At 42.8% G+C, this 115,343-nt stretch carries 112 protein-coding genes and 1 riboswitch (2 of these 113 running past the window's edge); of the genes, 59 read left to right on the top strand and 53 right to left on the bottom strand.

What is annotated here, in order from left to right; genetic code table 11:
- Positions 1 to 725, top strand: partial view of a cupin-like domain-containing protein gene (locus AAAH86_RS13380; protein ID WP_343488151.1) — the 3' portion only. It extends 157 nt beyond the left edge of the window; 725 of the gene's 882 nt are visible here — the last part of the coding sequence; the start codon falls outside the window, past its left edge; the stop codon is at positions 723 to 725.
- 91 nt (positions 726 to 816) lie between these two features.
- Here the strand turns inward: AAAH86_RS13380 and AAAH86_RS13375 are convergent, their stop codons facing one another.
- From AAAH86_RS13375 to AAAH86_RS13360, 4 genes are all read right to left on the bottom strand, one after another.
- Positions 817 to 1,299, bottom strand: a complete 483-nt coding sequence (locus tag AAAH86_RS13375) for a regulatory protein RecX (protein ID WP_343488150.1) — start codon at positions 1,297 to 1,299, stop codon at positions 817 to 819.
- A gap of 5 nt (positions 1,300 to 1,304) precedes the next feature.
- Positions 1,305 to 3,665: a trehalase family glycosidase gene (locus AAAH86_RS13370; RefSeq protein WP_343488149.1), complete on the bottom strand. Its 2,361-nt coding sequence runs from the start codon at positions 3,663 to 3,665 to the stop codon at positions 1,305 to 1,307.
- Positions 3,666 to 3,747: 82 nt separating this feature from the next.
- The gene (locus AAAH86_RS13365; protein ID WP_343488368.1) at positions 3,748 to 5,298 is read right to left on the bottom strand and encodes a ribonuclease E/G; all 1,551 of its coding nucleotides are present in this window, start codon (positions 5,296 to 5,298) and stop codon (positions 3,748 to 3,750) included.
- 265 nt (positions 5,299 to 5,563) lie between these two features.
- Positions 5,564 to 5,854, bottom strand: a complete 291-nt coding sequence (locus AAAH86_RS13360; protein ID WP_343488148.1) for an HU family DNA-binding protein — start codon at positions 5,852 to 5,854, stop codon at positions 5,564 to 5,566.
- A 120-nt stretch (positions 5,855 to 5,974) separates the two neighbouring features.
- On the opposite strand from AAAH86_RS13360, the gene mutY reads away from it, so the two are divergent.
- Genes mutY through gldD form a run of 4 tightly spaced genes read left to right on the top strand, consistent with a single transcriptional unit; the run spans position 5,975 to position 9,405 of the window.
- Positions 5,975 to 7,012, top strand: coding sequence for an A/G-specific adenine glycosylase (gene mutY / locus AAAH86_RS13355; protein WP_343488147.1), 1,038 nt, complete (start codon positions 5,975 to 5,977; stop codon positions 7,010 to 7,012).
- A gap of 37 nt (positions 7,013 to 7,049) precedes the next feature.
- Positions 7,050 to 7,505 (top strand): single-stranded DNA-binding protein, encoded by a 456-nt coding sequence (gene ssb / locus AAAH86_RS13350; protein ID WP_343488146.1) that lies wholly within the window; start codon positions 7,050 to 7,052, stop codon positions 7,503 to 7,505.
- Between the two features lie 24 nt (positions 7,506 to 7,529).
- Positions 7,530 to 8,861: a gliding motility-associated protein GldE gene (locus AAAH86_RS13345; RefSeq protein ID WP_343488145.1), complete on the top strand. Its 1,332-nt coding sequence runs from the start codon at positions 7,530 to 7,532 to the stop codon at positions 8,859 to 8,861.
- 1 nt (position 8,862) lies between these two features.
- The gene (gene gldD, locus AAAH86_RS13340) at positions 8,863 to 9,405 is read left to right on the top strand and encodes a gliding motility lipoprotein GldD (RefSeq protein ID WP_343488144.1); all 543 of its coding nucleotides are present in this window, start codon (positions 8,863 to 8,865) and stop codon (positions 9,403 to 9,405) included.
- A gap of 121 nt (positions 9,406 to 9,526) precedes the next feature.
- On the opposite strand, the gene AAAH86_RS13335 is transcribed toward gldD, so the two are convergent.
- The 3 genes from AAAH86_RS13335 to AAAH86_RS13325 all read right to left on the bottom strand — a co-directional run bounded on the left by AAAH86_RS13335 (position 9,527) and on the right by AAAH86_RS13325 (position 13,407).
- The gene (locus AAAH86_RS13335) at positions 9,527 to 9,943 is read right to left on the bottom strand and encodes a hypothetical protein (protein ID WP_343488143.1); all 417 of its coding nucleotides are present in this window, start codon (positions 9,941 to 9,943) and stop codon (positions 9,527 to 9,529) included.
- A gap of 61 nt (positions 9,944 to 10,004) precedes the next feature.
- Complete coding sequence (locus tag AAAH86_RS13330; protein WP_343488142.1) at positions 10,005 to 12,083, bottom strand: pitrilysin family protein; 2,079 nt, start codon at positions 12,081 to 12,083, stop codon at positions 10,005 to 10,007.
- Position 12,084: 1 nt separating this feature from the next.
- On the bottom strand, positions 12,085 to 13,407 hold the full coding sequence (locus AAAH86_RS13325; protein WP_343488141.1) for a pitrilysin family protein: 1,323 nt from the start codon (positions 13,405 to 13,407) through the stop codon (positions 12,085 to 12,087).
- A 163-nt stretch (positions 13,408 to 13,570) separates the two neighbouring features.
- Between AAAH86_RS13325 and AAAH86_RS13320 the strand changes: the two genes are divergently transcribed.
- From AAAH86_RS13320 to rpmA, 3 genes are all read left to right on the top strand, one after another.
- Complete coding sequence (locus tag AAAH86_RS13320; protein ID WP_343488140.1) at positions 13,571 to 14,026, top strand: DUF4199 domain-containing protein; 456 nt, start codon at positions 13,571 to 13,573, stop codon at positions 14,024 to 14,026.
- A 94-nt stretch (positions 14,027 to 14,120) separates the two neighbouring features.
- Positions 14,121 to 14,729, top strand: a complete 609-nt coding sequence (gene rplU, locus AAAH86_RS13315; RefSeq protein ID WP_343488139.1) for a 50S ribosomal protein L21 — start codon at positions 14,121 to 14,123, stop codon at positions 14,727 to 14,729.
- A 26-nt stretch (positions 14,730 to 14,755) separates the two neighbouring features.
- Positions 14,756 to 15,016 carry a 50S ribosomal protein L27 gene (gene rpmA, locus AAAH86_RS13310; protein WP_343488138.1) on the top strand — a complete coding sequence of 87 codons (261 nt, stop codon included), beginning with the start codon at positions 14,756 to 14,758 and terminating at the stop codon, positions 15,014 to 15,016.
- A gap of 55 nt (positions 15,017 to 15,071) precedes the next feature.
- Here rpmA and AAAH86_RS13305 read toward each other — a convergent pair whose 3' ends face one another.
- On the bottom strand, positions 15,072 to 15,611 hold the full coding sequence (locus tag AAAH86_RS13305) for a DUF1569 domain-containing protein (RefSeq protein ID WP_343488137.1): 540 nt from the start codon (positions 15,609 to 15,611) through the stop codon (positions 15,072 to 15,074).
- A 160-nt stretch (positions 15,612 to 15,771) separates the two neighbouring features.
- Entirely contained in the window at positions 15,772 to 18,153 is a 2,382-nt protein-coding gene (locus tag AAAH86_RS13300; RefSeq protein WP_343488136.1) for a TonB-dependent receptor, read from the bottom strand.
- A gap of 200 nt (positions 18,154 to 18,353) precedes the next feature.
- On the opposite strand from AAAH86_RS13300, the gene AAAH86_RS13295 reads away from it, so the two are divergent.
- Positions 18,354 to 19,478, top strand: coding sequence for a histidine kinase (locus AAAH86_RS13295; protein WP_343488135.1), 1,125 nt, complete (start codon positions 18,354 to 18,356; stop codon positions 19,476 to 19,478).
- Positions 19,478 to 20,233 (top strand): LytTR family DNA-binding domain-containing protein, encoded by a 756-nt coding sequence (locus AAAH86_RS13290; RefSeq protein WP_343488134.1) that lies wholly within the window; start codon positions 19,478 to 19,480, stop codon positions 20,231 to 20,233. Before AAAH86_RS13295 ends, AAAH86_RS13290 begins: the two co-directional genes overlap by 1 nt.
- Positions 20,234 to 20,330: 97 nt before the next feature.
- Here the strand turns inward: AAAH86_RS13290 and ahcY are convergent, their stop codons facing one another.
- Positions 20,331 to 21,647, bottom strand: a complete 1,317-nt coding sequence (gene ahcY / locus AAAH86_RS13285) for an adenosylhomocysteinase (protein WP_343488133.1) — start codon at positions 21,645 to 21,647, stop codon at positions 20,331 to 20,333.
- Positions 21,648 to 21,775: 128 nt separating this feature from the next.
- On the opposite strand from ahcY, the gene AAAH86_RS13280 reads away from it, so the two are divergent.
- The 7 genes from AAAH86_RS13280 to AAAH86_RS13250 all read left to right on the top strand — a co-directional run bounded on the left by AAAH86_RS13280 (position 21,776) and on the right by AAAH86_RS13250 (position 27,728).
- Entirely contained in the window at positions 21,776 to 22,411 is a 636-nt protein-coding gene (locus AAAH86_RS13280; protein ID WP_343488132.1) for a 4'-phosphopantetheinyl transferase superfamily protein, read from the top strand.
- A 157-nt stretch (positions 22,412 to 22,568) separates the two neighbouring features.
- A complete protein-coding gene (locus tag AAAH86_RS13275) occupies positions 22,569 to 22,829 on the top strand; it encodes a thiamine-binding protein (protein ID WP_343488131.1) in 261 nt (86 codons plus the stop codon).
- The gene (pnuC, locus tag AAAH86_RS13270; protein WP_343488130.1) at positions 22,813 to 23,451 is read left to right on the top strand and encodes a nicotinamide riboside transporter PnuC; all 639 of its coding nucleotides are present in this window, start codon (positions 22,813 to 22,815) and stop codon (positions 23,449 to 23,451) included. Before AAAH86_RS13275 ends, pnuC begins: the two co-directional genes overlap by 17 nt.
- Positions 23,406 to 23,972, top strand: a complete 567-nt coding sequence (locus AAAH86_RS13265) for an ATP-binding protein (protein ID WP_343488129.1) — start codon at positions 23,406 to 23,408, stop codon at positions 23,970 to 23,972. Before pnuC ends, AAAH86_RS13265 begins: the two co-directional genes overlap by 46 nt.
- Complete coding sequence (locus AAAH86_RS13260; protein ID WP_343488128.1) at positions 23,965 to 25,497, top strand: DUF4301 family protein; 1,533 nt, start codon at positions 23,965 to 23,967, stop codon at positions 25,495 to 25,497. The genes AAAH86_RS13265 and AAAH86_RS13260 overlap by 8 nt, the downstream gene beginning before the upstream one ends.
- Before the next feature lie 421 nt (positions 25,498 to 25,918).
- A complete protein-coding gene (locus AAAH86_RS13255; protein WP_343488127.1) occupies positions 25,919 to 26,224 on the top strand; it encodes a hypothetical protein in 306 nt (101 codons plus the stop codon).
- A 139-nt stretch (positions 26,225 to 26,363) separates the two neighbouring features.
- Positions 26,364 to 27,728 (top strand): sigma-54 dependent transcriptional regulator, encoded by a 1,365-nt coding sequence (locus tag AAAH86_RS13250; protein WP_343488126.1) that lies wholly within the window; start codon positions 26,364 to 26,366, stop codon positions 27,726 to 27,728.
- Here the strand turns inward: AAAH86_RS13250 and AAAH86_RS13245 are convergent.
- A complete protein-coding gene (locus tag AAAH86_RS13245; RefSeq protein WP_343488125.1) occupies positions 27,713 to 30,154 on the bottom strand; it encodes an ATP-binding protein in 2,442 nt (813 codons plus the stop codon). The two genes, AAAH86_RS13250 and AAAH86_RS13245, sit on opposite strands and share 16 nt — an antisense overlap.
- Before the next feature lie 726 nt (positions 30,155 to 30,880).
- Positions 30,881 to 31,044, top strand: a riboswitch (TPP riboswitch).
- 136 nt (positions 31,045 to 31,180) lie between these two features.
- Here AAAH86_RS13245 and AAAH86_RS13240 point away from each other — a divergent pair.
- A complete protein-coding gene (locus AAAH86_RS13240; RefSeq protein ID WP_343488124.1) occupies positions 31,181 to 33,337 on the top strand; it encodes a TonB-dependent receptor in 2,157 nt (718 codons plus the stop codon).
- Positions 33,338 to 33,519: 182 nt separating this feature from the next.
- On the top strand, positions 33,520 to 34,497 hold the full coding sequence (locus AAAH86_RS13235; RefSeq protein WP_343488123.1) for a Gfo/Idh/MocA family oxidoreductase: 978 nt from the start codon (positions 33,520 to 33,522) through the stop codon (positions 34,495 to 34,497).
- A gap of 15 nt (positions 34,498 to 34,512) precedes the next feature.
- Here AAAH86_RS13235 and AAAH86_RS13230 read toward each other — a convergent pair whose 3' ends face one another.
- Positions 34,513 to 34,953, bottom strand: a complete 441-nt coding sequence (locus tag AAAH86_RS13230; protein WP_343488122.1) for a hypothetical protein — start codon at positions 34,951 to 34,953, stop codon at positions 34,513 to 34,515.
- A 180-nt stretch (positions 34,954 to 35,133) separates the two neighbouring features.
- Here AAAH86_RS13230 and greA point away from each other — a divergent pair, with 180 nt between their 5' ends.
- Both greA and AAAH86_RS13220 read left to right on the top strand, forming a co-directional pair.
- Positions 35,134 to 35,610: a transcription elongation factor GreA gene (greA, locus tag AAAH86_RS13225; protein ID WP_343488121.1), complete on the top strand. Its 477-nt coding sequence runs from the start codon at positions 35,134 to 35,136 to the stop codon at positions 35,608 to 35,610.
- Positions 35,611 to 35,676: 66 nt separating this feature from the next.
- On the top strand, positions 35,677 to 36,069 hold the full coding sequence (locus AAAH86_RS13220) for an HIT family protein (RefSeq protein WP_343488120.1): 393 nt from the start codon (positions 35,677 to 35,679) through the stop codon (positions 36,067 to 36,069).
- Here AAAH86_RS13220 and AAAH86_RS13215 read toward each other — a convergent pair.
- Positions 36,062 to 36,412 carry a hypothetical protein gene (locus AAAH86_RS13215; RefSeq protein ID WP_343488119.1) on the bottom strand — a complete coding sequence of 117 codons (351 nt, stop codon included), beginning with the start codon at positions 36,410 to 36,412 and terminating at the stop codon, positions 36,062 to 36,064. The genes AAAH86_RS13220 and AAAH86_RS13215 overlap by 8 nt on opposite strands.
- 2 nt (positions 36,413 to 36,414) lie before the next feature.
- Positions 36,415 to 37,563: a HAMP domain-containing sensor histidine kinase gene (locus AAAH86_RS13210; RefSeq protein ID WP_343488118.1), complete on the bottom strand. Its 1,149-nt coding sequence runs from the start codon at positions 37,561 to 37,563 to the stop codon at positions 36,415 to 36,417.
- Positions 37,564 to 37,691: 128 nt separating this feature from the next.
- Between AAAH86_RS13210 and AAAH86_RS13205 the strand changes: the two genes are divergently transcribed.
- The 3 genes from AAAH86_RS13205 (at position 37,692) to aat (ending at position 40,355) form a co-directional block, all read left to right on the top strand.
- Complete coding sequence (locus AAAH86_RS13205; RefSeq protein ID WP_343488367.1) at positions 37,692 to 38,069, top strand: DUF3127 domain-containing protein; 378 nt, start codon at positions 37,692 to 37,694, stop codon at positions 38,067 to 38,069.
- A 96-nt stretch (positions 38,070 to 38,165) separates the two neighbouring features.
- Positions 38,166 to 39,542, top strand: a complete 1,377-nt coding sequence (locus tag AAAH86_RS13200) for a TIGR00366 family protein (RefSeq protein WP_343488117.1) — start codon at positions 38,166 to 38,168, stop codon at positions 39,540 to 39,542.
- A gap of 126 nt (positions 39,543 to 39,668) precedes the next feature.
- Positions 39,669 to 40,355 (top strand): leucyl/phenylalanyl-tRNA--protein transferase, encoded by a 687-nt coding sequence (gene aat / locus AAAH86_RS13195; protein ID WP_343488116.1) that lies wholly within the window; start codon positions 39,669 to 39,671, stop codon positions 40,353 to 40,355.
- Here the strand turns inward: aat and AAAH86_RS13190 are convergent.
- The 6 genes from AAAH86_RS13190 to AAAH86_RS13165 form a co-directional block, all read right to left on the bottom strand.
- Complete coding sequence (locus AAAH86_RS13190) at positions 40,337 to 41,995, bottom strand: solute:sodium symporter family transporter (protein WP_343488115.1); 1,659 nt, start codon at positions 41,993 to 41,995, stop codon at positions 40,337 to 40,339. The genes aat and AAAH86_RS13190 overlap by 19 nt on opposite strands.
- 86 nt (positions 41,996 to 42,081) lie before the next feature.
- Entirely contained in the window at positions 42,082 to 42,762 is a 681-nt protein-coding gene (locus AAAH86_RS13185) for a DUF2490 domain-containing protein (protein ID WP_343488114.1), read from the bottom strand.
- Complete coding sequence (locus AAAH86_RS13180; RefSeq protein ID WP_343488113.1) at positions 42,749 to 43,327, bottom strand: hypothetical protein; 579 nt, start codon at positions 43,325 to 43,327, stop codon at positions 42,749 to 42,751. Before AAAH86_RS13180 ends, AAAH86_RS13185 begins: the two co-directional genes overlap by 14 nt.
- Complete coding sequence (locus AAAH86_RS13175; protein WP_343488112.1) at positions 43,317 to 43,880, bottom strand: DNA-3-methyladenine glycosylase I; 564 nt, start codon at positions 43,878 to 43,880, stop codon at positions 43,317 to 43,319. The genes AAAH86_RS13180 and AAAH86_RS13175 overlap by 11 nt, the downstream gene beginning before the upstream one ends.
- 9 nt (positions 43,881 to 43,889) lie before the next feature.
- Positions 43,890 to 44,849 (bottom strand): sodium-dependent bicarbonate transport family permease, encoded by a 960-nt coding sequence (locus AAAH86_RS13170; protein ID WP_343488111.1) that lies wholly within the window; start codon positions 44,847 to 44,849, stop codon positions 43,890 to 43,892.
- A gap of 7 nt (positions 44,850 to 44,856) precedes the next feature.
- Entirely contained in the window at positions 44,857 to 45,150 is a 294-nt protein-coding gene (locus AAAH86_RS13165) for a hypothetical protein (RefSeq protein ID WP_343488110.1), read from the bottom strand.
- 341 nt (positions 45,151 to 45,491) lie between these two features.
- On the opposite strand from AAAH86_RS13165, the gene AAAH86_RS13160 reads away from it, so the two are divergent.
- Positions 45,492 to 46,424: a LysR family transcriptional regulator gene (locus tag AAAH86_RS13160; protein WP_343488109.1), complete on the top strand. Its 933-nt coding sequence runs from the start codon at positions 45,492 to 45,494 to the stop codon at positions 46,422 to 46,424.
- Here the strand turns inward: AAAH86_RS13160 and AAAH86_RS13155 are convergent.
- The 4 genes from AAAH86_RS13155 to AAAH86_RS13140 form a co-directional block, all read right to left on the bottom strand.
- Positions 46,421 to 46,762 carry a hypothetical protein gene (locus AAAH86_RS13155; RefSeq protein ID WP_343488108.1) on the bottom strand — a complete coding sequence of 114 codons (342 nt, stop codon included), beginning with the start codon at positions 46,760 to 46,762 and terminating at the stop codon, positions 46,421 to 46,423. The genes AAAH86_RS13160 and AAAH86_RS13155 overlap by 4 nt on opposite strands.
- Positions 46,759 to 47,073 (bottom strand): hypothetical protein, encoded by a 315-nt coding sequence (locus AAAH86_RS13150; RefSeq protein ID WP_343488107.1) that lies wholly within the window; start codon positions 47,071 to 47,073, stop codon positions 46,759 to 46,761. The genes AAAH86_RS13155 and AAAH86_RS13150 overlap by 4 nt, the downstream gene beginning before the upstream one ends.
- A gap of 77 nt (positions 47,074 to 47,150) precedes the next feature.
- Complete coding sequence (locus AAAH86_RS13145) at positions 47,151 to 47,540, bottom strand: hypothetical protein (RefSeq protein WP_343488106.1); 390 nt, start codon at positions 47,538 to 47,540, stop codon at positions 47,151 to 47,153.
- A gap of 12 nt (positions 47,541 to 47,552) precedes the next feature.
- Positions 47,553 to 47,954 carry a hypothetical protein gene (locus tag AAAH86_RS13140; protein ID WP_343488105.1) on the bottom strand — a complete coding sequence of 134 codons (402 nt, stop codon included), beginning with the start codon at positions 47,952 to 47,954 and terminating at the stop codon, positions 47,553 to 47,555.
- A gap of 133 nt (positions 47,955 to 48,087) precedes the next feature.
- On the opposite strand from AAAH86_RS13140, the gene AAAH86_RS13135 reads away from it, so the two are divergent.
- The 8 genes from AAAH86_RS13135 (at position 48,088) to AAAH86_RS13100 (ending at position 55,695) form a co-directional block, all read left to right on the top strand.
- Entirely contained in the window at positions 48,088 to 48,765 is a 678-nt protein-coding gene (locus tag AAAH86_RS13135; protein WP_343488104.1) for a TetR/AcrR family transcriptional regulator, read from the top strand.
- Between the two features lies 1 nt (position 48,766).
- Positions 48,767 to 50,449: an ATP-binding cassette domain-containing protein gene (locus AAAH86_RS13130; protein ID WP_343488103.1), complete on the top strand. Its 1,683-nt coding sequence runs from the start codon at positions 48,767 to 48,769 to the stop codon at positions 50,447 to 50,449.
- Complete coding sequence (locus AAAH86_RS13125; RefSeq protein ID WP_343488102.1) at positions 50,442 to 51,794, top strand: HlyD family efflux transporter periplasmic adaptor subunit; 1,353 nt, start codon at positions 50,442 to 50,444, stop codon at positions 51,792 to 51,794. Before AAAH86_RS13130 ends, AAAH86_RS13125 begins: the two co-directional genes overlap by 8 nt.
- On the top strand, positions 51,794 to 53,194 hold the full coding sequence (locus AAAH86_RS13120) for a TolC family protein (RefSeq protein WP_343488101.1): 1,401 nt from the start codon (positions 51,794 to 51,796) through the stop codon (positions 53,192 to 53,194). The genes AAAH86_RS13125 and AAAH86_RS13120 overlap by 1 nt, the downstream gene beginning before the upstream one ends.
- A 7-nt stretch (positions 53,195 to 53,201) precedes the next feature.
- Positions 53,202 to 54,095, top strand: coding sequence for a YitT family protein (locus tag AAAH86_RS13115; protein WP_343488100.1), 894 nt, complete (start codon positions 53,202 to 53,204; stop codon positions 54,093 to 54,095).
- A gap of 77 nt (positions 54,096 to 54,172) precedes the next feature.
- Positions 54,173 to 54,562, top strand: coding sequence for a hypothetical protein (locus AAAH86_RS13110; protein ID WP_343488099.1), 390 nt, complete (start codon positions 54,173 to 54,175; stop codon positions 54,560 to 54,562).
- 38 nt (positions 54,563 to 54,600) lie between these two features.
- On the top strand, positions 54,601 to 54,963 hold the full coding sequence (locus AAAH86_RS13105; protein ID WP_343488098.1) for a hypothetical protein: 363 nt from the start codon (positions 54,601 to 54,603) through the stop codon (positions 54,961 to 54,963).
- 105 nt (positions 54,964 to 55,068) lie between these two features.
- Positions 55,069 to 55,695, top strand: coding sequence for a thioredoxin family protein (locus AAAH86_RS13100; protein ID WP_343488097.1), 627 nt, complete (start codon positions 55,069 to 55,071; stop codon positions 55,693 to 55,695).
- On the opposite strand, the gene AAAH86_RS13095 is transcribed toward AAAH86_RS13100, so the two are convergent.
- The 5 genes from AAAH86_RS13095 to AAAH86_RS13075 form a co-directional block, all read right to left on the bottom strand.
- Positions 55,678 to 56,397, bottom strand: coding sequence for a hypothetical protein (locus AAAH86_RS13095; protein ID WP_343488096.1), 720 nt, complete (start codon positions 56,395 to 56,397; stop codon positions 55,678 to 55,680). The genes AAAH86_RS13100 and AAAH86_RS13095 overlap by 18 nt on opposite strands.
- Before the next feature lie 66 nt (positions 56,398 to 56,463).
- Positions 56,464 to 57,171 carry a tRNA pseudouridine(55) synthase TruB gene (gene truB / locus AAAH86_RS13090; protein WP_343488095.1) on the bottom strand — a complete coding sequence of 236 codons (708 nt, stop codon included), beginning with the start codon at positions 57,169 to 57,171 and terminating at the stop codon, positions 56,464 to 56,466.
- Positions 57,172 to 57,188: 17 nt separating this feature from the next.
- Complete coding sequence (locus AAAH86_RS13085) at positions 57,189 to 57,983, bottom strand: undecaprenyl-diphosphate phosphatase (RefSeq protein ID WP_343488094.1); 795 nt, start codon at positions 57,981 to 57,983, stop codon at positions 57,189 to 57,191.
- A gap of 1 nt (position 57,984) precedes the next feature.
- Positions 57,985 to 58,254, bottom strand: coding sequence for a DUF3098 domain-containing protein (locus AAAH86_RS13080; protein WP_343488093.1), 270 nt, complete (start codon positions 58,252 to 58,254; stop codon positions 57,985 to 57,987).
- Positions 58,255 to 58,349: 95 nt separating this feature from the next.
- Complete coding sequence (locus AAAH86_RS13075) at positions 58,350 to 59,228, bottom strand: permease-like cell division protein FtsX (protein WP_343488092.1); 879 nt, start codon at positions 59,226 to 59,228, stop codon at positions 58,350 to 58,352.
- Between the two features lie 155 nt (positions 59,229 to 59,383).
- Here AAAH86_RS13075 and AAAH86_RS13070 point away from each other — a divergent pair, with 155 nt between their 5' ends.
- From AAAH86_RS13070 to AAAH86_RS13040, 7 genes are all read left to right on the top strand, one after another.
- Positions 59,384 to 62,449 carry a class I tRNA ligase family protein gene (locus AAAH86_RS13070; RefSeq protein ID WP_343488091.1) on the top strand — a complete coding sequence of 1,022 codons (3,066 nt, stop codon included), beginning with the start codon at positions 59,384 to 59,386 and terminating at the stop codon, positions 62,447 to 62,449.
- A gap of 55 nt (positions 62,450 to 62,504) precedes the next feature.
- A complete protein-coding gene (locus AAAH86_RS13065) occupies positions 62,505 to 62,759 on the top strand; it encodes a SemiSWEET transporter (RefSeq protein WP_343488090.1) in 255 nt (84 codons plus the stop codon).
- Between the two features lie 145 nt (positions 62,760 to 62,904).
- Entirely contained in the window at positions 62,905 to 64,005 is a 1,101-nt protein-coding gene (ald, locus tag AAAH86_RS13060) for an alanine dehydrogenase (RefSeq protein WP_343488366.1), read from the top strand.
- A gap of 286 nt (positions 64,006 to 64,291) precedes the next feature.
- A complete protein-coding gene (locus tag AAAH86_RS13055) occupies positions 64,292 to 64,990 on the top strand; it encodes a zinc metallopeptidase (RefSeq protein WP_343488089.1) in 699 nt (232 codons plus the stop codon).
- A gap of 101 nt (positions 64,991 to 65,091) precedes the next feature.
- Positions 65,092 to 65,679: a Crp/Fnr family transcriptional regulator gene (locus tag AAAH86_RS13050; protein WP_343488088.1), complete on the top strand. Its 588-nt coding sequence runs from the start codon at positions 65,092 to 65,094 to the stop codon at positions 65,677 to 65,679.
- A gap of 89 nt (positions 65,680 to 65,768) precedes the next feature.
- Positions 65,769 to 66,140, top strand: coding sequence for a hypothetical protein (locus tag AAAH86_RS13045; protein ID WP_343488087.1), 372 nt, complete (start codon positions 65,769 to 65,771; stop codon positions 66,138 to 66,140).
- Between the two features lie 2 nt (positions 66,141 to 66,142).
- On the top strand, positions 66,143 to 66,967 hold the full coding sequence (locus AAAH86_RS13040) for an oxidoreductase (protein ID WP_343488086.1): 825 nt from the start codon (positions 66,143 to 66,145) through the stop codon (positions 66,965 to 66,967).
- Here AAAH86_RS13040 and AAAH86_RS13035 read toward each other — a convergent pair.
- The 3 genes from AAAH86_RS13035 to AAAH86_RS13025 are packed head-to-tail and all read right to left on the bottom strand — an operon-like array spanning position 66,957 to position 69,445.
- On the bottom strand, positions 66,957 to 67,427 hold the full coding sequence (locus tag AAAH86_RS13035) for an Lrp/AsnC ligand binding domain-containing protein (protein WP_343488085.1): 471 nt from the start codon (positions 67,425 to 67,427) through the stop codon (positions 66,957 to 66,959). The two genes, AAAH86_RS13040 and AAAH86_RS13035, sit on opposite strands and share 11 nt — an antisense overlap.
- 40 nt (positions 67,428 to 67,467) lie before the next feature.
- On the bottom strand, positions 67,468 to 68,052 hold the full coding sequence (locus tag AAAH86_RS13030) for a DUF1287 domain-containing protein (RefSeq protein ID WP_343488084.1): 585 nt from the start codon (positions 68,050 to 68,052) through the stop codon (positions 67,468 to 67,470).
- Between the two features lie 19 nt (positions 68,053 to 68,071).
- Complete coding sequence (locus tag AAAH86_RS13025) at positions 68,072 to 69,445, bottom strand: saccharopine dehydrogenase C-terminal domain-containing protein (protein ID WP_343488083.1); 1,374 nt, start codon at positions 69,443 to 69,445, stop codon at positions 68,072 to 68,074.
- Positions 69,446 to 69,524: 79 nt separating this feature from the next.
- Here AAAH86_RS13025 and AAAH86_RS13020 point away from each other — a divergent pair, with 79 nt between their 5' ends.
- Together AAAH86_RS13020 and pckA are read left to right on the top strand one after the other, a co-directional pair.
- Positions 69,525 to 69,905: a DUF423 domain-containing protein gene (locus AAAH86_RS13020; RefSeq protein ID WP_343488082.1), complete on the top strand. Its 381-nt coding sequence runs from the start codon at positions 69,525 to 69,527 to the stop codon at positions 69,903 to 69,905.
- 72 nt (positions 69,906 to 69,977) lie between these two features.
- Positions 69,978 to 71,594 carry a phosphoenolpyruvate carboxykinase (ATP) gene (pckA, locus tag AAAH86_RS13015; protein ID WP_343488081.1) on the top strand — a complete coding sequence of 539 codons (1,617 nt, stop codon included), beginning with the start codon at positions 69,978 to 69,980 and terminating at the stop codon, positions 71,592 to 71,594.
- 50 nt (positions 71,595 to 71,644) lie between these two features.
- On the opposite strand, the gene AAAH86_RS13010 is transcribed toward pckA, so the two are convergent.
- From AAAH86_RS13010 to AAAH86_RS13000, 3 genes are read right to left on the bottom strand one after another with little or no spacing between them, the layout of a single operon-like run.
- Positions 71,645 to 72,388, bottom strand: coding sequence for a uroporphyrinogen-III synthase (locus tag AAAH86_RS13010; RefSeq protein WP_343488080.1), 744 nt, complete (start codon positions 72,386 to 72,388; stop codon positions 71,645 to 71,647).
- A gap of 5 nt (positions 72,389 to 72,393) precedes the next feature.
- The gene (locus AAAH86_RS13005; RefSeq protein ID WP_343488079.1) at positions 72,394 to 73,050 is read right to left on the bottom strand and encodes a DUF4271 domain-containing protein; all 657 of its coding nucleotides are present in this window, start codon (positions 73,048 to 73,050) and stop codon (positions 72,394 to 72,396) included.
- Positions 73,047 to 74,714 carry a glycosyltransferase family 39 protein gene (locus AAAH86_RS13000; RefSeq protein WP_343488078.1) on the bottom strand — a complete coding sequence of 556 codons (1,668 nt, stop codon included), beginning with the start codon at positions 74,712 to 74,714 and terminating at the stop codon, positions 73,047 to 73,049. Before AAAH86_RS13000 ends, AAAH86_RS13005 begins: the two co-directional genes overlap by 4 nt.
- Before the next feature lie 116 nt (positions 74,715 to 74,830).
- Between AAAH86_RS13000 and AAAH86_RS12995 the strand changes: the two genes are divergently transcribed.
- Genes AAAH86_RS12995 through AAAH86_RS12985 form a run of 3 tightly spaced genes read left to right on the top strand, consistent with a single transcriptional unit; the run spans position 74,831 to position 77,355 of the window.
- Positions 74,831 to 75,562: a polyprenol monophosphomannose synthase gene (locus tag AAAH86_RS12995; protein ID WP_343488077.1), complete on the top strand. Its 732-nt coding sequence runs from the start codon at positions 74,831 to 74,833 to the stop codon at positions 75,560 to 75,562.
- Positions 75,559 to 76,893, top strand: coding sequence for a dihydroorotase (locus AAAH86_RS12990; RefSeq protein WP_343488076.1), 1,335 nt, complete (start codon positions 75,559 to 75,561; stop codon positions 76,891 to 76,893). Before AAAH86_RS12995 ends, AAAH86_RS12990 begins: the two co-directional genes overlap by 4 nt.
- A 3-nt stretch (positions 76,894 to 76,896) precedes the next feature.
- Positions 76,897 to 77,355 carry a DUF4296 domain-containing protein gene (locus AAAH86_RS12985; RefSeq protein ID WP_343488075.1) on the top strand — a complete coding sequence of 153 codons (459 nt, stop codon included), beginning with the start codon at positions 76,897 to 76,899 and terminating at the stop codon, positions 77,353 to 77,355.
- On the opposite strand, the gene AAAH86_RS12980 is transcribed toward AAAH86_RS12985, so the two are convergent.
- The gene (locus tag AAAH86_RS12980; RefSeq protein WP_343488074.1) at positions 77,303 to 78,319 is read right to left on the bottom strand and encodes an NAD-dependent epimerase/dehydratase family protein; all 1,017 of its coding nucleotides are present in this window, start codon (positions 78,317 to 78,319) and stop codon (positions 77,303 to 77,305) included. The two genes, AAAH86_RS12985 and AAAH86_RS12980, sit on opposite strands and share 53 nt — an antisense overlap.
- A gap of 81 nt (positions 78,320 to 78,400) precedes the next feature.
- Here AAAH86_RS12980 and tyrS point away from each other — a divergent pair, with 81 nt between their 5' ends.
- A complete protein-coding gene (gene tyrS, locus AAAH86_RS12975) occupies positions 78,401 to 79,696 on the top strand; it encodes a tyrosine--tRNA ligase (RefSeq protein WP_343488365.1) in 1,296 nt (431 codons plus the stop codon).
- Here tyrS and AAAH86_RS12970 read toward each other — a convergent pair.
- The 6 genes from AAAH86_RS12970 to AAAH86_RS12945 all read right to left on the bottom strand — a co-directional run bounded on the left by AAAH86_RS12970 (position 79,686) and on the right by AAAH86_RS12945 (position 86,701).
- Positions 79,686 to 80,231 carry a quercetin 2,3-dioxygenase gene (locus AAAH86_RS12970; RefSeq protein WP_343488073.1) on the bottom strand — a complete coding sequence of 182 codons (546 nt, stop codon included), beginning with the start codon at positions 80,229 to 80,231 and terminating at the stop codon, positions 79,686 to 79,688. The genes tyrS and AAAH86_RS12970 overlap by 11 nt on opposite strands.
- A 102-nt stretch (positions 80,232 to 80,333) precedes the next feature.
- Positions 80,334 to 81,320 carry an acyl transferase gene (locus AAAH86_RS12965; RefSeq protein WP_343488072.1) on the bottom strand — a complete coding sequence of 329 codons (987 nt, stop codon included), beginning with the start codon at positions 81,318 to 81,320 and terminating at the stop codon, positions 80,334 to 80,336.
- Between the two features lie 75 nt (positions 81,321 to 81,395).
- Entirely contained in the window at positions 81,396 to 81,719 is a 324-nt protein-coding gene (locus AAAH86_RS12960; protein ID WP_343488071.1) for a T9SS type A sorting domain-containing protein, read from the bottom strand.
- A gap of 147 nt (positions 81,720 to 81,866) precedes the next feature.
- Entirely contained in the window at positions 81,867 to 82,175 is a 309-nt protein-coding gene (locus tag AAAH86_RS12955; RefSeq protein ID WP_343488070.1) for a T9SS type A sorting domain-containing protein, read from the bottom strand.
- Positions 82,176 to 82,346: 171 nt separating this feature from the next.
- Positions 82,347 to 85,184, bottom strand: a complete 2,838-nt coding sequence (locus AAAH86_RS12950) for a TonB-dependent receptor (RefSeq protein WP_343488069.1) — start codon at positions 85,182 to 85,184, stop codon at positions 82,347 to 82,349.
- Between the two features lie 122 nt (positions 85,185 to 85,306).
- Positions 85,307 to 86,701, bottom strand: a complete 1,395-nt coding sequence (locus AAAH86_RS12945) for a thrombospondin type 3 repeat-containing protein (RefSeq protein WP_343488068.1) — start codon at positions 86,699 to 86,701, stop codon at positions 85,307 to 85,309.
- A gap of 240 nt (positions 86,702 to 86,941) precedes the next feature.
- On the opposite strand from AAAH86_RS12945, the gene AAAH86_RS12940 reads away from it, so the two are divergent.
- Together AAAH86_RS12940 and AAAH86_RS12935 are read left to right on the top strand one after the other, a co-directional pair.
- Positions 86,942 to 87,628 carry a response regulator transcription factor gene (locus AAAH86_RS12940; protein WP_343488067.1) on the top strand — a complete coding sequence of 229 codons (687 nt, stop codon included), beginning with the start codon at positions 86,942 to 86,944 and terminating at the stop codon, positions 87,626 to 87,628.
- 161 nt (positions 87,629 to 87,789) lie between these two features.
- Positions 87,790 to 88,845, top strand: a complete 1,056-nt coding sequence (locus tag AAAH86_RS12935; RefSeq protein ID WP_343488066.1) for an ATP-binding protein — start codon at positions 87,790 to 87,792, stop codon at positions 88,843 to 88,845.
- On the opposite strand, the gene AAAH86_RS12930 is transcribed toward AAAH86_RS12935, so the two are convergent.
- Positions 88,770 to 89,882, bottom strand: coding sequence for a glycosyltransferase (locus AAAH86_RS12930; protein WP_343488065.1), 1,113 nt, complete (start codon positions 89,880 to 89,882; stop codon positions 88,770 to 88,772). The genes AAAH86_RS12935 and AAAH86_RS12930 overlap by 76 nt on opposite strands.
- Before the next feature lie 81 nt (positions 89,883 to 89,963).
- Between AAAH86_RS12930 and trmB the strand changes: the two genes are divergently transcribed.
- From trmB to AAAH86_RS12895, 7 genes are all read left to right on the top strand, one after another.
- On the top strand, positions 89,964 to 90,632 hold the full coding sequence (gene trmB / locus AAAH86_RS12925; protein WP_343488064.1) for a tRNA (guanosine(46)-N7)-methyltransferase TrmB: 669 nt from the start codon (positions 89,964 to 89,966) through the stop codon (positions 90,630 to 90,632).
- Between the two features lie 3 nt (positions 90,633 to 90,635).
- Positions 90,636 to 91,265, top strand: a complete 630-nt coding sequence (locus tag AAAH86_RS12920) for a LysE family transporter (RefSeq protein ID WP_343488063.1) — start codon at positions 90,636 to 90,638, stop codon at positions 91,263 to 91,265.
- A 41-nt stretch (positions 91,266 to 91,306) separates the two neighbouring features.
- On the top strand, positions 91,307 to 91,633 hold the full coding sequence (locus AAAH86_RS12915; RefSeq protein ID WP_343488062.1) for an MGMT family protein: 327 nt from the start codon (positions 91,307 to 91,309) through the stop codon (positions 91,631 to 91,633).
- 192 nt (positions 91,634 to 91,825) lie between these two features.
- Positions 91,826 to 92,965, top strand: coding sequence for an Mrp/NBP35 family ATP-binding protein (locus AAAH86_RS12910; protein ID WP_343488061.1), 1,140 nt, complete (start codon positions 91,826 to 91,828; stop codon positions 92,963 to 92,965).
- A gap of 1 nt (position 92,966) precedes the next feature.
- Positions 92,967 to 93,206, top strand: coding sequence for a NifU family protein (locus AAAH86_RS12905; protein WP_343488060.1), 240 nt, complete (start codon positions 92,967 to 92,969; stop codon positions 93,204 to 93,206).
- 64 nt (positions 93,207 to 93,270) lie between these two features.
- Positions 93,271 to 94,332 carry an NAD(P)/FAD-dependent oxidoreductase gene (locus tag AAAH86_RS12900; RefSeq protein ID WP_343488059.1) on the top strand — a complete coding sequence of 354 codons (1,062 nt, stop codon included), beginning with the start codon at positions 93,271 to 93,273 and terminating at the stop codon, positions 94,330 to 94,332.
- A gap of 46 nt (positions 94,333 to 94,378) precedes the next feature.
- Positions 94,379 to 94,711 (top strand): ferredoxin, encoded by a 333-nt coding sequence (locus tag AAAH86_RS12895; protein ID WP_343488058.1) that lies wholly within the window; start codon positions 94,379 to 94,381, stop codon positions 94,709 to 94,711.
- Between the two features lie 18 nt (positions 94,712 to 94,729).
- Here the strand turns inward: AAAH86_RS12895 and AAAH86_RS12890 are convergent, their stop codons facing one another.
- The 3 genes from AAAH86_RS12890 to AAAH86_RS12880 form a co-directional block, all read right to left on the bottom strand.
- The gene (locus tag AAAH86_RS12890; RefSeq protein ID WP_343488057.1) at positions 94,730 to 96,517 is read right to left on the bottom strand and encodes a glycoside hydrolase family 9 protein; all 1,788 of its coding nucleotides are present in this window, start codon (positions 96,515 to 96,517) and stop codon (positions 94,730 to 94,732) included.
- Positions 96,518 to 96,566: 49 nt separating this feature from the next.
- Positions 96,567 to 97,313 (bottom strand): polysaccharide deacetylase family protein, encoded by a 747-nt coding sequence (locus AAAH86_RS12885; protein ID WP_343488056.1) that lies wholly within the window; start codon positions 97,311 to 97,313, stop codon positions 96,567 to 96,569.
- A gap of 208 nt (positions 97,314 to 97,521) precedes the next feature.
- Positions 97,522 to 99,261 carry an ABC transporter ATP-binding protein gene (locus AAAH86_RS12880; RefSeq protein ID WP_343488055.1) on the bottom strand — a complete coding sequence of 580 codons (1,740 nt, stop codon included), beginning with the start codon at positions 99,259 to 99,261 and terminating at the stop codon, positions 97,522 to 97,524.
- 130 nt (positions 99,262 to 99,391) lie between these two features.
- On the opposite strand from AAAH86_RS12880, the gene AAAH86_RS12875 reads away from it, so the two are divergent.
- Positions 99,392 to 101,581: an acylase gene (locus AAAH86_RS12875; RefSeq protein ID WP_343488054.1), complete on the top strand. Its 2,190-nt coding sequence runs from the start codon at positions 99,392 to 99,394 to the stop codon at positions 101,579 to 101,581.
- Positions 101,582 to 101,626: 45 nt separating this feature from the next.
- Here the strand turns inward: AAAH86_RS12875 and AAAH86_RS12870 are convergent, their stop codons facing one another.
- The gene (locus tag AAAH86_RS12870; RefSeq protein WP_343488053.1) at positions 101,627 to 102,265 is read right to left on the bottom strand and encodes a hypothetical protein; all 639 of its coding nucleotides are present in this window, start codon (positions 102,263 to 102,265) and stop codon (positions 101,627 to 101,629) included.
- Positions 102,266 to 102,451: 186 nt separating this feature from the next.
- Between AAAH86_RS12870 and AAAH86_RS12865 the strand changes: the two genes are divergently transcribed.
- Complete coding sequence (locus tag AAAH86_RS12865) at positions 102,452 to 103,714, top strand: aminotransferase class V-fold PLP-dependent enzyme (protein WP_343488052.1); 1,263 nt, start codon at positions 102,452 to 102,454, stop codon at positions 103,712 to 103,714.
- On the opposite strand, the gene AAAH86_RS12860 is transcribed toward AAAH86_RS12865, so the two are convergent.
- Positions 103,711 to 104,607, bottom strand: coding sequence for a metallophosphoesterase (locus AAAH86_RS12860; protein ID WP_343488051.1), 897 nt, complete (start codon positions 104,605 to 104,607; stop codon positions 103,711 to 103,713). The two genes, AAAH86_RS12865 and AAAH86_RS12860, sit on opposite strands and share 4 nt — an antisense overlap.
- Before the next feature lie 115 nt (positions 104,608 to 104,722).
- On the opposite strand from AAAH86_RS12860, the gene AAAH86_RS12855 reads away from it, so the two are divergent.
- Positions 104,723 to 107,095: a GAF domain-containing protein gene (locus AAAH86_RS12855; RefSeq protein ID WP_343488050.1), complete on the top strand. Its 2,373-nt coding sequence runs from the start codon at positions 104,723 to 104,725 to the stop codon at positions 107,093 to 107,095.
- 2 nt (positions 107,096 to 107,097) lie between these two features.
- Here the strand turns inward: AAAH86_RS12855 and AAAH86_RS12850 are convergent, their stop codons facing one another.
- Positions 107,098 to 108,291, bottom strand: a complete 1,194-nt coding sequence (locus AAAH86_RS12850; protein ID WP_343488049.1) for a Pycsar system effector family protein — start codon at positions 108,289 to 108,291, stop codon at positions 107,098 to 107,100.
- A gap of 51 nt (positions 108,292 to 108,342) precedes the next feature.
- Between AAAH86_RS12850 and AAAH86_RS12845 the strand changes: the two genes are divergently transcribed.
- Positions 108,343 to 112,041 carry a metallophosphoesterase gene (locus AAAH86_RS12845; protein ID WP_343488048.1) on the top strand — a complete coding sequence of 1,233 codons (3,699 nt, stop codon included), beginning with the start codon at positions 108,343 to 108,345 and terminating at the stop codon, positions 112,039 to 112,041.
- On the opposite strand, the gene AAAH86_RS12840 is transcribed toward AAAH86_RS12845, so the two are convergent.
- The 4 genes in view from AAAH86_RS12840 to AAAH86_RS12825 are tightly spaced (at most 28 nt apart) and all read right to left on the bottom strand, a layout consistent with a single transcriptional unit that may run on beyond the window.
- On the bottom strand, positions 112,038 to 112,853 hold the full coding sequence (locus AAAH86_RS12840) for a hypothetical protein (RefSeq protein ID WP_343488047.1): 816 nt from the start codon (positions 112,851 to 112,853) through the stop codon (positions 112,038 to 112,040). The two genes, AAAH86_RS12845 and AAAH86_RS12840, sit on opposite strands and share 4 nt — an antisense overlap.
- Before the next feature lie 28 nt (positions 112,854 to 112,881).
- Positions 112,882 to 113,787 (bottom strand): GyrI-like domain-containing protein, encoded by a 906-nt coding sequence (locus AAAH86_RS12835; RefSeq protein ID WP_343488046.1) that lies wholly within the window; start codon positions 113,785 to 113,787, stop codon positions 112,882 to 112,884.
- Between the two features lie 10 nt (positions 113,788 to 113,797).
- Positions 113,798 to 115,147: a vanadium-dependent haloperoxidase gene (locus AAAH86_RS12830; protein ID WP_343488364.1), complete on the bottom strand. Its 1,350-nt coding sequence runs from the start codon at positions 115,145 to 115,147 to the stop codon at positions 113,798 to 113,800.
- Positions 115,147 to 115,343: the end of a VCBS repeat-containing protein gene (locus tag AAAH86_RS12825; RefSeq protein WP_343488045.1), read on the bottom strand. The gene runs 3,055 nt beyond the window's last position; the window shows 197 of its 3,252 coding nt (coding positions 3,056-3,252); its start codon lies off the right edge, out of view; it ends in the stop codon at positions 115,147 to 115,149. Before AAAH86_RS12825 ends, AAAH86_RS12830 begins: the two co-directional genes overlap by 1 nt.

Genomic DNA, 115,343 nt, shown 5'->3' with positions numbered 1-115,343 from the left:
TAGCCGGTGAAAAAGAGGTGCCGCTTTATGATGACCGCCCGGTGAAACATGATGAGGGGTTCAATGAGCCTCACGCCAAAATGAAAATGGCCGACTATATCGATTTGCTAAAAAGCAAACCGACCAAATACCGAATTTTTCTTTGGAATGTGCTCAAAGAAGTTCCTGTGCTTCAGAAAGACTTTAAATATCCAGATTTTGGTTTGCGTCTGATGAAGGGCCTTCCCATGCTTTTTTTCGGGGGCAGCAACAGCCATACGTTTATGCACTACGACATCGATTTGGCCAATATCTTTCATTTTCATTTTGCGGGAAAAAAGCAGTGCATTCTTTTTCCACAATCGGAAACAAAATTTTTGTACAAGATTCCGCATTCGCTGATTACGCGCGAGGACATCGATTTTGCCGACCCAGATTTTGAAAAATGGCCCGCCCTCAAAAAAGCCAAGGGGTATATCACAAATCTTGAACATGGCAACGTGGTCTACATTCCCGAAGGGTATTGGCACCACATGAAATACCTTACCCCGGGTTTTTCAATGAGTTTGCGAGCCATTGCTAGAAGGCCCAAAAATCTTGGGAAAGCATTGTATAATATTTTCTTTATGCGGTACTATGACAATGTGATGCGAAGGCTCAAGGGCCAACAATGGATTGATTGGAAGAACGAACAAGCGGTCAAAAAAACGCATCAAAACATAATAAACATTAAAGGGTCAATGTAAAAACACCCCTGGAAAATGCTTGGCATTTTCCTGTCCCCTCATGGGGACAATAAACGAAATCCTTCCTTGAGGGGGGGGAGTAAGGGGAGTGTTATATCAGCTCTTTAACTTTCTGATACACCAGTTCACTTTCCCAACCCCGATATAGAAGATAATCGGCCAATTTTCTTTTTCGTTTTTGAGGATGGGTTTCCTTGATTTGTGCGAGTCTTTTTTCGGCAAGCTTGTCAAAAGTGTTCAGGTATTCTTCACCATCGATTTCTTTTAGGGCACTTTTGATGTTGAACCTAGAAATTTGACGCCGTTTGAGTTCATTGACAATACGGTTTTTGCCCCATTTTTTAACAGTGAATTTTCCTCTTGCATAACTTTTTGCAAACCGTTCTTCATTTAGGTAATTTTCTTTGATGAGGTGGGTCACGATATGGTCAATGGCTTCGGGTATCATGCGCATCTGCCTCAATTTTTGAACCACTTCTTGATGGCAGCGTTCTTGATAGGCACAGTAGCTTTCCAGTTTTTTGGTGGCTTCCTGTACAGTAACATGGTTTTTCTGTTTATTGGGAAGTGCCACTGCGGTTATTTTGAATTTAAAATCAATTCTTTGCCCGATGATATAAAAACAGCATTTGCACCTTCCTCGGTAATTTGCACATCATCATTTTCTATAACGTATGAATCTTTGGGAAGCATCACTTTCAGCGTCCATTCGGGATTTATCTGATGTATCTTGATGTTGAATTTTCCATCATTTTCAGAGAAAAAAACAGATATGGAGTTATCGGCCACTTTTACATTTTCAAGTGAGGCTTCATTCCAAGTTGAGGGCATTTGGGGTCTAATGACCACTGTTTTTTTATGGGCCATAGGTTGGATGCCAAAAAACTGCTGCACTATGGGTATGGCAAAGGCATAGATGTTCCATGCCTGGGTCATCATGCCGTAGTCTGGGGAGACTTCATACATGCTTCCAGGTAGTGCATAGCTGAAAGTTCTGGCCATTCGTTTGAGATAATCCAAAGCCTCATCAGGGCGACCGTAATTATTTTCAGCAATGGCTTGAACACCAGTAGGCAAGGTCATTACAGCACCCGTGTATGAAAATACTTTGCTGCCCTGAAACGAACCATCGTCCTTGCCAGCCGACTCATCACGATCGATGCCGGTGACAAAAACCCCAAACTGATTGGTAAACTTTTTGGCCGTATCCAATGCGGTAATAGCCTTGGCAGAGTCGGCAATGCCCATTTCCATAGGGGTGTTGACCACCCAGTTATGGTGCAGTACAAAGGGTCTTAATTCGCTGGATGGACTTGCCAATAGTCGTTTTTTGGTCTGCTCCAATTCTTCAATGGCCCAGGGTTTGTTCAAAGTGTCTGCCCGTATGATGGCATCTTCAATCAAATGCAGTGCCTGCTCATCAGTGCCTAGAAAATCGGCGTACGAATTGAATTCTTCAGACCAGAATTCAGCATTTATTTTTTCCTTTAGATTTTCTGCCAAAGCCTCATATTGATTGGCTAGGGCGGTCTTGCCCAACTCATCGGCCATTTTTGCTGCGTCTGAAAAAGCCTTTTGCGTATACGAGGCTACATCAATCATTTCACTATCAAGACCATGTATTTCCATCATTCCAAATCCGTCAGGAAACAGATTTTTATTTTCATCATTTTCTAGCAGCAACCAATTAAGCCCCTTTTCGATAGTGGGGAAATATTTCTTGAGAAACTCTTTATCACCGTTCCATTTATAGATTTCCCATATCAATGATGCAAACTGTGGTGTTTCGTTAATATTTCCAGCATTGAAAACAGTACCATTGGTTGACATTTCGTGAATTATTTTTCCGTTGCCGTTCAGAGCCATCGAAACACTGTCGAGTAGTTTGATGGTGCTGTACACTGGATCGGTCTGCCCCACGGCCATATACCCCATGAGCGCATATTCGCTATCGACCCCGAACCACCACGGGTAATCGGGAATGCCTGCCCCGATACCAGTGCCAATTTCAGGTACTGACCTTACGAGCCAATCACAGTTGTATTTGAGCCACTCAAAAGCTTGTTGCAGATCTTTATCAGGGATGGACAATTTTGATTGTTGCGCCAGTGAAGCGTAGCGAAGTTTTTTGTCTGTGGCATAACTGGAATAGTTTTTTTGTAGGTCAGCATATTCACTGAGCGCCTGATTTTCAGATTGATAAGAACCTGAGATTACAAAGTTTATGGCCGTTGTTTGGCCAACATCCAAAGAATAGGTAAGCGAGCTGGATGACGCATTCTCTTCTTCAGATTCTTTTTTCTCTTGCTTGGTCGGACTTTCATCAGAACCAAAAACAGCGTACCATTCGTTGTTGCTGTCTTTGACAATCCATTTTCCGTTATCGAACGATGCGACATCTCGGCCATCGACCATATTAGTTCGTTCGCCCAACCACGTAGGCCTTAAATCGGAATGCCCTGTAAACTCAAAATCAATGTTTTGGTCGGTTTCCGATATGCTTTTGATCAAGAATTGAATAAAAACACCTTGTTTTCCATCGGGCACAAATTGCCAACGTTCTATGGTTAACCCTTTTTCAGGAAATTCAAAAATATGCTTGTTGGCCATGGGATAGTTGACAAAACCTGTTGCTTTGTTCAACGAAAGCTTGTCATCACCTACATAAATAGTCGCCTCGAACCCATCCATCAATTTGATGGGGTGGTTCCAAATACCGCCCATTTCACCTTTGATGTGCCAGCCAAGATCAGGGAAGCTTCCGTCTTGGTGCCCGACCATGTACACGCGGTTGCCCGCTGTGACATACGGAGATTCTAAATAGGTCTGTTTGCCCTTAATAGATGGGGCATCGTTCATCAATTCTGAAAAAGCCTTTGGCGTCTCGGGAGCGCATCCAAAAAAAAGTAATGTCAAAAACGAAAAATATAGTGGTCTCATGGCAATGAATCTTACATAAAAGTAAAACAATGAAAGAATATGGTATAAAACAAAAAAGCGGCCCCAATTTTGGAGCCGCTTTTTAGCGTATGGTTTTACCGTCTTTGTCCTTAAAACGGTACTCAAGGTATGTGTATGCATCTCTGGGCTGAACTTTGACCCATTTTTTATGCTCCAAGAACCATTTTGACCGTATGGAGGGAAACCCCTTGGTCAAATAGGCCGCAATAAAAGGGTGTAGGTTCAATGTGATTCCCCCTTTGTTTTTGTTTGGGCCTTTCATGATTCGTTCTAAGTCAGTGTTGATTTTTTCAATCAAGACGATGGGCGCTTCAATCTCTTGACCGCTTCCGTTCGGATTTTCTTCACTGGTCTTGATTTTCATTTCTGGCCGAACACGCTGCCTGGTAATCTGTACCAGCCCGAACTTGCTCGGAGGCAAGATTTTGTGCTTGGCACGATCATCTTTCATCTCATCCCTGAGATGATCGAAAAGCTTTCTTCTATGATCACCTCTGGTCATATCAATGAAATCGATCACAATGATGCCTCCCATATCTCGAAGGCGCAACTGCCTCGCAATCTCAGTGGCAGCCAAAAGATTTACCTCAAGGGCAGTATCTTCTTGGTTTTTGGCCTTGTTGGACCTATTGCCACTGTTCACATCGATAACGTGAAGTGCTTCAGTATGTTCGATAACCAAATATGCACCTTTGCTCATTGAGGCCGTACGCCCGAATGAGGTCTTTATCTGTCGTTCAATACCAAATTTTTCAAATATTGGTGCTGAACCGGTATAGTGCTTTACTATCGATACCTTATCAGGAGCAATTTCATGCAGATAATCCTTGATTTGATCATGAAGCGTTTCATCATCAACGTGAATACCCGTGAAGGTATCGTTGAAAACATCCCTTAGAATTGATGAGGCCCTATTGACCTCGACCAAGACTTTTGAGGGGTGTGGTGCTTTATAGATCTTTTTGCACATTGCAATCCACTTTGATTGCAAATTCTGAAGGTCTTTATCAAGTTCAGCGACTTTTTTGCCTTCGGCGACGGTTCTGATGATAACGCCAAACCCTTTTGGTTTGATACTTTTCACCAAACGGATCAACCTGTTTTTTTCTTCACGGGTTCCGATTTTTTGCGATACGGAAACGCGGTCAGAAAAGGGGACCATGACCAAATAGCGCCCGGCTATGGATAGCTCTGAGCTGATTCTGGGTCCTTTTGTCGAAATGGGCTCTTTTACAATTTGAACCAATAACGACTGGTTGGCCTTGATGACATCGTTGATGCCGCCATTTTTGTCAATGTCTTTTTCAAACGGAAAATTCTTTAGGGAAAAATCTCTGAGTTTTCCCGTACGTGCTTGCTTGATGAATTTTAAGAGTGATGACAGTTGCGGGCCCAGATCGTGATAATGCAAAAAAGCATCTTTTTCATAGCCCACATCAACAAACGCTGCATTCAGGCCCGAAACGGGTTTCCTGATTTTTGCGAGAAATATGTCTCCTACAGCAAAATTGTTGTCATCTTCATCTTTGTGAAGTTCTATAAGTTTTCCATCCTTAAGTAAGGCAAAATCGACTGAATCGTGACGAGATCTTACTACTAATTCTCTATTCACATGAATCGATTTGTATCCATTTTCAAGTTTTGAAAACGGATGATTAAACAATATTTTGAAATCGGTCATGACGACCGATTGAAATTCTTTTGAATCTCTAACTATGTCAAAGAACGTATGGCTCTAAAATGAAAAAGTAGTCGAAAACAACTACTTTTTCTTGTGTCGGTTAGCTCTCCTTCGCTTTTTTCGCTTGTGGGTCGCTACCTTATGTCTTTTTCTTTTCTTACCACTCGGCATAGAAGTTCTCCTTTTGGGTTATAATTTATTTGACCTGTACGTTGCTTTTAACGCCTTCGACAAACACTTTTGCAGGTTTAAACGCAGGAATGTTGTGTGCAGGAATCTTGATGGTCGTATTCTTTGATATGTTTCTTCCTGTCTTCTCTGCCCTGGTCTTGATGATAAAGCTTCCAAAACCTCTCAGATATACGTTATTTCCACTTTCAAGCGAGGCCTTCACCTCTTCCATGAATGATTCAACCGTTGCTTGAACATCTCCTTTCTCCATACCCAGCTTTTCTGAGATTCTGGATACAATATCCGCTTTCGTCATGTTGTAATTAAGTTTTTGTTTTTAAGGCTTGCAAATATATAAATTAAAATGGGATGATTTGGATAAGCCTCTAAATTTTAAGTATATAAACTGCTACTTTTGTCCATTATTATTTTTGCTATGGATTTTTCCCAAAAAATTTTACGCTGGTACACAGAAAATAAACGTGAATTACCATGGCGAACCACACAAAATCCTTACAATATCTGGCTTTCAGAAGTAATGTTGCAGCAGACCCGCGTCGCACAGGGATTGCCATACTATAAAAAGTTTATTAAAGCGTTTCCGACCGTTACCGATTTGGCGAATGCCAGTGAAGAAAAGGTGCTCAAACTTTGGCAGGGCCTTGGGTACTACTCAAGAGCAAGAAACATGCATGCCACGGCAAGATATGTGGTAGCCGAGAATGGTGCGGAGTTCCCCAAAACCTACGAAGGCTTGTTGAAATTGAAGGGTGTGGGCGACTACACCGCCAGTGCCATCGCCTCTATCTGCTATGGTGAGCCGCAACCCGTGGTCGATGGCAATGTGTACCGTGTACTGGCGAGATATTTTGGCGTTGACCTCCCCACAAACAGCACTGCTGGAATCAAATATTTCAAACAGTTGGCGAAAGAGGTAATGAGCGCTTCAACTGTTCGCGACTACAATCAGGGCATTATGGAATTCGGTGCGATACAATGTGCCCCTAAAAATCCGAATTGCACGGTTTGCCCATTGAACGATGGCTGTAAGGCCCTTCAAAAAGGTTTGGTGGGCCAGCTTCCCGTAAAGTTGAAAAAGAACAAGGTCAAGAAACGGTTTTTCAACTATCTGGTCTTGATTGATAGCGATGGCAATACGCAGTTGGAAAAACGTACCCAAAAAGGCATTTGGCAGAATTTATATCAATTTCCATTACTTGAGTCAGAGGGTGTCTTGGGAATGATGGATGTGCATCTGGTTGAAGAAAAGTGTAAAGGGTTTGGTACGGTTTCATCCATAGAAAGCTACAATCAAGAGCCGATAGTACATAAACTCTCACACCAACATCTCTACACCAAATTTTGGGTGGTCAAGTTGTCTTCGGTTTTGAAAAATGGGGTATCCGTAGAAAATGTTAAAGAATATCCCGTTCCGGTATTGATGGCTGACTTTATCAATACCTACAAATTTTAGTACTTTTGATTAGATAGACGGATTAGATAGAAATGATATGAGTGGAACATTGAACAAAGTGATGCTTATCGGGCATCTGGGCGACGAAGTGAAAATACATTATTTTGAGGGCGGGGGCTGCATTGCTAGATTTCCCCTGGCCACCAATGAAACCTATACCAACCGGCAGACGGGTGAAAAAGTGACCAACACCGACTGGCACAACATCGTGGTACGCAACAAAGCGGCCGAGGTATGTGAAAAATACTTGGGCAAAGGAGACAAGATCTATGTTGAGGGAAGGTTGAAAAATCGCCAATGGCAGGGTGAAGATGGCAACACCCGATATACCACTGAAGTGCACGTGCAGGACTTCACTTTTTTGTCAAACAAAAATGAAGGGCAATCAAATGCACAAGATGCTGCAACCTCAAAGCCTGTCGCAAAGACTTCAAATAGTGTGACATCAGAACCGGCACCTGTTGACGAACAGGATGATGATTTACCATTTTAACCCATTTGTCAGTAAACAAAACTATTGGACCCCGACCCGTACAGTCTTGTAATTTCTTCACTACTACTTTTTGAAGGTGTCTTTATTGCAAAAATTGTAGTGCTCGTTGTGCTTTTGATTTGTTCAGCACTTATATCAGGTGCTGAGGTGGCCCTGTTTGGCCTGTCACAGACCGAACTGAACGAGATGGCCGAGAATGGCCTGTCACGCGACAAATTGATTGTCAAGCTGCTTGAGAAGCCCAAAAAATTGCTAGCGACCATTTTGATAGCCAATAATGCCATCAACATCGGTATCGTATTGCTTTTCAGCTCTTTGGGCGACGCTTTTTTTACCAATATGAACCAAACCTTGTTTGGCGTCATTTCAGTGCGGTTTATCCTTGAGGTGATTTTGGCCACATTCTTGATTTTGATGTTCGGTGAAATCTTGCCAAAAATATACGCCAATCGAAACCGGGTTCAATTTTCCCAGTTCATGGCAATACCCATCAATGTGCTGGATAAACTTTTTTATCCGCTAAGTATGCCCATGCGTTCTGCCACCATCTTTTTGCACAACAAATTGGGAAGGCAGAAATACAACTTTGGTATTGACCACCTTTCACAGGCGTTGGAGCTCACTTCTGAGGGCGACACCACCAAGGAAGAACAGAAGATTCTGGAAGGCATCGTCTCGTTCGGCAATACGGATACCAAACAGGTGATGCGGCCCCGCATCGATATTTTTGCCCTGGATGAGAACATGAAATTTCCAGAGGTGTTGCAAGAGATCAAAAAGAACGGCTTTTCAAGAATCCCCGTGTTTTCTGAAAATATGGACAATGTTCTGGGCGTTCTCTACGTAAAGGATTTGCTCCCCTACATCGAGCGAAAATCGTTTAACTGGATGAAATTGATACGTGAGCCCTATTTCGTTCCCGAAAATAAAAAGTTGGATGACCTGTTGCTCGAATTTCAGGAAAAGAAGAAACACCTTGCCATTGTAGTCGATGAATATGGCGGTACTTCGGGTATCGTGACCTTAGAAGACATTATTGAGGAGATTGTTGGCGATATCAGCGACGAATTTGATGACGAGGATTTGATTTTCTCAAAATTGGATGACCATAACTTTGTTTTTGAAGGAAAGACCACGCTGAAGGATTTTTATCGCGTGGTGAAGATTGAGGATGAAGAGCGTTTTGAAGAAAAAAAGGGAGAATCAGAAACCATCGCCGGATTCGTTCTCGAAATAGCGGGAAGCTTTCCGAAACGAGGTGAAAAAGTGGTGTTCGACAACTATCAGTTTGTAGTTGAGAGTTTGGATAAAAAACGGTTGAAACAAATAAAAGTGACCTTGCCCCATGAAGTATAGCATGATTTTTTTCATTTTGGCCCTTGCAGTGTTGGGTTGTAAAGAAGACCCACTGCCCAAGCCCAAGGCCATGTTGCGATTAGAATTTCCCAAGGCAAAGTATAAGCAACTGAACAGTGAATGTGATTTTACCTTTGATTCAAACACCGCATCTGAGATAACGGCCAAGGAAGATTGCTCCATGGTGTTGGATTATCCGATGATGAAAGGCTCTATTTACATCACCTACAAAAGAGTAGATGACAATCTGAGAACCTTGCTTACCGATGCCCAAAAACTCTCCTATGAGCATACGGTAAAGGCCGATAATATTTTAGAACAGCCCTTTGTGAATGACGAAGACAAAGTCTACGGTATGTTCTATGAGGTCACAGGCAATGCCGCTTCGCAGTCCCAATTCTATGTGACCGACAGCACCGACCATTTTGTCACGGGCTCGCTCTATTTTTATGCCAAGCCCAATTATGACTCCATTTATCCGGCATCTGTCTATTTGCAAAGAGACATCCGCCGCATTATGGAAAGTTTGAAATGGGCTGAGTAATCCCCCTCTTGAGGGGGGAGTAAGGGGGGTGTTTTATAATATTTTTTGAGTTTTACCCCCTAACCCTTCGACTGCGCTCAGGGTAACAATCCTCAAGGGGTGGTTTCAATGATATCCCTAATTATTTGTCCAATAATTTCTCTGCCCTCTCAATACTTGAATTGATTTCTTTACGGAGTGCCTTTACCTTTTCTTCCTCTTCATCAAGCCATTTTTGCTTTTGTGGCGAAAGTTCGGCTCCGTTCAAGATTTCATCATGGTCAAAACGCTCACCAAATCCCTGCATCCAATCCATCATTGACTGATGGGCTTCTTGAAGGTCTTTCATGGCGACCTCGTACTGTTTGCCCTGTGCAGTGGCATCAACCTTTGGCTTTAGTTCACCCACCAGTTTTCCGAGCTTTCCCATTTTGGGCATGACCTCGTCATGAATGGCCATGACGGTTTCCATTTGGGTGGCATCAGTGGTAGATTGTTTCTTTTCGTGGCATGAAAGCAACAGAGCAGTAATCACTAAGATTTGAACGATTTTCTTCATGGTACCAAAATTAAAAAAGGTGCCCCAAAAGAGCACCTTGTTTTTTGAAATACTATGGGTTTTATTCAAAATCGGCTTCTGAAATATCTTTGTTGATGATAGCTTCCAAAAGTGTGACCTCGATTTCTTGCGGACCAAAGCTTTGTGTTTTTATGGCCGGAAACATGATGCCATCCACTTCTTTATAATCTTTTAGCATTGAAGTCTGGTTTTGGGTCTGCCCGTTCATTGTGATGACCGAGGTCTCTTTTACTTTCAATCCCGTTTCAACATCATAGAAAAAGGAAGCATTGATGACCTTGCCCGAAACATCGATTTTGTAGGCATCCTTGCCATCGACCCGTTCGATTCCCGCTAATTTTGCTGATCCGTTAGCCAAAAAGCCCTGCTCAGGAAAAATGCCCATGACGCTCATCATATCTTTCTTCATGTCTTCAGGAAGGGGCATTTTATTGCCACCTTGTTTCATGTATAGCTCATCGCCCTTGGCGACCACACCCATCATCGGAGATTCGTTCATGTAGGTGGTCTGGGCGAATTTATCGGCTGTTCGCTTTTCTTCGACCTTGATTTTACTGCCCATGGCCTCACCTTCATAGATCAGTTTCAACGATTCGATGGCGTTCACTTTGTCAGTGCCTCCGATGGCCTCCAAATAGTTGTTGAGCACATCTGAAGCAGTGATTCCCTCGGGTATGCCAGCGTTGAAATCCGGTTTTTCGGTTTTATTGGCGTATTTATCGTAGTAAAGTGCCGGAACTTTTTTGCCGTTGAAGGTCATCTTTTCAAGGTTCTCTGCCACGTCACTGCCCTTGCCGACAACAACCGCTCTGGTATTTGTCGTAGAAAAATGCTTTTGGGCCGCTTTTTGTACTTCATCCAATGTGACGGCATCCAAACGTTCCAAATAGGTTTTATAGAAATCCTTGGGCAAGTCTTCGGTCTCAATGTTCAAGGCATAGTTTGCGATGGTCTGTGGCTGTTCAAGTGCCATGACGAAATTGCCCATGTACTTTGCCTTGGCATTTGCCAATTCTTCTTCAGTGACGGGTGTTTTGATGATTTTGTCTACCTCTTTCAAGATTTCGACCACCGAACTATCGGTCACCATGTTGCGAACACTTGCTGTTGCCCTAAAGGTGGTGGGGCCGTATTTATCGTCACCAATCCCTGAGTATGATCCGTAGGTGTACCCTTTATCTTCCCTTAAATTCAAGAAAAGACGGGCCTGAGCACCGCCGCCCAAGATTCTATTGGCTAAAAGGGCATGCAGATAATCGTCGTCTTTCATCTTCAAGTTGACCAAATTCTGTACTGAAATCTCTGACTGCACCGCATTGGGCATGTCGACGAAATTAATCTGGGTATACTGTGCAGGCTGCGGCTCGGAATATGATAGTGAAGGAGGGGCAGCTTTTGTCCAAGGGGTGAAATGCTCGGTAACCAAATCTTTGACTTTCTCAAACTCAACATCACCGATGACCACCAAATATGCATTGGCGGGCACAAAATAGTTTCGGTAAAACTGTTCAACATCGAGCAATGCCACGTTGTTTACCGTTTCTTCAGTGGTAAACTCACCTTTTGGATGATTTTTTCCGTAGGCCAATGCACTTTGAACCCGGTCTGCTATGGCAGAAACGTCATTTTCTTGCGCTTTCAGGCCTGTTAACAATTTATCCTTCTCTTTGTCAAACTCTTCTCGGGTAAAATTCGGATTGATGGCAGCATCGGCCATCAATTCCAAAATCCGCGGAAAATATTTTGAAAGGCTGCTCGCAAAAGCGCTCTGGGAACCAAAGCTGATGTTGGCTCCAAGAAAATCGACTTCTTCGTTGAATTCGTCTTTTGGGATGGATTTTGAACCGTTGCCCAACAGGCTTGCCGTAAGTGCCGATACCCCGGCCTTTTCGCCTTCCAAAATCGGGGGGTTGTCGATGGTCAGTTGAATGGATACCCTTGGCAGTTTGTGGTTCTCGACCACCATGACTTTCAGACCATTGTCTAAATCAAAAGTTTTTGGTTCTTGTAGATTGATTTCTGGGGCAGGCCCCGGCTCTGGTTGCTTACTTCTGTCTATCTGTGCGAGTGATGCCGTGGTAAAACATAACAGCATCCCTATAAAAAATAACTTTTTCATCTTAGTTGGCTTCTTTTTGTTCTGGTAAATATTCCAACTCTACCCGTTGGTTCGGATTGAGGTATTTTTTGGCAACTTCACGTATATCTTCACGGGTAATCGAACGATAAATATCAATTTCGGTGTTAATGAGGTTGGTGTCATCGTACAGCATGTAGTAGCGCGCGAGTGAATTCGCAATGCCCTGAACACTTGAGTTGGAGTTCACAAAATTGTTCTCGAATTTGTTCTGAAGTTTTTGAAAGTCACGCTCTGAGATTAAATCGGTCTGCAGCTTTGCGATTTCTTCATCGATTTCCTTTTTGATGTCCTCAAGGGTGTTGTCTCCAACGGGAAGCCCCCCGACAATGTAAGAACTATAGTCTTCTTGCGAGCCATTAAAGGCAAATACCTGAAGGGCCATTTTCTTCTCATCAACCAGCTTTTTGTAAAGTTTTGAGCTTTTGCCACTGCTCAGATAGGTCGAAATCATATCTAGCACATAGGCATCATGTTCCGTTTGGGCCGGAGTACGGTACCCCATCAAAATCAATGGAATCTGAATATTGGGGTCACGGTATTCAGCCTTGATAGGTGCGTTGATGGGGTCTTCGACAAACGTTTTTCGTTCTATGGGAGCACCCTTTGGAATAGGCCCAAAATAGTCTTGAACCATTTTTTTGGTCTCTGCCATATCAATATCTCCTGCAACGACCAAAACTGCGTTGTTGGGCACATAATAGATTTGGTTGAATTTTTTGAAATCCTCTAATGTTGCACTGGCCAGATGTTCCAATGAACCAATGGTCTGCCATCGATACGGATGTTTTTCAAAAAGGTTGATGAACATCTGTTCGCGCCACCTTCCGTAGGGCGCATTGTCATAACGCAATCTGCGTTCTTCTTGCACGACTTCTTTTTGGGTATCCACCCCGATTTGGTTGATGATGGGGTGCATCAATCGTTCCGATTCGAGCCAAAGCCCCAATTCCAAGTTGTTGGATGGGAAAACCTCATAGTAATAGGTGCGGTCTTGGGTGGTGTTCGCATTGTTGTTTCCGCCATTGGAAGATACTATCTTGAACCATTCGCCCCGTTCAATGTTTTTGGTGCCCTCAAAGAGCAAATGTTCAAAAAAGTGGGCAAAACCTGTTTTTTCTGGGTCTTCATCCTTTGCACCCACATGGTACATCACAGCTGTGGTGACCACTGGGGCCGAGTTGTCTTGATGCAGTATTACATGCAAACCATTGTCTAGGTCATATTCTTCAAAGGCGACTTCTTGGGCTGAAAGAAAGGTCATTGAAAAAATGGCAACAAAGACGATGTGTAGTTGTTTTTTCATTTTCAAATTTGTTTTGGGTTATGTTCCAAATGTATAGGTCTCTCGATACATCTGCTTGTTACACGAATATATGTTTTTTGGGTATTTGGCAAGAAAAGTACCTCTCGTTTAACAGGATTTTATCGAATTATTTTTAATTTAAGGGGCAACCAATGATTCGTCTATGAAAAACTTGAGTCTGCCCATTCGATTCGGAATTGTAACCAGTGCTTGTTTGATTGCCTATTTCTTGATTCTTTCGCTTTTTGGAAAGCACACCAATATATTCTTCAGTCTTTTTAACGGAATCATCACCGGTTTCGGAATCTATGAGACCATCAAGATCATTAAATTGCGCCAAGGCTCAAAATTCAACTACAACGCTGGTTTCACTTCTGGTATGACCACAGGGGTTGTTGCCACCGTTTTATTCACCATATTTTTCGCTGTTTATTCCACAGAATTGAACCCTGATTTTTTAGGACAATTGTCTGAGGTCTGGGCCAAAGACTACAAAAATTTTGAGGGCATTGTCTTCTTTACCGTGGCCATCATGGGCATTGCAACAACCTTGGTTTTGACACTTTCTTTCATGCAGCTCTTCAAATCTTCAAACAACCCAAAAAAGAAAGCGGCATAATCGCTTGTCAATTTTAGATTTAGCAGTATATTTGCAGCCCGAAAAAGTCGAATTATTGACCTTTTCAGAGCGAAATTAAAATTAAATTCTAGCTATGTACGCAATTGTAGAAATGGCAGGGCAGCAATTTAAAGTTGCGAAAGACCAAAAAGTGTACGTGCACCGTTTACAGACCGAAGAAGGTAAAAAAGTCACTTTTGACAAAGTTCTTCTTTTAGATGACGGTGGCAACGTTACCATTGGCGCCCCCGTCATAGATGGTGCGGCTGTTGAGGCCAAAGTAGTAAAGCACCTGAAAGGCGATAAAGTGATTGTCTTCAAAAAGAAACGAAGAAAAGGCTACAAGAAGAAAAACGGTCACAGACAATATTTGACCGAAATTGTAGTTGAAAGCATTGTGGCTAAGGGAGCCAAAAAGGCGACTAAAACCAAAGAAGAAAAACCCGCGGTAAAGAAACAGGCAGCAAAGGCAAAAGCAGACGGTAAAGATGCCGCTATTGACGTTTCTACGGCCTCAAAGCCAAAAGCGGTCAAGAAAGAGCCTGCAAAAGGTGCTGCTCCAAAAAAAGAGACCAAGCCTAAAGCTGTTGAAGACTTGAGCAAAAAGACCGTAGCTGAATTGAAAGAAATGGCCAAGGCCAAAGACATCAGCGGCTATTCTTCCATGAAGAAGGCTGAATTGATTGAAGCATTGAATAAATAAAATACACGGACTAAAAATATATCATCATGGCACATAAGAAAGGTGTAGGTAGTTCAAAAAATGGTAGGGAATCAGAATCGAAACGCTTGGGCGTGAAGATTTTTGGTGGCCAAGCCGCTGTTGCTGGCAATATCATTGTTCGCCAACGTGGCACCAAGCATAATCCAGGTGAGAATGTATATGCAGGCAAAGATCATACATTGCATGCCAGAATAGACGGCATCGTTCGGTTTGACAAGAAAGCAGGCGGAAAGTCGTATGTTTCTGTAGACCCTTTTGAGGCCTAGAGAGTAAAACTGCTTTTAAAACATACTGACCCTGGCATTGATTTGTCGGGGTTTTTTATTCCCCAAGAATATCCTGAATGATTTTTAGGTGGTGATTGGTATGGATTTCCAAAAAACGCCGTGTTTGGTCCCTGTCAAGTTTATTGAATACCGGATGGTTAAAGTGTGAGTTTTTATCCAGATTGGAGATACCTTTTATATTTCTTTTGGCTTCCTGAAGTTGAACATAAATACTATCGGTTTCGATGACTTTGGGCGGTCTCACATTTTGTGGTGACTGCGCCACCCCTCTGGGAATCATTCCTGTGGTATGCACCACAACCTGCTGCATGCTAAATTTGTAGGCATAATCATGGGGGTCAGAAGCCTCCAAATTTTCTGAGATTCGATTGATGGTTTTGAGCATGTGGTCTAGGTGCCATGCGACATCGGCTGTTGAAACTTCTTCGTTCAAAACATCCCGTTTGGGAATGTGCTTTTCTATCGCCGTAAATTCATCCTCCAGAAAATCATCGCTTGATTCTCGGTTGTTGACAAGGTATAGCCCGACCATGGCAACCAAAAGGATGACAAGACCGATTCCGGCTTTTTTCATGGGTTATGCGGTTTTCCAACCCCACCAGAATGGTGAAGATGCTTTTTTGGTGAAAAATGATTTTCTTCTCAATGACCTTCCTGATAATGGAGGTTTTTGCTTTGGTTCTGGATTCGTTTTTTTCATGATGATTGATTTTTGATTGACATCTATAAGACGCTCAAAATTGAAATTTGTAACCAAAATCTGGAAAAAACCCGATTTGGTCGACCTGGTCAACTTGATTGGTCAATCGATTGTACCTGCGCGCAAAGACATTTTCATTGGCGGTCACATTCTGAAGGTCTACATAAAATTGATGGGAGCGTTTTTTATTCCGGCTGTTGATTTTTAATCCGAATTTGACATCCCACCGAAAATAATCGTCGTATTGTTGTGTAAATGCCAGCTCTTCTTGCAGTATTTCAAAACCCGCTTGCTGTGATGCCAGTAAGTCAACCGGAGTAAAATAGCGACCCCCTGAGGTGGTCACTCGTGTGTCTATGAACAATATATTTTTACCGGAGGCACCAGTTCTGAATTCTTTTCCGGCAAGAAAGTTGACCACGTAGCCATTGTTGAAGGGGGTGTTGCGTTCCACCCCGTCACTGCCTTCATATTTGCTCTCAAAGAACGATCCGGTCAACAGACCGTAATAGCCTTGATTGAAAAACTTTTCCAGCGTCAGTTCCACACCTTGATTGAATCCTGTTCCCTCATTGACCAATGAGACACGGTCATTGTCAAAGATAAAATCGGCACCTTCTGACAATGTGGAATAGCTGGACGGAAAAGGCTCAACGGCTGCCTTATCAATGTCTTGACGGTACACCTCTACCTTGCCACGCCATGCATTACCCAATTTTACATCGTAACCCAGCACGTAATGGGAACTTTCCACAAAATCCAGATCACGATTTGTCTGCACCAGTTCTCCGTTCACATTTTCATTGAGAAAAAGCAACGGCAATGGAATGTTTTGAAAATGGAGTCCGTAGCCAAAACTGAGCGTATGGTTGGGCAAAAGGGTATAGCTGATGGCAGCCCGGGGCCCCAGAGCAAACTGTTTGTTCAGGGTACTGTACTGCGTGTGCACACCCGCATTCAAGGTCAGGTCTTCTGTAAGTCGGTATTGCCCTTGTATGAACGGCTGAAAGACACTTAAGGTTTCATCAGTATCTCTGAAGGTGGTCAAATCGGGGTCGCCGTCACCGTCATTGTCGGGTTGTTCATTTCTATCCAACAACAAACTTTGAATGTTGAAATTTTCGACCAACAAACCCGTGCGGAAATTAAAACGGTTGCTGATTTTAGAATTGAAAAGGGTCGAAAGCGTCAAACGCATTTCTGTATTGTCAGCTTCGGTGTAGCGAATGACACGTTCTTGGGGCGTATCTTTATCGATAAACCGGTCGGCTTGAAAGTCATTGGCCGAATAGGAACCTGAGACAATGGTGCGCAAAAAAGAGTTGTCGCCGACACTCAGGTTGTACTTAAATCCCATCACCCCGAAACGGGAGTTTACGAACGTGTTTTCATCGGCTGCGGCAAACAGATCATTTTCATCAATATCGTCGCCGAGAAATTTGATATCTGAATTTCCGATGATTCCGAAAATGGAGAGATTGCCATTGTTCACCTTGCCAAAATCAATGTTGAAGGAAACATCGTTGTAATTGGGGGTTGCAGCCGTTCCGCCTGCGCCGACTCCCAACAGTCCGACAAGTGAATAACGGGCAGCAATTAAAAAAGAACCTCTTTTGGTGCCCAATGGTCCTTCGGCTATCGCCTCGACCCCCGTGAAAATACCGGTTTGCAAAGTGTATTCATAATCGTCGGCGTTCCCTTTTCTAAACCCCAAATCAAAAACACCGCCAATGGCATTGCCATACTCCGCTGGGAATGCCGAGGTAATAAAATCGGAATTCTTCAAGAGGTTCGGATTCAATGCCGAGACTGGGCCACCGGTCGTACCCAAAGTGGAGTAGTGGTTTGGACTCGGTATGGGGATACCCTCCAACCGCCACAGTAATCCCGTGGGTGAATTACCACGGATAACGATGTCATTTCTACTATCATCAGGCGCGGAGACCCCTGCAAAATTGGCTGCCAACCGGCCCACATCACTTCGCCCACCCGAGAAACGCGTGACCTCTTCAAGACCGAATTGCCGAGCGGAAACTTTTGCCAGTTTGTTCAGGGCTTGGTCTTTGTTGGCCTCATTGGTCAGCACGACTTCATCCAATTGGTTGAACGACTCCAACAATTGAACGGAGACAAAGGCATCCTTTCCGGTAGTGATTTCAATGTTGGGTATGGTCGTACTTTCATAACCGATATAGCTGATTCTGATAGATTGTCTTCCTATCGGTACATCTTCCATGGTAAATCGTCCATCAAAATCGGTGACGACGCCTGTGGCTTCCTCCATGTTCAATAATTCAATGGTAGCGCCCTCAAGAGGATTTTCTGATTGTTTGTCGATAACGATTCCTTTTAAGGTGCCGGTTTGTGAAAATCCGATTGAGGAAATAAACAGCAGCAAAAGGCCAATTTTTTTCATGATGGTGTTTTTAAGTTCCATCAAACTTCACCATGGTAGCTGATTTTAAAAGTGTCGAATGTTGCCAAACGTTGATTTTAAAATTGTGTCGGGTAATGGGCTCTTGAACTGAAAACCATGGCTTTACAGCAACTTTTTACAATTCAGTGCAGAAATCAACAGTTCAGGCTTTGATTTGACAGTATGAAATGGTCTTCACCATGAGAATAAGCGACTTATGTATCTTTAGAGTTGAAATGGGCAGTACAATCACAAAAAAAGGTATCCGTAAGTTTCTATTCCGTTGGATGGTTGTCAACGTGGTTTTTTTTACCGTGAAGTTGACTATGGAACAACACCCGGATGGTCTGGCAGACTTGTTCAGCCCTACAAGTCTTTTTTATTATTTCAGTGCATTTTTTCTATTTATGCTGACTTGGGAAATCAATGACTATCTCTTAAAACGCCATAAGAAGTATTGCAAGCTGAATCTAAAAAGAAGCTTAAAAATTGTTTGCATCAATATGGGAATTATGCTCCCCATCTGCGCATTGGTGTATTATTTGGCGTTATTTCCCTTAAAGGACCCTATGGGAATTATTTGCTTGGTACCCCCCAAACAGCAGTTTTTGATTGATTTTACCAGGGCCATTGCTTTGGGTATTGCCGTAATTTTCTTCAATATGTTTTATTACGCCATGAACCATCATGACGTATTGGAAAAACGGTTGGAGGATCTGCAGAAAGACATGATGGCCTCGCAGTATGCTTCGTTAAAAAAACAGATCAGTCCGCACTTTTTGTTCAACAGTCTCAATACCTTGACTTCGTTAATGTATGAAGACCGCGATCTGGCATCTGATTTTGTAACGCGCTTGGCCAGTAGCTACAGATATATTTTGGACAATCGCGAACAAGATTTGGTGAGCCTCGACAAAGAACTGGGTTTTTTGGATGCTTTTGTCTTTATGATGAACGTTCGCCATAAAGATGCTGTCATCATTAAGACGGATATCAATCCTTCAACAAAAAAGTACTTGGTCCCGACCCTTTCACTTCAAATGTTGGTCGAGAACGCACTGAAGCATAATCTGTACAGTAAAGAAAAATCGCTGCAAATAACCATTTCTTCCATTCAGAACGATGCGCTTGTTATAAAGAACAATTTGCAGAAAAGGCAATTGAAGGAAGAGACCACACAACTCGGGCTAAAGAACATTAAAAAGCGTTACGCCTTTTATACCAACAAACAAGTATTGATTAGGGAAGAAGTGGATTATTTTGAGGTCATTATTCCATTATTGCATGAAAATATCACCCAAATGAACGTAAGAGCAATTTCTTGATGAGAGCAGTGATTGTTGAGGATGAGGAATTTGCAGCCAAGCGATTGGCCCAACTGGTCAATGAACTGGCGCCCGAAATTGAGGTGATCGCCGAACTGAATTCTGTGGAGAGCGGTTCAAAATGGTTTTCGACCAATACCTCGCCCGACCTTATTTTTTTGGATATTCAGCTCAACGATGGCTACGGGTTTGACATTTTGGACAATGTGGCCGACCACCCCCCGGTCATTTTTACCACGGCCTACAACGAGTTTGCCATACGCGGTTTCAAATACAATGGGCTGGATTATCTTTTAAAGCCCATTGTCAAAGACGATTTGAAGAAAGCTTTGGAGAAATTTCATAAAAATGTGACCCGGAACGGGCAATCTTCAACCAAAAATCTTGAGCATTTAAAACAGCTTTTTCACAAAGAATACAAACACCGTTTTATGGTCAAGGTGGGCAATCAGTTCAAATCGTTCAATGTGGAGGAGATAGCCTATTTCAAGTCCCATGAAGGCATGATTTGTCTGTACACCCATAAAGGGCAATCGTATCCCATCGAATATACCATCGACCAACTGGAAAATATCCTAAATCCCATCCACTTTTTTCGAATCAACCGAAAGTTTATGGTCTCGGTAGAATCGGTGGTCGAGATACACAGCTATTTTAACAGCCGTTTGTTGTTGAAAATCCTTCCCAAAGAAGAAGAACAGGTTGTGGTTTCTCGAGAACGTACCACCAATTTTAAACGGTGGTTGGATATGTAAAAGAAAAACCCTCGCATCTCAGCAAGGGTTTTGTCCTTTATCTAGATTTCCGCCTTTACCGAAACAAGTCCGGCACAAGCGCGGGAATGACAATAAATCAATACCTGTAATACTCAGGCTTATACGGCCCTTCAACCTCGACACCAATATATGCTGCTTGGTCTTGACGAAGCTCGGTCAATTCAGCCCCCAAACGTGATAGGTGCAGTTTTGCCACTTTCTCATCCAAATGCTTGGGCAGCATGTAGACGTCGTTTTCATATTTGTCGCTGTGGTTCCACAGTTCGATCTGTGCCAAGGTCTGGTTGGTGAACGAGTTGCTCATCACAAAGCTTGGGTGGCCTGTGGCACAGCCCAGATTCACCAATCGGCCTTCGGCCAAAATGATGATGTCTTTACCATCGACCGTGTATTTATCAACTTGTGGTTTGATTTCATCTTTGGTATTTCCGTATTCCCCATTCAACCAAGCCATGTCGATTTCATTGTCAAAGTGGCCGATGTTACAAACGATGGCCTTATCTTTTAAAGCCCGGAAATGCTCTTCGCGAATAATATCTTTATTACCAGTTGTAGTGATGACTATGTCAGCTTTGCCCACAACAGTTTCCAGTTTTTTCACTTCGTAACCGTCCATACAGGCTTGCAATGCACAGATAGGATCAATCTCGGTGATGGTGACGACAGCACCTGCACCCCTAAAAGAAGCTGCAGTACCTTTACCTACGTCACCGTAACCGCATACCACAACTTGCTTTCCGGCCAACATGGTATCGGTGGCACGGCGAACGGCATCCACGGCACTTTCCTTACAGCCATATTTATTGTCGAACTTCGATTTTGTTACTGAATCGTTTACGTTGATGGCCGGCATTGGCAGCGTTCCTTTTTTGACCCTTTCGTACAAACGGTGAACACCTGTGGTGGTTTCTTCAGAGAGACCTTTGATGCCCGCTGCGAGCTCAGGATATTTATCCAAAACCATATTGGTCAAATCACCGCCATCATCCAAGATCATGTTCAATGGTTGTCTGTCTTCACCAAAGAACAAGGTCTGCTCAATGCACCAGTCAAATTCTTCTTCGGTCATGCCTTTCCATGCATATACGGGAATTCCGGCAGCGGCAATCGCAGCAGCGGCGTGGTCTTGGGTTGAAAAGATATTACATGAGCTCCAAGTGACATCCGCACCAAGCTCGACCAAAGTTTCAATCAAAACGGCGGTCTGAATGGTCATGTGAAGGCATCCTGCGATTCTAGCGCCTTTTAAAGGCTGCTCATTTTTGTATTCTTCACGAAGTGACATCAAACCTGGCATTTCAGCTTCAGCCAGTTCAATTTCTTTTCTTCCCCAGTCGGCCAAAGAAATATCCTTTACCTTGTAAGGCACGTAAGCGATGGTTTTAGTACTCATAGTTATTTTTTTGATTTATTTTAAATAATGAACTTGTTTAAATCTCTGTAATTAGCACAAAACCCTTAATTTTCGCTTCAGTCCAAAAATTTAAGTAAGTTCACTTTTAGAGCGCAAAGATACAAAGAATGCCCCTTTACAAAAACATATCGGCGACAGAAACGATGAAAGTATTGATTTGGAAGGTGACTGAACCTGAGCAGATTCTCTCCCAAAAAGTTTCGCTGACCGAACACTGCCAATCGCGGTATGACAACATGAAATCTGAGATGCACCGACGGGCGTTTTTGAGCATTCGACATTTGATGGCCGAGGCAGGCTACGAAGACAACGATTTGTATTATGACGATTTTGGGAAACCCCATTTAAAAGACGGCAACAAGATATCCATCACACATTCGCATGAATTCACGGGTATTATCGTGAGTACTTCGCATGAAGTGGGCATCGATATTGAAAAACAGCGTGAGAAAATCTTACGGATTGCTCATAAATTCACCCCCATAGAAGAGTATCGAACCTTGGCAAATACCGAGGCCCTCATCAGAAAGTTGACCATTGTCTGGGGGGCAAAAGAATCACTATATAAAATTTATGCTGAACCCGGTTTGGGTTTTCTCCGCCATATTGACGTGGCTGACTTTTCGTTTGATGATGGAAGAACCACCGCTGAAATTTTGTACGAAGGGCAAAAATCTGAATATCAGGTCACTTTTTTTGAGTTCGAAGGCTTTACCTGTGTTTATGCCTTGCGGCGAGTTTAAAAGTTTATAGGTTTAGTGATAAATTCTTGCTATTAGTGAAATTCGTGTTCTAAAACTTCCATAGGTTCCGCAAAAGGTTTAAAAGTTTAAGCGTTTACAAGTTTAGTGGTAGTTTTGGATCTTAAACATTTAAACTCTAAACGTATAAACTCCAAAAATGGACATTTCCGTAGAACTTACGCTGACACCACTACATGACGATTACGAACCGCCCATCATCAATTTTATAAAGAAACTCCGTGAATCGGGATTGAAAGTATTGGAAAACCCATTGAGCACCCAAGTCTATGGCGAGTATGACCAAGTGATGCAGTTGCTGCAAGCCGAAATCAAGGAAACTTTTACGAATACAGAACGGGTGCTGCTTCAAATGAAAATCGTCAAAACGGACCGAAGCGACTATGAACCCCATTTTTGAATGGCTTTTTTCACAATATGACGGTGTGCCAACACACATCGTCGTTTTAGAATGCATCAGCGTCTTTTTTGCACTGCTGAGCGTCTGGTTCTCAAAACGCGAAAATATCTTGGTATACCCGACCGGAATCATCGCCACGGCAATCGCGGTGTATATACTGCTGGTCTACGGGTTGTTGGGCGATATGCTCATCAATGCCTATTATTTTGTCATGAGTATCTATGGATGGTGGGTTTGGACGCGAAAAGTGGATGCCAATCATTTCATCCCCATTACCAGAACAAATCCCAAAGAAAAAAAATGGAACGTTTTACTTTTTGTTTCTACCATGATTTTCGTTTTTGGAGTATATCAAATTTTCGGCAAGTTTGACTCATGGACCGCCTATGTTGATATTTTGACCACCGCCATCTTTTTTGTGGGCATGTGGCTCATGGCAAAGAAAAAATTGGAAAACTGGATGTTCTGGATCATCGGTGACCTGATTTCAGTGCCGCTGTACCTCTACAAAGGATTGGTTTTCTCATCTTTTCAATATCTTTTATTCACCATTATTGCGATTTACGGCTATCGAGCATGGAAGAAAAACTTAAACAAGAGCCCACAGACCTTGTTAAAATAGTATTGTACGGGCCTGAATCTACGGGCAAGACCACGCTCGCCCAACAGTTGGCCAATCATTATGACACGGTTTGGGTGCCCGAATATGCCCGTGACTATTTACAGAAAAAATGGGATGAACAACAAAAAGTCTGCGAACTCAAAGATTTGCTGCCCATTGCTGAAGGACAGATTCGATTGGAAAATGACCTTAGCAAAAAAGCAAATAAAGTACTCATCTGCGATACTGATATTTTAGAGACCAAAGTATATTCAGAGGCCTACTTTGATGGGTACTGCGACCCATTGCTTGAAAAATATGCACTGCTGAACCATTATGATTTCTATTTCTTGACCGATATTGATGTGCCATGGGTAAAAGATGATTTAAGGGATAGGCCCGATCAGCGCAAAGAAATGTTTGACCTTTTCAAAACAACCCTAGAGAAATATCAGCGTAGTTTTGTTATCTTGAAAGGAAATGAAAATGAACGGTTTCAAAAGGCCGTGACACAAATAGATAAATTGCTTTACTATGATTGACTTTACCGATAAAGACCTGGCGCAACTTCAACAAAAAGGCATTTCAAAAGAAAAAGTAGCACAACAGATTGAGACCTTTAAAGAAGGCATCCCGTTTGTAGATTTGGAAAAAGCGGCTGTGGTGGGTGAAGGTATTACCAGAGTGGAGGATGAAGATGAATTGGTCTCCTTCTTTGAAAACAATGTGGATGGATTGACGCTTTTGAAATTTGTGCCCGCATCTGGGGCCGCCTCACGCATGTTCAAGGCGATGTTCAATTTTGTGGAAGTCTATGATCCATCCAAAGAAAGCCTTTCTGAATATATTGAACGAACAGGCGACAAGGCAGTGAAACAATTTGTTGACGGGATGGATAAGTTTCCATTCTATGATAGATTGATGGCCAGAATAGAAGATCAATATAGCAACGAGGGCGAAAAGGCACATGCTTTTGTAAAAGAAATGCTCGCTGAGGATGGACTGAACTACGGTTTTTATCCTAAAGGCTTGCTGCCCTTTCACCAATATGAAGATGGTTCGGCCACCCCGTTTGAAGAACATTTGAAAGAAGCGGCACTGTATGCCAAAACAGACGGCAAGGCCAACCTGCATTTTACCATATCACCGCAGCACGACGACATGTTTGCAGCAGAAGAGAAAAAGGCGGTACCGAAAATTTCAGATAAAACGGGTACCGAGTTTCATATTTCGTACTCCAACCAGAAACCCTCGACGGATACCCTTGCAGTAAATATGGACAATACACCGTTTCGCAATTCTGATGGCTCCATTTTGTTTCGCCCTGGTGGGCATGGCGCACTCATTGAAAATCTGAACGAACAGGATGCTGACGTTATTTTCATCAAGAACATTGACAATGTGGTCATTGATAAAAACCTGAAAGCCGTTGCCAATAGCAAGAAAATGTTGGGTGGATTGTTGTTAAAGGTTCAAGAGCAGGCTTTTGACTATGCGCGACGTCTTGAGAGCGATACCATTTCAGATGAATTGGTCAATGCGACCAAAAGGTTCTTAGAAGAAGATTTGAATGTCCGTTTTGGGGATGAGTTCGATGGTTTGCCCAAAGACGAAAAAATCTCACAATTAAAAAATAAAATAAACCGGCCCATTCGGGTTTGTGGTATGGTCAAAAACGAGGGCGAGCCTGGCGGAGGCCCATTCTACATCAAAGATTCCGAAGGAAATGTCTCCCTCCAGATCATTGAATCGGCGCAAATTGATATGGAGGATTCCGAACAGGTTTCCATTCTAAAAAATTCCACACACTTCAATCCAGTGGATATTGTCTGTGGTGTGAAAGACCACAAAGGTGAAAAATTCAATTTGATGGATTTTGTAGATACCAAACAGGGTTTCATTACGGGCAAGACCAAAGAGGGCAAGGAGTTGAAAGCCTTGGAACTTCCTGGCCTTTGGAACGGTGCCATGGCCTTCTGGAACACCATATTCGTTGAAGTGCCCTTGGTCACATTTAATCCCGTGAAAACGATGAACGATTTGCTCAAACCATCACATCAAGTGTAGGGCAAAAAACCATGTGACTTTTCTGACAAAGGTGTGTCTTATCATTTACAGAATCGTATTGATTAACCAAAGGCCATCAAAATGTATCCTATCATTTATATCGTATTACTAATCGTGAGTATAGGTTCTTTCACCATTGCGGTCCATTTTTTAATGCCCCATCTTTTTCGAAAACGCACTGGTTCGAGTAGCAAAAATCATTCTGACACCAATCCACAGAAATAAAATTTCAACACATTATGCACACTTAAGTGTATAAATTTTACACACTTCTTACCTATTGAGAACAGTTTTATACACCTGTTTTCTTTTTTATTTAGATTTAAATAATTGATAATCAATTATTTAAAAAGAACCTGAGTAATGGCATTGTTTTTACAAGTAGTTAGGTGAATAAAGTTTAACCTAAATTACATAGAACATGAGAAAATTAATTTTTACGGCTGCTTTAGCCATAGGAAGCCTTTCAGCACTTACAGCTTCAACAGTTTCAATTCATGATGGTATCATGGATGAGGTCATTACAGAGGAATTTAAGGAAATTCCGGTTGACCAAGTACCAGCGGCTGTCGTGCAGGCCTTGGCCGTTGCACATGAGGGGGCGACCATTACTAAGGCGTATGTAAATGAAGATGAAGTATACAAGCTCGAAGTTACCGGTGGAGATGGTTCTCAGGGAGTTTTGTATGCCGATGCCGAAGGCAACTGGTTAGAAATGGATGAATAATTCCGTACATTAATAGGTTAGTTAGTTTGGTTTTTTTGAGGAGGCCACCCGCTCAAGGCGGGTGGCTTTTTTTATCAAAACATTACAAGTTTTGATAGGTATAGTGGCGTATCTTTATGGTCATCCATAATATGGAGAGATGCCCAAAATTCTTATTATTGAAGATGACCTGCCATTTGGGGTCATGCTAAAAAAGTTTTTAGAACGGCACAATTTTAAGGTTGATGTCTGTTCAAACGCCACCGATGCACGAGCTAAATTCAAGGAAGAATCCTATGAGCTGATCATCTGCGACCAAAGGCTTCCTGATGCTGGCGGACTAGAATTATTGTCAGAGGTCAAATCACTTTCCTCAAAGGCCCAAGTCATTCTCATGACCGGCTATGCAGAAGTAGATTCTGCCGTGTCTGCCATGAAAAAAGGAGCCTATGACTATATTTCAAAACCTTTCACGCCCGATGAAATGCTCATGGTCATCAACGGGGCTCTCAAATCAGCAGTAGAAATCGAAAGCCATGATCAGGATAAAGCTGAAGAACAGGAACCCAAAGAGCATCAACCTGCAAAAACTTCATTTTTAGGGATAGAGGATTTGGGCCCGGCATCCAAAAAAATGCTGGAACATATTAAACTCGTTGCCCCCACCAACATGTCGGTACTCATCAACGGTGAGAGCGGTACAGGCAAAGAGGTCACGGCCAGAATCATCCATAACCATAGCAAAAGGGCCAATAAAAATTTTGTCGCTGTTGACTGTGGCGCGATACCCAAAGAACTGGCAACCAGTGAGTTTTTTGGTCATATCAAAGGAAGTTTCACAGGTGCAGTGAACGACAAAGTCGGCTATTTTGAGGCAGCAAACGGAGGCACCTTGTTTTTAGATGAAATCGGAAACCTTTCCTACGAAAATCAAGTGCAGCTGTTGCGTGCCATACAAGAACGAAAAATCAAAAGAGTCGGCAGCACCAAAGAAATTGACCTCGATGTCAGAATACTTACTGCTACCAATGAAGACCTTCAAACCAATGTGAACGAGGGTAGGTTTAGAGAAGACCTGTATCATCGCATCAACGAGTTTTCCATTGAAATACCCCCGTTGCGGGAGCGTTTTGACGATTTGATGCGGTTTGCCCATCATTTTCTTGAAGAAGCAAGTTCTGAATTGGGCAAAAACGTTTCCGGTTTTTCAGAAGAGGTTGTTCAGGCTTTTAGCACCTACACATGGCCTGGCAACCTTCGCGAGTTGAAAAACGTGATTAAACGAGCAGTACTATTGTCACCAAAAGACAGGCTCACAACCGATGTCTTACCAAAAGAGGTGTTGCACGGTCACCATGACATAGCGCACCCAAACGAATCGTTTTCAAAGTCAGAGTTCGAGAAAAACAATATTTTAAGGGCTTTAAAGCAGACCAATTTCAACAAGACCAAAGCGGCCAAATTGCTGCAAATAACGCGCAAGACACTTTACAACAAGATTGAGCATTATCAACTTGATGTTTGATGCAGTTGTTTTTGCAGCTCTTTTTTTAATGCTGTAATACTCTTCACTACATCATTATAGTTGTTCAGCAATTCCTTTTTTGGGCGTCCTTTTTCGATGTTTTCCAGAATTTGCAGCGGAGCAATAACACCCTTTGCCTCAAGCTGTTGCATCATCGGTAACATGCGATGGGCTATTTTGTTGACACCTGTAATATCGTCGTTATTGACCGCTTTCTCGAGGGCTTGAATGTTTATTTGGGTTTCGTTCAAAAAGGTAGTCAGCAGTTCATGGAGGGCAGTCTCATCATTACCCAAAAAAGAAATAATGTTGTTAAGGTTGAAATGTTCAGTCGTTTTTGACGATTCTATTCTTTCTGATGGGGGATGATGTCCTTTTTCCGTTCCCAAAGCGTCTATGGATAGTTTTTTGAGAAGTGTTGTTTTTGAAAATGGTTTCTGCAACACATTTGAAAACCCCTTCTTGAGATATTCATTTTTTGGTAGGCTTCTGTCACCCGTCATGGCAATTATAGGCTGGTTTTGGTAATGTGTATAGGCACCCGATTTCAGGGCGGAAAGCACTTGAAATCCGTTTATTTTAGGCATTTGAATGTCGGTCAGCACAAGGTCGTATGCAAGGTCTGTATCTTTGGGCACTGTTGAAAAGTCATTGAAGATAATAGTTTCATGACCATATTGTGAACACATTTCGCCAATCAATTGCGACAACGTGATGTCGTCATCAATTACTAGAATGGATAGTGGCTGTTCTTGATGAACAGGAACAGCATCGGATGCCGTTTTTTCAGAAAATTGCAGTGGAAGCGTCAATATAAAGGTACTGCCGCTTCCCTCCTCGCTGGTCAAAGCGACATCCCCCTGAAGTAAGATGGCCAGTTTTTTTGAGATGGTCAATCCAAGACCGTACCCCCCGTACTTTTTTTCAGTGTTCTCATCGCCTTGCGAAAACTCTTTGAATATGGTTTCCTGTTGGCTTTTTTTGATGCCGATGCCCGTATCCTCAACATAGGCCACCAATTCAGTATTTTTTGCTTCTGTAGTTACCTTTACGTATCCGCTATCGGTAAATTTGAAGGCATTACCAATAAGATTGCTCAATATTTGTTTGATGCGCAAGGGGTCACCAATGATATTTTTTTGAAATGCGGGATCTAGGTGCAATTGCAGTTCAACTTGAGGTTTAGAATGAAGTTTCTCATTTTCTTGGGCCGTTAACTCGACCAATCGATTGAGGTTATAATCCGTTTGGCGTAACCTAATTTTTCCAGCTTCAATTTTTGAGTATTCGAGCAGGTCATTTACCAAGTTCTCAACATAATTTGAAGCAGATTGAACCCCCTCAAGGTATTGTTGGTGCTTTTGGCTATTCAATGTGTCTTGTAGAAGGCTGGTATACCCAGAAATGGTGTTCAGTGGTGTTCGAAGGTCATGGCTGACGGTGGCAATGAGCTGTTCCCTACTTTTCAGCAATGAATCTGAATATTTTTTTTCTTTTTCGAGTCGCTTTTTCAGCAGTTGCACTTTTAAAAAATCTCGGGTGATCAAAAAAGTAAAAATACCTACGACAAGAAGCCCTATCAATGCCATGAGTCCAGCAAATCGAATGCTTCGGGTGAGCGCGCGCCGCCTTTGAATATCGTTGGCGTAATTGTTTCGGGCAATTTCACGGTCAATCTCAAAAATCATGCGCTGTAATTTTTGGGATAGCTCCAAATCGGTTCTAAATAGGGCCATTTCGCTTCGTGCCAGCCCCTGCTCGATATTTTGGCTTTCGGTTCTTGCTTTGGATAACAGTGCTTTTGAAGCAACCAGAACAGAATCTACCTTTTTTCCGTAATTCTCTGAGGTAGAGTCTTTGGGTACGTTTTCGTTTAAAAAAGCCACATATTCTCGCAAAAGCTGTTGTCGTTCAGGGGGAAGCTTTTCAAAATCAGGGGTCAAAGATTCGGGAGTGATACGACCCAGCGATTCCTCCATCTTTGTGAATCCTTGTAAAAGTGAATCCAGCGGATTTTCGTGCAGACGTTTGGTACGCAATTTGCCAAGTTGCGCAATGTTCGTGACCTTACTCTCAAGAAGCAAGCCCACACTATCCAACAACTGCTGTTGCTTTTCATTTTCAGTGATGCATTTGAGACTGTCAATCTTGATGATCAGTGAATCCACTTTTTGTAGATACTGTCTCGAGTTTTTTCTGTTGAAATGCTGTAAGGTCAATTTTGACAGGTTTTCTGCCTCGTAGATTTTGGTCAAAAGCGAGCTCGTCATTAGCAGCTTTTCATCGTTTTCTTCCAATAAGGCTGTGGCAGTATAGTTCGTGACCTCGACGTAAATAAAATAAGAGGCGATCAAACCCAAAAGGCCAAGCACTGCATAACTGATAATGATTTTTGTGGTGAACTTTTTTCTTGAGGTTTCTTTCATTTCATTTAAAACAACTATTGAATTTACAGTTAGCTGCCGTGAAGCTATACCAAATAAATGTTAAACCTTTAATTTTTGCAAATCATAAATAATTGATAAACAGTTAGTTAAAAAATAGACTGTTTAATATTTTATTTTTTGCGTGACCTGTATAAAAAAGATGTGTCTCAATTATTGAAAGACACAAAGAATGGATGTCGAGAATCCATTAAGTTCATTGAAAGCCCGCAAAACATGATTCTGAAAAGCGGGAATGTCTAAAGAAGAAATTCTCATTCCGTGATAGCCCATTGGGCACACGGATTTTGGTTGGTTGATTTGGTTGAGAGGGGTCGTGAAATCAGTAGCGGCCCCTTTTTAAAAGGTCAATCACAATAACAAACAAGATTATGATAGAATTCACATTAAAAATAGTGATCGGAACGTGTATACCGATATTCATTTCGTCTGTGTGCATTGTTGAACAATACTATATACAAAAGGCATTGCGGTCAACAAAAATGGACTCAAGAAAAGTTAAATGAACCAAACCTACGCATTGATTGATATGCTGTGCAAACACTAACCATGCATTGCCAGCAGTGTCTCAGAATCTAGATTTTATTGGTTCCATGTAGAAGACGGTGCCGTTATCTGAACCAAGAGCTCTGACTTTCTGGGCAACTTTAGGCCGCGAAAGCGGCCTTTTTTGCATTATGAAAATTCAAAAGTACGGCTTACATTTGCCCCATCTCAAAGGGGTGCTTTATCGAAGTGCGAAATTTGAAATACGAAAATAGAACGTTAAGATTCTAAATTCTACATTCAGAACTCTGCATTCAACAAGGCTGAGATCATACCCATTGAACCTGGGCGGGTAATGCTGCCAAGGAATAGAGCGTTAAAAGAGATTCAAACTTTCTAAATTGTCATGCCGAGCTTGTCGAAGCATCTCATTCTTACAGAAATTTGATTTCTAAGGGTCGCTCAAAAAAATCAAGTTTAACCAGAATAATAGCCCCTTTTATTCGTAAAATTTCTTTACGGATGAAAACTATATTCACTTTCTTGGCCATGTGCGGCCTGGCGTTATCGCTCAATGCACAAAATCAACAACAAGATTCAGTACAAGGTAAAAAAATCGATCTCGACGAGGTGGTCGTTTCGGCTTCGCGGGCCAATGACAAGATTCCAGTCACGTATTCAGAGTTGGAAAAGAATGAGATCCAACGTGTCAATTTAGGACAAGACATTCCCATTCTGCTGAATTATCTGCCTTCGGTGGTCTCGACCACTTTTGATGGCACGGGCATCGGCTATACCGATTTTCGCATCCGCGGGGCCGACAATTCCCGTATTAACGTGACCATCAATGGCATACCCTATAATGATGCCGATAGCCAGACCACTTTTTTTGTGAACCTTCAGGATTTTGCCTCTTCCATAGAAAATATACAGGTGCAACGTGGGGTGGGCACGTCTACCAATGGTGCGGGGGCGTTTGGTGCCAGTGTCAATATTTTGACCGATAACGTATCAGAAAATGCCTTCGCCCAATTGTCAAGCAGCTTCGGCAGTTTTGGTGCCAGAAAACATTCGTTCCGTTTCGGTACTGGGCTTTTGGAAGACCATTTTGCGTTCTCTGGCAGGTTGTCAAAAATAGATTCTGACGGATACATCGACAGGGCGTTTTCTGATTTGAAATCCTATTTTTTGGATGGGGTCTATCAAGATGATAACACGCTGATAAAAGCTGTTGTATTCGGCGGAGAAGAAATCACCGGACTTTCCTTTTTTGGCTTGACTGCGGATAGACTTCAAGATGACCGAACCTTCAATGATGACGGATTGTATCTGGATGCGGACGGAAACACCCAGTTTTACGATCGCCAGACCGACAACTACAAACAAGACCATTTTCAGCTGCACCTGACCCAAAAAATCAATGAAAATTGGACAGGCAACCTATCGTTGCACTATACCGATGGCCGTGGATTTTTTGAACAGTATATTGAAGGCGACCCCAGTTTTTTTAATGGCGACCTCACCTTTTACCGATTGCCCACTTTTGAATCTGATGGCGAAACCATAGAGCGGTCAGATTTGGTGACCCGACGACACTTGAACAGCGATTTTTACGGTACGGTCTTTAGTATACTGTATAAAAATGACAAAATCGATGCTGTCTTTGGCGGCGCATGGAATCGTTATGATGGGGATCAATTCGGTGAGGTCATTGCAGCAGAATTTTCCCAATTGCCAGAGATACCTTTTCGGTTTTATGAAAACGAAACGGATAAAAAAGATTTCAACGTGTACGCAAAAGCTACGCTTGAACTCAACGAATCACTTTCCCTATTTGGGGATATGCAATGGCGGCGTATAAACTATGAAGCTTCGGGCTCCCTTTTTGATCCTTCCAGTACTTTGGCGGTTGATGAAGGGTATTCTTTTTTCAATCCGAAAGCAGGCATCACCTATCGGCCCAACAACCAAAACCAAGTTTATTTCTCGTACGCCCGTGCCAATCGTGAACCGGCACGTGTCGATTTTGAAACTGGAAATCCAGAGCCCGAGAGCCTGAATGATTTTGAACTGGGGTGGCGGTATGTTTCTCCAAAATTTCAGCTTAATACGAATATCTACTATCTCGATTTTGAGAACCAATTGGTGCTGACCGGACAATTGGATGAGGTCGGCTTCCCCATTCGTACCAATAGCGGGCAAAGCTATCGTTTGGGACTCGAAATTGATGCCAACCTGAACCTTGGTAAATGGAACGTCAGCCCCAATCTGGCATTGAGTACTAATAAAAATCAAGATTTTTTGGTTGAGGATGGCAATGGCGGCTTTACCAATTTAGGGAATACCAACATTTCATTTTCTCCAGATATTATAGCTGGCAATGTACTCACATACAATTGTTCGGAAAATTTTAGTGCCAATCTGTTTTCTAAGTATGTAGGCGAGCAGTTCATGACCAATGAAAATTCGAATCCGTTGGACAGTTATTTTGTGAACGACCTGAACCTTCAGTATACGATTGATGGAGTTTCCATTTTGAAATCAATCGTTATGACGGGTCAAATCAACAATATCTTCGATGTGGAATATGAAAACAACGGCTATGTATTTTTTGGGGAATCCTTTTTCTATCCCCAAGCGGGAATCAATTTTTTAATGGGGGCTACGTTGAATTTTTAACCTTTTGTAAAAGTTATGAATATTGGATAAGCTGGAAAACCAAATTTTTCTTTTCCCCAACCCTATAAGGGAGGAAAAATTTCATCGAGTTATGTTTATCTAAGAAAATCTATCTCTTTAGGGCTAGGGAAAGAAGATTTTCGACCTGAACACTTATCTAATATTCATGTTAAATTTGAAAAATGGCATTGAAACCATTTTTTAACCATGGCCCGATTCGTTGGGGCATTATTGGCTGCGGTAATGTGACCGAGGTAAAAAGCGGGCCACCCTATCAGATGACAAAAGATTTTGAATTGACCATGGTCATGCGAAGGGATGCAAAAAAGGCCGAAGATTATGCACAACGGCATGGGGTGACACAATGGACGACCGATGCTGCTGAAATCATCGAAAATCCAAACATTGATGCGGTGTACATCGCCACTCCACCCAATACCCATAAATTTTATGGGTTACAGGTGGCCAAAGTGGGCAAACCTTGCTGCATTGAAAAGCCCATGGCGCCGAGTTATGCAGACAGTCTTGAGATTTATGACGCTTTTGAGCCAACAAATATTCCGCTGTTCATCGCCTATTACCGTAGGTCATTGCCCCGGTTCAACAAAATCAAAGAATGGCTTGATAATAAGTTGATTGGTGAGGTTCGCCATATCAACTGGTTAAAAACGCGAAATGCAAGTGCCGTAGATGTAAGCGGGGAATACAATTGGCGTACCGATGCGAAAATTGCGCCCGGAGGCTATTTTGACGATTTGGCAAGCCATGGCCTTGATTTGTTCACTTATCTGTTGGGTGAAATTGATAAGGCAAAAGGGGTTGCGTCGAACCAGCAAGGTTTATATTCCTCTTTTGACACCATTTCAGGCGCATGGCTTCATAAAAGTGGCGTGACTGGTTCCGGTAGCTGGAATTTTGGCAGCCAAAAACCTATGGATAAGGTTCAAATCTTGGGCTCGGAAGGTGAAATCCGGTTTTCTGTCTTGCATGAAGAACCCATTGAACTGATTATCGAAAACAATCACGAATCGTTGGTCATGGCGCATCCAAAACATCTGCATGAATACCATGTTGAGAATATGCGAAAACATCTATTTGGAGAGGCAGCACATCCATCCACAGGAAAAAACAGGATTGCACACCAGTTGGGTGATGGATAAAATTCTTGATACAATCTAATTTGAAATGACCACGGTATTTCCGCTCAAGACTGCACGATAAAACAATAAATCATAATACCGGGCTCCATCATCGGGCCGATTTAGGTGCTGGCCCGTAAAAAGACTGTACTCAAAATCTTCACATGAACAGATGGCATTCTGCCCTTCAATGGTCATGGTAGAGCATGAGTTGGGGGCATGGTTGGGGCAACTGGCCTCCCAAGCGACGAACTCATCACCGATACCCGATCTCATCACAAAGGCCCCTCGGGTGCCGACCCCATTATTGCCAACATAAACTGGATTTCCAATGGTGTTGAGTCCATTGTAAAGCGGAAGATTTAGATTGAGGTCAAACCTGAACGGCACTTCTTGCAGAAAAGGGTTGCGATTTGTGGGGTCGTTCTCACAGGCCAGTAAAAACAAGGTCAACAGGGCAAAATATAGAATTCTCATATAATGGCTAACTGCGTAATTGGGACAAAATTGCCCAAAAAAACCGTATATTTGCGTTAAATCCTCGAAAAACCGTACGAATCCGGTCACAGTCGAGGATTTTTCCATTAATAAAACGGAGACATTGAAGAGAATCAAATTCGGTTTTCTTCAATGTTTCTTTGTCTAAATTTTAAGGATATGGAAAAGGTTTCATATTACACTGCGGAAGGATTGAAAAAACTGCGTGAAGACCTGGATCATTTGAGGGACGTTGAACGCCCCAAGGCTTCACAAGCCATTGCAGAGGCACGTGATAAGGGTGACCTCTCTGAGAATGCCGAATACGATGCCGCCAAAGAAGCACAGGGGCTATTGGAAATGAAGATTTCAAAAATGGAAGAAACCTTGGCCAATGCACGCTTGATAGACGAATCCCAGCTGGATACCTCAAAGGTTTTGGTGCTTTCTACGGTCAAACTGAAGAACCAAGCCAACGGTATGGAGATGAAGTACACCTTGGTCGCAGAAAGTGAGGCAGACCTTAAATCGGGAAAAATCTCGGTCACTTCCCCTATCGGAAAAGGCCTTTTGGGAAAATCTGTTGGTGACGTAGCCGAGATCACCGTACCCAATGGAACTTTAAAGCTCGAAATTCTCGAAATTACCCGTGAATAGAAAATGCTAAATCTGTATATTTAATCCTGCCTTTGTGGCGGGATTTTTTTATATCAAACGACCACCATGCCCAGTATTTTCACAAAAATCATCAACGGAGAAATTCCCTGTTATAAAATTGCAGAAGACGAGCAGTATTTTGCTTTTTTGGATATCAACCCCAATGCAGAGGGGCATACACTTTGCGTACCCAAAAAGGAAGTTGATAAAATTCTTGATTTGGACGAGGCCACCTATATGGGGCTCATGGCATTTTCACGAAAAGTGGGGCAAGCCATTGAATCGGTAATCGATTGTGAGCGGGTCGGCATCACTGTCATAGGGCTTGAAGTGCCCCACGTGCACGTGCACCTGATACCTTTGAAAAGTATGAAAAACGCCACGTTTCAACACAAGGTCAAAATGACCCCTGAAGCCTTTGAAAAAACGGCAGAAAAAATCCGCTCGGCAATCAAATAAGGCCTTCTAAATAGATATAGATTCCGCCACCGACCAAAACAATCATCAAAAGAAGCAGCGCAAAGAAAAGCATGGTGAACCGTACCGAAGATTTATCTGGCTCAACCAATTTGTTGTAGTAATCAAAGACCCGCTCTATGTCAGGCGTCCATTTGACGGGGTAAATGAGTGAAAAACATTTTTTGCACTTGATTTCATGGGTGACCTCGCCCGTGGTTCTGTGATACAGGGGGTTGTAGGTGTGCTTCTGATAAAAAGTCAGCCTCAGCTCTTGGCTGAAGCACTCGGGGCAGTTGTTCGAGATTTCCACATCTTTTATGGCTATTTGTTTTTCTTTGGCCATTGCTACGCATTTATTTTGAGTGAAATCTGCATGATTGTTCCTTCTTTGTTTGACGAAAGTACTTTAATTTTTCCTTTGTGGTATTCTTCGATGATTCTTTTGACCAGAGAAAGTCCGAGGCCCCACCCCCTTTTTTTGGTCGTCACCCCTGGATTGAAGATGTTTTGAAAATCCCCCTTGGGGATACCATGGCCGGTATCGGTGACCATAATGTGCACGTTGCTTCCGTTCTTTTCAACTTGAATGGCAATACTGCCCTTGCCGCGCATGGCATCAATACCGTTTTTGACCAGATTTTCAATGCTCCAATTATATAGTGGTGGATTCAACAGAATGGGCAACTTGTCAATATTTGAGCTAAATGAGAAATGCACCAACTTTGAACTTCTTCTTTTTAAATACTCATAGGCCTTTTCGGTTTCATGAACAATATCGTGCTCTTTCAGCTCTGGGGTCGAACCAATTTTTGAAAAGCGTTCGGTTATGGTCTGTAATCTAGAAATATCTTTTTCGATTTCTTTGGTCACCTCAGGGTTGATGTTTTCTGTTTTTAACAACTCATTCCATCCTAAAAGCGAGGTCAGGGGCGTACCGATTTGGTGTGCGGTTTCTTTAGCCATACCCGCCCAAAGTTTGTTTTGATCCGAAATTTTATTGGTCTTCAACAGAAAATAAATGACCGCACCAAAAAGAAAAATAATCAACAGAAGGGCGATAGGGTAGTATTTCAATTTGTTCAGCACTTCAGAATTGCCATAATACAAAGTGGCCAGTTTTTCACCCCTGTCTTCAATGATGATGGGTTTATTCTCATTGCTGAACTGTCGCATTTTCTTTTTCACATACGTACTGTCGCCAATAAGCTCTTCGGGCATGTTATGTGTTTTTATCGAGCCATCTTCATTTTGCAGAATCATCGGCGTGGTGGTGTTGTTTCCCAAGACCTTCAATGTCAGGTTGCCGAGTTCTTGGTCGACCGTTGATTGTAGCAGTTCTGATTGGGCAGTGGCCCAGTTTTCCATTTTAAGCCGCTCCTCCTCCTTGAATTTTTTGAAAAAACTGTTGGTGTTCCAAAGAATCAGGCTGACGATGATAAAGGCGGAAACCAACATAAAGATGTTCGATGTCCTTTTTTTGGGATTGAAGTCCATGTACTCCCCAGATTCTATTTTTTTAAAGATAATGCAAATTGGGATAAAATGTTGAAAACCCAATGGGCCACCATGATGGGTTTAGGGCCTATTTCTTTATTTTTGGAGGATATAAAATTTTGAGAAACATGGAGGTACAGGGAAGAATAAAATTAATAGACGAAACCAAAGAATATGGTAGCAACGGCTTTAGAAAGCGTGAGTTGGTCATCACCACAGAAGAGCAATACCCACAGCACATATTGATTGAATTCGTTCAGGACAAGACGAATCTGTTGGATAGTTACCAAGTCGGCCAAATGGTCAAGGTGAGCATCAACCTTCGTGGCCGCGAATGGGTGAACCCACAGGGCGAGACCAAATATTTCAATTCCATTCAAGGATGGCGCATCGAAAATATGGAGCAGGCTCAACAAGACCCCAACATGCCACCGGTACCCCCTGTGGAAGCCTTTGAGCCCGTTGAAGATTTGAACGAAGAAGAACATGACGATTTGCCTTTTTAACAGTAGGCAATGAAAAAATTGAGCCCCAAATACTGTAAAAGTTTTTGGGGCTTTTCTTTGCAATGGCATTGCCAATAATTTTTCTAAATTCATTTCGTGAACCTTACCCGAACAATTGAAAACATATTTCGAAAGTACCTGCCGTCGCCTTTCACCATAGCGGTATTGCTCACTGTTTTGACCATCATTTTAGCGTTGGCTTTTACAAGTTCGCCTCAGAATGAAAATCATTTCTTCAATATTCTCTCGTACTGGGAAGAGGGTATCTGGAACAACGGTCTGTTGGTCTTTGCCTATCAAATGATGCTGATTTTGGTGTTGGGCCATGTACTGGTTCTGAGCAAACCAATGGAAAAACTGATCATGCGCCTCACCAAATATGTGAGCAATACGGCCAACGCCGCTGTTCTGGTGGCGCTGCCGACCATGTTGGTCGCCTTTTTCAATTGGGGGCTGGGACTCATTTTTGGTGCCATTCTCGCAAGAAAAGTTGGCGAGTATGCCCAAAAGAAGAATATCGCCATCAATTATCCTTTGATCGGTGCTTCGGGCTACTTGGGGTTAATGGTCTGGCATGGCGGCGTCAGCGGTTCGGCACCCATCAAGGTGGCAGAAAACGGTCATTTGAAAGATTTGATGCAGAACATTAGTGGTTCGGCGCTCACTGCCCAATGGCCCGAAGCCATTTCGACAAAGCTTACCATTTTCAGTGTTTCAAACCTCATGGTTTTTGCGACTGTTGTTCTTGTCATTTCAGCAGTGGTCTATTTTTTGGGAAGGAGAACAAGAACCAACCCTACCAACTTAAAGACGTATCATTTTGATAAGCAAGAGAAAAAGTATTTGGTGGGTGCAGAACGGTTGGACCACTCTACAGTACTGTCAACATTTTTTGGCATCTTGGTTTTGAGCGTTTTTCTTTTGCAGTACCTGCCCGCACTCAGAGCATTGAATATCACGCCAAACATGCTCAACTTTTTGATGCTGGGCTTGGCCATCTTGCTCCACGGAAGCTTTAAGCGTTTTTTGTTGGCGGTCGAGGCCGCTATTGGTGACGTGGCCGGAATTTTAATTCAATTCCCGTTGTATTTCGGCATTATGGGCATCATGGCCCAAAGCGGCATGATTAATCAGATCTCAGACTTTTTTGTCTCCATCAGCAATGAGACCACGCTGCCGATTTTTACTTTTTTCAGCGCAGGGCTGGTCAATATTTTTGTGCCCAGTGGCGGCGGGCAATGGGCCGTTCAGGGGCCATTGGTGCTCGAATCGGCTTCCCAACTTGGGGTGCCTTTGTACAAAGCGGTCATGGCACTGGCGTATGGCGACCAGGTGACCAATATGTTGCAACCGTTTTGGGCGCTCCCACTTTTGGGGATTACCAAATTGAAGGCCAATGAAATCTTGCCTTACACCTTGCTTTTTATGGGTGTGGGAACCATAATTTATATCACTGCCCTTCTTATTTTCTGAACAGATTGACTCGATAATCGAGATTTTATGCTCTGACGCTTGCGGTGAAACCTAAAATTTGTTTCTTTTAAATGTCTCGTGGGATTGCCCCGAGATAGTTTACTACCTTTAAAGAAAGCCCGCACTTTGCAGAAAAAAAGACACCATTTGCCCATAGCACTATTGGATGACTCGTTGTCTTTTCCTGATGTAGAAGAGGCCACGGAAGAGGGATTATTGGCCATTGGGGGCGATTTGTCCACAGAGCGGTTGTTGTTGGCCTACCGCAGCGGTATTTTTCCTTGGTTCAATGAAGATTCATTGATTTTATGGTGGTCACCCGACCCTCGAATGGTGCTTTATCCTGAAAAAGTGAAGGTTTCCAAAAGTATGAAAAAAGTCATAAGGGATGACCAGTTCAGACTTACCAAAAACGCCTACTTCGAAAGAGTGATTGACAGTTGTGCCAAAATGGATCGAAAAGGCCAAGAAGGCACCTGGATCACCCCAATGATGAAATCTGCCTACTTGAGACTACATGAGCTTGGCCATGCAAAATCGTATGAGGTGTGGCAAGATGATATTTTGGTCGGTGGACTGTACGGCATTGATTTGGGCCATGTTTTTTGTGGTGAAAGTATGTTCAGTACGGTTTCAAACGCTTCAAAATTCGCTTTTATCCACCTTGCCAATGATCTGAACAAAAAAGGATATTGTTTGATAGATTGCCAAGTGTATACCAGACACCTTGAAAGTCTGGGCGCTGAGAAAATGGCCCGAAATGAATTTATCGAAATTCTGCAGCTACGGCCCAATCAAGAAAATATAAAATAGGTGCTGATCACCAATACGGAAATAATTGCACCTACCAAAAAAGCATACTTCCACGGGGTCACGTCGATAGCGGTGGTTGTTTTTTCAACGGCTATTTCTTTCTTCGGCATTATTTTTCCGAAAATCAGCATGACAACGATATTGAATATGAACAAAATTCCCATGACATGTAAATAATGGGGGTATGCCTCTGCCTTTAAGATACTGAGTTCGCCAGCATCTGTTATGCCTTGGGATTGGGCCAGAGTAACAGCAGTATCCCTAAAATAGGGCTCTACAAAGAGCAGACTGATCAAATATAAAATTACACCACCGATCATGACCACTTTGGCCCCAATTGCAGGCACCCTTTTTGTCAATATGCCCGTCATGACAACGGCTAGAATAGGCACGCTCAAGCTGCCCAAAGATTGTTGTATGTAACTGAACAGACCGCTTGGGGCGTTGGCGATAAAAGGGGCTATGATCATTGCGATGACGCCAATGGCGAGGCCAAATCTTTTTCCTGCTTTTACAGTTTCCTGTTCTGTGGCGTTTTTCTTGAAGAAGAACTTGTATAGATCAAAACCATAGAGTGTGGCACTACTGTTCAAAAGACTGTTGAACGAGCTGAGCACGGCTCCAAACAGCACGGCAGCAAAAAAACCGGTCAAACCAGCGGGCAGTACTTTGGCGACCAAGGCCGGATATGCCTGGTCTGCATTTTCAAGTTGCCCGTTGAAAACATGCCAAGAAATGATGCCCGGCAAAACCACGACCAAGGGAATGATAAACTTTACAAATGCTGCCAATAGAATTCCTTTTTGCCCTTCTTTAAGGTTTTTGGCGCCAAAAGCACGCTGTAAAATGGATTGGTTGGTACCCCAATAGTAGATTTGTGCAATCATCATTCCTGTAAAGACGGTGCCAAAGGGAATGGAAGAATCAACCTCACCTTTCATCACAAACTTTTCCGGGTTGGTATTCCATAAAATATCAATACCATCACCAAGACTGCCATCACCGATCAAAAGCAATCCAAAAACTGGAATCAAAAGTCCACCGATCAACAATCCGATGGCATTGATCAAATCAGATACGGCAACCGCTTTCAATCCTCCAAAAATCGCATAGACCATACCGATGAGGCCAATTGTCCAAACACAGATCCAAATGACCGTCCAAGGCTCCATGTTCAAAACTTCGGGCAAATCGAACATGGTGCTGAAAGCGAGCGAACCTGAGTATAAGATTGTCGGAAGCAGCACCACACCGTAGGCAAACAAAAAAAGAATGGACAACAGTGCTTTAGTGTGTTTGTCGAAACGTTGTTCTATAAATTCGGGTATCGTGGTAATGCCCTTTTTCATATACTTGGGCAACAAAAAGATGGCCGTGAAAATCATTGCTATGGCGGCCAAAGTTTCCCATGCCATGACCATCAATCCCTCATCGAAGGCTTGACCGTTCAACCCCACAATCTGTTCCGCAGAAAGGTTGGTCAATAAAAGTGAGCCTGCAATGGTCACTGCACCGAGTGTGCGACCTCCCAAGAAGAAGCCATCGGCAGATTTTTCATCGGTTTTTCTGGTGGCATACCAAGCGACAACGGCGACAAATAAGGTAAAACCAACAAAGGATAGAATGGTTAGAATTGACATGGTGATATTTTAAGTTAGCTGTACTGGCGGGTGTAATATAGAGAATTTTGAAGAACAGTGTAGCAATGTTTCATGCAATCAACCCATCACAATGAGATGTTGAACGTTGTCAACAGAAAAAGTACATGCTGTGTTTGGTGGGTAAAATCTTCAAAACGATACTCGGCACCAACCTGAAATTTGGTCTTTTTGGTCAACAGCCACCCCAGATTTAAGGTAAACCGCTGGTCGTATTCGGGTAATTTAGTTTTAGCGACACTTAAAAGGCTTTCCCAATTGCCCACCAAGTAGGGCTCACCGACATCCAACCGTTCGCCCCGTAATGGAAAATCCATGGAAAAGCGATACCGAAACCTGTGGGTGGTCAAATTCTTGGTGATTCGCTGCTCTGTTCTCAAACGGTGGCCAAAACGGGTGACCAAGGCTTGCTTGGTCAGATTGTACTGTTGGGTCAGGCGAAGCTCGTTCGAACCGTCATCAAATGCTTGCCGAAACCGGTATTGAATGCCCAAAGCGATACTTTGGTTATCCTTTATTTTCAGATTTGAAAAGTGGGCCAAGTGCAAATGCCTCACCCGAAATCGTGATTCGCCACTTTCGATGGTATAATTTCTGTTCTCGAGACTGAAATTGTGGGTATAAAATGAACTCACTTTGTAGTTGATTGCCACCTGGGGCTGCAAATACGACGTAAAGTTTTCTTGTGCATGTAATGACAATGCAACAAGAAATAAGATAAGAAGATAGACCCGCTTAATATAAGACATGGTCGTATTTCTGTGGGAAGGATTGGCGTGCACTCAAAAAATTTCCCTCAGCGTCAAACAACAGCTCGTATTCTTCGAAGCCTTTTTTGCCGCGGTGGGCAATGATCAATTCGTACCTGATATCGGGCAGCAACAAATTCTGGAAGGCTTCCCGCAACGTGGTCTGTTCCTCTTTTTCATTTCGTGGGTGTTGCTGTTGTATTTTCTTGATGCGCTCCCTTTCATAGTTTTTCTGCAGGTACGATTCGATTTTTTCGAAGCTTTCTTCGGGAATATCGTCTTCGTCAATGTTGAACTCCACATCCTCTAAAACTCCAAGGGAATCAAATTCCACGCTATAAAAAAGACGGTCTTTCTTGAATTTGGCCTCATAGGAGGTCTTTTCGCCATCAAATTCTTTATAGAACCGTTTTCTGCGCGCTTCTTTTAGATAAGGTGCTATTTTGACGAGTGCAACTTTCGGAAAGTCATTGGGCCTGAGGCGAAACTCGCGCTCCCTTTTCTGGCACAGCAGGTGCTGTGATGAAAAAATAAGGATGGCCAAAAGCAAAAAACTATACTTCATGATAGCGAAAACATGAGGTTTCGTGGTCGTTTACCATGCCAGTGGCCTGCATGTGCGCATAGACGACGGTACTGCCCACAAATTTAAAGCCCCTTTTTTTGAGGTCTTTGCTCAAAGCATCTGAGATTTCGGTTTTGGCCGGGGCATCTTTATAATTTTCAAAGCTGTTCTTGATGGGCTTTCCGTCAACAAAGCCCCAAATGTATTCGCTGAAAGTGCCGAATTCTTCTTGCACTTTCATAAAAGCCTGTGCATTTGAGACTGTTGCATGCACTTTCAGTTTGTTTCTGATGATGCCCGCATCTTGAAGTAACGCATCAATCTTGTCTTGATCGTAGTCTGCAATTTTTTTGTAATCAAAATTATCGAATGCCTTTCTAAAGTTCTCTCGCTTCTTGAGCACCGTGATCCAACTCAGGCCCGCCTGAAAGGTCTCCAAAATCAAAAATTCAAAAATGGTGGGGTCATCATAAACGGGCATGCCCCATTCATCATCATGATAGGCTTCATAGAGGGCATTGCCCTCACACCAACCACATCTGTTTTTGCTCATATTGTACAGTTAAAAGTGCTGTACAAGATACAGATAAAGGGGCATACCCAATGTGATGTTGAACGGAAAGGTAATGGCAAGCGCCATCGGAATATATAGGCTCGGATTCGCTTTTGGGGCGGCCAACCGCATTGCCGCCGGCACGGCAATGTATGAGGCACTGGCGGCCAAAATGGCAAATAGAAAACGGTTGCCCTCGCTATCAGTCACGTATTGGCTGAACCACGCAACAAAGCTTCCGTTGATGACGGGCACAATCAATGAAAACAACAATGCAAACCAGCCTTTCTTGAGAAAGTCGGTCAATTTGCGACCACTGGTAATGCCCATATCCAACAAAAAAACAGCCAAAAACCCCTTGAAAATATCAGTGGTGAAGGGTTTGATGCCCTCTGCCTGCTGGTCGTTGGCCAAAAAACCGATGACCAAACTGCCCAAAATGAGTAATACACTACCGTTGGTGACGGAATGGTGCAACACCTTTTTGAAACTGGTTCTTTTTTTGCGGCCTTGGCAGATTGACATCAAAATCACACCGACTATGATTGACGGGGCTTCCATAAGTGCCATGACGGCAACCATGTGGCCCCCAAAATCAATGGCTTCAATCTCTAGAAATGAAATCGCGGTCACAAAAGTGACCGCGCTCACTGAACCGTAAGCTGCTGCAATGGCACCGGAATTTTCTACGCTGAACTTTCTTCTGAGTATCAAAAACGCATAGATGGGTACCGAGACTGCCAAAAAAATGCCAAATAGCAACGACCATAAAATTTCAAGGTTAAGCTCGCTGTGCGAAAGCTCTAGACCTCCTTTGAAGCCTATCGAAAAAAGTAGATAAAGCGATATAAATTTTGAGGAATTCGATGGAATCTCCAAGTCGCTTTTCAGCTGAACGGCCAAAATGCCCAAAAAGAAGAAAAGCAGTGCAGGGTTGGTCAGGTTGTCGACCAGAAGATGTAAATCCATTAAAAGCCTATTCCTCTACAGAAATATTGAGCGCACCGTCGATTCTGAGGCGCTTACCCTCATTGCGCAAGCCGTTGATAAAATCACGGGCAATGCCTTTTTCATCGATAAGCTCAACGATTCGACCATCAGGATATCCAGTATTTGCATCGCGGTCACCCTCGCACCAAGAGATACGCTGTAGTTTATGAAAATTGATTTTGACATCAAGCAGTGAATTGATGACATCAAGTGCTTCTGATGGGGTAAAAGTACCATCGACCAAATTTATTTTTTGCGTTGTTTTTGTCTTTGTCCGCATGAGAATGAAGTTTTAATTATTGTTTTTTGATTTGTTGCTCTCCGATAATGTGAATTGCAAAAAGACATAGAATGATAGCGATTGAAACGCTCAACCATTCGAAGAACAGATAGTCATTTGCAATTGATAGGGCCAAAAGCGAAGCAAACGCCACTACCGCTAGGCTAAATTTTAGAGTCTGCTTTCTTTTTGATTGTACCGCACTTTGTTCTTGCACGGTCGATTTTTGTAATGTTTGAGATTTTGATGACATAGGATTTAATGTATTTTCAGTGCAAATGTCAAATTAATAGTTCATATATTTTTATTTATATTTATTATGAAAAACATAATCATAATTTATGAATTACACATTGCACCAACTGGAGGTTTTCTATAAAGTATCTGAAAAACAGAGTATTACAAAAGCTTCAGAAGAGCTTCACCTGACCCAACCAGCAGTATCGATACAGTTAAAAAATTTTCAAGAACAGTTTCCGATTGCACTTACCGAAGTGGTGGGCAGAAAGCTGTATATCACAGATTTCGGACGTGAAATCGCTGAAGTGGCTGAACGCATTCTCAATGAAGCCGAGGCCATTAATTTCAAGATGCGATCGTATGGTGGAGCTTTGACCGGACGATTGAAAATTTCGGTGGTTTCTACCGGAAAATATGTAATGCCCTATTTTTTATCCGGATTTATGCATACGCACACTGAAGTTGACCTTCTCATGGATGTAACCAACAAACTACAGGTGGTTGAAAGTCTTGAAAAGAATGAGGTGGATTTTGCTTTGGTCTCAGTACTGCCCAACCACCTCAAACTGAACAATGTGGCCTTGATGCCCAATATTCTTCACATGGTGGCCAATCCGAAGTACTATGAAAAAATAAGGTTGAGCAAAAAGACAGGCGTTGGTGACACACCTTTGATTTTTAGGGAGTTTGGTTCAGCAACACGAGGGGCGATGGAAGGGTATCTGAAGGAACGAGAAATCATTTTGGGAAAAAAGATAGAATTGACCTCAAATGAGGCCGTAAAACAAGCTGTTTTGGCAGGTCTGGGCTGTTCGGTCATGCCCTTGATCGGTATCAAGAACGGATTACAAAGTGGGAAGCTGAAAATCTTCCCGATGAAAAAACTGCCAATCATCACTACATGGAACCTTGTATGGCTTCAAAAGAAAAAACTTTCTCCAGTGGCCACTGCATTTTTAGAGTATATCGAAAACGAGAAAAATCAGATTATCAACGCTGATTTTAAATGGTTGGAAGCTTATGGTAATAATTAATTGCTGTTGGTCGCAAGTGAAATTTCGATGGTGCTTTTTATGTCCAACAAGTGCCCGTTTTTCTGTGCTGAGACCACCAAATCGGTCACCCGCTCTTTAGCTTGCCTCAAATCATTGATTCTTTGTTCAGAAACTTCAAATGCGGTATCGCTATCTGGCTGTAAATTGAGTTTACGCACCGTATGAAATTTGATTTTGTCGTTCAAAAAGGATAACAAAATATCAGCGGCCTCTGAAGGGGTGAATGTACCGCTTATCAATGATATGTTCTCATCTGCTGTGGTAGTATCCGTTTTTTTCCTCTGGAAGAAGGGCAATTTCGATATTTTTTTGCTCATACTTTGATGGTCTCTTGCTGTAGTTCTTCGGTTTGTTCCGCATCCATATACACTATGGGCATCGCATATATAAGTGGCGGTGAGTCGGTGTATTTTCCGCTTATGATTTTGTTGATGGTATTAAAGAGCAATGCCTTGGTGGTGCCCATGACCAACACCCTCTCATGGCTTTTCATCTCGCCGCTTTTTAGTTGTTTGAAAAGCAGTTTGTCAGAAATCATGGCGTCGAGCACCAATTTTTCGTTGATGAGCACATCGACAATGTCAAGTGCCTGGGTCTTGGTTTTGCAGATGATGTGGACTAAAATCATTTTGGTATTATTAGGACGCCGACCCCATCTGTGATAATTTCATGTACGTGAATAGGGTCTACATCCTATGGGCAACTTTATTTTGCTAACGAATCAAGCTTACCTTTCTTCGGAATTACCAACTCGCCATTTTCAATGGCGTCGTTGAGATCAGCGTTCATTTTTTTGTACACATTGAAGAATTTTCCTCCGTCTGCTGGTGTAAACGTGACTTCAACATCACCGCCCTTATTTTCAATGTTTTCGACGATGACCTTTCTATTTTTCAGACTTTTGATATTGGCAATACCACCGCGCTTGATAATGAAATTCTTTCTGGGCACGTCAATATATTTGTAGTCGCTTGAAACAGGTGTAGCGATAATAAGTTCATCGCCTACCTTCACCAAATCTTGATAATCTTGTGCCCTGAGTGGTAGAGTAAAGATTAACGATAAAATGGCAGTCAAAATAAGAGTTTGTCTCATACTGTTTGGGTTTTAATTATTTATGATTGTTGTCGAGGTATTTTCTTCCAACGGACTATCATCGGTGCCAGCGGCTCGCAATACGGCCCGTAAGGTTGGGGTATACCCAAAAAAGTCACGGCCATCTTCACGGCGTATGACGATATGTGTGGTTCCATCTGGCAAAACGTTCATTTGGTCTATGACCACCATATTGCCGTGAAAATTGAGTGTGGCGCCCAATCCTGAACTGCTGTTCAATGAGTTGTGCAACAACACTACTTCTGAATAGGGCAATCTTGCGATAAGCCCAGTGTCTGCGTTTCCTCTACTTTCCTGAAAGTGCTCAAAGCGCATTTCGTAGACTTGAGCCTGTGCACTCAATCCTAAAGTGATGAACATGAAAAAAATGGATAAGAGTAAAAATCTTTTCATAGGCTGTGAATTTGTATGCTAAATATAATAGCTATCCCCAAAATAATCAGTATTACTTTCGTTAAAAAGAAGTTAAACTATTAAATTATGATAGTAACACTATTATATTTGTTGGTGAATTTAAAATTGTAACATGGAAAGATTACTGCAATCTGTCAAAATAGCCATTAACGAAAAAGTTTATGTAAAAGACCCTGAATCTTCAGATTTGGGCAAGCGCATCATTGAAAAGAGTATTTTGATGATTGATGAAATGGGCTTTGAGGCTTTTACGTTCAAGAAACTTGGTCATGAAATTGGCTCGAATGAAAGCTCTATCTATCGCTATTTTGAGAACAAGCACAAGCTTTTGGTGTACCTGACATCATGGTATTGGGGTTGGGTAGAATATCAATTGGTGTTTTCTACCAACAGTATCTCAGATGTTGATGAAAAACTGAAACGGGCCATCGAGATTATTTCAAAACCTGTTGAAGAAGATTCACATTTTTTACACATCAATGAGGTGGTGTTGAAACGAATCGTGGTCAATGAATCATCAAAGTCGTTTTTGACAAAAGAAGTCGATATTGAAAACAAGGATGGCTATTTTGTCATATACAAGCGAATGGTGACCCGTTTAAGTGAAATGATCAATGCGGTGAACCCCGATTATCTTTACCCGACCAGCTTGGCCAGTACAATTTTAGAAGGGGTGCAGCACCAAAACTTTCTCAAAGACCATTTTCACAGTCTGACCGACTGTGTCGCCAATGAAGATCCCGGGCAATTCTTTGTCGATTTGGCGTTCAAAACCCTAAAATCACACTAACATGGCGCAGAACATTATGACCGCATGGCAACGGCTCATGGGTCTTTTAAAACTTGATAAGAAAGACATTCTTCAAGTTTTTTACTATGCGATTTTCGCCGGCGTGGTGAATTTGTCGCTCCCCCTTGGTATTCAGGCAATTATAAACCTGATTCAGGGAGCACAGGTCAGTACTTCATGGATTGTGCTGGTTGTTTTGGTAACATTGGGAGTAGCCTTTGTAGGGCTCTTGCAACTGATGCAGATCCGCATTATTGAGAATGTGCAGCAAAAAATCTTTACACGCTCCTCTTTTGAGTTCGCCTATCGCTTTCCGAAAATAAAGATGAGCCAGTTGAGCAATTATTATCCGCCTGAGTTGGCCAATCGCTTTTTTGATACGCTGACCATTCAAAAGAGCCTGTCAAAGATTTTGATTGATTTTCCGGCGGCATTGTTGCAAATTATCTTTGGGTTGCTGTTGCTTTCTTTTTACCATCCCTTCTTTATCATTTACGGTATTCTGTTGCTGCTCTTGATCTATGTGGTGTTCAAATTCACTGCGCAACGCGGGTTGGAAACTAGCTTGGCCGAATCAAAGCACAAATACCGGGTCGCCCACTGGATTCAAGAGATAGCCCGATCGATTATCAGTTTTAAACTGTCGGGCAAAACATCTCATGCCATTGATAAGAACGATGCCCTTGTGGTCGAATACCTAGATGCCCGTGAAAGTCACTTCAAAATCTTGATTTTGCAATTCATACAAATGGTTGGTTTCAAGGTCTTGGTCACGGCAGGCCTTCTTTTGATAGGCGGTCTTTTGGTGTTGAACCAAGAAATGAACATTGGTCAGTTTGTAGCGGCAGAAATCATCATCTTATTGGTGATCAGTTCCGTTGAAAAACTGATTCTTGGGCTTGAAACCTTTTATGATTTGCTCACTTCCCTTGAAAAAATGGGGCAGGTGGTTGATAAGAAGTTGGAATCGTCTGATGGTGAGACCCCCTTTAAAGAAAACGAGGGATTTTATATAGAATTGGCCAACGTGACCTATCACGTGCCCGATAGAGACAAGAAGATCATCGACAATGTCTCCATGAAAATTTCGCCTTCGTGCACCATTTTACTCAACGGCCCCAGCGGATCGGGCAAATCTACCTTACTTCGATTGATTGCGGGGATTTTGGAACCCGATTCCGGGGATATTTTCGTGAACGATGTTTCATTGAAGGGCGTGAACCTAAACTATTACCGATCGCACATCGGGCAGTCGCTTGCCGAAGAATCCCCCTTTGAAGGAAGCATTCTCAACAACATCACTTTCGGTGATAAGAGCATTCCCCAAGAAGAGGTGTACTGGGCATTGGAAAAAACCAAGCTTACCCAATTTGTCAAAGAACAGCCAAAAGGAATACACACCATCTTATATCCCGAAGGGAGACAGATACCCTACACCATTGCGAAGAAGATCGTACTGGCCCGGAGTATCGTGAGAAAACCGAAGATTTTGATCTTGAAAGATCCACTAGATCAGTTTACTGAAAGTGAGGCCATAGAAATCATGGATTTCTTAAGTGATCCTGCCAATGGGTGGGCACTTGTGATAGTCAGTGAGAACGAAAAGTGGATCAAGCGATGTGGCAGGATCATCACGATGGACAATGGAAGATTAATCAAAGAAATACCAGGAGGCAATGCTTAATATAACCCATAACAAGTTGAACCAGAAAGTAGACTTGATGCAGTTTAAGGCGGCACAAAAAGTCTTTCCCAGAAGGTACTACAAACACTTCAACAAATTTCTGTTGGCTTTTGCCATCATCTGTTTTATTGTGCTGTTCCTGCCGTGGACGCAGAATGTGACCGGTAAGGGGTATCTGACCACTTTGACCCCCGACCAGCGTCCCCAGACCATACAATCGCCCATACCTGGCAGAATAGAAGAATGGTACGTGCGAGAAGGTGATTTTGTTGAGAAAGGGGATACCATCTTGCATATTTCGGAAATCAAGAACGAATACTTTGATCCAAATCTGGTTGAACGTACCGGGCAGCAAATCAAGGCGAAAGAGATGTCCGTTACTTCCTATCAAGAAAAAGTAAAGGCTTTAAATACCCAGATCAATGCCTTGGCCAATGAGCGGACCCTGAAATTGGAGCAGGCAAGAAATAAACTGATCCAGTCGAAACTGAAGGTACAGAGTGACAGTATTGATCTTGAAGCGGCAAAGACCAATATCAGTATTGCCCAGCGCCAATATGACCGAGTGGTTCAACTAGAATCAGAAGGATTGAAAGCAGTGACCGATGTTGAAGAAAAACGTCTGAAACTACAGGAAACACAGGCCAAATTGATTTCTCAAGAAAATAAGTTATTGGCCAGTAAGAACGAAGTCATCAACGCCCAAGTCGAAATCAATCGTGTACAGGCCGAATACACCGACAAAATCTCAAAGGCCAGAAGCGATATGTTCACCGCGCAATCAAACCAGTTTGATTCAGAGGCCCAGGTCACAAAACTGGAAAATGAGTTCACGAATTACTCCATCCGTAATGATATGTACTACATACGTGCCCCTCGCAGTGGTTACATCAACAGAGCGGTTCAAGGCGGTGTCGGTGAGGCTTTCAAAGAAGGTGATGCGTTGGTGGGCATTATGCCGGCCAAATATGACATGGCGGTCGAAACCTATGTAGAACCGTTGGATCTGCCCCTCATGCACGTAGGAGAAAAGGTGCGTATACAATTTGATGGCTGGCCCGCCATTGTGTTCAGCGGCTGGCCCAACCTATCGTATGGCACCTATGGTGGTGTTGTGGTGGCGGTCGAGACATTCATCAGTGAAAATGGTAAGTATCGAATTTTATTGGCGCCCGACCCAGATGACCAACAATGGCCTGAACAACTTAGGGTGGGTTCAGGTGCCGACACCATAGCACTTCTTGATGATGTGCCCATTTGGTTTGAGCTATGGCGACAGTTGAACGGTTTTCCACCAAACTATTACCAACCTGAAAATGGCATGGCCAAGACTGAAAAAAAGTAATGATGAGAACCTACCTTACCACGCTTTTGCTTTTGGCCTGTATCGCAGTTTCGGCCCAACAAGATTCGCTGGTGCTCAATTTCAATGAGTATTTGGGATATGTAAAAAAATACCACCCCGTTGCAAAACAGGCACAGTTGACCATTGATATAGGTCAGGCCAATTTGATGCGCGCAAGAGGCGGTTTTGATCCCAAAATTGAGGTTGATTATGATAGAAAGGAATTTAAGGATACTCTATATTGGGGTCGACTCAACGCCACGTTCAAAATACCCACCTATTTTGGTGTTGAACTGAAGGGAAACTTTGAACAGAACCAAGGGGGCTTCACCAATCCAGATGAATTTGTGCCCGCTGATGGACTTTACAGCGCAGGCATTTCAATGTCGCTGGGCGAAGGTTTCTGGATCAATGAACGCATGGCCACGCTTCGAAAAGCCAAGTTTTTCAGGGAGCAGTCAAAGGCAGACCAAGATTTATTGGTAAACGAAGTGTTGTTCAACGCATCATTGGCCTATTTTGATTGGTTGCAGGCATTTAAGGATGCCCAAGTGTTTCAAGACTTTTTAGAAAATGCCTCGATACGTTTCAGGGGTATCAGGCAAAGCGCACTTGCAGGCGATATCGCAGCCATTGATACCGTTGAAGCAAAGATTGCAGTGCAGAACAGGGCACTCAGTTTAGAGCAGGCCAAGGTGAGATTGATGCAGAAATCGTTGGAGTTGTCCAATTTTCTATGGATTGAGGATGTTCCCGTTGAGTTGCAATCCAATGTGATACCCGATGTTGGGGTCGATGCAGAAATTGATACCACGTTGGAAATCATGGGAAAACCATTGGATAGTTTTACCCTTGAAAACCATCCAAAATTACGCTCGTTAGAGTTTAAGATTGATGGTTTAACAGTAGATAAGCGTTTAAAGGCGAACAAACTCTTGCCCAAAATAGATGTGGAGTATAATTTTTTGACCGAAACCCCTGACCAGATCAACTCATTCGTTACCGAAGAATACAAAGGGGGCATCAGTTTTCGCTTTCCCCTGTTTTTACGAAAAGAGAGAGGCGACCTTAAACTGGCCAAGTTTAAACTTCAAGATGCCCAATTTGAACGGGATAATGCAGAGATTGAAATCCAAAATAAAGTCGTCGCACTGTATCGCGAACTTGACTCATACAATGAGCAAAATCGATTGATAGACGATATTGTTTTCAATTATTCAAGATTATTGACCGCTGAAGAACGAAAGTTCAGTTTTGGCGAAAGTTCGTTGTTTCTCATCAATTCAAGGGAAAGAAGTTTGATTGATGCAGAGTTAAAACAAAATGAGGTGCAGAACAAGTATTTTTCAACCAAAGCGAAATTGTTCAAAAGCCTAGCCATCAATCCTGAAAATCTTTAATGTAGATATGAAAGTGGGCAAACAACATACAACAAAACCATTTCAGAACATCAACTACAAGTTGGTGCTGAAAGACTGGTTTTTTATCACTTCTGGTATTTTTACAGCCGCCTTTGGGCTGGAGGGATTTCTATTGCCCAATCAGTTTATTGATGGTGGCGCTACCGGAATTTCATTGCTCATAGCAGAAACTTCTTCGCTTCCATTGTATTTATTGGTCATTTTGGTCAACATGCCCTTCGTTTTGCTCGGTTTTAGAGTAATTGGCAGAAATTTTGCCATAAAAACCACAATAGCTATCATGGGTTTGGCATTGGTACTTGCCACCATAGATTTCCCTGAAATTACAGAAGATAAGTTATTGGTTGCGGTATTTGGAGGCTTTTTTCTTGGAGCAGGAATCGGACTTTCTGTGAGAGGGGGCAGCGTCATAGACGGAACCGAAGTACTGGCAATTTTCTTGAGCCGCAAACTCGGAACGACCATTGGCGATATCATCGTATTGGTCAATATTCTGGTGTTTTCTGCCGCTGCCGTACTGCTGTCAGTAGAAACGGCACTATACTCGATGCTTACCTATTTGGCGGCTTCCAAAACATTGGATTTTGTAATTGAAGGTATCGAAGAATATACAGGTGTAACCATCATTTCGCACCATAGTGAGGAGATACGTGCAATGATTATCGAAAGATTAGGTCGTGGATTGACGATATATAAAGCCAAAGGAGGATATGGCAAACAAGGCTCCCACAATGAATATGATGTCATATTCACGGTCATCACACGTTTAGAAATAAGGAAATTGAACATTGAAATTTCCAAAATTGACCCCAAAGCCTTCGTGGTCATGAACAAAATCAACGATACCCGAGGGGGCATGATTAAAAAGCGTTCACTCTAAGTCTATAAAATTCCCCTTTTAAATAGAACTCTTCTTTTATAGGTCGAGACTTAAACATTTATAATTCAAAGAAGGATATGGGGAAAAATGCTAAGAAAAGAAAAAGCAGTGCTTCTCAGTTTCTTGATTTAGACGTAAATGTTGGTCAAAGAATTGATAATGAGAATACTGAATTGGTAATAGGAACTAAAGTCAAAATTTCTGAACCTTCAAATCGATATTATCAATACATCTTCAGCACACTTGATTTTCAAAAAATAAAGCTCACTGATTTGTCGCATTTAGTCGATTTAGAAGGAGCAGATACCAAGGTGAGTGGAATCATCATAATGGCCAGTGGAGAAAGCATAGCCATTGTTCGGCGAATCGATGGATTGCCCTTTTACGAAAATTGCTTAAAAATATACGTTGATCGAAACAAAGTGATTGATTCTGGAGAGTTAAAAATAGTATCAAATAAATTTTAGAAGATAAAAATTTCAATTAGTAGATAAATAAGTAAATCATGAAGAAACTAAATTTTTTACCAGCCGCGCTTTTTGCGATTGTATTGATGGTCCCTTTTTTTGGCTCAGCCAAAAAGACCGAATCATGTTGTGAAGAAGATTTATCAGTAAAGAGCACTGTTTTAAATATTGAAAATGAAAAAGTACTGAAAGAAGAGATTGTTTTTGTAGAAGATGAAGAGGAAATTGATTTAGGTTTTGATACGGCCTATTATCTGCCATACGATTTTGACGCCTATTCAGGTATGCAACTTGAGGTATATGAAATAGAGTATGTGGAAGAGTGTGAGACAAAAGACGACTTCAGAGTCGATTTTCAAAAATACCTTCCCAAAAATTTCAACCCCTATGTGGGACAGTAGCATCGATGATTCACTTTTTATCATAAAATACCGTCCGAAAGGATAAAAGTCAGGTTTTATGTGAAACAACGACTTTAGTTTTGTCAAAAAATAGAAGTGTTAGGTATGTCTCTAGAAAATAAGGAAAAAACAGATGCTCTAATTATAAACGACCGCGTGCAGTCGGCATTGACCTATTCTGAATATCGCGATTTGGTTTCAGAACTGGCAGGGAACGGTGCCACTACCGGCCTAGAACAAAAAGAATCGCTGATAGAGTATACTTTGTTGAACAACAGGCGTATGGCCCGTTGGGACAAAACCTTGAAGATTCCTGTTGAGGTAACCAAAAAAATCAAAGCATTGAACCGCAAAGTGCTCTGGTTGGTATTGACCGAGAGCTGGTGCGGTGATGCTTCCCCAGCATTACCGGTGATGAATAAACTGTCGGAGATAAACCCCAATATCGACCTTAAAATTTTGCTTCGCGATGAAAATCTTGAACTCATGGACCGATTTTTGACCAATGGCTCAAGGTCAATCCCAAAACTTATCGTTGTTGACAAACAAACGGAAGAGGTAATCGGCGAATGGGGGCCTCGGCCATCCGTAGCCACCAAAATGGCAGAAAACTATAAAAAAGAGCACGGTGTGCTGACCCCTGAGTTCAAACAAGACCTACAGGTATGGTACAATAAAAACAAGGGGCAAAATATTCTCAAAGATTTGGTGCAACTACTTGCTCTGAAATAGGTACGTGATGGTGCCCAACTGCTTTGACTTGCTATCACTGCTAAAGCGTGCTTTGAGGGCATAGGCGATGGCATTTTCAATGAGGCAATAGTCATTGGTGCTCGAGCTTTTTTCGTTGAAACTGGCGTCAACCACATTGCCAAGGGCATTTACTTCAATATTGATGACCACTTTGCCCCCACGGATACAGGTGTAGATGGGCGGCGGCAATTCATAAGCATTTCGATTCACCAAAGAAAACGAAATCGTGGTTCTACGCTCAGAAAGGTTTTGGGTGTACTCTTTTTTCTTGGCATCTCGCTCGCCCAATTTTTGTTTTTTCTCCTCACGTTTTTTTGCCAATTCCTTTAAGCTCGCTGCATAGCCGGCATCATTGCTCAAAAAATCTTTTTGCGATTCGTTGGCTTGACGCTCCTCCATCAATTCTTCCAGCGTTTTCAAAGGTTCAGGATTGCCGACATTGGGCTTGGCGGTTTCATTAAAGGCTCGATGGGTCTTTATGGGGTCGTTTTGGGCAATTTCTTCCAGTTTACGCTCCTCTTCTTTTAAGATTTCTTCAAGGTCTTCTTCCGTTAGCGCCATTTCAATGACATACTCATCTTCTTGCTTAGCGCCTAACTGTATGCTATAGGCCAAAAGCACGATGATTGACATCGAAAAGATAGTAATGATCAGTGATAACTGCTTCCGGTTTAAGCTCATAGTGCTATAATAACCCCAAATTTGGAAAAATATTTTGTGTTCCCATACTGGAAATCCCACAAAAACTTAGCCAGTTTCCATCAATTTTTCGTTAAACACGTGGGGAGTTACAGCATTATCTACGTTGTAACTACCTATTTTGGTTCTTCTGAGGGCCGATAAATAAGCACCTGAATTCAGTGATTTTCCAAAATCATGTGCCAATGAACGTATGTAGGTGCCCTTACTGCAGACGACCCTAAAATCCACTTCAGGCAGTTCGAATCGGGTGATTTCAAATGCTGAGATTTCGATGGTTCTCGATTTCACCTCTACTGTTTTACCTTCACGTGCAAGTTCATACAAGCGTTTACCATCCTTTTTAAGAGCGGAAAAAACAGGGGGTATTTGTTCTACCTTACCCAAGAATTTTTGTGCTGTTTCTTCAACCAATTTTTTGTTGATGTGGTCTGTCGGAAAAGTGGCATCGATTTCAGTTTCCAGATCATAGGAAGGGGTGGTGGCCCCCAAGTGAAACGTGCCCGTATATTCTTTGGGCTGCCCCTGCAATTCAGGAATCCTTTTGGTGAATTTGCCGGTACAGATGATCAAAAGCCCCGTGGCCAGTGGATCCAACGTGCCCGCATGACCAATTTTGAACTTTTTGTTCAAATCAAATTTCTTTCGAATGGCCCACTTGATTTTGTTGAGCGCTTGAAAAGAGCTCCATTCATGGGGTTTGTCAATAAGCAGTACTTGGCCTTCGAGAAACGCTTCTTTTGTTTGGGTAATCATCTCGGTAAGCTACTAATTTATCCCCAAATGCTCCAGGCAATGGCAATCAGCCCGATGATAAAACAATAGATAGCAAAATAGGTCAGCTTGCTCTGGCGCACCAATTTGATCATCCAGGTACAGGCAGCAAGTCCAGCGATAAAGGCGGCGATAAAACCCGCCCCCATGGCCATGGTATCATCGCCCTGAAAATTGATTTCTCCGCTTAAAATATCCTTGGCCACTTTCCCTAGAATCAAAGGAACGACCATCAAAAATGAAAACCGTGCAGATTTTGACTTGTCAACGCCCAACAATACGGCAGCTGAAATTGTGGCCCCACTTCTAGAGATACCCGGCAGCATGGCGACCATTTGGGCCATGCCAATGATAAAGGCACCGCGGTACGAAACCCCTTTTTGAGTGGTTCTGGCCATATCGGCCAAATAAAGCAAAATGGCAGTAATGATGAGCATAATGCCAACAATGATGATGGCACCGTCAAAAAAGACTTCCATATAATCTTGAAGAAAAAAGCCGACCAAAGCCGCTGGAATCATCGAGATAATAATCTTTAGTGAGAATTGCGTTTCTTCATTCCATTTGAACTGGAACAGTCCTTTCAGAATTTGGAGGACATCCTTCCGAAACACCACCAAGGTACTCAAAGCCGTGGCAAAATGGAGCACAACGGTAAAAAGCAGGCTCTCTTCAGGCAGGGCTTCAGAACCGAGAATGGCCTTGCCCAATTCTAAATGACCACTGGAGGAAACCGGCAAAAATTCGGTGAGGCCCTGAATGATGCCCAAAATGATGGCGTCAATAATATCCAACCTAATCTTTCTTTTTGTTCGGATTCAACAAAATGGCGTAAATCTGAATGCCCAAACCAATCAACACCAAGGTGGGCGCCAAGCGAATTCTTCTAAAGTTGTAGATGTCGGGATTGAACACATTGGGGTCGTCACTGCCCCCACCGCTCATCAAAATGAACCCCAAAATGATAAAGGCCAAACCGATAAAAAGAAACGTATAATTTTTCTTTTGAAAGATAAACTCTCGTTTTTGCTTTGGCTTTTGGGACTGCTTGTTCTTTTTGCTCATGGCGCAAATTTAGCAAAGTTTCCTTCGACTCCGCTCAGGATGACAGCTTATTGTGTTCTTGATATGGCCGTACAACAAATTCCAACACTTTACTTTTAGTAGTACAAATCATCCGTTCGAAGATTGAGAAACCGTTGCGTGGCAAAATGGGTGCTGACCCATGAGATGACAATGCCCAAAATGAACACCCCCAAAAAAAGACTGACCAACAGCACCACATCTTGAAAGAGGTTGAGCTCAGGAAAATTCTTGTCCACATAAAACAGCAGCACTGTCAGTGCAATCAATGCGAGCAATGCCCCGAGCATGCCCAGCTTGATATTGGTGGCGATAAATGGTTTTCGTATAAAGGTTTTGGTTGCCCCGACCATCTGCATAGTCTTGATAATGAATCGTTTGGAATAGATGGACAATCGTATGGAACTGTTGATGAGCAACACGGCGATCAGGGTGAATGCAGCACTGGCAATCAAAATCCACAGGCTTATTCGTTTCACATTGTCGTTGAGCAAGGCAATCAACGGTCGGTCATAGCTCACCTCTTCTACATAACTTTTTGCCGAGATTTCTGTGGCGATACTGTCCAATTGTTGGGGCGAGACGAAATCGGCCCTTAAATTGATATCCACGGAGTTTTTCAGGGGATTGTACCCCAAAAATTCCTCAAAATTTTCACCGATATCCTCGCTGTACTGTTCAGCGGCATCCTCTTTTGACACATAGGTGGCCGATTTGGTGTATTCGGCCATCACCAAACTTTTTTGTAACTGGTCGATTTCCACCGGTTTGGCAGAATCCTTTAAAAATACCGAAATGGTGATCTGTTCCTTAAAATGGTCGGCAAGCTTTTTGGTGTTCAGTACCAACATCCCCAAAATGCCCAATAAAAATAACACCAAAGCGATGCTCAAAACCACTGAAAAATAGGAGGAAATCAACCGTCGTCGCTGGTATCGTTCGATGTACTGGCTCATACTCGGTAAAAATAGAAAAGTAATACCAATTCTAAATTCGAAATCGGCCAAAGAAAATGAAATTTTTTATCGGTCTATTTTGAATTGGGAATCGGTATAGCTGATTTTATGGGGATTACCCCTATTTTTGCCCCTTATAAAGATTTGCACTGGGCATGGAATACAATTTCAGGGATATAGAAGAAAAATGGCAAAAGAAGTGGGCAGAAAAGGAACCCTTCAAAGCTGAAAATGATTCGGACAAGCCGAAGTACTATGTGTTGGATATGTTCCCCTATCCCTCTGGCGCGGGCTTACACGTTGGGCATCCACTGGGGTACATCGCCAGTGACATCTATGCCCGTTACAAAAGGCACAAGGGTTTTAATGTACTGCATCCCCAAGGGTATGATTCCTTTGGACTTCCTGCGGAACAGTACGCCATTCAAACTGGGCAACACCCTGCCATTACGACGGAAGAAAATATCAAGACGTATCGTCGCCAATTGGACCAACTCGGATTTTCTTTCGATTGGAGTCGAGAGGTGCGCACCTCTGACCCAAACTATTATAAATGGACACAGTGGATTTTCATCCAACTCTTCAATTCGTGGTACAACAACGATTCGGACAAGGCGGAAGCCATTGAAGATTTGGTGGCCCGTTTTGAAAAAGAGGGAAACAGCAAAATAAATGCTGCTTGTGACGATGACACCCCAACTTTCTCCGCCGAAGAGTGGAAGCAATTTTCAGAGGCGGACAAGCAACGCATACTCTTGAAATACCGCCTCACCTATTTGGCCGATGCCGAGGTCAATTGGGTGCCCGCTTTGGGTACGGTGCTCGCCAATGACGAAATTGTGAACGGGGTTTCTGAACGTGGTGGCCACCCCGTCATTCGTAAAAAAATGACACAGTGGATGATGCGCATCACGGCCTATGCCCAACGCCTGTTGGATGGTTTGGACACCATCGATTGGCCCCAACCGCTCAAGGACATTCAAGAAAATTGGATTGGCCGTTCTGAGGGAGCCGAAGTTCAATTCAGAATTCAGAATTCAGAATTCAGAATTTCCGTATTTACCACCCGCCCCGATACCATTTTTGGGGCCTCATTTATGACCTTGGCGCCTGAACATGAATTGGTCGAAAAAATCACGACCCCAGAGCAAAAAGCTGAGGTTGAAGCCTATGTTGAAGCGACCGCCAAACGCTCCGAGCGCGACCGCATGGCTGATGTCAAGACCATTTCAGGAGTGTTTACGGGAGCGTACGCAAAGCATCCATTCACCAAGGAACCCATTCCGATATGGATTGGCGACTACGTTTTGGCGGGCTATGGCACGGGTGCGGTGATGTCCGTTCCCTGTGGTGATCAGCGTGATTACGATTTTGCCAAGCATTTTGGCATCGACATCCCCAATATTTTTGAGGGGGTCGATATTTCTGAGGAAGCCTTTGCCGATAAGGCGAACACGGTGATTGCCAATTCCGATTTTTTAAATGGATTGAATTATCAAGAAGCTATTCGAAAGGTCATCGATGAACTCGAAAAAATCGGTCAGGGCAAGGGCAAAATCAATTACCGATTGCGTGATGCGGTCTTTAGCCGGCAACGGTATTGGGGTGAACCCTTCCCCGTGTATTATGACGCAGATGGACTCCCACAAATGCTAGACGAGGAGCATTTGCCTTTAAAACTTCCTGAAGTAGAAAAGTATCTGCCCACCGAAACCGGTGAACCACCCTTGGGCAATGCCACACATTGGGCTTGGGATACAAAAAACAACAAAGTAGTTTCTAATGACCTTGTCACCCTGAGCGCAGTCGAAGGGTCAGACAAGGACAACGGAATTTACCCCCTCGAACTCAACACCATGCCTGGCTGGGCGGGCAGTTCGCAGTACTTCAATCGCTATATGGACCCGCACAATGACGAGGAGATTTTCTCCCAAGAAGCCATTGCCTATTGGCAAGACGTGGACCTGTACATTGGCGGAAGCGAACACGCTACAGGGCATTTGCTCTACAGCCGTTTTTGGCAAAAATTTATGTTTGATAAGGGCTATGTGCCTAAACCAGAGTTTGCCAAAAAATTGATCAACCAAGGTATGATTACGGGAACGAGTGCTTTTGTGTACAGAACAAAACCATCTCTAATTATTAGTAATAAATACGAACATGATAACAGGAAGTCTTTTCATGATTTATTAGAAAAAATACCTGACATATTTATAACTAAAAATTATATTGAAAAGAATTTTAAAATTGAACGAAAAGTAAATTTTGCAAAAGGAAAATTTCCAGAAATAAAAGAAATTTGGAATTCCTTCAATGAGTATAGTCTTAATCTAGATTCTGAGGGATTATTATTTGAAATACACAAACTTCACGCCGATGTTTCCTTGGTCAACTCTTCTGATGAATTGGACATTGAAGCCTTTAAAAAATGGCAACCCGAATACAAGGATGCAGTCTTTATTTTGGAAGATGGCTCCATTTATGATAGAAATTCCCCGCTTGAGGGGGGAGAAAGGGGGGTGTACAAAGTGGGTCGCGAGGTCGAAAAAATGTCCAAATCCAAATACAATGTGGTGAATCCCGATGACATCGTAGAAGATTATGGGGCCGATTCGCTACGGTTGTACGAAATGTTTTTGGGTCCCTTGGAACAAAGTAAACCATGGAACACCGCAGGCATTACGGGCGTACATTCCTTCCTCAAAAAACTCTGGAAGTTGTATTCCTCCCTTGAGGGGGGTGTTGACTCCGAGCCAACTAAAGAGAGTCTTAAGACCCTTCACAAAACCATCAAAAAGGTGGAGGAAGACATCGAGAACTTTAGTTTTAACACCTCGGTCTCAACTTTTATGATCTGTGTGAACGAACTGACGGCCCAAAAGTGCACAAGTCGAGAAATTTTGGAGCCTTTGGCCATTTTGGTATCCCCTTATGCCCCACACATTGCCGAAGAGTTGTGGGAGAAACTGGGCCACTCAGAATCCATTGCCTATGCACCCTTCCCGAAATTTGAAGAAAAGTATTTGGTGGAAAGCACAAAAGAATACCCGATTTCCTTTAATGGCAAGATGCGCTTTAAGATGGAGCTTCCGACCGATATGGACAGAGAGGCCATTGAGGAAGCCGTCATGGCTCACGAGCAGACCGCGAAATATCTAGAGGGTAGAACCCCAAAGAAAGTCATTGTGGTACCTGGTAAGATTGTGAATATTGTTGGCTAAATTGCGAACAACGTGAAGCAATCTGGTGAAGATTGCTTCGTTTCACTCGCAATCTATGCCAACCATCGAAATTTTAGGCCTTATAGCGGCCGCTTTGACGACCTCTGCATTTGTTCCTCAGGTGTACAAAGCGTGGAAATACAAATCCACAAAAGATATTTCATTGGTCATGTACCTCGTTTTCTTGATAGGTATCATTCTTTGGTTCATCTATGGCATTGCCATCAACAGTCTCAGTATGGCTATCGCCAATGGAGTGACCATTATTTTAGCCCTAGCAATACTGATAGCCAAAATTAAATTCAAATAATTTTTAAGAACACCCCCTAAAATTGGAGGGGTTTATTAAGAATAACTCATTATTTTGAAGAGTAGCCCCTACATTTCATCGATTTTAAGTTTCAAAATTGATTATTTTGGTCCATTTTTGAAGTATCAACATAAAAATGAGTATTATGACCATCGGGGTGCCCAAAGAAATCAAAAACAATGAAAGCCGTGTGGGTATGACCCCTACGGGAGTTTACGAAATCACAAAAAACAATCATACCGTTTACATACAATCAACCGCTGGCGAAGGCAGCGGTTTTTTTGATAAGGATTATCAAGCTGTGGGAGCTGAAATACTTCCCACCATTGAAGAAATTTATGCGAAAAGTGAGATGATCGTAAAGGTCAAAGAGCCCATCGCCCAAGAATATCCGTTGGTTCGTGAAGGACAGATTGTTTTCACGTACTTTCATTTTGCTTCGAGCGAACCGTTGACAAAGGCGATGATTGAGAGCAAATCCATTTGTATTGCGTATGAAACGGTTGAGGATGAGGAAGGTACGCTTCCACTGTTGACCCCAATGTCAGAGGTGGCGGGACGGATGGCCATTCAGCAAGGGGCCAAATATTTAGAAAAGCCTGCCAAAGGAAGAGGGGTTTTGTTGGGTGGTGTTCCCGGGGTTGCTCCTGGAAAAGTGTTGATATTGGGTGCAGGAACCGTAGGCATTCAGGCTGCAAAAATGGCAGCTGGTTTGGGTGCCCATGTAACCATTATGGATGTAAACATGAAACGCTTGCGTTATGTAAACGATGTGATGCCGAATCATGTGGTAACTGACTTTTCCACGGAGTTGAGCATCCGAAAGCATATCAAGACGCACGATTTGATTGTGGGTGGAGTCTTATTAAAAGGGGCCAAGGCACCCAATTTGATTACCCGTGATATGTTGAAAGAAATGCGCCCCGGCACGGTTATCGTTGATGTTGCTGTAGATCAAGGTGGATGCGTGGAAACCACGAAACCAACAACCCATGAAGACCCTGTGTATATTATTGACGATGTCGTGCATTATTGCGTAGCGAACATGCCCGGGGCCGTACCCTACACATCCACCATTGCGTTGACCAATGTGACGCTTCCGTATGTGTTGAACTTGGCAAACAAGGGTTGGCGAAAAGCATGTGAAACGGATAAATCACTCGCAGAAGGACTAAATATCATCGAAGGCGATGTAGTCTATAAGGAAATCATGGAATCCTTCGATTGGGAACCGATATTGAACTAAACTTATCACCTAAAAGAGATATGTTTGATTCCGACTGAAAGTCGGCTGAAGATTTAATCATAGGTGTAACCTATTAACCCAATAACGAATAACCCTCAATCGGAAAATACTAAAGTATTCGCCTAAAGGCGAGGGATTTTCTCCGATAGAGACATTAAAGTACATTTTGTCAGTATAACAAGACCCTACACACTGTGGCGGGGTTTTTGCTTTCAAAAGCATAGTGCCCTTCCTGCGAAGGCGGGAATCTTTGTATTTTTATTGATGAATTTAAATTAGAAAACTTATGATGACCTATTATATATTGATTGGAGCTATTGCCTTGGTGAGCTGGTTGGTCAGCAACCGATTGAAAAGTAAGTTCAGAAAATACTCCAAAGTACAACTGCAAAATGGCATGAGCGGTGCCGAAATCGCCCAAAAAATGCTGGACGATCATGGCATCCGTGATGTTAAGGTTATTTCGACGGCGGGAATGTTGACAGACCACTACAACCCAAAAAACAAGACCGTGAATCTTAGTGAGGGTGTATACAACCAACGCAATGCCGCAGCAGCTGCAGTTGCCGCCCACGAAGTTGGCCATGCCGTGCAACACGCACAAGCTTATGAATGGTTGACCATGCGCTCTAAATTGGTTCCCGTGGTAAGCGTGACCTCAAGCATGAGTACTTGGATAGTATTTGGTGGTATTGCGCTAATGGCGACCAATGCACTGGGTGGAATTGGTTTTTATGTGGCTGTCGCCGGATTGGTGATGATGGGTTTTGCGACCCTGTTCAGCTTTGTTACGCTACCTGTGGAATATGATGCCAGTAATCGGGCATTGGCGTGGCTAAAACAAAAAAATATCGTGACCCAGCAAGAATATGCGGGTTCTGAAGATGCCCTAAAATGGGCCGCACGAACCTATCTCGTAGCTGCCTTGGGTGCCTTGGCTTCACTGCTCTACTGGGCATGGGCCGTTTTCGGCGGAAGGGATTAATTATCGTATTCTGCCTGTCACCCTGAGCGCAGTCTATGGGAAAGCACTAATTTAAAGGGATAGACCTGCTCTTTTGGGCAGGTTTTTTTAATTTTAGCGGGATGGAAGATTTTCAAAACCTCTTCGCCAATATCGAGCGCTACGTCACCTTGACCGAGAACGAGAAAGAATGGATTTCGTCCATTACTACCGTAACCAGAATCAAACGGCGACAGTTTATTGACCAACCACGTTTTGTGAGCCAATACCGCAACTATGTGGTAAAGGGGTCTTTTCGTTCCTTTTATTTGGATGCGGAGGGAAAAGAGCACACGGTACAGATTGCCATGGATGATTGGTTTGTCAGTGATTTTTACAGTTATATCACCCAAACTCCCGCCACTTTGTTCGTCGAGGCGTTGGAAGATTCCCTTATCCTTCAAATGGCTTATGATGACATCGAGCCGTTGTGCCGTGAGATGCATGCTTTGAGTGAATATTTTCGGGTCACCACCGAGCGTGCTTTTGCTTTCTCAAGAAAAAGAGCACTCTCAAACTTGAGCAAGACCGCCGAGGAACGGTTCTTGGAACTACAGGAGCGCTATCCAGAAATGGTACAGCGGGTTCCGCAAAAAGTCATTGCTTCCTATTTGGGGATGACCCCCGAGTTTTTGAGTAAAATCCGAAAGAAACTTGCAATCGAATCTTGAACTGGTTCAAGTACTTTTCATAATCTAGGTTATTTTCTTAGGAGCAATACCTATCGAACTTTGCTTCATTACTAATTAAATCTAAGATTATGAATACAGTTATAAATGTAGTTTTTTGGATTTTGGGCGTGTTGATGCTCATTTTTGGTCTAAACAAGTTCTTGGGTTTTATTCCCGTTGAACCTCCCGCAGACCCGATTGCACAACAATTCTTGGGCACCATGTTCAGCAGCTACCTTTTTGTGGTGGTGGCTTTGGCTGAGATTTTGGGCGGAGCACTTTTGTTTATTAAAAAAACACGTTTTTTGGGCTGGCTCGTTTTGGCACCTGTAATTTTCAACATTGTAGCCTTTCACGTGGCACATGACTTTATCGGTAACGGAATCTGGCTGTTGCCCTCCTTGTTGTTTTTGGTAACGGGTTATTTTCTTAAAGAGAAACTTGAATTTTTAAAGCTTTAAGGATGGATAAAAAAGTTTGGTTGATTACTGGAATTTCCAGCGGATTGGGAAAAGCATTGGCAGAAGCCGTTATGAATGCTGGGGATTATGTCATTGGAACGTTTAGGAAAGATGCACAAATCGAAGCCTTTAATCTTGTGAACAGAGGAAGGGGTCATGCCATTTTTCTGGATGTTACTGACCACGAAAAGATTGAAAAAGTCGTGTCGGATATAAAACGCATCGATGTGCTGGTCAACAATGCTGGTATCGGATTTATCGGTGCGGTAGAGGAAACCAGTACCGAAGAAACCCGAACCGTTTTTGAGGCCAATTTCTTCGGTGTGCTAAAGATGACCCAAGCGGTATTGCCAAAGATGCGTGCCCAAAACAGCGGTCATATCGTGCAGATTTCCTCACATGGCGGTATCAAGGCTTTCGCCGGATTCGGTATTTACAATGCCAGTAAGTTTGCTTTGGAAGGATTTTCAGAAGCGTTGGCACAAGAAGTGGCACCATTGGGCATTAAGGTTTCGTTGATAGAACCGGGCCCTTTCCGTACGGAATTTGCTAGCAGTGGTCTTCCCGAAGCAAAGAAGGTTATCTACGATTATGCAGATACCGCAGGGGCATTTCGTTCAAAACTAAAGGGAGTGCACGGAAAACAAGAGGGCGACCCGAAGAAAGCTGCTTTGGCCATCATTGATTTGGTGAATGCTGATAATCCCTCATTACGGTTGCCTTTGGGAAAAGTGCCCTTAATGACCATTCAGATGAAACTGGACAGTGTCAAAGCTGATTTGGAATATAACCGTGAGGTGGCGGAAAATGTAGTTTTTAAATCGTAATCTGCCGGTCAATCTGCTGGTTGAGCGAAATAAAGGTTTCCGTTCGTGAGACCCCTTCTATGTGTTGGATTTTTTTGTTGAGCAACTGCATCAGGTGCTCATTGTCTTTGCACAAAACTTTGATGAGGATGGACCAATTGCCCGTGGTATAATGGCATTCCAGCACTTCGGGAATTTTTTCCAGTTCCTTGACCGCCCGTGGGTTGCTCATGGCCTTATCCAAAAAAATACCGATATAGGCCATAGTGGTATAGCCCAACACCTTGGGGTTGATGACAAATTTGGAACCCGAGATGAGTCCGGAAGCTTCGAGCTTTCGCAATCGTTGATGGATTGCCGCTCCCGAAATTCCTATCTGACGGGCAATCTCCAATATCGGTTTTCGGGCATCCTCCATCAAAAACCTTAAGATTTTTTTGTCGATTCCGTCTATTTTGACCAAAGTGTTCGAGTTCTTCATGAGGTTGATTTCAATTCGAAACTAAATTACGTTTTATCCTTTAAAAAGGCAGGTAGCGGTAATGACCAATGATTTTATAGTCAAAAAGACAATCCTGCAAAACTTGGCCTGCACCTATGTTGTGAACGATGAGGTTTCTTTTGCTGTCAAATGATTTTTTATCGACTACAATTCCGATATGGGTCATGCCATTGGGTAACCGCCAGCTCACAATATCTCCTGGCAAATAATCCTTTGCGTCGTCGCTAATAAGTTTTTCTGCACCTTTTCTCTTGAAAAATAGCATGAGGTTGGGTACTCTTCTATGGTCAATATTTTTATCAGTGGATTGCAATCCCCAGATTTTTGGATATTCATCAAAATGGGCCTTCATGTCCTCATGCACTTCTTTCTGCAAATCGACCCCCATTTTTCGGTAGGCCCGAATGATGACATCGGTACAAACTCCCTTATCGCTGGGCACATCACCATTAGGGTAGTCAATGGAAATATAACTCGGGTCATAGGTAACGTCTTGCTTTGTCAACGCTAAGGCACTATCAGATAGGCTTTTCTCAAGGATGGCACTTTGTGCAAAGCCAAGATTGGCAATAAAAAGAATCGCTATACAAATGAAACACCGCACACCTCAAAGGTAAGCGATATCAGCTGGCCACCGAATCTGGGTTGTAGCCCAAGTACGGAGTCTCAAATTCATTGAAAATTATGCGATGCTCTTTCAGCTCAGATAGAATGGGCGAGTAGACCTCTTTTGAAATGGGAATCTGTACGCCCGGCGTCTTGATTTTACCGTTCAGAATGTTCAAAGCGGCCATGGCCACGGGCAGCCCGACCGTCTTCGCCATGGCGGTGTGGGTACGGTCTTCACCGATGACCACCATGTTGGCATCGATTTGTTTGCGTTTTCCGTTCAGTTCGTAGCCAAACTTATGGTACATGACAATCATGTCTTTTTCGCCTTCCTTTAACGTCCAACTGTCCTCTAAAATATATTGCAGCATCTGGGCGGGTGTTGCATTTTTCAACGGAATGGTTTTCTTGGGATTGAACAAATCCAGTTCCATCAGCTTTCCCCAGAAAATATCATCTTGATCGATTTTGAGATAATGGCGCAGTTTCAGTTCCACAGAATCGGTCGGGGAGTAGGGCAGAAAGAGATTCACAAATTCGCGGTACGACATTCCCTCAGAATTTTCAACTGTATAGCTGTCATCGGTCATGCCCAATTGCACAAAAATGTTCCACGCCTTTGAAAAACCCACCCTGCGCATGGTGCCCCGATACAGGGTCAGAGCATTTTCGAGGCCATAGGCCTTACGATAGTTCAACGAATCACGATTGGCGTAGGCCTCAAAGGTGCCATAGCCCTCCACATCCAAAAACTCCGTACGACGGAACAATTTATGGTAGGGAATGTACTTGTACGTGCCCTCTTGAATAAATTTGGCGGCACCGCCCTGGCCCGCCAAGACCACATTTCGAGGATTCCATGTGAATTTGTAGTTCCAGAGGTTATTGTCACTTTCAGGGGCAACAAGGCCACCGGTAAATGACTCAAACAACAACATTTTACCGCCTTTGGCGCGAATACGGTCAATGACCTCCATGGCGCTCATGTGGTCGATACCGGGATCGAGACCGATTTCGTTCATGAATACGAGCCCCCTATTTTTGGCTTCTGCATCTAATTTTTTGATGTCTTCGCTTACGTAAGAAGCCGTCACCAAGTGTTTTTTGAATTCAATACAATCTTCAGCGACTTTGATATGCAGTTTTGGCGGCAGCATTGATACTACGATATTTGCATTTTCTACTGCTTTTTTACGCGCGGTATCCTCAAAAATATCCAAAGCAATAGCTGTGGCATTTTGATGGTTTTTGATGTTATCGGGAATAAGTTCTGGGCGGAGGTCACCCAAGGTCAAATGTAGTTTTTCCGATGTTGATTTTTCCAAAAGATAGTCCAGAAGATATGAAGTGGATTTACCCGTTCCCAATACCAAAATGTTGCGCACCATGTGTTTTGCTTACTTTTACTTTGACGAAAAACGAAGGTATCAAATTGTTATATTTTTATAGGATAGACACACTTTAGTTATGAACAAAACAATTTTACTCACAGGACTTGTATTTGGTGTTTTGGCCATTGTTTTGGGTGCCTTTGGTGCGCATGGGCTCAAAAAGGTGTTGACCGTAGATGAACTCAGTTCCTTTGAGACCGGGGTAAAATATCAAATGTACCATGCGTTGTTTTTGATGTTATTGAGTATACTTTCTTTAAATGCAGCAACCAAGAAACCAGTCTTTTACTTGATTACTTTTGGAGTGATTTTATTCTCTTTTTCAATTTATTTGCTTGCCACAAGGACTGTAACGGGAATTGACTTTAGAAAGATTGGCTGGATAACACCCATCGGTGGACTTATGTTGATTTTAGGATGGGGCTACCTGTTTTTTGCCGTTTTGACCAAAAAATGAAACATTCCGCCTTTTTGACAAGGCTATGGAAGCACATTTTTTTAGCTTTGTACCAACCTTAAAATCAATTTTATGGGAACGACTGCCCAAGCAGCGAAAACGATTTCGTTAAAAGTATACGGAATCACACACGACAATGTTAAATACCAACTTTCCTCCGATGAATTGCATCGCATCACGTTAGAAAAAGGCATGGGCCAAGAATCATCTTTAGGAGCCCTCGCTGTGAATACCGGTGAGTTCACTGGCCGATCACCACAAGACCGTTTTATTGTAAAAGATGAGATTACCGAAGACAAGGTTTGGTGGGGCAACATCAACATCCCGTTTGAACCATCAAAATTCGATGCGCTCTATGATAAGGTAATCGCTTATCTGAATGAAAAGGAGTTGTTCGTTCGTGATGCTTATGTCTGTGCTGACCCTGAGTACCGAACCAATATTCGGGTCATCAATGAATATCCGTGGTCAAATATGTTTGCCCACAATATGTTTTTGAGGCCAACCGAATCAGAATTGGCCGGTTTTGACCCGGAATGGACGGTGGTCAATGCTCCGGGATTCAAGGCCGACCCAGAAAAAGATGGTACCCGCCAGCACAACTTTGCCATTTTGAACTTTACAAGAAAAATCGCACTTATCGGTGGAACAGGTTATACGGGCGAAATCAAAAAAGGTATTTTTTCGGCATTGAATTTTATACTTCCTGTGGATAAAAGTGTGCTGCCCATGCACTGTTCGGCAAATTTGGGAGAAGATGGCGACACGGCCATTTTCTTTGGATTGTCAGGAACGGGAAAAACCACACTTTCAACAGACCCTGACCGAAAATTGATCGGGGATGATGAACATGGGTGGACGCCCAAAAATTCCGTTTTTAATTTTGAGGGAGGATGTTACGCCAAGGTCATCAACCTTTCCAAAGAAAATGAACCCGAGATTTATGGGGCCATCAAAAAAGGGGCAATTTTAGAAAACGTAATTTTGGATGACGACGGCAATGTTGATTTCGAGGATACCTCAATTACCCAAAACACACGTGTCAGCTATCCAATCTATCATATCGACAATATTCAAGAGCCTTCCATCGGAGAGAACGTCAAGAATATTTTCTTTTTGACTGCGGATGCCTTTGGGGTACTGCCCCCGATTTCAAAACTGACCCCGGCACAGGCGGCGTATCACTTTATTTCGGGCTATACGGCCAAAGTTGCCGGTACCGAAGCTGGTGTGGTCGAACCACAGCCATCGTTTTCAGCCTGTTTTGGCGCTCCTTTTATGCCGCTGCACCCAGCAAAATATGCTGAGATGTTGAGCAAAAAGATGAAAGAAGCGGGTGTTGATGTTTGGCTCATCAATACTGGGTGGACAGGTGGGCCCTACGGCGTGGGCACCCGTATGAAGTTAAAATATACCAGGGCGATGATTACGGCAGCATTAAGTGGCGAATTAGGACTGTACAGCTACGACACCTATCATATTCATTCTGTATTTGGGGTGGCACAACCTCGTGAATGTCCTGGTGTTCCGACCAGTGTTTTGAGTCCGCGTGCCACTTGGAACGATGATCAGGCCTACTACACAACGGCCTTCAAGTTATCCAACGCTTTTCGAGAGAACTTCAAAAAATTTGAGTCGTACGCCAGTGAAGAGATTCGGCGGGGCGGCCCGCAGCGGTATGCCTTTTAAAACAAGAAGCCCCGTCGATCGACGGGGCTTCTTGTTCATTCTTGTGCTAGTTACTTGTTCACATCAGAGATGTATTTCTGAAGTGCCATCGTCATTGACGGGGTTTCGGGTGTCGGTGCCTTGATATCGATTCGAAGTCCGGCATCGGTCGCGGCATTCACCGTGCTATTGCCAAAAACAGCGATACGGGTATCGTTTTGCTTGAAATCGGGGAAGTTTTTGAACAGCGATTCGATTCCTGATGGACTGAAAAAGACCAATACATCATAGTACACATTGCGTAGGTCTGAAAGGTCACTGACCACGGTTTTGTAGAAAATACCGCGTTTCCAATCCAGATTTAGTTCATCCAAGACTTTAGGAATCTCAGGTTTCAGAACATCAGATGAAGGTAAGAGAAACTTCTCATCCTTATACTTTTTGAACATGGGAATCAGGTCGCCAAACAATCTTTTGCCCACGTATATTTTTCGTTTTCTGTAGACCACGTATTTCTGCAGATAGTAAGCGACCGCTTCTGACTGGCAGAAATATTTCATGGTGTCGGGCACCTTAAAGCGCATTTCATCGGCCAACCTAAAGAAATGGTCCACTGAATTTCTGCTGGTCAAAATAATCGCCGTGTAATTGTTGAGGTCTATCTTTTGCTGTCTGACGCTTTTGGCATCAACGCCTTCGACATGAATGAAAGGCCTGAAGTCTACTTTTACCTTTTCTTTTTCAATAAGTCGCGAGTAGGGAGAGTTTTCCATTTTCGGTTCTGGCTGCGACACCAAAATCGTCTTTACCTTCATAAGCTTCAGTCTTTTAGATAGCTTCCTAAAATCACCAAGGGTGCGATTTCGAGAGCGCAAAGGTACAAAATAAAATAGAAAAGATGACCTAAAATCAACTTTTGATGATTCTTCAAGAGATTTGTAAATCCTATGAGATTAATGGCCAAAACCATCAAAATAGTGATATAGACCACTGATTTTGAGCCGTAGAATACGTATACCAATAAAATGTTCGAGATAAAGACAAAGATGCTGCTGTGGTTAAAATACGACAGCTTGTTGAACATGATGTTGAACACAAGTTTCTTGGTATTGAAGATATAGGCTTTTGCCAATTGCATGGTGATTTTTAGTATATGAAATGTGACCAAAACGCCCAGAATGACCAAGAATAGCATGGGGCCGTTATTCCGCACATTATCGAAAAAAAGTTGTTGTGCCAAAAAAAGAAACAGGGCATAGTTCAGCAACTGAAAAACCGACATAAAGATATTGAACGAACTGGCCCACTTTCCCTTTTTGCCATAGAGAAAGATATACTTGTTGTTGAATGGCAGCACTATAAAATTGATGAACCGCGTTTGGTAGAAATATTTGCCCAGCACAAACACCAAAAGCCCCAAAAGAATCACAATGGTGATCCAATCTTGGGTTTCGATAGTTCTCAATTCTGGGTTCATGATTTTATTTTGATGGATGGACTGTTGATGCCAGGCTGCAACCCATTTTCTGATATCCCAAATTTAACATACGCCGCGTCTTCAACGTTTTGTTGGGGCAATTTGTACAGAACCTCTAGGGTATCTTTTGACTTCAACGTTTCGGGGATGCTATGTTCTGAAATCGGAAGCTGGGATTTCTTCAACAATTGTTTGTACTCGTTCAGGTAGGCCATAAACAGTCTCAGTTTGTCAAAATCGATGTCTTCGTCATACGGATTGTAGATTTTGACCGAAATCTCTGTTTTGTTTAAATCAATAGGCTTTTCCTGTAGAATACATTCCAGTTTTCTGAACGACTCAAAATCCCTCCTGAAAAAACCATAATCTACCGTGCCGTCGGGATGGCTGTAGTTGATATCGCCTTTTTTTGCATATTGGGTCACATAGACAATGTTTTTGTGCTGAACCTTGGTCTCTGAGCTGTCGATGGAATATTGGTTGAGCCTAAAATGGATGTTGTTCAAAGAAAAAGTGGGAACATCTGTGTAAAAGGCATACATCGATGCCCGTCGGTACGAATTCTCGAAAACCACTGGCACACCATTTGATTTTTCTCTCAGTTCGTTGGTCCATTCTTTGTTGCCATGCGTTTCGTAATGAACAGGAAACAAGGGTTCATAGACCAACCCTACTCTTGCAAAAAGCAAGATGGCACAGCTCACAATTGCCAGGCGAAAAACCCATCTTACATTGATTTTTTGCGCTGTGATGAAGCGATGGGTGAGAATGGCCATGGGCACGCAGATAACCACAACCCATTGGGTCTGAACACGTCTGTCAAAACTCGACACAAAGAAGAATACTATAATGCCGAGACTCAAATAGACCAAGGCTTTCACAAAAAGGTCCTTGCTTTTCAGGTTCTTGAAAAGTGCCCAATAGAACCAAACGAACAACAACCCAAAAATGATGATAAGGTTCAAGAAATACCCCAAGGTGAACTCAGCAAAATCATAGGCGTGATTGGGGCGTTCAAAAAGGTGGTATTTGATGGTCACAAAATCATAGTGGTAGAGCCATAAAATATGGGGCAGGTAACATACGAGCGATACGAATACGGCCAACCAGGCGTGTTTGTTCAATACAAGTTTCCAATTTGAAACGATGACAAAGACAATGACCAAGACCGCATGGTATTTGCTGTACATGAGCCCCGCCATTGATAATCCCAAAAAAATGGAATAAACTACAGTGGGCTCGCCCAAAAACTTTCGGTAACAATACAGAAAAAGAGCAGTGAAAAAGAGCAGTGGTGTATCGGGCAGGGTTAAAAATCCATAAGCGTTGAACAAGGGCATTGAAAACAACAAAGCGGCCAACAACCAAATCTCGGTATTTTTCTTCGGCTTGCCGACCATAGACCATATCAAGACATAAGTGCCAACACTAAGCAAACAGCTTATGAAGCGCACCCCGAGTTCGCCGTCAAAAAGTTTGCTCGAAATCTTTATCATCAGGGCCACCATTGGGGGGTGGTCAAAATAGCCCCAAGCCAAATTTTGGGCATAATACCAATAGTAAGATTCGTCGTAAATGAGCTGGGTGAAATGGCTCTGCAAAAGATTCAATATGAACAATGCCCCCAACAATAGCAGAAAAAGTTTCGGAAACCTTTGGGCCATGAATTGCTTTTGGTGGTCAAAGTTACGAATTTGAAGGTATGATTTTTCTTTGCGGAAATGCATCCCTACTTTCAAACCCGTTTAAAGCTGTATTTTTGCTGCTGCAATTGTTTACCATGGCCGTAGGTTTAGTCATCATACCCACTTACAACGAAATTGAGAATATCGAAGCGATAATCAATACGGTTTTTGACCTAAAAAAAGACTTTCACATCTTGGTCGTCGATGACAATTCACCAGATGGCACGGCTGCCAATGTGCGAGAGCTTCAAAATCAATACCCTGACAAACTGTTTTTAGAAGTGCGCATGGAGAAATCCGGACTTGGCACTGCCTACATCCATGGATTCAAATGGGCGCTTAAACGAGATTACGAGTATATTTTTGAAATGGATGCCGATTTTTCGCATCGCCCCGCCGACCTGCTCCGCCTGCACCGTGCCTGTTTGAACGGGGCCGATATGTCAATAGGTTCACGGTATAAAAGGGGGGTGAACGTGGTCAATTGGCCATTGTCGCGCATTCTGCTCTCTTACGGAGCTTCATTTTACGTCAAGATCATTACGGGCATGCGCATTCATGACCCGACCGCTGGTTTTGTCTGCTACCACAGAAAAGTTTTAGAGGCCATTGATTTGGATGCTGTTCGCTTTGTCGGATATGCCTTTCAGATTGAGATGAAGTACCGGGCCTATCTCAAGAAGTTCAAGATTGAGGAAGTGTCCATCATTTTTACCGATCGGATCAACGGAAAATCAAAAATGAGCTCCAGTATCATTTGGGAAGCTATTTACGGGGTCATCGGCATGCGCTTGAGAAGCTTATTTTCTAGAAACAGTTTTAGATGAAGAAAACACTGCTAAAAAATGCGAAATTGGTCAATGAGGGCCACATTGTTGAGAGCGATGTGCTCATCAAGGGCGATACCATAGAAAAGATTGTAGCTGACATTTCAGATGAACATGCCGAGACCATTGATTTAAAAGGCGATTTTTTGCTGCCGGGCATCATTGATGATCAAGTACATTTTCGTCAGCCCGGCCTTACCCACAAAGGCGATATCGCCAGTGAAAGCAGGGCAGCTGTTGCAGGTGGCATCACATCGTATATGGAACAGCCCAACACCAACCCCCAAACGGTGACCATCGAGCGGTTGGAAGAGAAATTTGCCACTGCCGCCAAGACTTCTTATGCCAATTACTCTTTTTTGTTCGGGGGCACCAATGATAATTTGGAAGAAATCAAACGATTGGACAAGAATGCCTGTTCGGGAATAAAACTGTTCTTGGGGTCGTCAACGGGCAATATGTTGGTCGATGATGATGCGGTCATTGAAAAGATTTTTTCAAATACTGAAATGGTCATCTCAGCCCATTGTGAAGATGAAGATACCATCAGAAAGAACTTGGCAACTTACAAAGAGCGGTATGGCGATGACATTCCCGTAAAATATCATGCAATAATACGCAGTGAAGAAGCGTGCTATCTATCTTCTTCAAAAGCAATCCGATTGGCAAAAAAAACAGGGGCCCGATTGCATGTTTTTCATTTGTCGACGGGAAAGGAAACCGATTTGTTCCGTAATGATATTCCTTTGAAAGAAAAGAAAATCACCGCTGAGGTCTGTATACACCATCTTTGGTTTTCTGAAGTGGATTATGAGGAAAAAGGGACATTGATCAAGTGGAATCCCGCGGTAAAAACAGCAAGTGACCGAGCACAACTTTGGGAAGCATTGTTGGATGACCGAATCGATATCGTCGCCACGGATCATGCGCCGCATACGCTGGAGGAAAAACAAAACCCCTACACCAAAGCCCCTTCTGGCGGCCCATTGGTACAACATGCATTGCCTGCCATGCTTGAAAAACACCATCAGGGCAAGATAAGCCTTGAAAGAATTGTTGAAAAAATGTGCCACAACCCTGCCCTGCTTTTTGATGTCGAGAAAAGAGGATTTATCCGTGAAGGTTATTTTGCCGATCTAGTTCAAGTAACTACGGATGCTGCCTGGACGGTCAAAAAAGAAAACATTCTATACAAATGTGGCTGGTCACCGTTCGAGGGCGCTTCTTTCAACTCGAAGGTGATGCGTACCTTTGTCAACGGCCATTTGGCCTATGACAATGGTATACTTTCACAAGAACGAAACGCCAAACGCCTTACCTTTGAACGTTAGCGAATGAGAAGGCTGTTATACTCCATATTGGTGTTCATTGTTTTGGGTTGTGCCGAAGAGGTCATCGAAAAGCCAAAAGATTTGTTGCCCAAAGAAAAGATGGTCGATGTCATCTACGATGTTGCCGTACTTCAGGCGATAAAATCAACCAATAGATCGGTTGCCCAAGAATTTGACAACCAAGTGATGCAGTTGGTCTACAAAATCCACAATATTGATAGTGCCCAGTTTGCAAACAGTGACGTGTATTATGCCTCAATTCCGCAGCAGTACGAGAATATTTACGAGACTGTGCAGGCACGATTGGAAAAGAACAAAGAATTTTTGGAAGAACAAAGAAAGAAAAAGAGCGATAGTGCCAGAGAAGGAGTCAAATCACGCACGGATTCCATCAAAAAAGCCAATCAGCTCAAAAAAGCTGTGGATAGTCTTCCCGAAAAAGACGTGCAGAAAGACGAATAGTTTCCTCCAGTCCCTCAAAATCAACCCCAATGGCATCCTTTACCTTTTTGGCACTATAGCTATCCATCTGATACAGTGACTTGGCCATGTTTTTAGATAAAATCCTCCGCTTTTCAAAGAGATGGGCCCTCGCCCAATCCATCCTCCAAAAAGCTTCAATTTGAAAAAAACTGTATATTTTTTTGGGCGGCTTAACCCCAAGGTTTTTTGCGATTCGTTGCATCATATCAAGAAAAGTCGTGTTCTCTTCGACCAAAACAAAACGCTCGTTTGTAATTTCAGCAGCCATGAGCTTCATCATGACGGCTATAACATCAGAAACTGAAATGAATCCGGTACCCCCAGGCACCGTTTTGTCTCGCTCTTTTGCGGCATGATAAAAGAAGGTTCCACTGCCACTTTTCCAAAAGCCAGGGCCTAGAACCACTCCGGGGTTCACGATAACGGCATCAAGACCCTCTTGCATGCCCCGCCAAACCTCCAATTCTGCATTTCTTTTGGTGGTGGCATACACAGAGGCATTTTTATCGCTCCATTCATTTTGTTCGTCAATAACCTTGCCTTTTAAAGCGGTGCCCAATGCCGCGATTGAACTGACATAGCACAGTTTTTTTATCCCTTTGGCACAGCTCACATTGACCACATTTTTGGTACCCTCGACATTGGTTTTGACCAGTTTTTTGTAGTCTTTTGGGTCAAATGAGATCAAAGCTGCACAATGGTACACCAATTCGATACCGTCCATGGCTTTTTCGAGCCTTGGCACATCGACGATATTGGCTTTGACCCATTGAATGTTTTCATAAACTTTTTTTGGGGAAACCCCATAGTAGGCGAAGATGCGCTCTACCTTTTTGATGGAGTCTTGATTGCGGTACACAGCGCGAACATTGGCTCCGTTCTTTACAAGCTCCAATAAGAGATGTGAACCAATCAAACCAGTGCCGCCGGTTACCAAGACCATAGCTCAAAAGTACTTATTTGGCATTGATTTTTACACCTCACAAAAGGGACATGTGTATATTTGCAGGGTTTATTATAAAGTATCGGATTGGATTTTGTAGAAGAATTGAAATGGCGGGGCATGCTGCACGATGCCATGCCCGGAACACGCGAACATTTACTTGAAGAAATGAGGTCGGCCTATGTGGGCATTGACCCCACAGCTGATTCATTGCACATCGGTCATTTGGTGGGTGTCATGATGCTACGGCATTTTCAATTGGCGGGCCATAAGCCCTTTGCATTGGTTGGTGGGGCCACAGGAATGATTGGGGATCCTTCGGGAAAATCCACCGAAAGAAATTTGCTCGATGAGGCTACGCTTCGCCACAATCAGGAAGCCCTTAAAAAGCAGTTGTCAAAATTTCTTGATTTTGAAAGTAATACCGAGAATGCTGCTGTACTGGTGAACAATTACGATTGGATGAAGGATTTTTCGTTTCTGGATTTCATCCGTGATATCGGCAAGCACATCACCGTCAACTACATGATGGCGAAAGATTCGGTCAAAAAACGGCTTTCTGCCGATGCCAAGGAAGGAATGTCTTTCACCGAATTTACCTATCAATTGGTGCAGGGATATGACTTTTTGTACCTGTACCAAAAATATGGCTGTACCCTACAAATGGGGGGTAGCGATCAATGGGGAAACATCACCACGGGCACTGAGCTGATTCGACGTATCGGTAGCGGAAAGGGCTTTGCCATGACCTGTCCGTTGATCACAAAGGCCGATGGCACCAAGTTTGGCAAGACTGAAAGTGGCAATGTTTGGCTCGACCCCAAGCGCACCTCGCCCTACCGGTTTTACCAATATTGGCTCAATACCTCTGATGAAGATGCTGAAAAGTACATCAAGATATTTACGTTTTTGGGCAAAGATGACATAGCGGCTTTGGTCGAAACACATCAATCGGCCCCACATCTTCGGGAACTGCAAAAGCGATTGGCTGAAGAAATCACTGTGATGGTGCATTCGAGAGAAGATTATGAAAATGCGCTTAAGGCCAGTGAGATTTTGTTTGGAAAATCCACTTCAGAGGATTTAAAAAAATTGGATGAGACCACTTTTTTGGATGTTTTTGAGGGTGTGCCCCAAGCTGCTGTTTCCCGTTCGGACATAGAAACGGGCTTGGACATGATTGGAGCACTTTCTGCCAAAACGGGATTCTTAAGCTCCAATGGGGAAGCCCGAAGAGAGTTAAAACAAAACTCCATTTCGGTGAACAAAGAAAAGGTCGCCGAAAATTATGAAATCACCACGACCGACCTCATCAATGATACATTTGTGCTGCTTCAACGGGGTAAGAAAAAATATTTTGTACTTGTTATTGAATGAAAGTGATTCCGTAGCGTCCGCAGATTTCGGCTACCTTGGCAAAATCTGGTTTTCCGGCGGGTAGTTCGCCCAATTCTTCAAACATGATTTCAATACCGGCAGGGAAGGCGCTCAAAATGGTCTTGCAATCCGTGTCGCTGACCACCTTCCAAGAATGGGGCACATTTTTAGGAGCAAATGCCAGGTCGCCTGCTTTCAAAACAGTAGTTTTATCGCCGACGGTTACTTCCAACTCTCCTTCGAGCACTTTAAAAATTTCATCTTCTTGGGTATGTACATGAAGTGGAATCATGGTGCCAGGCGGATTAACCTCTTCGATCAAGGTAAACTGTCCATCGGTATCTTTTCCGGTGAGTTTGAACGTTTGTTGGTCGCCAATGACATTTACCCTTTTTCCTTCCGCTGCGCGTACGATTTTGGGATCCAATGATTTTGATGAAGATTCACTTTCTTTTTTTACAGTCGCAAATACTGGTACTGTGGCCAGTGCAGAAACGCTAAAAGCACTGGCTTTCAAAAAGGTTTTACGATTCATTTTTCTAAATTTTCAATTGGTTGTTCTTAAAAATAAAAAATGAGGATAAAGGATTATTGAAGTTTTTATAGATGGTGCTGATTTGATTATGGATGGCGAAATTTACAATACCATCAAATTACAGCCCCTGACATCAGAATGGTCAAAACGCCCTAAAACCTCAAAGCTCTCGTCAGCATGCTTTTTGCCAAGGTCTTGGGTGGCTATGAATGAACAAGAATAGCGATTGGCCAAATCAATAACATTGATTCCGCCCGTCTTTTCATTTTCAAGTAGCTGTAGTGGGTCTTCGGTATCGCGAATAAAAACTTTCATCCATGGGGGGGTATAGAACTTTCCTTCACCTTTTGAGTAGGCCTGTGACAGCAGCTCGGTCATTCCGTATTCTGAATGGATTCTGCCGGCACCAAAACCGTCTTTTAATCTTCTGTGCAGTTCTTCCCGGGTCATTTCCTTCTTGCGGCCTTTCATTCCGCCTGTTTCCATCACGGTACAGTGCGAAAGAGAGATAGGGTATTTTTCCACAAAGTCCAATAAAGCGAACGAGACCCCGATCAAAAATATCTTCGTTTTTTTATCCCTTAAGTGCGATAGCTTCTGATGCAACTTTTCAAAATCATATAAATAGAATCCACTTTCTACATGACCGGATTGCTTTATCAATTCATTTGCCATATAGACCAATGAAGAGCCGTTACGCTCCAAATAAGAGGGCAATAGGGCCAGAATACAGTAGTCGCTTGGCTTTCCATAAAAAAAATCGAATCCTGAGAGAAAACTTTTCTCGTAATATTCAATGTCTGCCACAAAATGTTGACTTGGCCTGCTACCAGTAGTTCCGCTACTTAGAAAAGTAGTTTGCGGCTGGATGTTTTTTGAAATGACAGCATGGGTTCTAAAAAAGGAAATGGGCAGAAATGGAATGTCGTCAACACTATGAACCGACGAAGGATGCCTACCAAGATAATTGCAAAATTCGTGATATACCGCAACGTTTTCATATTGATATTGAAAGGTTTCAAGTGCTAATGATTCAAATTCTTTGCCGTTTTTAATCGAAAAAATACGATGTAATTCATCTCCTCTCATAGACAGGACAAAAGTAGCTAAAACAAAAAACCCCGATGGGTTTCATCAGGGTTTTGCATAAGTTGGGTTCAAGCCCTATTTGACCACTAGTTTTCTGGTCATTGTTTTTTTACCTTCATTTACTTGCAACACATATACACCGGGTACAAGTCTTGATATATTGAGCGTATTGGTAGAAATGGTCTCTCTAAGAACAATTTCTCCAAAAACATCAAACACTGTAATTTTTTTGGTGCCATTAAAAGCTGTGGTGATGTAAATTTCATTACCATAGGCGGGATTGGGGTACATCTTGAATCCCTTTACCTCTTGGGTCTTGCCATCATTAATGGTCAACATTTCTTGGCTGAATGTCATCAATGGGAGTGCCATTAAAAAGATTAAGTAGATTTTTTTCATACATGCACGATTTGGGATATGCATTGTAAAAATAGGCAAAGTGCTGTTTTTCAGGCATTAAATGTTGTGAATTGCCCGTTTTTGTAGGTCAAGCGATAAAAAGCAGTGATTTTCTAGATAAAATGGGGCTAAAGAAGTGTTTTTGAGCTACTTGACAATCAACTTTCGCGTGGCCACCTTGTCTTTTTCGAATACCCTGAGAATGTACACGCCCTTATCCAAATCTGATACATTGAGCTCTTTGCCCAAAATGGTGGTCTGTAAGACTTTGGTGCCCAAAACATCAAAAATCAACACTTTTTTTGGGGCATCTTCAGCAGTGTCGATAAAGACCTTGCCATTGGTCACGGGATTGGGATATAACTTAAAACCATCGATATCACCGTTGGCCTGCGATTCTTGGGCAAACACAAGTGTAGAGAACAATAAGAAAGCAAAGAAGTAGAATTGCTTCATAAAGTATTGGTAACAAAGGGTATGCCACAAATATAGCCAAATTGCCCAGCGGCCTTATTTGAAAAGAGCGAAAAATGCCACACTTTTCGATGAAATGCACAAAAAAGCCCCTGACTAGGTAATGTCAGGGGCTTTTGCAATAAACTATATAACTAAACTAACTCAATTCGATTAAAAGCTGATATTGTAAGACAGTGAAAACGTTCTACCAGGTTCCCAAAATGAAAAGATTTTATTCGCGGATCCAAAAGATTCAAACTCACTGAGCCTTTCATCATCTAAAATATTGGATGCCCTAAAGGTTATTTTGTGCTCAGTTTTATCGCCAAAAGTCTTACTTAAATTAAATTTAAGATCATTGAAAGGTTGGGTAAAAACATCGCCCACATTACCGTCGCTTACTATTTCTAAAGTTGGGCCCTGAACATTATAGAATAGACTGCCTTCCCAACCACTTTCAGCATTGTTGTAACCAAAACCAGCATTTACAATCCAAGGAGATTGCCCTTGCAATTGCCTTTCTGTGATAGGTTCTTCACCGTCACGGAGGTTAGCCGGATCTGCACGTCTTTGCTGTTCAAAAATACCAAGATCTTGCTGCGATTCAATCAAAGAATAGTTCCCATTAAAAAAGAAATTATTAAGTCCGATAAAACCCAAATCTTTTCTCACCTCAATTTCTGCACCATAGACGGTAGCTTCACCAAGGTTCAATGGAATGAACTGATTGGAAGCCCCTTGAATGAAGCTTATTTCGATAGGGTCTTCAAATGTTTTGTAAAAACCGCTAATGGCGAAAAAGTTGGTTCCTTCACCATAAGACTCAAACCGAAGATCAAAATTGTTGATGTAGGTTGGGCGTATGTCAGGATTACCATTGAAAATGGTATTGGAAACTGGATCAATAATAGCAGCGGTCGAAGCTTCTTTAAATGAAGGTCTGGCGGTGGTTCTTCCGTAGGAAGTCCTTATTTTTTTGTTCCCCTCTTCATTCAAATCAAATATCAGATTGGCAGTTGGAAAAAAGTCCAATTCATCTAAAAATTGCTGATCCGTTATCGGATTGTTATTCACGTCTGCACCTGTATAGGTCAGCTGAAATTGCTCTAAACGAACCCCTACAATAGCATTGAACCATTTCGCAATCTTAAATTCTTCTGACACATAAGCAGCAGCAATGGTAATTTCAGACTCAAAGGAGTCGGATGGATTTGAATCCTGTCTGATAAATGTTCCCTGACGTGGGTTATCATCTAAAATATTTTCTGGTGCCAAAATCTCATCGGGATCCCCATTAAATCGACTACTGAATTCCCCATCGAAATCTTGATTTGGCAATGCAAATTGATCAACACCGAAATCACGACTTTTAAAGACGTAATTACCCCCAAATTTTACTTTTGCATCATAGCCAAATAGTTTATGCTTTCTAGAAATATCCAATTTTCCCACGAGGTTTATTTCGTCTAGATTTCTCCATATCCTTAAAGGATCCCCTGCCTCACTGGGATTAATGGTTCTGTTTCCATTTGACTCATTTACGAAAAATGGGGTCAGCCTAAAATCTTGGTCGTAAACATTGGCCCAGGTTACGGCACCTTTCCAATCCACATTCCAAAGACCTTCGGATCCAGAGTGGGTGCCATTTAGCAAGATGTTCGATATGGACCTTTCAGTGAAAAGCAATGCTGTTCTTTCACTGAGGTTTGAGTTCAAGATGATGTTCTGTTGATCAAAAAATGAAGTCTGTGTGTCCCCATTTTGTATGTGAAGCAATGTCAACTTGAATTTATTACGCTCACCTTTAACGGTCAAGCCTCCAAGACCGGTCAGTAAAACGTTGTTTGTTGAGAGTGTACCTTGGTTGGTACGATCAGCTTGTAATTCTAAAACAGAGTTGTCTTGACTTCTTCTGAAAACCTGACCATCAATATAATTATCATAGTACTCTGTTTCGTTTCGGTATGAGATTGCGGCAGAATAGCCCAACCGCCATGATGATTCTTCACTTAGATTGTATTGGTTGCCCCAACTGATTCCAAAATTGGAATCAATAAGGCTCGTTGACGATTGCGCTGCCATTTGACGCGGAAATTGTTGTGTCAATTCGCGTAGTTCTTGCGTATTTGTAATTGGGTTTAAATCTGAAATATCTTGATTGATCGGTAAATCATGGGCACCATCTGCGAAACCGAAAGCACGGCCACCACTATCAAATGTTTGGTATTGATCATTGAAATGAAAGTCACTGTTATAGCCAATACCGAAAGAAACACTGTATTCTTCACGTGTGGGTAAATCTTTTGTGACAATATCGACAACACCGCCCGTAAAATCCGCAGGTTGGTCGGCAGTGAAAGATTTGATTACGATCAAGTTATCCAACAGGTTGGTAGGAAAAATATCCAATTGCAATGTATTTCGGTCTGGATCCAGACCAGGAACATCAACACCGTTCAAAATAGACTTTGTGTAGCGATCACCAAGTCCTCGTACATAAACAAACTTGCCTCCTTGCACCGAAACCCCGGGAACATTTTTTACCGCACTTGCGATATTGCTGGCACCGGCTCTTTTTATGCTTTGTAACGAAAGCCCATCAACCAAAGCTACGGAGCGCTTTTGTAGATTTAGCACCGACTGCTCTGTATTTTTTGAGACTGTGGTGGTCACGACCACTTCGTCCAATTGATTGGCCGAAGGACCAAGGGTTACATCTACCACTACTTCTTCACCCTCTTTGACAACCACTTCGGTAATTTCTTTGGTTTCGTAACCTAAATAAGAATATACTATTGTGTAGGTGCCAGGGTCAAGTTCTAAAACATATTTTCCATCAAAATCTGACGTGGTACCTGTTGTGGTGCCTTTTACCATAATATTGGCAAAGGGCAGCACATCATTAAATTCTGCATCGTTCACCGTGCCGATCAATGCTCCTTTTTGGGCAGATAAGGTAAAAATAGCAGTTATCGCAAAAAGGAATGCCAATTGTATTGATTTCTTCATGGCTGTTTGTTTGAGCATTTAAAATTGAATTCAAAAAATCATGAACAAAGTGAAGCCCGCTATCAACTAGCGGGCTTACTTGTTTCATGCTAGACTTGTGTCTTTTTTGGTACAAGCCATTATTAAAATGATGCGCCAGATTCTGAGCTGGTTACTGTCCAACCGAAAACTGAAGTATCAGCACCAACAGTTCCTGTAGTTACAGCAGATGCAAATGGAGCTGTTTCAAAATCTGTAGTAGTTGGATCTAGCTTTTCATCAAAGATATCAGCTACAGCGGCAACACCTGCAGGCAATACTACCTCCCAATTCATGAAAGACAAAGTACCGGCAGTGTAATTGTTAGATATTGTCGCATTGTCATCAGCATCGCCAGCATCCAACTCAACATCAGATAATTGAAGGTCAGTGCCAACACCAGTGAAACCTGTTACAAAGATGTTATTGTTTGCGCCAGTGGCCCCTGAACGGAAATCGGCAATTTCACCGTCTTCTGCATTGTCACTAAGACCAAATAGGGTTGCATTTTGTAGTGTGTACTCGCCAGTAGCGGTACCCTCTGGGCCATCAATTTCCAGTGCATGGTCAGAAATGCTACCTTGTACAACTACTGCATTGTCAATAGTACCAGAATACGCTTGATCAATATCGATGGCATCATCGCCTTGCGCCCAAACAACGACATTGGTTACATTAACTGTGCCTCCGAAAAACTCAACACCATCATCTACGTTGGCAAGTACTTCAATGTGGTTGACTGTGGTACCAGAACCAACACCGCCAAAAGTGATACCGTTGATTTCGTTACCATCACCAATGTTAGTACCACCATGGCGTACAGAAACATAAGTGATTGTACCTGAGCTATCATCTGCGGTTGTGCCACCATAATTACCATTGGCATCTGTAGCTGGAATACCCTCAATCTGAGCAGTGCCTGAGTTGTCAGCAACAGATATAGGAGCGGCACCAAGAACAATCAAACCACCCCAAAGGCCACGATCATTGGCAGTTAGGTTAGGACTCACTGTTTCACCAATATCGATGTTATCGGCAGTAGATGTAAAAATGATTGGGTCATCAGCAGTACCATTGGCATTCAAAGTAGCTCCTCTTGCAACAATAAGTGCAGAAGCGTTTGTGCCTTGACCTGCAGAACCTTTAATCAATGTACCCGCTTCAATGGTCAATGTAGCACCGCTTTCGACAGCAATTCGTCCGTTCAATTGGTAAATGAAATCAGAATCCCAAGTCGTGTCGGAAGTAATATTGTTATCTACTTCGATTGTGTCACCAGGTTGAGCACCATCACCGTCTGGCGTAGCGTCACAAACATTACCTACACCATCGTTATCATTGTCAGCTTGATCAGCGTTTGCTTGGTTTGGGCAGTTGTCTACACTGTCTTCAACACCATCACCATCGGCATCGGCAATTTGCGGGTCATCATTACCACCATCGCCATTGTCATCGCTACTACAGGCAATAAATGTCATCGTTGACAACGCCAACATCATTAAAAATAATTTTTTCATAATACCTTGTTTTTTTGTTTTCATAGTTAAAGTGTGGAGATAATTCTCCTTTTCATTTCACTTTGCAAATAAAGAGGGGTGCTGTAAAAGTCATGTTAGCCGTATGTTAAGAGTTTATTTCAATAGCGTTACAATAAGGTTACGAGATTAAATGAACGTTAAGCGCAAAAGCTGTAATAGTATTATCTTTACATTTGGGCGTTCAACCAAAATTCCACAGCAATGAAAACCAAAGACATTAAGATACTTTTGGTCGATGACGAACCAGATATTCTTGAGATTGTCAGCTACAACCTTTCAAGTGAGGGATACGAAGTTTTCACAGCAAAAAATGGTGCTGAAGGCGTGGCCAAAGCCAAGAAAAAAAAGCCCCACCTTATCATACTCGATGTGATGATGCCCGAGATGGATGGTATCGAGGCCTGTGAAATTTTAAGGACGACCCCTGGTCTTGAAAATACCATCATCACTTTTTTGACCGCACGTGGCGAAGATTATTCGCAGGTTGCCGGGTTTGATGCTGGGGCGGATGACTATATTACCAAACCCATCAAGCCCAAAGTGTTGGTCAGTAAGGTAAAGGCATTATTGCGCAGGTTACGGGAAGAAAAGAAAGAGAACGAAGATATCGTCAAAGTAGGTAAAATTGTCATCAACCATGAAGAATACAAAATTGTCAATGATGGTAAAGAAATGGTCTTGCCCAGAAAAGAATTTGAATTACTGTCATTGTTGACCTCTAAGCCCAACAAGGTATTCAAGCGCGAAGTGATATTGGATAAAGTTTGGGGCAATGAAGTGGTCGTTGGCGGGCGCACCATTGATGTGCATATTCGAAAACTACGCGAAAAAATCGGCGAAAACCATTTCAAGACTGTCAAGGGCGTGGGGTATAAGTTTGTTCAGTAAAAGCCATTCAAAAAATTTTAACGGGCTAAAAAATTATCTTCATACATTCACTTTTTGGCTTTTTTTCTTTACGTTGCATCGTTATGCAGTTCAGTTAACTTATCAGTAGTTTAGAAAGCGACTAACTTGCATTTCATTCAAACAGACAACAGCGAATTCTAATGGCGATACAGCTCAAGAAATCATACAAGTTTGCCCTTCGATCGTCTTTCTTTATTGCCCTTGCACTTACCGCACTTTTAACGGGAATCCTTTTTTTTCTAAAAAAATTTGATTTAGGCATTGTACTGCTTTTTTTTCCACTGAGTTTTTTGGGTTCTTTTCTCATTGTACAGGCACGAATAGAACGGTTCATCTATAGGCGTGTGAAAAAAATATATGATGATGTGTCATTGTTGGAGTCTTCCTCATTTTCAAATCGGCCGATAACGACGGATATGAAAACGCTCACTGAGGAAATTGAAAAATTCGCCCAGGACAAGAAGGTTGAGATTGACACCCTCAAAATTCGTGAGGAGTACCGTCGTGATTTTTTAGGAAATGTTTCCCATGAATTGAAGACCCCACTTTTCACGGTACAGGGCTACATATTGACACTTTTAGATGGGGCCATCAACGATAAAAAAGTGCGTGAAAAATATTTGGAACGTGCCAATAAGGGGGTAGAACGATTGATTTACATTGTCAAAGACCTCGATTTTATCACCAAACTTGAAGTGGGAGATTTTAACCTAAAGAAAGAGGTTTTTGATATTGTTGAGCTTATTGAAAATGTGTTCGATTTGTTAGAAATGCGAGCCGCTAAAAAGAACATTTCCATGGGATTTGACACTACCTACGACACCCCAATTTATGTACTGGGCGATCGCGAGAAAATTCAACAAGTGGTCACCAACCTATTGGTCAACTCCATCAAATATGGATACCAAGACGGAACCACAGAGGTCAGTGTAGAAAATCTGATAAAAAACAAGGTCATTGTTCGGGTGACCGATAATGGCGAGGGCATCTCAAAAGAACACATACCAAGGTTGTTCGAGCGTTTTTATCGGGTTGACCAAAGCGGCAGCCGTAAAGAGGGTGGCTCAGGACTTGGATTGGCCATAGTCAAGCATATCATGGAAGCCCATGGAGAAAAAATTTATGTGGAAAGTGAAGAAGGTGTGGGCTCTGAATTTTCTTTTACATTGGAGAAAGCGGAAAACAAAGAGGCATAGTCAATTTGCACGTTAAAATGTTGCAAGCCCTGGTATTTTTTGACCCTTTTTAGTTCTGAAATGGTAAAGTCTTCTTGGTTGGCGTAGGGCACCAAGCCCTTTTTTTGAAGACGTTTTGCCAAATACTCTTGTTCGTACTGCCCCGGGGTGGGAATAAAAAACGATTTTTTCTGCAACTTGGCCAAGTCCATCACTGTGGTATAGCCTGAGCGGGATAGCACCAATGCACTTTCGTTGATTGCTTTTTCGAGGGTCTGAGATTGCATGAAATTGACCAATTTTAAGGAACCGTTTTTTAATGGTTGGGTCTCAGTGGTCTGCTCTTTTTCAATTTTTCCCTTCACAAACAGTATGTTGCCCTCAAATTCTTGTAATTCTTTCAAAAGCTTTTCTTCCAAAAATGTGCGTTGGGGTTCAGGGCCTGATAACAATACCATCAAATCATACACTTTTTCTACATCTTCCCTTACAAACCTGCTCAACGGACCCAAATATTTGATTTTCTTTTTAGACTTTTTAAGATGCCCCAGTTTACCTGTCAAATTTGGCTTTCCGGCAACATCGGGCACCCAGCATTCATCAAACTTTTTGATGATTTTCTGGTGCACTTTTGAGCTGAACCAGGTCGTATTGCCTGAAAGCACATTCAGCTGATGGGTAATAAAGATACAGGGCACCTTTTTGTAGTACACCCCCAGACGGTTATCAGAAATAATTCCATCTATGTCATGTTCTTTGACCAATTTCTTGACTGCTTTTTTTTCTTTGGCCATGGCCTTGAGCACTTTTGGCGAATCCCATATCATTTTGATTTTAAAATGCTTCCCCTTTTTGGCATATTTGATTTTATAGGATGGAAGGTGGAAAGAGGGCAGATCGGGAAACTCTTTTTGCAATAAATTCAAAGCAACTCCATCGGAAGCGATGTAAGGTTGGTGCCCTTCTTGTAGCAACGCCCTGATAACCGGTATACAGCGGGTCGCATGCCCCAATCCCCAATTCAATGGGGCGACTAAGATTCGTTTTGAGTCTGGCATAAATGAGTTCAATCTACAAATGAACAAAACCTTGGAAACTTACAGTTTTCCTTAGTTTTGCCAAAACATTAAATTTTTGTTTTGGGAAGCAAAAACAAGCTCAAACGATTCGCTGAGAACGAAGCCTTTACTAACGTAATCCAACCTTCTAGGGATGAAGTTTTAAACGGATTTGCATGGAAGGGCAAATGGGCGTCTTTTTTTGAAAACGAGCATCCTATAGTGTTGGAGCTGGGTTGTGGTAAAGGCGAATATACCGTTGGTCTTGCCGAACGAAATACCGATAAAAATTATGTGGGTGTTGATATCAAGGGAGCACGTTTTTGGCGGGGAGCAAAAACCGCTCTCGAAGCCAGTCTGAACAACGTAGCATTTTTAAGGACACAAATTGAATTGATTGATTTGTTGTTTGGCGAAAACGAGGTTTCAGAAATCTGGATCACCTTCCCAGACCCGCAGATCAAATATAAGCGTACCAAGCATCGGTTGACCAATCCATTGTTTCTAGAGAAATACCGTAAGATTTTGATTCCCGAAGGGAAAATCCACCTAAAAACGGATAGTGAGTATATGCATGGATATACTTTGGGCTTGTTGCAGGGTATTGGAGTTGAGATACTATACGCCAACCATGATGTCTACCATAATGAGGGAAGCCCTGCCGAAGTGCTTGAAATCCAGACTTTTTATGAAAAACAGTATCTTGAGAAAGGAAAACCAATCACCTACATTCAATTTAGGCTCGACTGACCCATGACCCATTTGTTGATTCTTTTTTTTGCGACTTTTTCAGCGGCATTTATGGCCACGGTCCCTCCTGGTTTGCTCAACATGAATGCGGCGAAAACCAGTGTTGAGAAGGGAAAATTGAACGGGATTGTTTTCAGCATGGGCGTATCGACCATGATTATGATTCAGGCCTATATTGCGGTTTACATTTCAAAGTTTCTGTACAACAATCCTGAAGTCATCGATATCTTGTTGAAAGCGGCAATCGCAGTATTTGCCTTTTTTGCCATTTATTTTTTTGTTTCGGCGAAGAAGAAAAAGAAAAAAGAATTTGGCTCGGTCAACTTCAGCAAAAAGAACAGCTTTTTCAGGGGGTCGTTGCTTGCAGCCGTCAACCTGCTCACCATACCCTATTACAGCGGGCTCAATGCGATGTGGAACGAAGCCGGATGGATCAAGTTCGAGGCCCAAGACATCGCGACGTTTGTCTTTGCTGCAGCATGCGGCACTTTTTCTGTGCTGTATCTCTATGTCTTTTATTTCAACAGGCTGGAAGCAAAGACGAATACCTTTTCTAAAAACTCGAACTATATTTTGAGTGCTTTAATGGTGGTATTATTGATAATAACTTTGATTCGTATTTTTTACAATTGATAGTTCCCTCCTAAAAAGGGGGGATTAAGGTAGGTGTACAGATGGAAGAACAAAACTTCTTCGACAAGGTTTACGAAGTGGCCAAACAGATTCCCTATGGTCGGGTCACCTCGTATGGGGCCATTGCGAAGTATTTAGGTGCAGCCCGTAGCGCCAGAATGGTGGGTTGGGCCATGAATAACTCATTGGCCAAAGATGTACCTGCGCATCGTGTGGTCAACCGTGTAGGGATTTTGACAGGGAAGCACCATTTTGACGGCACCAATCTCATGCAACAATTACTCGAAAATGAAGGCATCAAAGTGGTCGACAATCAAATCGTGAACTTTCAAGACCATTTTTGGGATCCCGCCAAAGAACTTCAATAGACCTGATAGGTCTCAAAGCCAAGAATAGACTGCTGTAACTTCCTAGATTTTCAAAATTTAGGATAAATCATCAAATAACGACTCCCTATCATACTATCTTCATTTTCAATCCATCTGCTTTATAATCCAAGCCCCAAGCTGTATCTTTGTAATTTAGAATCAGTTTAAACGACTGTGCAGAAAATCCGATAGATGAAGCTAGAGAAGAAAGCAATTTTAAAAGCGTTGGAAACGATTTCCGTACCCGGTGAGGGGCAAAATATGGTTGAGAGCGGGGCAGTGACCAACGTGCAGGTTTTTGGTGATGAGGTTGAAGTTGATGTGACCATCAAAAACCCAAGCTTACAGGCCCGAAAGAAGACCGAGGTCGAGATTTTAAAAGTGATTCATGCTGAAGTATATGAAAAGGCCAAGATAAAAATCAACCTAAAGGTCGATGCACCTGCCAAACCCAAGGTGAACCAAATCAAGGGGAAACCGATTGCCGGTATTCAAAACATCATTGCAGTGGCTTCAGGCAAGGGTGGTGTGGGCAAATCTACCGTCACGGCCAATTTGGCAGTGACCTTGGCCAAAATGGGGTTCAAGGTTGGCCTGTTGGATACCGATATCTACGGCCCTTCAATGCCCATCATGTTCGATGTGGCCCAAGAGCGCCCCTTATCGGTCAATATTGACGGAAAGAACAAAATGAAACCCGTAGAGAATTATGGGGTCAAATTGCTTTCCATCGGCTTTTTTACCCAGCCCAATCAGGCGGTCATTTGGCGAGGCCCCATGGCCAGTAAGGCATTGAACCAAATGATTTTTGATGCCCACTGGGGCGAGCTTGATTTTTTGCTGTTGGATCTGCCCCCAGGTACGGGCGACATTCACCTGAGCATTATGCAATCGCTTCCGGTGACTGGGGCTGTGGTGGTCAGTACACCACAAGAAATTGCATTGGCCGATGCCCGAAAAGGGGTGGCCATGTTTCAACAAGAGGCCATCAATGTGCCCGTGCTGGGCATAGTAGAGAATATGGCCTATTTTACTCCTGCTGAGCTACCAAAGAACAAATACCATATCTTTGGTATGGATGGAGCCAAAAATCTGGCACATGACTTGAATGTACCCTTTTTGGGCGAAATCCCTTTGGTACAGAGCATTCGCGAGGCAGGTGATGTGGGTAGGCCGGCAGCACTGCAGACGGCGACCCCAACAGAAGAAGCTTTTGAGGAATTGACTAGGAATGTTGTCCAAGAGTTGGTGCATAGAAACAGGGCCCTTCCTCCCACGGAAGCAATAAAAATTACCACTATGGCAGGTTGTGCTGCTGTTAAAAAGAAATAAGATGACATCTGAAGAAGTACGAATCAATGTAGAGAAGGCCCTCGATGAAATCCGCCCGTTTTTGCAAAGCGATGGGGGGGATATTTCCCTGGTCTCCATTGATGATGACAAATTCGTAAAAGTGAGGCTTGAGGGCAACTGCATAGGGTGCACCGTCAATCAGATGACCCTTAAAAGTGGGGTCGAGATGACCATTAAAAAATATGTGCCACAGATTGAAGAGGTCGTCAACTTGAGCTAATCTGACCAAAGTCATAAATTCCATCTTTTCAAAAACCTAGTTTTGCCCAATTATTTGTTGATTCATGATTAAAACAGACATTCTGATCATAGGTGCGGGTCCTACGGGACTTTTTGCTGTTTTTGAGGCAGGTCTTTTAAAGTTACGTTGCCATTTAATCGATGCACTACCACAGCCAGGGGGCCAATGTTCTGAAATCTATCCGAAGAAACCGATTTATGATATTCCTGGATTTCCCGAGGTTTTGGCGGGCGAGCTGGTCGACAATTTGATGGAGCAGATCAAACCCTTTCAGCCAGGTTTTACCTTGGGCGAACGCGCGGATACTTTAGAAAGACTGGAGGACGGCACTTTTGTCGTTACCACGAACAAAGGCACAAAACACCATGCCCCTGTGGTTGCCATTGCTGGTGGATTGGGCAGTTTTGAACCTCGAAAGCCACAGTTGGAAAACCTAAAGCAATTTGAGGACAATGGGGTAGCCTACATCATTCGCGATCCTGAAATCTATCGTAACAAAAAGGTCTTGATTGCGGGTGGCGGTGATTCTGCTTTGGATTGGAGCATTTTTTTGGCCAATGTGGCCGATAAGGTTACCTTGGTGCACCGCCGCAACGAGTTTCGCGGGGCGCTGGATTCCGTGGAAAAAGTACAGGAACTGAAGAACCTTGGTAAAATCAACCTAATCACTCCCGCAGAAGTGGTGGCTTTGGAAGGCGAAAAGACCTTGAAAGCTGTTTTGGTGCGTAAGAACAACAATCCGAAAGAAGACATTCGTGTGGAGGTGGACAATTTTATTCCACTATTCGGGCTTTCACCAAAATTGGGCCCGTTGGCTGATTGGGGGCTGGAAATCGAAAAGAACGCCATCAAGGTCGACAATACGTTGGATTACCAGACCAACATTACCGGGGTCTATGCGATTGGCGATGTGAATACCTATCCCGGTAAGTTGAAATTGATCCTTTGTGGTTTCCACGAAGCGACTCTGATGTGCCAGAGCGCTTATCAACGCATCCATCCCGATAAAAAATACGTGATGAAGTATACCACAGTAGGTGGGGTGACTGGTTTTGACGGCAGTAAAAAGGAAGCCCCCAAAGCGGTGGTGAAGGCAATCGATTAGTTAATTAGTAAGGATTGTCCCCTTGAGGGGACTTTAGGGGTGTAAAATGACCGATATCAAAATAAAAATAACCGACCGTGAAGGTGTGACCCACGAAGTGGATGCTCCGACCGATATGAACATGAACTTGATGGAGGTCGTGCGTTCGTATGAACTGGCTCCAGAGGGTACCATCGGTATTTGCGGCGGTATGGCCATGTGTGCCTCTTGTCAATGCTATGTGGAATCCGATCATGAGCTGCCTGAAAAGTCTGATGATGAAGAAGCCATGCTCTCTGAAGCTTTTAATGTAAAAGACAATAGTCGTTTGGGCTGTCAAATTCACATGACCCCAGAACTTGACGGATTAAAAGTAGAGTTGGCCCCGGAGGAAATGTAAATTGCACTTTTACTATCATCATTGCGGGTTTCCCCAATGGGCCATCATCAATATGGCCCCCGCAGTACCATCCATGGTGGGTTCGTTGGTAGAATAGTCACCGATATCATCGTGGTAGGTAACGAAATCGTTCTGGAAGATGGCAAATTCATCAGGTTCGTTGAGTTTCAATCCCTTCAACGAATTATAAATGGTGTTGTAAACAGGGCCATCAACAAGACCTCCGGGCACTTCTTTTTTGGTCATCGCCCACGTACTGGTGTGCACATCCAAAGGATATTCGCCATCTTCGGGCATCTTGGTGAACATTGAGGTGCCCCAAGGATTTCGACCAAAAAGCCAATCGCGCTGCAAGACCATGAACGCTGAATAGGTATCGTCACCGGTCATTTTTTCATATAGGATTCCTTGGGTGATAAGACTGGTCAAGAGGTTGTTAGAGCACCAAATGAACGGAATTCCTATCTGATAGGCATTGGTCTTACTTCTTTTTACGGTTTCTTCGATGCCGCTTTTGTAATAATCGGCGAGCGTTTTTTTGAATTCATCATCAACATGCTCATAGAGTGCAAAATGCCCCAAATTCACAAAGGGATAATATTGATAGTGCGGTACGGAATCATGCTGCATCCAAGAAACGGTATTGGCTTTACGTGCATACGTTTTGGCATCCTCCAAATAATGCTTTTCACCTGTTGTTTTATAGAGTTCAGCTGCTCCCCACTCCATATCGTCGGCCCATGTCTTTTCAGAATAGCGGTAGGGGGCACCATACGAATTGCCCTGCTGAAACCCCTCTTTTTCTTTTCCCAGTTTATAGAGTGATTTGGCTGCTTTTAGGCAGATTTCCGCAAAAAGGCTATCCTTTAATTTGTTTTTCCAGATACGATGTGCAATCGCCATTGCGGCAGCCGAACGCCCTGCCAAATTCGATACGCCCTGGGCCTCACTTTGGTACTTGTTCAGCCCTTGGGGCTTACCCGTGGCAAAGTAGGCCACTCGGTAGCTGTTCGGCCCCCAACCATAGTCAGAGTTGTCTTCATCGGGCATTTTCCAACCGCGATGGTCTCGGTCATCGGCGATTTGATGGATCAATTGGTCAGGTGCAGAATGTAGTTTTAAAATCCAATCCAACCCCCATTTGGCCTCATCGAGCACATCGGGAATGTCATTGGGGAACGGCTGGCCCAGTGCATTTGTTTGGTCTAAAAAACTGTCAGGGTACTGTTCATAGGCCTTGAGCATGTGCGCCGTGGCATAGCTTCCCGTGATGAGGTATTTCAATTGATCCCCCGCATCGTGCCAACCGCCCGTGGCATCGACAAAGGTTGAGTCAGGCATGGGGCCGTAAAAAGAACGGCCGTCCCGCTGGTGGCATACCATATCAAAGAATGGATTGTAACCACAGCGCTGCTGCCGCATGAACTCCAACAATTTTTCGCTTTTGTGCAAGTAGGCATCCATAGAAATCGCAAAGGGCCGTGACTTGGTCTTTGTCCTCTTCCCCTGTAAAAAATAGTATCCCTCTCGGGAAATTCCCGTAAAATCAAGTGTATAATAGTACTGAAAGGTTCCCCAACTTTTTTGTTTTGAACGTTTGGGAGTGATGGTCATGACAGGTTGTTGCCCATCCGCAGAAATCAGAAGAAAATCTTCATTGACCCTTTGACTCGAAAAGACCAAGGCGATTTTTGATTCTTCAGGAAGATACCCCAATTGGTTTATGCGTATGTGTATATTTTCAGAAATCGCACTGCCAAAAACAGATTGCCCAAACAACACTATCAATACAAGAAAACGGTACATTGAAACGGCAATTTTAAGATGTGATCTATTAGGAAATATACTGCTAAAACTAACGGTTTGCAAGAAGCTCTGTCAAAGTGACGAATTCATATCCCCTAGCGGAAATTTCAGTGATGAGTTCAGGCAAACGGTGATAAAATTTGTCTGTTCTATTGGGATCGGTGCCGAAATGGATGAGCAATAGAAACCCATTGAGACCAGTGGGATTTTTCTCCTCAAAATCAATAATACTATCATAAATTTCTTCACTGTTTCGATAGTTTGGCATATCAGGAGTGGTGTAATCAGCGTGTGAAAGTGTACCGTGGGTCATATTGATGAGTTGAAGCCCTTTTTTTTGCGTCCATTCACTAATGGTTTGGTTGTACCATTCGTAAGGTGGCAGAAAGAAAGGAGCCTGCTCTTTTGTGATGCCAAAACGTGCCATCTCGTTGTAGTTGTTCTCCAAATCGTTTACGAACTGGGTTTTGCTGACCAAAAGACTGTCCCTGTTGTTCCAGTCGCAATACAATAAATGCCTATCAGAGTGTGCTCCGAGGTAGTGACCGTCTTTGACCAAGCTTTTGATGATTTCTTCAAAATTCGGATTCCGATAAAAGTTTCCTGTAAAAAAGAAGGCGCCCTTAATGCCGTGCTCTTTCAATGTTTTTGCAATATGGCCACCCCCATCTGCAAATTGGTCGCCCGTAAACACCAACGAAAGTTTTTTGACTGTGCTGTCGCCACGAACCAATGCGCCCAAGTGATAGGTGAAATTGTCAATTTTCTGTGCATTGGCAAAAAAGGAAGCAAGCATAAGGGACAGACAAAATATCGGTCGAACGCGCATTTTGATTACTTTTATTATTGATGGAAAGGTAACGATTTGCCATTAAGACAAGGGGCGGTACGTGATATTGTCAGTGCTATGCACATTTGATCATGCTCTCTGAAGCTTTTAATGTAAAAGACAATAGCCGTTTGGGCTTCCAAATTCAATAGAATGGTTTAGAAGTAGAATTGGCTTAAATCCTCGCCTGATACGTAAATAGATTATAATACCTTCCCTCAGAAGCAATGAGTTCCTCATGGGTGCCTTGCTCGGTAATATGCCCATTTTCAATGACCAAAATTTGATTGGCCTTTCTAATGGTACTCAAACGGTGGGCAATGACAAAGGTGGTCCTTCCCTTGGTGAGTTCTGCTAAACTTTTCTGGATGAGGGCCTCACTTTCCGTGTCCAAATTTGATGTGGCTTCATCCAAAATCAAAATTCTGGGGTCTGCCAAAATAGCACGGGCAATGGCAATGCGTTGTCGCTGACCCCCTGATAGCTTTACGCCACGCTCACCAATCAACGTATTTAGTCCATCCCCAAATCGGTCGGTAAATTCGTCGACGTACGCTGCTTTTACAGCGGCATCCAATTCCTTTTCAGAGGCATTGGGCCGTGGAAAAAGAATGTTCTCTCGTATGGTGCCTTCAAATAAAAAATCATCTTGAAGCACGACGCCAAGAAATTGTCTAAAACTGGTCAAATCCACTTGCGATAAATCGTTTCCATCAATTGTGATTGTTCCTGAGTCCGGATTCAAAAAACTGGCGGCCAAACCCGCTATGGTACTCTTGCCCGAACCAGAGCTTCCCACAAGGGCAATAACATCCCCAGCCTTTGCTTCAAAGCTAATGTTGTGCAATACCTCTTTATCCTCCTCATACGCGAAGGAAACGTTGTCAAAAACCACGTGACCTTGAATGCTGGACAGTGAAATCGTTCGGTTTTTTTCACTCGCCTCTGCCGTTTCTTTCATCAGCTCTTCGGTGCGGTCAAGCCCGGCCAGGGCTTCCGTAAGTTGACTCCCGATATTGCTCATTTGAACAATGGGGGCGACCATAAGCGCCAACAAAAAGGTAAACTCAAAATATTCTCCAGTGGTCAATTCTCCCTGAATCATTTGATAACCACCGTAACCCATCATGATTCCTGTGGTGGCCAGACCCAAAAGAAAAGTGGAAGAGCTGGTCATTACCGCTGTTGCCGTCAAGCTCTTCTTGACGTTTTGGTAGAGGCGGTCAACCCCACCTTCAAAGACTTCAGCTTCCTGCGACTCCGCATTAAAACCTTTGATGACCCGAATTCCTGATAGCGTTTCGGTCAATCTTCCCTTGACCTCGGCATTGATTTTTCCACGCTCCCGAAATACGGGTCGTATAATCTTAAAAGCCTTTAGGGCAATCACTGCAAAGATGATTAAGGGAATAAAGGTCAATAGGGTCATGGTGGGGCTTATCCTCAAAAGCAAGACCAATGAAACGATGGCGGTGATGCTTCCCCCTACCAATTGTACCAAACCAGTGCCAATCAAGTTACGGACCCCTTCCACATCACTCATGATTCTTGAGACCAAGGCTCCAGATTTGGTATTGTCAAAAAAACGGATGGGCAGTGATAGCACTTGCTTCTGCACCTGAGCCCGCAGCTCAGATATCATGTACTGGGCCTGAATGCTCAGTACTTTGGTCAATAAAAAGGACATGACCGCTTGTACCAAAAAAGAAAGGATGACAACGATGACCAGTGATTTAAGAAAATCAAAGTCTTTATTGGGCACCACATCATCTAAAAAATAGCGCAAAGAAACAGGAGCCACAAAGCTGGCGGCCTTATTGACGACAATGAGCAACAAACCCAAAAAAACGAGATTTCTTCTGGGCCAGATAATGGTTTTGAACGCCTTGAGAACACTTACTTTTTTATCTGCCATTGATTTTTGAAAAGGGAGTTGCAAGGTAGTTTAAAAAATTGCTGGAACAGGAATCAATTGTACCGGCTGTAGATTTTTCAGATGGGGCAGGAGTATTTATCTTTAGACAGTTGTAAAGAATGTTCCACTTATGAAGAAATTGCTCTTTTTTGCTATCATCTTATGTATCGCCTGTAAAACTTCTGAAGCAAATCCTGAAGTTGAAAAATGGAAGGCCCAGGCCGAGAATGTGACCATTATCCGTGATGATTTTGGGGTGCCGCACATCTATGGAAAGACAGATGCCGATGCCGTTTTTGGATTGTTGTACGCCCAATGCGAAGACGATTTTAATCGGGTGGAACAGAACTACATCTGGGCCACGGGCCGATTGGCAGAGGTAGAAGGGGAGGAGGCTCTGTACAGCGACCTTCGTGCCAAACTGTTTATGACTGAAGAGGAAGCCAAGACAAACTATGAAAAAAGCCCTAAGTGGCTCAAAAAGTTATGTGACGCTTTTGCGGATGGCATCAATTATTACCTGCATACCCATCCTGAAGTAAAACCCAAATTATTGACCCGATTTGAACCGTGGATGCCCATGTACTTTAGTGAGGGCAGCATCGGTGGCGATATCGAACGTATTTCAACCCGAAAAATCAAAACGTTCTATGAATCGGGAATGGAAATCCCCGAAATGGAACTGCAAAAAATGGAAAAAGAAAAAGAAATGGCCGAGCCTCGGGGTTCCAACGGTATTGCCATTGCTGGGGAGTTGACCCAATCGGGCAATGCAATGCTGTTGATCAATCCACATACCTCGTTTTATTTTCGGGGTGAGGTGCATGTGGTTTCCGAGGAAGATTTAAATGCCTACGGTGCGGTTACCTGGGGACAGTTTTTTGTGTATCAGGGATTCAACGAAAAAACAGGATGGATGCACACCAGCACCTACACCGATGTCATGGATGAGTTTAAGGAAACAATTGTAAGGAACGGCGATAGTCTATTCTACGTGTATGGTGAGGAATTGCGACCTGTCAAACAATCGCAGGTCACTTTAAAATACAAGACTGATGAGGGCTTGAAAGAGAAGACCTTCCCCATGTACCATACTCATCATGGTCCCATCACCCATGCTATTGATGGCCAGTGGACGGCCTCGGCCATGATGTGGGAGCCTGTGAAGGCGTTAGAGCAATCGTACATCCGCACCAAGCAAGATGAGTATAAAGGCTTTCGAGAGATGATGGACATTCGAACCAATTCCTCCAACAACACCGTCTATGCCGATGCTGAGGGTAACATCGCTTATTTTCATGGGAATTTCATTCCGAAACGGGACACCATCTTTGATTATACTCAACCCGTCGATGGCAGTAATCCGAAGACCGATTGGAAAGGGTTGCATACAGTTGATGAAAACATCCTCGTGAAAAACCCACCCAATGGATGGATACAGAACTGCAACTCCACCCCCTACACCGCAGCCGCGGATTATAGTCCGAAACGAGAAGATTATCCCAAATATATGTCGCGAGACCAAGAGAATTTTCGAGGGGTACATGCTATTGAGTTGCTAAAAGGTAAGGATGGTTTCACATTGGATAGCCTTATTAGTTTGGCCCATGACCCTCATCTGCCCGCATTTGAAGCCCTGATTCCAGGGTTGATAAAAGCCTATAACCGCTATGATGATAAAAACCCGAAACTTGCAAAACCCATTGCAATTCTCGAAAACTGGGATTTTAAGACTTCAAAAGAATCGGTGGCGATGACCTTGGCCCATTTTTATGGAACCCGCTATTATCAAGAAGGTAAGTATCCCGAAGGACTGAACCCCATGGAGCGTATTGAATATTGGGGAAGCGAGCCCGGAGAACAATTGAAAATATTTGAAAAGACCATTGACCAATTGGTCGCTGATTTCGGCACTTGGGAAGTTCCGTGGGGCGAAGTGAACCGCTACCAACGCTTGAACGGGGATATTCGCCAACCGTTCGATGATGACAAACCGAGTATTCCCATTGGGTTTGCCAGTGGCAGGTGGGGAGCATTGGCGGCTTATGGGGCACGTTACGATAACGACACTAAAAAGATTTACGGCACCCGTGGCAACAGTTTTGTAGCAGCCGTAGAGTTTGGCGATAAAGTCAAAGCAAAGACGATTCTAGCTGGTGGACAAAGTGGTGACCCCAATTCATCCCATTTTGATGACCAAATTCAAATGTACGCCGATGTCAATTGGAAAGATGCGGCATATTACAAAGAGGATGTAGAGCAAAGGGCAGAGGAAGAGTACCATCCAGGGCAACGAAAAAAGATGGTATCAAGAAACTAAAACCTAAAGTCTAGAATTTTATTTGGAATTTGGAATTTGTTTTGACTATTCCTCTTCTTTGACCACGATGAGACTGGCCGTAGAACCTGTAGAAAGGTTCCAACGGTTGTTGTGAATGACCTCACCCTTATCATCGGTGACGACCACTTGAGCGGTGTTGGGGCCTGAAGAACCTTGGTTGAGTGCCACAAAGTCCAATCGGTTAAAACCTTTGACCAAATCAATATTGATGCCTTTAAAACTTCCAGAAAGCAATACGTTGAATTCAACGACTTCGCCGTTCAATAAAATCTTGACTCGATCCCCATCCACATATTCATGATCACGACAGACGACTCCGATGAATTTTGCATTTGTTTTAAAATCACCCAAGTATTGGTCGCCAAAATGTTTATTCGAACCTTTTTTTTCTTTTTCGATGACTTTGGGGTCTATCACCAAATCATGTCCAGCTTGAAGCAACTCCCTGTCAGGCAACATTTTGATGTCAGGTGATTTATCCTTAGAAGTGAGATTGTCATCAATGACCGAGGGCATTCGCAATGAGGTACCCTGATTGCTGGTCTTGATATCGAGATTGTTCTTCTCACCGATTTTCAATGGTTTTGTGGTAGGAATATCGCCCTGGGCCACCATCACCACGGTTGCCAACAAAAAAATTGTTATTGTGAAAAAACCTTTCATTGTTCAATTGAGTCGTACCAATCAAATAAAGTTAACAAATACCCTGCCATAGAAACGGTAAAGGGCTGTTAAATATGCCATTAATTCGTTGAAACGCCATTGTCTCAGCAATTTAATGCCGATGGGTTTTAATTTTTGTAAATTGAAACTATTGGTGATATAGCTATTTCTGTAAAGAAAAATTCTATGGAAAAACGGCAATTTTTAAAATATTTTGGCCAGGCTGCGATGGCCATCCCTTTCATGCCACAACAGCTGGCGGCTCAGCCAGAAGTATGTCCACTGCCGTATCCAAAGGATAATGACAAGGAGTTTTGGGCCAGAATTAGAAAAGATTATGTGCTTAAACCAGATTATATCAATCTAGAGAACGGGTATTATAATTTTGTGCCCACGCCCATTTTGAACAAGTACATGGAACATGTGCGGAAGGTTAATTACGAGGCTTCGTATTACATGCGCACCGAACAATGGGACAATAAGAATGCGGTTGCCGCACGCTTGGCGAAATTAGTGAACTGTTCTGAAAAAGAACTCATCGTAACACGAAATACTACAGAATCTTTGGATATGGTTATCGGTGGATTCCCTTGGAAAAAAGGGGATGAGGCCATTTTTGCCCTGCAGGACTACGGCGCCATGCGCATCCATTTTCACCAACAGCAAAAACGATACGGAATGGTCTGTAAGGAAGTTTCCCTGCCCAATCATCCAAAATCTGATGAGGAAATCGTGGAATTGTACGAATCCCAAATTACACCCAAGACCAAATTGCTCATGATCTGCCACATGGTCAATATTACCGGGCAGATTCTTCCCATTCGAAAAATCTGTGATATGGCGCATGCCCATGGGGTAGAGGTCATGGTCGATGGGGCCCATGCCGTGGGGCATATCAAAGTGGACATTGCCGAGTTGGATTGTGACTATTACGGGTCAAGTTTGCACAAATGGCTCAGTGTTCCCTTGGGGGCGGGAATTCTTTATGTACGGGAAAAGCATATTCCGAAAATTTGGCCTTTGTTCGCTGAGCACGAAGACGATAAGACCAAAATTCGACGATTGAACCACACGGGTACCCATCCTGTGCATACCGACTTGACCATCAACGATGCCATTGACTATTTAGAAATGATTGGGTCGGAACGAAAGGAAAAACGATTGCGATTTATCCAGCGGTATTGGAGCGAACAATTACGGGATGTGAAAAATGTGGTTATCAACACCCCAGCAGAACCCCATCGAAGTTGTGGTATCGCCAATGTGGGCATTCGAGGGATGAAATCGAAAGATATGGCCATAACCCTCATGGATGAATTCAAGGTATGGACCGTGGCCATAGACTATGCCAACGTTCAAGGATGCCGAATTACACCAAACGTTTATACCACAACCGAAGAATTGAACCATTTTGTAAATGCAATAAAAATGTTGGCAAGCAGGGTTTAGGTTTTCATGTAGTCAGCCAGTCTTTCAGGCCCTTCCAGCAGTACCCGTACCACTTGCAGCGTACCATCAATTTTGGTTTCGATATGCCATTTGATGAGTGAAATCTGGCCATTTTCGATCTCAATACCGGTAATGCTCCGCGGGTGTACACAGCTACCATCATTGAAAAAGGGAATCTGCCCCGGTTCGGGAAACCGCGGCCGATGTGTGTGCCCCGCAATGGTGATTTTGAGATTGTTCTTTAAAATCCACCGTTTGATTCGCTTTTCAATCCTGATGAGTTCTTTGTAGTTTTTTGCAGGGCTGGTCGGGTCGGCAATGCCCCATACTTGAAGGGGTTTCCATAATATCCTCACCAAAAAACGCCCTATCCGCCAGCAGACATAGTTCCACCAATCGGCTTGATGGCCATGGGTACAGAAAATTTCTTGTCCTGTTTCAGTGTGCTTAAGCGCCAACCCTTCATGATAGACCAGCCCTTCAAAGAGTTCTTTATCCTGTCCATCAATAGGTTCAAAGTAGTGCGAGAGGTGCTTGTCCACATATTTTTGGTCTTGATAGACCATATCATGGTTGCCCCAGACCATGTGCAGCCTTCCTTCCAAATGAAACTGCCGTAGCAATTTGAAAACATTCTTGTGGGCCTCAAAAATGGATTCAAAATAAAGGTTCTCCCACAGTTCGTCACCATCGCCCAGCTCACAATACTGAAAACCGTTCAAATAATAGTGGTTCAGGGCATGAAAATAGATGTTGCGGTTGTTGGCGAAATCATCGGCAAAGCTGTTGTCGCCCCGATGGCAGTCACTGAAAAAAATAAACTTTGAGGTGTCATCAAAACCTATATTTTTTGCCTTTTCGTAGGCCCTTTGCAATCTACTGCTTGATGACATCACTTAAATTTCCTTAAATATCCAAAAAAAGTCCAAAAAGGCATAAACAATACGTTAACAATGGTGTATGGCCGCTTTTTGTAACTTTACAGGCTAAACCTCGACCAATACTGGTATGAAAAAGAACTACGCAGACGAAGGTCCCTTGATTCAATTGGTCAGTTTCAACAAACTGCTCAACCAATACGATGCATGGCTTGAGAGTGATGATGAACAGTACCGCCAACGGGCCAAATATGTTCTGGATGCCCAAGCACCTTACCCTGAACTGCGTGAGGGATTTGACGACCTGAGTATTCTTGAGAAACGAAAGGATGTCATCCAGACCATTCTTGCCGATACTTTTTCTTCAGTATTGACCCATAATGAGATCAAGGCAGCATCAATACCCTTTGCCAATGTAGTTTTTAATTCATCGGCGCGCTTTCAAAAGATTTTAAAGGAGGCAGGTAAAGATTTTGAGCTCCAAATTCGGAACTTGCCCGAAGACCTGCACTATATCATGCAGTGCACTGTTGTTTTGTCTTTCTATTATGGATTCAAAATGGACTTCAAGAGACCTTTGTTCTATGACATCCCCGATGCGAATGGGGTGATGCGGCACTACCGTATTTTGTACAATGCCGACTTTATGGAAATCCTTCCGACAGAGAAATCAAAAGAGCTGACACAAGAGAATTTGAACGAGCTTTTGGAGAATTTTGACAATCTGGAATTATGGAAAGAAAAAATTCCGCCAAATAGCTTTATTACCAAAGGATTTGTGATTTCCAACATGTTCGATGTTACCGCTGAACACTCCATTTCAGAAATAAAATCCACGCTGATTGGGGGCAACAAACGCAACAGTGATAGTTTCATGGAAAGCTTTCAAGAAACCTTCAGGTCGCTGTTCAGTTTGAACAACATCAATGTGGGCTTCACAGGCTATGATACCCGCACCAATACCTTTCTCAAAATTTATGGAAAAGGCATTGACAGTTACATTTTGAACGGAGAGGAAACCGAGTCATGTGACAGCATGCTGTGTGACTATTCGTATGGCAAACTGATAACTACAAGCGATTATGTTGCCATAAGCAACGTAGAAAAGTACTTTGAGAAGTCAAAGGGCGGGCAACCCTATAAAAATCTGCACGAACAGGGCATCAAAAGTGCCATTCTTGCGCCCATTGCAGATGATGGCAATTTGTTGGGGGTTCTTGAGCTTGTCTCAGACAAGGTCAACGAACTGAACAGTATCAATGCCAACAAATTGGTTGATGTGATGCCATTCATCGTATCGGCGGTACTGCGTTCGATAGAAGAAGAGCAGAATCTTATTGATGCCATCATACAACATGAATGTACAACGGTACACCCTTCGGTGTATTGGAAATTTCAAGAAGAGGCAAAACGCTTTATGACCGAAGAGATTGATGGCAACCAACCTGTTTTCAGGGAAATTGTCTTTAAAGACATTCATCCGTTGTACGGGCAAATAGACATCAAAGATTCTTCACGTGAACGCAATATGGCCATTCAACGTGACCTGATGATACAGCTTTCTGAGGTCAAGAGCATTATCAAAAGGGCCTTTGAAAAAACCAAACTACCGGTGTATGAAGAATTGATGTTCAGAATTGACAACCATCTTGATGAGGTCAAAGAAACATTGTATACCAACACTGAACAGGCCGTCTTCAATTTTGTGATGGATGAGGTAAATCCCGTGTTGAAACATCTCAAGAAAGAAGATGAGGAACTCGAGAAGTTGATTGTGGCCTACGAGAGCCAGATTGACATGGGCACCGAATCATACTATGACCACAGGCGCAATTATGATGAGAGTGTCATGGAGACCAATATGAAAATGGCTGCATTGATAGACAAAAAGCAACAGCAGGCCCAAGAGATGTTTCCACATTATTTTGAGCGCTACAAAACCGATGGGGTAGAGCACAACCTCTACATTGGCCAGTCTATCGTTAATGATAGGGAATACAATTCATTGTACCTCAATAACTTGAGATTGTGGCAATTACAGGTGATGTGCGAGATGGAGAACGAGTACTATTCCCTAAAATCAAAATTGCCTGTACAGTTGGATGTCACTTCGCTGATTTTGGTCTACAGCACTTCGCTTTCCATCCGATTCAGGATGGATGAGAAACGATTTGATGTTGATGGTACTTATAATGCCCGCTATGAAGTAATCAAAAAGCGCATTGACAAATCGTACATCAAGGGTACCAATGAACGCTTGACCCAAAAAGGGAAGCTTTCTATTGTCTATTCACAAAAAAGTGACGAACGTGAATACCTGCGGTATGTCAAATTCTTGAAATCAAAGGGCTATTTCACGAACAACATCGAAATCGTAGATTTAGAAGGTCTTCAAGGCGTAACTGGACTCAAAGCGATCAGGGCCGAGATTTTGTACAAAAAAGATGCAAAATCTGAAAAGACCTACACTTATGATGATCTGATGCAGGAACTTCAATCATAGCATCAAGTCAAAATACGATCGGGCCCGAAGTACTTAAAGGCAATTCCAAAAGCGATCACTGAAATGATCATTCCAATCATAAAGATGGTATAGGTCCATCTTAGAATAGAGTACTTACGGTTCAAGACGAGGCCCAAAAAATAGAGGTCTTTGGCGAGGGAAGAATAGATATAGTCCTTATCTTTTAGCATTTCCTCAATGGCCCATTCGTAATCACTGAGTCCCATTTTGTGAAAATTCCCAAAAAAGAGGATGTTCACCTTTTTATTTTTTACATCTTCTTTGTTGAAGGTGCCACTGGTCACATTGGGTCGGGTTGCAATCACGGCCAAAATCATAGAAATGATGCTGAAAACGATAAAAATTAGGGTGGGGTAAATTAAATAGGTGTTTGAAGGATTGTCCAACTTCGGAATCAGATTGGCCAGTGCCAAAGAAATGATGATAGCGTTTACCGACAGTAGAATGTTGGCCTTTGTGTCTGCTATATCACTCAATGTCAAATGATTGCGAAGTTGAACCCTGAACAGGGTCTGAATGCCACGGTCGGGGCTTTCACTTTTGAACTTGGCTTTTAAGGCTTCCTTTTTGGCAATTTTTTTCTCGTCTTTTTTGGCCTTGATGATTTTTTGCAGGTTCTTGTCTTTTCTGGGCTGCCAGTTTTCTTTGGCATAATCGGTATAGAATTGGTGCTCAGACCTGAACATTTTTATGTTTTCTTCCCGCCATTCCGAAATTGTATATTCGGCAATTCCCAAGCGGGCCAATTCCTCTCTCAACAACTCAGAAGTATCAGGATAACTTTTTTGGCCCAAATGAGAGGCATCGGCGTCGCGAATGATTTCCTCATTAAGCGATTGTGGCTCGTGGTAACGCTCGGTGGCCATAATAAGCCTAGAAACTTCTTCAACCCTTTTTTTGTCAAAACCATTATCGCTCAAGAAAGCTTCGCTGATACCACAACTGTTTTTTTCATGATTTGAAACGCCATTGGTGTACCCAGTATCGTGAAACCACGCCGCCAGTTCAAGCGTTTCGGCTTTTGTGGCCTCCAACTTGTAATGTTCGGCTAATTCTTTTGTACTTTTTACGACTCTTTGGGTATGTCTGAGATTGTGGTACAAAAAATTGGCATCCAATTTATTGGTAAGTAACTCTGTGACATAATTTTCTGCCTGTTGAACGATTTCTGACATAGTCGTATATTGAATAACCCAAAATACAAAATTTGGACTGAACATACCGAAATGAAAAAATGCTACCCAACCTTATTATGTCTTTTGTTTTTGGTGGGATGTGCCACGTACAAACCCAAATATCAAGAGCCCTTTTCAGGTGCTGCCCCAATGCCGAATAAAGAGGTGTCCCATACCTTTTACCTGATTGGTGATGCCGGAAAATCCCCCATGGGTGACATGAACCCAACACTAAAAGCGTTTAAGGCCAGATTGGATGATGCCGAAAAGAGCAGTACCGCCATTTTTCTGGGAGATAACATTTATCCTGCGGGGCTTCCTGATAAAAAAGACTCCACAAAGGCATACATAGAAGCTAAAAACCATTTGGATGCCCAATTGGCTACCCTTGAAGATTATAAAGGCAAAAAAGTGTTTATTCCCGGAAACCATGACTGGTACAATGCCGGTCCGGCAGGATTGAAAAGACAAGAAAAGTACATTGAAAAGGTGTTGGAGAGCAAAGAGGTGTTCTTTCCTGAAAACGGGTGTCCCATCGAAGAGATTGAAATAGGTGATGATATTATCGTGCTTACCATTGATACTGAGTGGTATTTGACCAATTGGAACAAATTTCCGACCATCAATGACGAATGTGAAATAAAAGACAGGACTCGATTTTTTGCTGAAATTGAGGATGCCATCAAAGACAATCGAGATAAAACCACCATATTGGCCCTACACCACCCCATGTTTACCTATGGCTCACATGGCGGCCACTTTTCTGTTAAACAACACTTGGCCCAAAAGAGTATTCCGCTTCCAATTTTGGGCACACTGGCAAATATTCTTCGTAGAACGGCTGGCCCTTCAATTGAAGATTTGCAAAACCAACGGTATAACAGACTTCGAAAACGCATCATTACGCTCGCACAGTACTCAGAGAAGGTCATTTTTGTGTCGGGGCATGAGCACACCCTTCAGTACATCGTTGAAGAGAACATACCCCAGATTGTCAGCGGGTCGGGGGCAAAGAAAGGTGCTACCCGATTGTTGGGCGGAAGTCAATTCTCCACGGGTCAAAATGGCTATGCTATACTTGAGGTATATGCGGATGGTTCATCCAAAGTAGATTTTTATATTATTGAAGCTGGAGTGGAATCCTTGGCATACAGTTCAGAGATTTTCCCACCGACAGATAAACCTGAAACTTTTTCAGGTAATAACGAATTTCCAGCCTATATGGAAGCATCGGTCTACGAACCCGAAGAGGTGGATCGGTCAAGCTTCTATAAAAGTATTTGGGGCGAGCGGTACAGCAATTACTACGCCACTAAAATCAAGGCAAAAACTGTCGATTTGGATACATTGTATGGTGGGTTGACCCCGGTTCGCAAGGGGGGTGGAAACCAATCGAGGTCTTTGCGTTTAGAACACAAAGACGGAAGGCAGTTCGTTATGCGCGCCCTAAAAAAAAGCGCTGAGCGATACTTACAGGCCATGGCTTTTCAAGAGCAGTTTATCATCGGTAAGTTTGAAAATACTCCGGTAGAAGACATTTTAGAATACTTCTACACAGGATCGCATCCCTATGCACCTTTTACTATTGCTGAGCTTGCTGATGCGGTAAATATTTACCATACCAATCCAAAATTATTTTATATACCCAAGCAAAAAGCGCTCAAGGGTTTTGTTGATGAGTTTGGCGATGAACTCTACATGATTGAAGAACACACTTCTGAGGGCCATGATATTGCGAGTTTTGGTTACGCGAAGAAAATTGAGAGCACCAACGATTTGATGAAAAAGTTGCGCAAGGATGAAGAATACGCCCTTAATGCCCCTGCCTATGTTCGAGCTCGACTTTTTGATATTATGATTGGCGATTGGGATAGGCACGTAGACCAATGGCGTTGGGCACAATTTAATGATGGAAATGACAAAAAGATATTCAAGCCCATTCCACGAGATCGGGATCAGCCGTTTTCCATTTTAGGAGATGGGGCATTGATGAAATTTGCGAGTAGAACGATACCCTCTTTACAGCTTTTTGAAGGATTTCATGAGGAGATCAGGAGTGTGAAAGGCTTCACGTCTTCACCCAGAACCTTCGCATTGGATATGGCCCTACTTTCAGAGACCACTTTGGAAGAATGGCAGAAACAGGCAAAGTTTATTCAAGAGAACATCGATGGGTCAGTTATTGATCGGGCATTTCAAGAATTTCCGGAAGAGGTTCGCGATGAAACCGTTGCGCACATCAAAAAGGTACTTTTGGCCCGAAAGGCGAATCTTCTGCAGACAGCGGAAGAATATTATAAAATCCTCAATAAGTACAGCGTTATTACTGGCACCGATAAAGATGACCATTTTATTATCACTGACCTTCAGAACGGAAAAGTTGGTGTCAAGGCCTATAGAATCAAAGATGGAGAATTGACGGATTTATTTTTTGATAAAGTATACGACCCAGAAATTACCAAAGAAGTTTGGGTATACGGCTTAGACGATGACGATGTTTTTGAGGTGCGTGGCAATTCTGGAAAGATAAAAATCAGATTGGTCGGGGGGCAAAATAACGATGTCTACAAAATAGCTGAAGGTAGCAAAGGAATAAACACCTATGATTTTAAGGCCAAAAAGAACACCTATGATGAAGCTTATGGCGGTAGGATACACAGGCTTAACGATTATGACACCAATACGTACCAGTTCATAAAAATCAAGGCAAGCAACAATCAGATTTTGCCATCAATTGGTTTTAATCCTGATGACGGGTTCCGAATCGGATTTACCGACACCTATACCCATAATGGCTTTAGGCAAAACCCCTTTACAGCTAGGCATACGTTCAATGGTGCTTTTTACTTTGCCACAAATGGCTTTGATTTGGGTTACAATGGCGAATTTGCCAATGTTTTTGGCAATGCCAATTTAGAAATGGCCGCTAAGTTCACCAGTCCGAATTTTGCCCGAAACTTCTTCGGTTTTGGTAATGACACTCCCAACTTCGATGATGACTTGGATTTTGATTTTAACCGTGTCAAGATCAGAACCCTGCGTTTTGCGCCTTCGCTGGTTTGGAGAGGTTTTTTAGAGTCAAAATTTAAATTGGGCGTTTCGTACGAAAATTATGAAGTGGAAGAAACAGAGGGTCGTTTTATCGAAGATTTTTTTACTGATCAAGGCCGCGACAATCAACATGACTTCTTAGGGGTCAATACCGAATATTCCTATTCGAACACAGATAGCGATGCATTCCCGACCATGGGGATGGCATTTTTGCTGCAAGCGGGGTACACCATGAATCTCAGTGATACCGATAGGGCATTTGGTTACATCATTCCTTCTTTGTCTTTAGACCATAGGATAAGCTCAGATGGTAGATTGGTTTTGGCCACCAAAATCAAGGCCCATTTTAACCTGAGCGACGATTTTGAGTTTTATCAAGCCGCAAACATAGGTGCCAACAATGGTTTGCGCGGTTTTCGTTTTCAACGTTTCAATGGCAGAACATCCTTTTTTCAAAATACAGATTTACGCTATAGTTTGAGAAAACAACAGGCTGGTTTCATACCAGTGACACCGGGTATCTATGCCGGATTTGACTATGGGCGGGTCTGGCTGCCCGATGAAGATTCAGATACGTGGCACAATTCCTTCGGGGGTGGGTTTTTCGTGAACGGAGCTGGAATCGTTTCAGCGAATTTTGGTTTGTTCAGTAGCGACGATGGCCTTCGCTTCGCTTTCGGATTGGGTTTTGGGTTTTAAAGTTTGGATAAATTTAGCTCGTAGAGATTGCCGCCCAGACCATGAGATCTTTCATCTGACAAAAGCAAAGCGCTGTTATTCTTAAAACAGACGGCTTCGAGCTGTGTTCTAAGGCCAAGGTCAACCCTTTCGATGTTTCCTTTTGAGAAATCATCCCACTTGAAGTTTGTGATGACCCATAAAAAACCATTGCCCAAGAGCACAATTTTGCTTCCATCCTTAGAAATATCAGCCGCTGTGATTGAACAAATAGGATATTCTCCACAAGTAATTATTTCATCAATAAATTGGGCTTTGTGAGCACCTTTTTCATCAGGTACTTTGTACACGTATGCGGTACCGAAACTTTCTTTTTCAAGATTCTTGGTGATGATGTAAAGTGAATTGTTCCAATGAAAAAAGGCTTCGGCGTTGTGTGAAACTGGGTTTTTATCTGAATCTTGATACGAAAATTCAATCTTTTCGGCATCGATTTTATCGCCTTTTTCGCGCTCAGGATTTGGCAGTTTGTAGATAATCAACTTTTTTCTCTTTAAAGCATTGTCACCAAAATCGCCGATGTAGAGATTCCCCTTTTTGTCGGTGGCCAAGTCTTCCCAGTCGTTGTTCTTGGCATTTTTCACCTCAAACTCCTGTATGATATCCCCTTTAAAATCTACAGCATAGATTTCGTCCTTATTGCCCGAATCTTCAATGGCCCAAATATGGTTTCCTGAAAAATAGGCCAAGCCAGAATTCTCTTTTAGGCTTGAGGGCATGTCAGCAAGCACCTTGAGCCTGCCCGAATTTTGGCAACTAACAGTTGACAACACAAGGAAAAGAAATGGTATGGACAAAAATTTATTTTTCACCTTCTTTGATGGGCATAAAGATTTCGGCTTTCCAATTCAATTCACCACCTTCGGTTTTAGGATTGTTATGAAAAACTTCGATGGGAGTAGGTTCAATAGCTATGTCATTCTTTTTGGCATAATCCAATAATGCATACCAAGCGCGGTCTGAGGTGATGTAATTGCCATAATATTCTGCTTTCAATGCCTTTTTCTTAAAAATCCTTTTGTATTTGATACCTATTCCTATAGGTAGCTTTTCTGAACGAATAATGGGTCTGGCAAAATTAAAGTGGATGCTATCGTTGTCTTGCCCCCATTTAGTAACTTCCAATAAAGGGAAACCATCGAATTTAATGTCTCGGTCTAAAAGCTCACCCATGAGAAAACTAAAGTTTCTCATCATGCCATCAGCTTTATGCAATTGAGTGGTCTTGATTGGTATGTACGCTACATACTTGGTCGGAATTTCTTCTTCGCCTACAATCGCTACCTTGAATTTTTCTCGATGTTCTTTCAGGTTTTCCATTAAATCGAGCACTGTTTTTCGAGACCTTTTTTCAAAATCGGTATCTGAAAACGGCACATTGATTTTGTTAATTAAGCTGTGGTTTTCATCTTTTATACCAACAATGACCTTTGAAGTAGAATCATTGATTGGTTTGATTTTCCAGTTATAAATATGAACAGAGTCACCAAAACGAACCTTTTGTGTCAATTCATTGATGTTTTCACCATCTTGTCTCACTGGGCCAATGGTATCCAATTTTCTATGCCAGAGCTTAATGGTCTGGTTAATGGCGCCAGAAAAGGTTTTTGCTTCAAAACGGATTATATAGTCTGAAGGCTTGATGAACAGGTACCAAACCAAAAAAGCTACCACTATGACGAGCAGCCCTAAACCTATTTTTCTCATGAATATCGAGTTAGTTTGATGCTACTTTTTTCTCGTTGAGCATATCAAGATGGTGCACTACAAATTGGCCGAGATCACGACCTTGCTTGACACCTACTTCAACTGCCTTACGGTAATGAATACCGCCATACATGCGGCTTATGGCAGCCTCATCGGCAGCCTGCCCGAAAGATTCAAAGGAACGAACAGGTAGACCATAGGCGACCTCAGTATCGTCATCAAATGAAAAACCATCGCCGTAAATACTGGTCAAAACTTTTGCTGCAGCTCCAGAAACCACGCTGTGGCCACTGGTATACTCAGGAAACGGAGGAGTTTGCAAAACGGGCTCCCAACTATCGTCAATATGCTGGTTGATAAGGGTTTCTGGGCGAATCAGGTTGCTTCGATATTTTTCGTCCCAGCAACTGATAAATGCATCGGCGATAGCGATTGAGGTTTTGGTATAGGCATAGACCGTTTTTGCTACGTCTGCTCCAGATTTTCTACTCGCAATCTTGGCAATGCCGATCCAATGTGCCCCTGGAGTGATTTTTTTGGTTGCAAACATCAAATGGCCCCTTGTTACAGAAACATACGGATTACAATCCCAAAACTGGGCAATGGCCACCTCTTCAGATGCGTCACCTTTGGCGGTAATTTCGTTACTGATATCATAGACTTCCTTTACCTCTTTGAAAAAATCTGAATCTTCTTTCATTGAAAAGGGTGGTGGCGGAGCCGGACTGAACTGATTGGCAGAATCAATTACAAATGGCCGTATTTTGTTCCAATGGGGTTCAATACCAGACATGTACGCTGGCGGCGTAGGCTGCCAACGAGCAGGGTCTTCAGAGTCAACCGTGAACTTGGGCATGGTTCGGGTCTGTTTGTAATTATCCTTGTCCATCCAAGCTGCAATATGTTCTGCAACTTTCAGCCCATATTTTTTTGATGCCTCAAACTCTTTTTTGTTCTTTCTTTTCCAGTCTTCATATAAACTATCTCTATAACTTTCAATACGGTCTTCTGAGAAAATCAACCTTTTGTTCAAGTCGATATGGGCAATGAGTGCTGCCAAGTCAGGATTTATATTTTCTTGGGATGCCGGTCTTGGTATGGAATCCAATCCATGCACTTGCCCAGCCAATGGGTTGTAATCGTCACTGGTCAGGGCTAAAATCTCGTAGGCCGCAATGCTGGGATAGACATAGATTCTGCTGGCCACAGGCGGAGAAAAAATGTCATGTATCATCACCTCGGTGACCTTATCGACCGAGGCATGAAAATCATCAGGGGTAATCACTATAGATTCCTGTTTTTTGGTACAAGAAGCGAACAGAATCAAGACCATAAGGGTCATGCATAACAATCTTCTCATCATTTTCTGTCTTTACTTTTATTAATCGTATATATATCTACTTGGTCATTGTTGTTCACCACCATAAGATAAGGTGTTTCGTCAACAGTCAGTATTTCTAGATGGCGAATTGATTTTTGGGTGAAATCCAGCCCAAGATGACCACCCAAAATTATATCATTTTCATTATTTATCAAGGCTCCAGAAAAAGAGTCAA

This window comes from Allomuricauda sp. d1 (genome assembly GCF_039592695.1).
Taxonomy (GTDB): domain Bacteria; phylum Bacteroidota; class Bacteroidia; order Flavobacteriales; family Flavobacteriaceae; genus Flagellimonas_A.
Note: the sequence above shows the minus strand (reverse complement) of the source record. Positions and strands in the feature narration are given on the sequence as shown.

Bases quoted from the DNA above. Each gene is read 5' to 3' on its own strand.
- AAAH86_RS13370 (WP_343488149.1), bottom strand. From the start codon at position 3,665: ATGAGACCACTATATTTTTCGTTTTTGACATTACTTTTTTTTGGATGC.
- AAAH86_RS13360 (WP_343488148.1), bottom strand. From the start codon at position 5,854: ATGACGAAAGCGGATATTGTATCCAGAATCTCAGAAAAGCTGGGTATG.
- mutY (WP_343488147.1), top strand. From the start codon at position 5,975: ATGGATTTTTCCCAAAAAATTTTACGCTGGTACACAGAAAATAAACGT.
- ssb (WP_343488146.1), top strand. From the start codon at position 7,050: ATGAGTGGAACATTGAACAAAGTGATGCTTATCGGGCATCTGGGCGAC.
- gldD (WP_343488144.1), top strand. From the start codon at position 8,863: ATGATTTTTTTCATTTTGGCCCTTGCAGTGTTGGGTTGTAAAGAAGAC.
- AAAH86_RS13335 (WP_343488143.1), bottom strand. From the start codon at position 9,943: ATGAAGAAAATCGTTCAAATCTTAGTGATTACTGCTCTGTTGCTTTCA.
- AAAH86_RS13330 (WP_343488142.1), bottom strand. From the start codon at position 12,083: ATGAAAAAGTTATTTTTTATAGGGATGCTGTTATGTTTTACCACGGCA.
- AAAH86_RS13325 (WP_343488141.1), bottom strand. From the start codon at position 13,407: ATGAAAAAACAACTACACATCGTCTTTGTTGCCATTTTTTCAATGACC.
- AAAH86_RS13320 (WP_343488140.1), top strand. From the start codon at position 13,571: ATGAAAAACTTGAGTCTGCCCATTCGATTCGGAATTGTAACCAGTGCT.
- rplU (WP_343488139.1), top strand. From the start codon at position 14,121: ATGTACGCAATTGTAGAAATGGCAGGGCAGCAATTTAAAGTTGCGAAA.
- rpmA (WP_343488138.1), top strand. From the start codon at position 14,756: ATGGCACATAAGAAAGGTGTAGGTAGTTCAAAAAATGGTAGGGAATCA.
- AAAH86_RS13305 (WP_343488137.1), bottom strand. From the start codon at position 15,611: ATGAAAAAAGCCGGAATCGGTCTTGTCATCCTTTTGGTTGCCATGGTC.
- AAAH86_RS13300 (WP_343488136.1), bottom strand. From the start codon at position 18,153: ATGAAAAAAATTGGCCTTTTGCTGCTGTTTATTTCCTCAATCGGATTT.
- AAAH86_RS13295 (WP_343488135.1), top strand. From the start codon at position 18,354: ATGAGAATAAGCGACTTATGTATCTTTAGAGTTGAAATGGGCAGTACA.
- AAAH86_RS13290 (WP_343488134.1), top strand. From the start codon at position 19,478: ATGAGAGCAGTGATTGTTGAGGATGAGGAATTTGCAGCCAAGCGATTG.
- ahcY (WP_343488133.1), bottom strand. From the start codon at position 21,647: ATGAGTACTAAAACCATCGCTTACGTGCCTTACAAGGTAAAGGATATT.
- AAAH86_RS13280 (WP_343488132.1), top strand. From the start codon at position 21,776: ATGCCCCTTTACAAAAACATATCGGCGACAGAAACGATGAAAGTATTG.
- AAAH86_RS13275 (WP_343488131.1), top strand. From the start codon at position 22,569: ATGGACATTTCCGTAGAACTTACGCTGACACCACTACATGACGATTAC.
- pnuC (WP_343488130.1), top strand. From the start codon at position 22,813: ATGAACCCCATTTTTGAATGGCTTTTTTCACAATATGACGGTGTGCCA.
- AAAH86_RS13265 (WP_343488129.1), top strand. From the start codon at position 23,406: ATGGAAGAAAAACTTAAACAAGAGCCCACAGACCTTGTTAAAATAGTA.
- AAAH86_RS13260 (WP_343488128.1), top strand. From the start codon at position 23,965: ATGATTGACTTTACCGATAAAGACCTGGCGCAACTTCAACAAAAAGGC.
- AAAH86_RS13255 (WP_343488127.1), top strand. From the start codon at position 25,919: ATGAGAAAATTAATTTTTACGGCTGCTTTAGCCATAGGAAGCCTTTCA.
- AAAH86_RS13250 (WP_343488126.1), top strand. From the start codon at position 26,364: ATGCCCAAAATTCTTATTATTGAAGATGACCTGCCATTTGGGGTCATG.
- AAAH86_RS13245 (WP_343488125.1), bottom strand. From the start codon at position 30,154: ATGAAAGAAACCTCAAGAAAAAAGTTCACCACAAAAATCATTATCAGT.
- AAAH86_RS13240 (WP_343488124.1), top strand. From the start codon at position 31,181: ATGAAAACTATATTCACTTTCTTGGCCATGTGCGGCCTGGCGTTATCG.
- AAAH86_RS13235 (WP_343488123.1), top strand. From the start codon at position 33,520: ATGGCATTGAAACCATTTTTTAACCATGGCCCGATTCGTTGGGGCATT.
- AAAH86_RS13230 (WP_343488122.1), bottom strand. From the start codon at position 34,953: ATGAGAATTCTATATTTTGCCCTGTTGACCTTGTTTTTACTGGCCTGT.
- greA (WP_343488121.1), top strand. From the start codon at position 35,134: ATGGAAAAGGTTTCATATTACACTGCGGAAGGATTGAAAAAACTGCGT.
- AAAH86_RS13220 (WP_343488120.1), top strand. From the start codon at position 35,677: ATGCCCAGTATTTTCACAAAAATCATCAACGGAGAAATTCCCTGTTAT.
- AAAH86_RS13215 (WP_343488119.1), bottom strand. From the start codon at position 36,412: ATGGCCAAAGAAAAACAAATAGCCATAAAAGATGTGGAAATCTCGAAC.
- AAAH86_RS13210 (WP_343488118.1), bottom strand. From the start codon at position 37,563: ATGGACTTCAATCCCAAAAAAAGGACATCGAACATCTTTATGTTGGTT.
- AAAH86_RS13205 (WP_343488367.1), top strand. From the start codon at position 37,692: ATGGAGGTACAGGGAAGAATAAAATTAATAGACGAAACCAAAGAATAT.
- AAAH86_RS13190 (WP_343488115.1), bottom strand. From the start codon at position 41,995: ATGTCAATTCTAACCATTCTATCCTTTGTTGGTTTTACCTTATTTGTC.
- AAAH86_RS13185 (WP_343488114.1), bottom strand. From the start codon at position 42,762: ATGTCTTATATTAAGCGGGTCTATCTTCTTATCTTATTTCTTGTTGCA.
- AAAH86_RS13180 (WP_343488113.1), bottom strand. From the start codon at position 43,327: ATGAAGTATAGTTTTTTGCTTTTGGCCATCCTTATTTTTTCATCACAG.
- AAAH86_RS13175 (WP_343488112.1), bottom strand. From the start codon at position 43,880: ATGAGCAAAAACAGATGTGGTTGGTGTGAGGGCAATGCCCTCTATGAA.
- AAAH86_RS13170 (WP_343488111.1), bottom strand. From the start codon at position 44,849: ATGGATTTACATCTTCTGGTCGACAACCTGACCAACCCTGCACTGCTT.
- AAAH86_RS13165 (WP_343488110.1), bottom strand. From the start codon at position 45,150: ATGCGGACAAAGACAAAAACAACGCAAAAAATAAATTTGGTCGATGGT.
- AAAH86_RS13160 (WP_343488109.1), top strand. From the start codon at position 45,492: ATGAATTACACATTGCACCAACTGGAGGTTTTCTATAAAGTATCTGAA.
- AAAH86_RS13155 (WP_343488108.1), bottom strand. From the start codon at position 46,762: ATGAGCAAAAAAATATCGAAATTGCCCTTCTTCCAGAGGAAAAAAACG.
- AAAH86_RS13150 (WP_343488107.1), bottom strand. From the start codon at position 47,073: ATGATTTTAGTCCACATCATCTGCAAAACCAAGACCCAGGCACTTGAC.
- AAAH86_RS13145 (WP_343488106.1), bottom strand. From the start codon at position 47,540: ATGAGACAAACTCTTATTTTGACTGCCATTTTATCGTTAATCTTTACT.
- AAAH86_RS13140 (WP_343488105.1), bottom strand. From the start codon at position 47,954: ATGAAAAGATTTTTACTCTTATCCATTTTTTTCATGTTCATCACTTTA.
- AAAH86_RS13135 (WP_343488104.1), top strand. From the start codon at position 48,088: ATGGAAAGATTACTGCAATCTGTCAAAATAGCCATTAACGAAAAAGTT.
- AAAH86_RS13130 (WP_343488103.1), top strand. From the start codon at position 48,767: ATGGCGCAGAACATTATGACCGCATGGCAACGGCTCATGGGTCTTTTA.
- AAAH86_RS13125 (WP_343488102.1), top strand. From the start codon at position 50,442: ATGCTTAATATAACCCATAACAAGTTGAACCAGAAAGTAGACTTGATG.
- AAAH86_RS13120 (WP_343488101.1), top strand. From the start codon at position 51,794: ATGATGAGAACCTACCTTACCACGCTTTTGCTTTTGGCCTGTATCGCA.
- AAAH86_RS13115 (WP_343488100.1), top strand. From the start codon at position 53,202: ATGAAAGTGGGCAAACAACATACAACAAAACCATTTCAGAACATCAAC.
- AAAH86_RS13110 (WP_343488099.1), top strand. From the start codon at position 54,173: ATGGGGAAAAATGCTAAGAAAAGAAAAAGCAGTGCTTCTCAGTTTCTT.
- AAAH86_RS13105 (WP_343488098.1), top strand. From the start codon at position 54,601: ATGAAGAAACTAAATTTTTTACCAGCCGCGCTTTTTGCGATTGTATTG.
- AAAH86_RS13100 (WP_343488097.1), top strand. From the start codon at position 55,069: ATGTCTCTAGAAAATAAGGAAAAAACAGATGCTCTAATTATAAACGAC.
- AAAH86_RS13095 (WP_343488096.1), bottom strand. From the start codon at position 56,397: ATGAGCTTAAACCGGAAGCAGTTATCACTGATCATTACTATCTTTTCG.
- truB (WP_343488095.1), bottom strand. From the start codon at position 57,171: ATGATTACCCAAACAAAAGAAGCGTTTCTCGAAGGCCAAGTACTGCTT.
- AAAH86_RS13080 (WP_343488093.1), bottom strand. From the start codon at position 58,254: ATGAGCAAAAAGAACAAGCAGTCCCAAAAGCCAAAGCAAAAACGAGAG.
- AAAH86_RS13075 (WP_343488092.1), bottom strand. From the start codon at position 59,228: ATGAGCCAGTACATCGAACGATACCAGCGACGACGGTTGATTTCCTCC.
- AAAH86_RS13070 (WP_343488091.1), top strand. From the start codon at position 59,384: ATGGAATACAATTTCAGGGATATAGAAGAAAAATGGCAAAAGAAGTGG.
- AAAH86_RS13065 (WP_343488090.1), top strand. From the start codon at position 62,505: ATGCCAACCATCGAAATTTTAGGCCTTATAGCGGCCGCTTTGACGACC.
- ald (WP_343488366.1), top strand. From the start codon at position 62,905: ATGACCATCGGGGTGCCCAAAGAAATCAAAAACAATGAAAGCCGTGTG.
- AAAH86_RS13055 (WP_343488089.1), top strand. From the start codon at position 64,292: ATGATGACCTATTATATATTGATTGGAGCTATTGCCTTGGTGAGCTGG.
- AAAH86_RS13050 (WP_343488088.1), top strand. From the start codon at position 65,092: ATGGAAGATTTTCAAAACCTCTTCGCCAATATCGAGCGCTACGTCACC.
- AAAH86_RS13045 (WP_343488087.1), top strand. From the start codon at position 65,769: ATGAATACAGTTATAAATGTAGTTTTTTGGATTTTGGGCGTGTTGATG.
- AAAH86_RS13040 (WP_343488086.1), top strand. From the start codon at position 66,143: ATGGATAAAAAAGTTTGGTTGATTACTGGAATTTCCAGCGGATTGGGA.
- AAAH86_RS13035 (WP_343488085.1), bottom strand. From the start codon at position 67,427: ATGAAGAACTCGAACACTTTGGTCAAAATAGACGGAATCGACAAAAAA.
- AAAH86_RS13025 (WP_343488083.1), bottom strand. From the start codon at position 69,445: ATGGTGCGCAACATTTTGGTATTGGGAACGGGTAAATCCACTTCATAT.
- AAAH86_RS13020 (WP_343488082.1), top strand. From the start codon at position 69,525: ATGAACAAAACAATTTTACTCACAGGACTTGTATTTGGTGTTTTGGCC.
- pckA (WP_343488081.1), top strand. From the start codon at position 69,978: ATGGGAACGACTGCCCAAGCAGCGAAAACGATTTCGTTAAAAGTATAC.
- AAAH86_RS13010 (WP_343488080.1), bottom strand. From the start codon at position 72,388: ATGAAGGTAAAGACGATTTTGGTGTCGCAGCCAGAACCGAAAATGGAA.
- AAAH86_RS13005 (WP_343488079.1), bottom strand. From the start codon at position 73,050: ATGAACCCAGAATTGAGAACTATCGAAACCCAAGATTGGATCACCATT.
- AAAH86_RS13000 (WP_343488078.1), bottom strand. From the start codon at position 74,714: ATGGCCCAAAGGTTTCCGAAACTTTTTCTGCTATTGTTGGGGGCATTG.
- AAAH86_RS12995 (WP_343488077.1), top strand. From the start codon at position 74,831: ATGGCCGTAGGTTTAGTCATCATACCCACTTACAACGAAATTGAGAAT.
- AAAH86_RS12990 (WP_343488076.1), top strand. From the start codon at position 75,559: ATGAAGAAAACACTGCTAAAAAATGCGAAATTGGTCAATGAGGGCCAC.
- AAAH86_RS12985 (WP_343488075.1), top strand. From the start codon at position 76,897: ATGAGAAGGCTGTTATACTCCATATTGGTGTTCATTGTTTTGGGTTGT.
- AAAH86_RS12980 (WP_343488074.1), bottom strand. From the start codon at position 78,319: ATGGTCTTGGTAACCGGCGGCACTGGTTTGATTGGTTCACATCTCTTA.
- AAAH86_RS12970 (WP_343488073.1), bottom strand. From the start codon at position 80,231: ATGAATCGTAAAACCTTTTTGAAAGCCAGTGCTTTTAGCGTTTCTGCA.
- AAAH86_RS12965 (WP_343488072.1), bottom strand. From the start codon at position 81,320: ATGAGAGGAGATGAATTACATCGTATTTTTTCGATTAAAAACGGCAAA.
- AAAH86_RS12960 (WP_343488071.1), bottom strand. From the start codon at position 81,719: ATGAAAAAAATCTACTTAATCTTTTTAATGGCACTCCCATTGATGACA.
- AAAH86_RS12955 (WP_343488070.1), bottom strand. From the start codon at position 82,175: ATGAAGCAATTCTACTTCTTTGCTTTCTTATTGTTCTCTACACTTGTG.
- AAAH86_RS12950 (WP_343488069.1), bottom strand. From the start codon at position 85,184: ATGAAGAAATCAATACAATTGGCATTCCTTTTTGCGATAACTGCTATT.
- AAAH86_RS12945 (WP_343488068.1), bottom strand. From the start codon at position 86,701: ATGATGTTGGCGTTGTCAACGATGACATTTATTGCCTGTAGTAGCGAT.
- AAAH86_RS12940 (WP_343488067.1), top strand. From the start codon at position 86,942: ATGAAAACCAAAGACATTAAGATACTTTTGGTCGATGACGAACCAGAT.
- AAAH86_RS12935 (WP_343488066.1), top strand. From the start codon at position 87,790: ATGGCGATACAGCTCAAGAAATCATACAAGTTTGCCCTTCGATCGTCT.
- AAAH86_RS12930 (WP_343488065.1), bottom strand. From the start codon at position 89,882: ATGCCAGACTCAAAACGAATCTTAGTCGCCCCATTGAATTGGGGATTG.
- AAAH86_RS12920 (WP_343488063.1), top strand. From the start codon at position 90,636: ATGACCCATTTGTTGATTCTTTTTTTTGCGACTTTTTCAGCGGCATTT.
- AAAH86_RS12915 (WP_343488062.1), top strand. From the start codon at position 91,307: ATGGAAGAACAAAACTTCTTCGACAAGGTTTACGAAGTGGCCAAACAG.
- AAAH86_RS12910 (WP_343488061.1), top strand. From the start codon at position 91,826: ATGAAGCTAGAGAAGAAAGCAATTTTAAAAGCGTTGGAAACGATTTCC.
- AAAH86_RS12905 (WP_343488060.1), top strand. From the start codon at position 92,967: ATGACATCTGAAGAAGTACGAATCAATGTAGAGAAGGCCCTCGATGAA.
- AAAH86_RS12900 (WP_343488059.1), top strand. From the start codon at position 93,271: ATGATTAAAACAGACATTCTGATCATAGGTGCGGGTCCTACGGGACTT.
- AAAH86_RS12895 (WP_343488058.1), top strand. From the start codon at position 94,379: ATGACCGATATCAAAATAAAAATAACCGACCGTGAAGGTGTGACCCAC.
- AAAH86_RS12890 (WP_343488057.1), bottom strand. From the start codon at position 96,517: ATGTACCGTTTTCTTGTATTGATAGTGTTGTTTGGGCAATCTGTTTTT.
- AAAH86_RS12885 (WP_343488056.1), bottom strand. From the start codon at position 97,313: ATGCTTGCTTCCTTTTTTGCCAATGCACAGAAAATTGACAATTTCACC.
- AAAH86_RS12880 (WP_343488055.1), bottom strand. From the start codon at position 99,261: ATGGCAGATAAAAAAGTAAGTGTTCTCAAGGCGTTCAAAACCATTATC.
- AAAH86_RS12875 (WP_343488054.1), top strand. From the start codon at position 99,392: ATGAAGAAATTGCTCTTTTTTGCTATCATCTTATGTATCGCCTGTAAA.
- AAAH86_RS12870 (WP_343488053.1), bottom strand. From the start codon at position 102,265: ATGAAAGGTTTTTTCACAATAACAATTTTTTTGTTGGCAACCGTGGTG.
- AAAH86_RS12865 (WP_343488052.1), top strand. From the start codon at position 102,452: ATGGAAAAACGGCAATTTTTAAAATATTTTGGCCAGGCTGCGATGGCC.
- AAAH86_RS12860 (WP_343488051.1), bottom strand. From the start codon at position 104,607: ATGTCATCAAGCAGTAGATTGCAAAGGGCCTACGAAAAGGCAAAAAAT.
- AAAH86_RS12855 (WP_343488050.1), top strand. From the start codon at position 104,723: ATGAAAAAGAACTACGCAGACGAAGGTCCCTTGATTCAATTGGTCAGT.
- AAAH86_RS12850 (WP_343488049.1), bottom strand. From the start codon at position 108,291: ATGTCAGAAATCGTTCAACAGGCAGAAAATTATGTCACAGAGTTACTT.
- AAAH86_RS12845 (WP_343488048.1), top strand. From the start codon at position 108,343: ATGAAAAAATGCTACCCAACCTTATTATGTCTTTTGTTTTTGGTGGGA.
- AAAH86_RS12835 (WP_343488046.1), bottom strand. From the start codon at position 113,787: ATGAGAAAAATAGGTTTAGGGCTGCTCGTCATAGTGGTAGCTTTTTTG.
- AAAH86_RS12830 (WP_343488364.1), bottom strand. From the start codon at position 115,147: ATGAGAAGATTGTTATGCATGACCCTTATGGTCTTGATTCTGTTCGCT.